109 protein-coding genes and 1 pseudogene (2 of these 110 cut by a window edge) are annotated in these 115,343 nt (G+C 57.1%); 50 read left to right on the top strand and 60 right to left on the bottom strand.

The genetic code is table 11. The features are described 5' to 3' along the window. From ABIE64_RS01105 to ABIE64_RS01085, 5 genes are all read right to left on the bottom strand, one after another. On the bottom strand, nucleotides 1–618 hold the 5' portion of the coding sequence (locus ABIE64_RS01105) for a class I SAM-dependent methyltransferase (protein ID WP_354376406.1). The gene continues 18 nt to the left of window position 1, outside the view; 618 of the gene's 636 nt are visible here — the first part of the coding sequence; the start codon lies at nucleotides 616–618; its stop codon lies off the left edge, out of view. Nucleotides 619–768: 150 nt separating this feature from the next. Continuing rightward, entirely contained in the window at nucleotides 769–1,656 is an 888-nt protein-coding gene (yghX, locus tag ABIE64_RS01100) for a YghX family hydrolase (RefSeq protein ID WP_354376405.1), read from the bottom strand. A 224-nt stretch (nucleotides 1,657–1,880) separates the two neighbouring features. After that, nucleotides 1,881–4,310, bottom strand: a complete 2,430-nt coding sequence (locus ABIE64_RS01095) for a TonB-dependent siderophore receptor (RefSeq protein ID WP_354376404.1) — start codon at nucleotides 4,308–4,310, stop codon at nucleotides 1,881–1,883. Nucleotides 4,311–4,470: 160 nt separating this feature from the next. Beyond that, nucleotides 4,471–5,514: a FecR family protein gene (locus ABIE64_RS01090; RefSeq protein WP_354376403.1), complete on the bottom strand. Its 1,044-nt coding sequence runs from the start codon at nucleotides 5,512–5,514 to the stop codon at nucleotides 4,471–4,473. 135 nt (nucleotides 5,515–5,649) lie between these two features. Beyond that, nucleotides 5,650–6,162: a sigma-70 family RNA polymerase sigma factor gene (locus ABIE64_RS01085; protein WP_082822542.1), complete on the bottom strand. Its 513-nt coding sequence runs from the start codon at nucleotides 6,160–6,162 to the stop codon at nucleotides 5,650–5,652. A gap of 175 nt (nucleotides 6,163–6,337) precedes the next feature. Between ABIE64_RS01085 and ABIE64_RS01080 the strand changes: the two genes are divergently transcribed. The 10 genes from ABIE64_RS01080 to ABIE64_RS01035 all read left to right on the top strand — a co-directional run bounded on the left by ABIE64_RS01080 (nucleotide 6,338) and on the right by ABIE64_RS01035 (nucleotide 19,356). Next, nucleotides 6,338–6,736: a c-type cytochrome gene (locus ABIE64_RS01080; RefSeq protein ID WP_354376402.1), complete on the top strand. Its 399-nt coding sequence runs from the start codon at nucleotides 6,338–6,340 to the stop codon at nucleotides 6,734–6,736. A 192-nt stretch (nucleotides 6,737–6,928) separates the two neighbouring features. After that, the gene (locus tag ABIE64_RS01075; RefSeq protein WP_354376401.1) at nucleotides 6,929–10,594 is read left to right on the top strand and encodes an autotransporter outer membrane beta-barrel domain-containing protein; all 3,666 of its coding nucleotides are present in this window, start codon (nucleotides 6,929–6,931) and stop codon (nucleotides 10,592–10,594) included. A gap of 336 nt (nucleotides 10,595–10,930) precedes the next feature. Next, entirely contained in the window at nucleotides 10,931–11,749 is an 819-nt protein-coding gene (locus tag ABIE64_RS01070) for an alpha/beta fold hydrolase (RefSeq protein WP_354376400.1), read from the top strand. 447 nt (nucleotides 11,750–12,196) lie between these two features. Then, a complete protein-coding gene (locus tag ABIE64_RS01065; RefSeq protein WP_354376399.1) occupies nucleotides 12,197–12,916 on the top strand; it encodes a FadR/GntR family transcriptional regulator in 720 nt (239 codons plus the stop codon). After that, a complete protein-coding gene (locus tag ABIE64_RS01060; RefSeq protein ID WP_354376398.1) occupies nucleotides 12,903–14,102 on the top strand; it encodes a PLP-dependent transferase in 1,200 nt (399 codons plus the stop codon). Before ABIE64_RS01065 ends, ABIE64_RS01060 begins: the two co-directional genes overlap by 14 nt. Nucleotides 14,103–14,132: 30 nt before the next feature. Beyond that, nucleotides 14,133–15,401, top strand: coding sequence for an ABC transporter substrate-binding protein (locus tag ABIE64_RS01055; protein WP_354376397.1), 1,269 nt, complete (start codon nucleotides 14,133–14,135; stop codon nucleotides 15,399–15,401). After that, on the top strand, nucleotides 15,398–16,339 hold the full coding sequence (locus ABIE64_RS01050; RefSeq protein WP_354376396.1) for a carbohydrate ABC transporter permease: 942 nt from the start codon (nucleotides 15,398–15,400) through the stop codon (nucleotides 16,337–16,339). Before ABIE64_RS01055 ends, ABIE64_RS01050 begins: the two co-directional genes overlap by 4 nt. An 18-nt stretch (nucleotides 16,340–16,357) precedes the next feature. Then, complete coding sequence (locus ABIE64_RS01045) at nucleotides 16,358–17,209, top strand: carbohydrate ABC transporter permease (protein WP_062960875.1); 852 nt, start codon at nucleotides 16,358–16,360, stop codon at nucleotides 17,207–17,209. Nucleotides 17,210–17,219: 10 nt separating this feature from the next. Beyond that, nucleotides 17,220–18,341: an ABC transporter ATP-binding protein gene (locus ABIE64_RS01040; RefSeq protein ID WP_354376395.1), complete on the top strand. Its 1,122-nt coding sequence runs from the start codon at nucleotides 17,220–17,222 to the stop codon at nucleotides 18,339–18,341. A gap of 211 nt (nucleotides 18,342–18,552) precedes the next feature. Beyond that, nucleotides 18,553–19,356 carry a substrate-binding periplasmic protein gene (locus tag ABIE64_RS01035; RefSeq protein WP_354376394.1) on the top strand — a complete coding sequence of 268 codons (804 nt, stop codon included), beginning with the start codon at nucleotides 18,553–18,555 and terminating at the stop codon, nucleotides 19,354–19,356. Between the two features lie 62 nt (nucleotides 19,357–19,418). Here ABIE64_RS01035 and ABIE64_RS01030 read toward each other — a convergent pair whose 3' ends face one another. Next, entirely contained in the window at nucleotides 19,419–20,360 is a 942-nt protein-coding gene (locus ABIE64_RS01030; RefSeq protein WP_354376393.1) for an arylamine N-acetyltransferase family protein, read from the bottom strand. A 360-nt stretch (nucleotides 20,361–20,720) separates the two neighbouring features. Here ABIE64_RS01030 and ABIE64_RS01025 point away from each other — a divergent pair, with 360 nt between their 5' ends. Next, the gene (locus ABIE64_RS01025; protein WP_354376392.1) at nucleotides 20,721–21,575 is read left to right on the top strand and encodes a D-amino-acid transaminase; all 855 of its coding nucleotides are present in this window, start codon (nucleotides 20,721–20,723) and stop codon (nucleotides 21,573–21,575) included. 115 nt (nucleotides 21,576–21,690) lie between these two features. Here the strand turns inward: ABIE64_RS01025 and ABIE64_RS01020 are convergent, their stop codons facing one another. From ABIE64_RS01020 to ABIE64_RS01005, 4 genes are read right to left on the bottom strand one after another with little or no spacing between them, the layout of a single operon-like run. Beyond that, nucleotides 21,691–23,142: an ABC transporter ATP-binding protein gene (locus ABIE64_RS01020; protein WP_354376391.1), complete on the bottom strand. Its 1,452-nt coding sequence runs from the start codon at nucleotides 23,140–23,142 to the stop codon at nucleotides 21,691–21,693. Continuing rightward, complete coding sequence (locus tag ABIE64_RS01015; protein WP_082832831.1) at nucleotides 23,142–23,987, bottom strand: ABC transporter permease; 846 nt, start codon at nucleotides 23,985–23,987, stop codon at nucleotides 23,142–23,144. Before ABIE64_RS01015 ends, ABIE64_RS01020 begins: the two co-directional genes overlap by 1 nt. Then, on the bottom strand, nucleotides 23,984–24,922 hold the full coding sequence (locus ABIE64_RS01010) for an ABC transporter permease (protein WP_354376390.1): 939 nt from the start codon (nucleotides 24,920–24,922) through the stop codon (nucleotides 23,984–23,986). The genes ABIE64_RS01015 and ABIE64_RS01010 overlap by 4 nt, the downstream gene beginning before the upstream one ends. After that, the gene (locus tag ABIE64_RS01005) at nucleotides 24,919–26,481 is read right to left on the bottom strand and encodes an ABC transporter substrate-binding protein (protein WP_354376389.1); all 1,563 of its coding nucleotides are present in this window, start codon (nucleotides 26,479–26,481) and stop codon (nucleotides 24,919–24,921) included. Before ABIE64_RS01005 ends, ABIE64_RS01010 begins: the two co-directional genes overlap by 4 nt. 226 nt (nucleotides 26,482–26,707) lie before the next feature. Here ABIE64_RS01005 and ABIE64_RS01000 point away from each other — a divergent pair, with 226 nt between their 5' ends. Further along, a complete protein-coding gene (locus ABIE64_RS01000) occupies nucleotides 26,708–27,580 on the top strand; it encodes a DMT family transporter (protein WP_037991910.1) in 873 nt (290 codons plus the stop codon). A gap of 43 nt (nucleotides 27,581–27,623) precedes the next feature. Here ABIE64_RS01000 and ABIE64_RS00995 read toward each other — a convergent pair whose 3' ends face one another. The 7 genes from ABIE64_RS00995 to ABIE64_RS00965 form a co-directional block, all read right to left on the bottom strand. Next, nucleotides 27,624–28,151 carry a pyridoxamine 5'-phosphate oxidase family protein gene (locus ABIE64_RS00995; protein WP_354376388.1) on the bottom strand — a complete coding sequence of 176 codons (528 nt, stop codon included), beginning with the start codon at nucleotides 28,149–28,151 and terminating at the stop codon, nucleotides 27,624–27,626. Between the two features lie 114 nt (nucleotides 28,152–28,265). Continuing rightward, on the bottom strand, nucleotides 28,266–28,460 hold the full coding sequence (locus ABIE64_RS00990) for a hypothetical protein (RefSeq protein WP_063093553.1): 195 nt from the start codon (nucleotides 28,458–28,460) through the stop codon (nucleotides 28,266–28,268). A gap of 336 nt (nucleotides 28,461–28,796) precedes the next feature. Continuing rightward, nucleotides 28,797–29,681 (bottom strand): TIGR01459 family HAD-type hydrolase, encoded by an 885-nt coding sequence (locus ABIE64_RS00985; RefSeq protein WP_354376387.1) that lies wholly within the window; start codon nucleotides 29,679–29,681, stop codon nucleotides 28,797–28,799. A 149-nt stretch (nucleotides 29,682–29,830) separates the two neighbouring features. Continuing rightward, the gene (locus tag ABIE64_RS00980; protein WP_354376386.1) at nucleotides 29,831–31,081 is read right to left on the bottom strand and encodes a quinone-dependent dihydroorotate dehydrogenase; all 1,251 of its coding nucleotides are present in this window, start codon (nucleotides 31,079–31,081) and stop codon (nucleotides 29,831–29,833) included. Between the two features lie 287 nt (nucleotides 31,082–31,368). Continuing rightward, on the bottom strand, nucleotides 31,369–31,770 hold the full coding sequence (locus tag ABIE64_RS00975) for a helix-turn-helix domain-containing protein (protein WP_167332781.1): 402 nt from the start codon (nucleotides 31,768–31,770) through the stop codon (nucleotides 31,369–31,371). 35 nt (nucleotides 31,771–31,805) lie between these two features. Beyond that, nucleotides 31,806–32,060 carry a type II toxin-antitoxin system RelE family toxin gene (locus ABIE64_RS00970; RefSeq protein ID WP_354376385.1) on the bottom strand — a complete coding sequence of 85 codons (255 nt, stop codon included), beginning with the start codon at nucleotides 32,058–32,060 and terminating at the stop codon, nucleotides 31,806–31,808. 72 nt (nucleotides 32,061–32,132) lie between these two features. After that, entirely contained in the window at nucleotides 32,133–32,516 is a 384-nt protein-coding gene (locus ABIE64_RS00965; protein ID WP_071239810.1) for a winged helix-turn-helix transcriptional regulator, read from the bottom strand. A 134-nt stretch (nucleotides 32,517–32,650) separates the two neighbouring features. Here ABIE64_RS00965 and ABIE64_RS00960 point away from each other — a divergent pair, with 134 nt between their 5' ends. Both ABIE64_RS00960 and ABIE64_RS00955 read left to right on the top strand, forming a co-directional pair. Then, entirely contained in the window at nucleotides 32,651–33,766 is a 1,116-nt protein-coding gene (locus tag ABIE64_RS00960) for an NADH:flavin oxidoreductase (RefSeq protein WP_354376384.1), read from the top strand. A gap of 110 nt (nucleotides 33,767–33,876) precedes the next feature. Next, the gene (locus ABIE64_RS00955; RefSeq protein WP_354376383.1) at nucleotides 33,877–34,113 is read left to right on the top strand and encodes a DUF1413 domain-containing protein; all 237 of its coding nucleotides are present in this window, start codon (nucleotides 33,877–33,879) and stop codon (nucleotides 34,111–34,113) included. Here the strand turns inward: ABIE64_RS00955 and ABIE64_RS00950 are convergent, their stop codons facing one another. Then, complete coding sequence (locus tag ABIE64_RS00950) at nucleotides 34,114–34,473, bottom strand: DUF952 domain-containing protein (RefSeq protein WP_083379323.1); 360 nt, start codon at nucleotides 34,471–34,473, stop codon at nucleotides 34,114–34,116. Nucleotides 34,474–34,711: 238 nt separating this feature from the next. On the opposite strand from ABIE64_RS00950, the gene ABIE64_RS00945 reads away from it, so the two are divergent. Then, on the top strand, nucleotides 34,712–35,026 hold the full coding sequence (locus ABIE64_RS00945; RefSeq protein WP_354376382.1) for a hypothetical protein: 315 nt from the start codon (nucleotides 34,712–34,714) through the stop codon (nucleotides 35,024–35,026). Nucleotides 35,027–35,040: 14 nt separating this feature from the next. Here the strand turns inward: ABIE64_RS00945 and ABIE64_RS00940 are convergent, their stop codons facing one another. Next, the gene (locus tag ABIE64_RS00940) at nucleotides 35,041–35,637 is read right to left on the bottom strand and encodes an exopolysaccharide biosynthesis protein (RefSeq protein ID WP_354376381.1); all 597 of its coding nucleotides are present in this window, start codon (nucleotides 35,635–35,637) and stop codon (nucleotides 35,041–35,043) included. 264 nt (nucleotides 35,638–35,901) lie between these two features. Here ABIE64_RS00940 and ABIE64_RS00935 point away from each other — a divergent pair, with 264 nt between their 5' ends. Further along, nucleotides 35,902–36,675 carry a DUF5131 family protein gene (locus ABIE64_RS00935; RefSeq protein ID WP_037991895.1) on the top strand — a complete coding sequence of 258 codons (774 nt, stop codon included), beginning with the start codon at nucleotides 35,902–35,904 and terminating at the stop codon, nucleotides 36,673–36,675. Here the strand turns inward: ABIE64_RS00935 and ABIE64_RS00930 are convergent. From ABIE64_RS00930 to ABIE64_RS00920, 3 genes are all read right to left on the bottom strand, one after another. Then, nucleotides 36,668–37,552, bottom strand: coding sequence for a three-Cys-motif partner protein TcmP (locus tag ABIE64_RS00930; RefSeq protein WP_037991894.1), 885 nt, complete (start codon nucleotides 37,550–37,552; stop codon nucleotides 36,668–36,670). The two genes, ABIE64_RS00935 and ABIE64_RS00930, sit on opposite strands and share 8 nt — an antisense overlap. Nucleotides 37,553–37,677: 125 nt before the next feature. Next, entirely contained in the window at nucleotides 37,678–38,139 is a 462-nt protein-coding gene (locus ABIE64_RS00925) for an NUDIX hydrolase (RefSeq protein WP_354376380.1), read from the bottom strand. Nucleotides 38,140–38,270: 131 nt separating this feature from the next. After that, nucleotides 38,271–38,771 carry a 3TM-type holin gene (locus ABIE64_RS00920; RefSeq protein ID WP_354376379.1) on the bottom strand — a complete coding sequence of 167 codons (501 nt, stop codon included), beginning with the start codon at nucleotides 38,769–38,771 and terminating at the stop codon, nucleotides 38,271–38,273. A 170-nt stretch (nucleotides 38,772–38,941) separates the two neighbouring features. On the opposite strand from ABIE64_RS00920, the gene ABIE64_RS00915 reads away from it, so the two are divergent. Continuing rightward, nucleotides 38,942–39,538, top strand: coding sequence for a papain-like cysteine protease family protein (locus tag ABIE64_RS00915; protein ID WP_354376378.1), 597 nt, complete (start codon nucleotides 38,942–38,944; stop codon nucleotides 39,536–39,538). A gap of 15 nt (nucleotides 39,539–39,553) precedes the next feature. Here ABIE64_RS00915 and ABIE64_RS00910 read toward each other — a convergent pair whose 3' ends face one another. Beyond that, complete coding sequence (locus ABIE64_RS00910) at nucleotides 39,554–40,009, bottom strand: cell wall hydrolase (protein ID WP_354376377.1); 456 nt, start codon at nucleotides 40,007–40,009, stop codon at nucleotides 39,554–39,556. A gap of 33 nt (nucleotides 40,010–40,042) precedes the next feature. Next, entirely contained in the window at nucleotides 40,043–40,336 is a 294-nt protein-coding gene (locus ABIE64_RS00905; protein ID WP_354376376.1) for a hypothetical protein, read from the bottom strand. A 280-nt stretch (nucleotides 40,337–40,616) separates the two neighbouring features. On the opposite strand from ABIE64_RS00905, the gene cml reads away from it, so the two are divergent. Continuing rightward, on the top strand, nucleotides 40,617–41,807 hold the full coding sequence (cml, locus tag ABIE64_RS00900) for a CmlA/FloR family chloramphenicol efflux MFS transporter (protein ID WP_354376375.1): 1,191 nt from the start codon (nucleotides 40,617–40,619) through the stop codon (nucleotides 41,805–41,807). A gap of 250 nt (nucleotides 41,808–42,057) precedes the next feature. Here cml and ABIE64_RS00895 read toward each other — a convergent pair whose 3' ends face one another. Next, complete coding sequence (locus tag ABIE64_RS00895; protein ID WP_071239850.1) at nucleotides 42,058–42,369, bottom strand: hypothetical protein; 312 nt, start codon at nucleotides 42,367–42,369, stop codon at nucleotides 42,058–42,060. Between the two features lie 276 nt (nucleotides 42,370–42,645). Continuing rightward, on the bottom strand, nucleotides 42,646–44,217 hold the full coding sequence (terL, locus tag ABIE64_RS00890; protein WP_354376374.1) for a phage terminase large subunit: 1,572 nt from the start codon (nucleotides 44,215–44,217) through the stop codon (nucleotides 42,646–42,648). Nucleotides 44,218–44,411: 194 nt separating this feature from the next. Between terL and ABIE64_RS00885 the strand changes: the two genes are divergently transcribed. Then, on the top strand, nucleotides 44,412–44,849 hold the full coding sequence (locus ABIE64_RS00885; protein WP_354376373.1) for a GIY-YIG nuclease family protein: 438 nt from the start codon (nucleotides 44,412–44,414) through the stop codon (nucleotides 44,847–44,849). Between the two features lie 296 nt (nucleotides 44,850–45,145). On the opposite strand, the gene ABIE64_RS00880 is transcribed toward ABIE64_RS00885, so the two are convergent. Beyond that, nucleotides 45,146–45,766, bottom strand: coding sequence for a TetR/AcrR family transcriptional regulator (locus ABIE64_RS00880; RefSeq protein WP_354376372.1), 621 nt, complete (start codon nucleotides 45,764–45,766; stop codon nucleotides 45,146–45,148). A 185-nt stretch (nucleotides 45,767–45,951) separates the two neighbouring features. On the opposite strand from ABIE64_RS00880, the gene ABIE64_RS00875 reads away from it, so the two are divergent. Then, nucleotides 45,952–46,932 carry an alpha/beta hydrolase family protein gene (locus tag ABIE64_RS00875; RefSeq protein WP_354376371.1) on the top strand — a complete coding sequence of 327 codons (981 nt, stop codon included), beginning with the start codon at nucleotides 45,952–45,954 and terminating at the stop codon, nucleotides 46,930–46,932. A 184-nt stretch (nucleotides 46,933–47,116) separates the two neighbouring features. Here ABIE64_RS00875 and ABIE64_RS00870 read toward each other — a convergent pair whose 3' ends face one another. From ABIE64_RS00870 to ABIE64_RS00830, 9 genes are all read right to left on the bottom strand, one after another. Beyond that, nucleotides 47,117–47,803, bottom strand: a complete 687-nt coding sequence (locus ABIE64_RS00870; RefSeq protein ID WP_354376370.1) for an RES family NAD+ phosphorylase — start codon at nucleotides 47,801–47,803, stop codon at nucleotides 47,117–47,119. Then, nucleotides 47,800–48,213, bottom strand: coding sequence for an antitoxin Xre/MbcA/ParS toxin-binding domain-containing protein (locus ABIE64_RS00865; RefSeq protein WP_354376369.1), 414 nt, complete (start codon nucleotides 48,211–48,213; stop codon nucleotides 47,800–47,802). Before ABIE64_RS00865 ends, ABIE64_RS00870 begins: the two co-directional genes overlap by 4 nt. A 337-nt stretch (nucleotides 48,214–48,550) precedes the next feature. Beyond that, nucleotides 48,551–49,534, bottom strand: a complete 984-nt coding sequence (locus ABIE64_RS00860) for a hypothetical protein (RefSeq protein WP_354376368.1) — start codon at nucleotides 49,532–49,534, stop codon at nucleotides 48,551–48,553. An 83-nt stretch (nucleotides 49,535–49,617) separates the two neighbouring features. Further along, a complete protein-coding gene (locus ABIE64_RS00855) occupies nucleotides 49,618–49,926 on the bottom strand; it encodes a hypothetical protein (protein ID WP_354376367.1) in 309 nt (102 codons plus the stop codon). A gap of 45 nt (nucleotides 49,927–49,971) precedes the next feature. After that, a complete protein-coding gene (locus tag ABIE64_RS00850) occupies nucleotides 49,972–51,084 on the bottom strand; it encodes a phage head spike fiber domain-containing protein (RefSeq protein ID WP_354376366.1) in 1,113 nt (370 codons plus the stop codon). Between the two features lie 418 nt (nucleotides 51,085–51,502). Further along, nucleotides 51,503–52,906, bottom strand: coding sequence for a hypothetical protein (locus tag ABIE64_RS00845; RefSeq protein WP_354376365.1), 1,404 nt, complete (start codon nucleotides 52,904–52,906; stop codon nucleotides 51,503–51,505). 299 nt (nucleotides 52,907–53,205) lie between these two features. Then, on the bottom strand, nucleotides 53,206–53,649 hold the full coding sequence (locus ABIE64_RS00840; protein WP_354376364.1) for a hypothetical protein: 444 nt from the start codon (nucleotides 53,647–53,649) through the stop codon (nucleotides 53,206–53,208). Beyond that, nucleotides 53,649–55,580: a phage tail protein gene (locus ABIE64_RS00835; RefSeq protein ID WP_354376363.1), complete on the bottom strand. Its 1,932-nt coding sequence runs from the start codon at nucleotides 55,578–55,580 to the stop codon at nucleotides 53,649–53,651. Before ABIE64_RS00835 ends, ABIE64_RS00840 begins: the two co-directional genes overlap by 1 nt. A gap of 30 nt (nucleotides 55,581–55,610) precedes the next feature. Next, the gene (locus tag ABIE64_RS00830; protein ID WP_354376362.1) at nucleotides 55,611–56,180 is read right to left on the bottom strand and encodes a phage connector family protein; all 570 of its coding nucleotides are present in this window, start codon (nucleotides 56,178–56,180) and stop codon (nucleotides 55,611–55,613) included. 128 nt (nucleotides 56,181–56,308) lie between these two features. Here ABIE64_RS00830 and ABIE64_RS00825 point away from each other — a divergent pair, with 128 nt between their 5' ends. Then, nucleotides 56,309–57,832 (top strand): tetratricopeptide repeat protein, encoded by a 1,524-nt coding sequence (locus ABIE64_RS00825; protein WP_354376361.1) that lies wholly within the window; start codon nucleotides 56,309–56,311, stop codon nucleotides 57,830–57,832. A 191-nt stretch (nucleotides 57,833–58,023) separates the two neighbouring features. On the opposite strand, the gene ABIE64_RS00820 is transcribed toward ABIE64_RS00825, so the two are convergent. The 4 genes from ABIE64_RS00820 to ABIE64_RS00805 form a co-directional block, all read right to left on the bottom strand. Beyond that, the gene (locus ABIE64_RS00820; protein ID WP_354376360.1) at nucleotides 58,024–58,665 is read right to left on the bottom strand and encodes a phage tail protein; all 642 of its coding nucleotides are present in this window, start codon (nucleotides 58,663–58,665) and stop codon (nucleotides 58,024–58,026) included. 71 nt (nucleotides 58,666–58,736) lie between these two features. Beyond that, on the bottom strand, nucleotides 58,737–59,333 hold the full coding sequence (locus tag ABIE64_RS00815) for a phage tail protein (RefSeq protein WP_354376359.1): 597 nt from the start codon (nucleotides 59,331–59,333) through the stop codon (nucleotides 58,737–58,739). Between the two features lie 114 nt (nucleotides 59,334–59,447). After that, complete coding sequence (locus ABIE64_RS00810) at nucleotides 59,448–59,723, bottom strand: hypothetical protein (protein ID WP_354376358.1); 276 nt, start codon at nucleotides 59,721–59,723, stop codon at nucleotides 59,448–59,450. A 54-nt stretch (nucleotides 59,724–59,777) separates the two neighbouring features. Continuing rightward, nucleotides 59,778–60,593 carry a phage capsid protein gene (locus tag ABIE64_RS00805; RefSeq protein WP_037991857.1) on the bottom strand — a complete coding sequence of 272 codons (816 nt, stop codon included), beginning with the start codon at nucleotides 60,591–60,593 and terminating at the stop codon, nucleotides 59,778–59,780. 230 nt (nucleotides 60,594–60,823) lie between these two features. Between ABIE64_RS00805 and ABIE64_RS00800 the strand changes: the two genes are divergently transcribed. Continuing rightward, nucleotides 60,824–61,624, top strand: coding sequence for a hypothetical protein (locus tag ABIE64_RS00800; protein ID WP_354376357.1), 801 nt, complete (start codon nucleotides 60,824–60,826; stop codon nucleotides 61,622–61,624). Here the strand turns inward: ABIE64_RS00800 and ABIE64_RS00795 are convergent. The 6 genes from ABIE64_RS00795 to ABIE64_RS00770 form a co-directional block, all read right to left on the bottom strand. Then, nucleotides 61,621–62,331 (bottom strand): capsid assembly protein, encoded by a 711-nt coding sequence (locus ABIE64_RS00795; RefSeq protein ID WP_354376356.1) that lies wholly within the window; start codon nucleotides 62,329–62,331, stop codon nucleotides 61,621–61,623. The genes ABIE64_RS00800 and ABIE64_RS00795 overlap by 4 nt on opposite strands. A 336-nt stretch (nucleotides 62,332–62,667) precedes the next feature. Further along, nucleotides 62,668–62,931, bottom strand: a complete 264-nt coding sequence (locus ABIE64_RS00790; protein WP_354376355.1) for a Bbp19 family protein — start codon at nucleotides 62,929–62,931, stop codon at nucleotides 62,668–62,670. Continuing rightward, on the bottom strand, nucleotides 62,928–64,763 hold the full coding sequence (locus tag ABIE64_RS00785; RefSeq protein ID WP_354376354.1) for a portal protein: 1,836 nt from the start codon (nucleotides 64,761–64,763) through the stop codon (nucleotides 62,928–62,930). Before ABIE64_RS00785 ends, ABIE64_RS00790 begins: the two co-directional genes overlap by 4 nt. 3 nt (nucleotides 64,764–64,766) lie before the next feature. Continuing rightward, entirely contained in the window at nucleotides 64,767–65,009 is a 243-nt protein-coding gene (locus ABIE64_RS00780) for a hypothetical protein (protein WP_354376353.1), read from the bottom strand. 185 nt (nucleotides 65,010–65,194) lie between these two features. Continuing rightward, entirely contained in the window at nucleotides 65,195–65,710 is a 516-nt protein-coding gene (locus ABIE64_RS00775; RefSeq protein WP_354376352.1) for a hypothetical protein, read from the bottom strand. Next, nucleotides 65,698–66,138, bottom strand: coding sequence for a hypothetical protein (locus ABIE64_RS00770; RefSeq protein WP_354376351.1), 441 nt, complete (start codon nucleotides 66,136–66,138; stop codon nucleotides 65,698–65,700). Before ABIE64_RS00770 ends, ABIE64_RS00775 begins: the two co-directional genes overlap by 13 nt. A gap of 349 nt (nucleotides 66,139–66,487) precedes the next feature. Between ABIE64_RS00770 and ABIE64_RS00765 the strand changes: the two genes are divergently transcribed. From ABIE64_RS00765 to ABIE64_RS00750, 4 genes are all read left to right on the top strand, one after another. Next, nucleotides 66,488–66,775, top strand: coding sequence for a hypothetical protein (locus ABIE64_RS00765; RefSeq protein ID WP_354376350.1), 288 nt, complete (start codon nucleotides 66,488–66,490; stop codon nucleotides 66,773–66,775). 131 nt (nucleotides 66,776–66,906) lie between these two features. Beyond that, nucleotides 66,907–67,101, top strand: coding sequence for a YegP family protein (locus tag ABIE64_RS00760; protein ID WP_354376349.1), 195 nt, complete (start codon nucleotides 66,907–66,909; stop codon nucleotides 67,099–67,101). Between the two features lie 168 nt (nucleotides 67,102–67,269). Further along, nucleotides 67,270–67,890, top strand: a complete 621-nt coding sequence (locus ABIE64_RS00755) for a LexA family transcriptional regulator (protein WP_007090434.1) — start codon at nucleotides 67,270–67,272, stop codon at nucleotides 67,888–67,890. Nucleotides 67,891–68,043: 153 nt separating this feature from the next. Further along, nucleotides 68,044–71,256 carry an ATP-binding protein gene (locus ABIE64_RS00750; RefSeq protein WP_354376348.1) on the top strand — a complete coding sequence of 1,071 codons (3,213 nt, stop codon included), beginning with the start codon at nucleotides 68,044–68,046 and terminating at the stop codon, nucleotides 71,254–71,256. Nucleotides 71,257–71,303: 47 nt separating this feature from the next. Here the strand turns inward: ABIE64_RS00750 and ABIE64_RS00745 are convergent, their stop codons facing one another. From ABIE64_RS00745 to ABIE64_RS00725, 5 genes are all read right to left on the bottom strand, one after another. Next, complete coding sequence (locus ABIE64_RS00745; protein WP_007090436.1) at nucleotides 71,304–72,122, bottom strand: inositol monophosphatase family protein; 819 nt, start codon at nucleotides 72,120–72,122, stop codon at nucleotides 71,304–71,306. A 36-nt stretch (nucleotides 72,123–72,158) separates the two neighbouring features. Next, complete coding sequence (locus tag ABIE64_RS00740) at nucleotides 72,159–73,259, bottom strand: ABC transporter ATP-binding protein (RefSeq protein WP_354376347.1); 1,101 nt, start codon at nucleotides 73,257–73,259, stop codon at nucleotides 72,159–72,161. After that, nucleotides 73,256–75,472, bottom strand: a complete 2,217-nt coding sequence (locus tag ABIE64_RS00735) for an ABC transporter permease (protein WP_354376642.1) — start codon at nucleotides 75,470–75,472, stop codon at nucleotides 73,256–73,258. The genes ABIE64_RS00740 and ABIE64_RS00735 overlap by 4 nt, the downstream gene beginning before the upstream one ends. 98 nt (nucleotides 75,473–75,570) lie before the next feature. Further along, nucleotides 75,571–76,608 (bottom strand): ABC transporter substrate-binding protein, encoded by a 1,038-nt coding sequence (locus tag ABIE64_RS00730; protein WP_114094576.1) that lies wholly within the window; start codon nucleotides 76,606–76,608, stop codon nucleotides 75,571–75,573. Nucleotides 76,609–76,950: 342 nt separating this feature from the next. After that, nucleotides 76,951–78,015, bottom strand: coding sequence for a LacI family DNA-binding transcriptional regulator (locus ABIE64_RS00725; protein ID WP_354376346.1), 1,065 nt, complete (start codon nucleotides 78,013–78,015; stop codon nucleotides 76,951–76,953). Nucleotides 78,016–78,300: 285 nt separating this feature from the next. On the opposite strand from ABIE64_RS00725, the gene ABIE64_RS00720 reads away from it, so the two are divergent. Next, on the top strand, nucleotides 78,301–79,176 hold the full coding sequence (locus ABIE64_RS00720; protein ID WP_354376345.1) for a branched-chain amino acid aminotransferase: 876 nt from the start codon (nucleotides 78,301–78,303) through the stop codon (nucleotides 79,174–79,176). A 79-nt stretch (nucleotides 79,177–79,255) separates the two neighbouring features. Here the strand turns inward: ABIE64_RS00720 and ABIE64_RS00715 are convergent, their stop codons facing one another. The 3 genes from ABIE64_RS00715 to ABIE64_RS00705 all read right to left on the bottom strand — a co-directional run bounded on the left by ABIE64_RS00715 (nucleotide 79,256) and on the right by ABIE64_RS00705 (nucleotide 82,704). Beyond that, nucleotides 79,256–79,843 (bottom strand): DUF4136 domain-containing protein, encoded by a 588-nt coding sequence (locus ABIE64_RS00715; RefSeq protein ID WP_007090442.1) that lies wholly within the window; start codon nucleotides 79,841–79,843, stop codon nucleotides 79,256–79,258. A 151-nt stretch (nucleotides 79,844–79,994) separates the two neighbouring features. Further along, nucleotides 79,995–80,960: a proline dehydrogenase family protein gene (locus tag ABIE64_RS00710; protein ID WP_354376344.1), complete on the bottom strand. Its 966-nt coding sequence runs from the start codon at nucleotides 80,958–80,960 to the stop codon at nucleotides 79,995–79,997. Nucleotides 80,961–81,111: 151 nt separating this feature from the next. Further along, on the bottom strand, nucleotides 81,112–82,704 hold the full coding sequence (locus ABIE64_RS00705; RefSeq protein ID WP_037991990.1) for a lysine--tRNA ligase: 1,593 nt from the start codon (nucleotides 82,702–82,704) through the stop codon (nucleotides 81,112–81,114). A 442-nt stretch (nucleotides 82,705–83,146) separates the two neighbouring features. Between ABIE64_RS00705 and ABIE64_RS00700 the strand changes: the two genes are divergently transcribed. The 6 genes from ABIE64_RS00700 (at nucleotide 83,147) to ABIE64_RS00675 (ending at nucleotide 92,232) form a co-directional block, all read left to right on the top strand. After that, the gene (locus ABIE64_RS00700; protein ID WP_223305016.1) at nucleotides 83,147–84,238 is read left to right on the top strand and encodes a sensor histidine kinase; all 1,092 of its coding nucleotides are present in this window, start codon (nucleotides 83,147–83,149) and stop codon (nucleotides 84,236–84,238) included. Between the two features lie 8 nt (nucleotides 84,239–84,246). After that, a complete protein-coding gene (locus ABIE64_RS00695) occupies nucleotides 84,247–86,691 on the top strand; it encodes a two-component system response regulator (RefSeq protein ID WP_354376343.1) in 2,445 nt (814 codons plus the stop codon). Between the two features lie 170 nt (nucleotides 86,692–86,861). After that, nucleotides 86,862–88,937 (top strand): methyl-accepting chemotaxis protein, encoded by a 2,076-nt coding sequence (locus tag ABIE64_RS00690; protein ID WP_063092835.1) that lies wholly within the window; start codon nucleotides 86,862–86,864, stop codon nucleotides 88,935–88,937. A 191-nt stretch (nucleotides 88,938–89,128) separates the two neighbouring features. Continuing rightward, complete coding sequence (locus tag ABIE64_RS00685; RefSeq protein WP_354376342.1) at nucleotides 89,129–90,943, top strand: methyl-accepting chemotaxis protein; 1,815 nt, start codon at nucleotides 89,129–89,131, stop codon at nucleotides 90,941–90,943. Between the two features lie 129 nt (nucleotides 90,944–91,072). Next, complete coding sequence (locus ABIE64_RS00680) at nucleotides 91,073–91,456, top strand: MAPEG family protein (RefSeq protein ID WP_037991837.1); 384 nt, start codon at nucleotides 91,073–91,075, stop codon at nucleotides 91,454–91,456. Between the two features lie 308 nt (nucleotides 91,457–91,764). Beyond that, nucleotides 91,765–92,232: a DUF1801 domain-containing protein gene (locus ABIE64_RS00675; RefSeq protein ID WP_354376341.1), complete on the top strand. Its 468-nt coding sequence runs from the start codon at nucleotides 91,765–91,767 to the stop codon at nucleotides 92,230–92,232. Between the two features lie 27 nt (nucleotides 92,233–92,259). On the opposite strand, the gene ABIE64_RS00670 is transcribed toward ABIE64_RS00675, so the two are convergent. Next, the gene (locus ABIE64_RS00670) at nucleotides 92,260–92,715 is read right to left on the bottom strand and encodes a MarR family winged helix-turn-helix transcriptional regulator (RefSeq protein WP_071240960.1); all 456 of its coding nucleotides are present in this window, start codon (nucleotides 92,713–92,715) and stop codon (nucleotides 92,260–92,262) included. A gap of 258 nt (nucleotides 92,716–92,973) precedes the next feature. On the opposite strand from ABIE64_RS00670, the gene ABIE64_RS00665 reads away from it, so the two are divergent. From ABIE64_RS00665 to ABIE64_RS00640, 6 genes are all read left to right on the top strand, one after another. Beyond that, complete coding sequence (locus ABIE64_RS00665; RefSeq protein WP_071240961.1) at nucleotides 92,974–94,005, top strand: alpha/beta hydrolase; 1,032 nt, start codon at nucleotides 92,974–92,976, stop codon at nucleotides 94,003–94,005. Nucleotides 94,006–94,154: 149 nt separating this feature from the next. Continuing rightward, the gene (locus tag ABIE64_RS00660) at nucleotides 94,155–94,580 is read left to right on the top strand and encodes an organic hydroperoxide resistance protein (RefSeq protein WP_071240962.1); all 426 of its coding nucleotides are present in this window, start codon (nucleotides 94,155–94,157) and stop codon (nucleotides 94,578–94,580) included. 181 nt (nucleotides 94,581–94,761) lie between these two features. Continuing rightward, nucleotides 94,762–95,058, top strand: coding sequence for a putative quinol monooxygenase (locus ABIE64_RS00655; RefSeq protein WP_071241119.1), 297 nt, complete (start codon nucleotides 94,762–94,764; stop codon nucleotides 95,056–95,058). A gap of 64 nt (nucleotides 95,059–95,122) precedes the next feature. Further along, a complete protein-coding gene (locus ABIE64_RS00650) occupies nucleotides 95,123–95,563 on the top strand; it encodes a YqaA family protein (RefSeq protein WP_083379440.1) in 441 nt (146 codons plus the stop codon). Nucleotides 95,564–95,742: 179 nt separating this feature from the next. Next, entirely contained in the window at nucleotides 95,743–96,111 is a 369-nt protein-coding gene (locus ABIE64_RS00645) for a hypothetical protein (RefSeq protein WP_083379441.1), read from the top strand. Between the two features lie 173 nt (nucleotides 96,112–96,284). Continuing rightward, complete coding sequence (locus ABIE64_RS00640) at nucleotides 96,285–96,887, top strand: LysE family translocator (protein WP_083379442.1); 603 nt, start codon at nucleotides 96,285–96,287, stop codon at nucleotides 96,885–96,887. Between the two features lie 5 nt (nucleotides 96,888–96,892). Here ABIE64_RS00640 and ABIE64_RS00635 read toward each other — a convergent pair whose 3' ends face one another. After that, nucleotides 96,893–97,738 carry an AraC family transcriptional regulator gene (locus ABIE64_RS00635; RefSeq protein WP_354376340.1) on the bottom strand — a complete coding sequence of 282 codons (846 nt, stop codon included), beginning with the start codon at nucleotides 97,736–97,738 and terminating at the stop codon, nucleotides 96,893–96,895. A gap of 101 nt (nucleotides 97,739–97,839) precedes the next feature. Here ABIE64_RS00635 and ABIE64_RS00630 point away from each other — a divergent pair, with 101 nt between their 5' ends. After that, nucleotides 97,840–100,626 (top strand): ATP-dependent DNA helicase, encoded by a 2,787-nt coding sequence (locus ABIE64_RS00630; protein ID WP_354376339.1) that lies wholly within the window; start codon nucleotides 97,840–97,842, stop codon nucleotides 100,624–100,626. Between the two features lie 79 nt (nucleotides 100,627–100,705). Next, complete coding sequence (locus tag ABIE64_RS00625; protein WP_354376338.1) at nucleotides 100,706–101,989, top strand: glycosyltransferase; 1,284 nt, start codon at nucleotides 100,706–100,708, stop codon at nucleotides 101,987–101,989. Here ABIE64_RS00625 and ABIE64_RS00620 read toward each other — a convergent pair. Together ABIE64_RS00620 and ABIE64_RS00615 are read right to left on the bottom strand one after the other, a co-directional pair. Further along, the gene (locus tag ABIE64_RS00620; RefSeq protein ID WP_354376337.1) at nucleotides 101,986–102,555 is read right to left on the bottom strand and encodes an HdeD family acid-resistance protein; all 570 of its coding nucleotides are present in this window, start codon (nucleotides 102,553–102,555) and stop codon (nucleotides 101,986–101,988) included. The genes ABIE64_RS00625 and ABIE64_RS00620 overlap by 4 nt on opposite strands. 98 nt (nucleotides 102,556–102,653) lie before the next feature. Beyond that, the gene (locus ABIE64_RS00615; protein WP_354376336.1) at nucleotides 102,654–104,582 is read right to left on the bottom strand and encodes a heavy metal translocating P-type ATPase; all 1,929 of its coding nucleotides are present in this window, start codon (nucleotides 104,580–104,582) and stop codon (nucleotides 102,654–102,656) included. A gap of 331 nt (nucleotides 104,583–104,913) precedes the next feature. Between ABIE64_RS00615 and ABIE64_RS00610 the strand changes: the two genes are divergently transcribed. From ABIE64_RS00610 to ABIE64_RS00600, 3 genes are all read left to right on the top strand, one after another. Continuing rightward, the gene (locus ABIE64_RS00610; RefSeq protein WP_139192148.1) at nucleotides 104,914–105,360 is read left to right on the top strand and encodes a DUF2946 family protein; all 447 of its coding nucleotides are present in this window, start codon (nucleotides 104,914–104,916) and stop codon (nucleotides 105,358–105,360) included. Between the two features lie 153 nt (nucleotides 105,361–105,513). Continuing rightward, entirely contained in the window at nucleotides 105,514–106,899 is a 1,386-nt protein-coding gene (locus ABIE64_RS00605; RefSeq protein ID WP_354376335.1) for a PepSY-associated TM helix domain-containing protein, read from the top strand. Nucleotides 106,900–107,006: 107 nt separating this feature from the next. After that, nucleotides 107,007–107,651, top strand: coding sequence for a Crp/Fnr family transcriptional regulator (locus ABIE64_RS00600; protein ID WP_354376334.1), 645 nt, complete (start codon nucleotides 107,007–107,009; stop codon nucleotides 107,649–107,651). Between the two features lie 47 nt (nucleotides 107,652–107,698). Here the strand turns inward: ABIE64_RS00600 and ABIE64_RS00595 are convergent, their stop codons facing one another. Beyond that, entirely contained in the window at nucleotides 107,699–110,836 is a 3,138-nt protein-coding gene (locus tag ABIE64_RS00595) for a sensor domain-containing protein (RefSeq protein ID WP_354376333.1), read from the bottom strand. Between the two features lie 367 nt (nucleotides 110,837–111,203). On the opposite strand from ABIE64_RS00595, the gene ABIE64_RS00590 reads away from it, so the two are divergent. The 3 genes and pseudogenes from ABIE64_RS00590 to ABIE64_RS00580 all read left to right on the top strand — a co-directional run bounded on the left by ABIE64_RS00590 (nucleotide 111,204) and on the right by ABIE64_RS00580 (nucleotide 112,775). Next, nucleotides 111,204–111,617 (top strand): tellurite resistance TerB family protein, encoded by a 414-nt coding sequence (locus ABIE64_RS00590; RefSeq protein WP_007090469.1) that lies wholly within the window; start codon nucleotides 111,204–111,206, stop codon nucleotides 111,615–111,617. A gap of 252 nt (nucleotides 111,618–111,869) precedes the next feature. Next, nucleotides 111,870–112,379 (top strand): annotated as a pseudogene (locus ABIE64_RS00585) (NAD(P)-dependent oxidoreductase); the annotation flags it as partial. Beyond that, nucleotides 112,362–112,775, top strand: a complete 414-nt coding sequence (locus ABIE64_RS00580; protein ID WP_255356857.1) for an NAD(P)-dependent oxidoreductase — start codon at nucleotides 112,362–112,364, stop codon at nucleotides 112,773–112,775. The pseudogene ABIE64_RS00585 and the gene ABIE64_RS00580, both read left to right, overlap by 18 nt. Before the next feature lie 57 nt (nucleotides 112,776–112,832). On the opposite strand, the gene ABIE64_RS00575 is transcribed toward ABIE64_RS00580, so the two are convergent. Then, nucleotides 112,833–113,369, bottom strand: a complete 537-nt coding sequence (locus tag ABIE64_RS00575; protein WP_007090471.1) for an SAM-dependent methyltransferase — start codon at nucleotides 113,367–113,369, stop codon at nucleotides 112,833–112,835. 110 nt (nucleotides 113,370–113,479) lie between these two features. On the opposite strand from ABIE64_RS00575, the gene ABIE64_RS00570 reads away from it, so the two are divergent. From ABIE64_RS00570 to ABIE64_RS00560, 3 genes are all read left to right on the top strand, one after another. Further along, on the top strand, nucleotides 113,480–113,695 hold the full coding sequence (locus ABIE64_RS00570; RefSeq protein ID WP_007090472.1) for a SlyX family protein: 216 nt from the start codon (nucleotides 113,480–113,482) through the stop codon (nucleotides 113,693–113,695). Nucleotides 113,696–113,728: 33 nt separating this feature from the next. Next, the gene (locus ABIE64_RS00565) at nucleotides 113,729–114,916 is read left to right on the top strand and encodes a DUF3095 domain-containing protein (RefSeq protein WP_354376332.1); all 1,188 of its coding nucleotides are present in this window, start codon (nucleotides 113,729–113,731) and stop codon (nucleotides 114,914–114,916) included. Nucleotides 114,917–114,993: 77 nt separating this feature from the next. Next, nucleotides 114,994–115,343, top strand: the beginning of a protein-coding gene (locus ABIE64_RS00560) for a LysR family transcriptional regulator (protein ID WP_071240974.1). 604 nt of this gene lie beyond the right edge of the window; 350 of the gene's 954 nt are visible here — the first part of the coding sequence; its start codon is at nucleotides 114,994–114,996; its stop codon lies off the right edge, out of view.

Raw genomic sequence — 115,343 nt, 5'->3', positions numbered from 1 at the left:
CAGCACGATATCCTTCACTTCCGCTTTCTCCCCCTCCGGCCCGGTAACGTTGCGCGTCGCGTACCCGGCCTTGTGCAAAATCCATTCCCCGGCACGAAGATCAAGCCCGTCGAGCTCTTCCTGAAGGGTCGGGAACTGATGTTCGCCATTGCCCTTGCGCCAAGGCGGGGCCGATGCATGCGCGATACACAGGAAATATCCGCCCGGCACCAGCTTTGCCATTGCACGCCGAAGAATATCGGCCCGCGCAAGCGCGACCGGTGACTGAAAATAGGATGCGGTGACAAGGTCATATTCCCCGTCCGGTATTTCGCGTTCCAGATCGCAGGCAACAAACAGAACCCGGCCAGAAAAATCACTCCCCACCAGACGCTTCTGCGCCCGCTCTATCGCGGTTTGCGAAATATCCGCCCCCGTCACATCCCAACCCCGCCCGGCCAGCCAAAGCGCATCATCCCCATGCGAACAGCCGATATCCAATGCCCGCCCCGGCGTCAGATCGGCGACATACCGCACCAGCAACTCCCCCGGATTACCCGAATAATCGGTCTTTCTCGTCCGGTAATGATCTTCCCAGAATTCAACCGGGTTTTCCGCCCTTTCGGTCGCGTTCTGCATCGGAAATGCTCCTTCATCACAAACCACATCGAATCACGTAACTTATGATGTATCGTAAAAGCAGTCCCCGTCAAGCACACATCGAAAACAAAACAGCCCGGCGGAATATTGGCCGCCGGGCTGCTGCGAATGTGCGGGCTGCACCGCAGCCTAGCTCAGATGTTTATTAAACCACGCAATCGTGCGATCCCATGCAAGCTTCGCCTGTTCCTCGTCATAGCGAGGCGTTGAATCATTGTGGAACCCGTGATTGGCGCCGGGATAGATATAGGCCTCATAAACCTTGTTATGTTCCTTCAATGCCGCCTCATAAGCAGGCCAGCCTTCATTGATCCGCTCGTCAAGCTCGCCATAATGCAACAGCAACGGCGCCTGAATGCGCGGCACATCGGCCACGTCCGCCTGACGGCCATAAAACGGCACGGCGGCACCAAGTTCGGGATAGGCCACCGCCGCCGCATTCGAAACACCCCCGCCATAACAAAAACCGGTAATACCGATCTTGCCGGTGGTCGCCTCATGCGCGGTCAGGAATTCGATGGCGGCAAAGAAATCATTCATCAATTTGGTCGGGTCGACCTGTCGCTGCAATTCCCGGCCCTTGTCATCATTGCCGGGATATCCGCCAACCGATGTCAGCCCATCCGGGGCAAGGGCAATAAAACCGGCCTTGGCCACCCTTCGCGCAACGTCTTCGATATAGGGGTTAAGCCCGCGATTTTCGTGCACCACCACCACGCCGGGCACCTTGCCGGTCACGTTCGCCGGTTTGACGAAATAGCCGCGCACCTCGCCATGACCGTTGGGCGACGGATACATGATATATTCGGCGGCAATATCGGGATCGGTAAACTCGACCTGTGTCGCAAGTGCATAATCCGGGCTAAGCGACGCCAGAACCGACATCGCGGTGACCCCGCCGACGGTATATTTCGCGGCCCGGTCAAGGAATTCGCGCCGCGAAATGATCCCGTGCGCATAAAAATCATAAAGCTCAAGCAATTGCGGCGAGAAATCTTTGGCCGTCAAACGGTTCATCACAGGCTCCCTTCGGTATTAACCGGGGCGGAAATCATGAATGCGGTGGCAGGAATGCGAAAAGTTTTCTGCATTCCCCGCCATCACACAAATCACAAATCCGCTATCGGTGAACCAGTTCACTTCCTCTCCCATTCCGGCGCGAAAATTCGCAAACCAAAAACGGCCGCCCCGATGGGACGACCGTCTTTTGCAAACCGGTGGATGCTTCAAAGCACCTTGGCTTACCAGCTATATTTCAGCGTCGCCAGAACCGTGCGGCCCTCGCCATAGAAACGGCTGCCAAACGTGTTGGACGCGACATATTCCCGGTCAAACAGGTTGGTCGCATTGACCGCAAGGCTGACATTGTCCGTCACCATATAATTCACCATGGCATCCACCACCGTATGCGATCCCAGCAGATCGGCATTGGCATCATTGTTATAGCGTGACCCGACAAATCGCAGGCCCCCACCAATCGTTAGATCACCAAACACCCCATGTTCGGGAATGGTATAATCAAGCCACGCCGAGGCGGTATGTTCAGGAACATTTGACGGACGGTTACCGACATTGGCCGTCACCACATCGTCTTTGATTTCGGCATCAAGATAGGTATAGGCCAGCGTCAGGTTGGTCCGCGCGTCAAGCGACATCTTGCCTTCAAGCTCAAGCCCGCGTGAATTGATCTCGCCAATCTGCTGATAGGTCGACGTCGTGGAATTCCACTGCGAAACGTTTTCCTGCGTCAGATCAAACAGGGCGGCGGTAAACATCGCATCAATCGCCGTCGGCTGATATTTGACACCAACCTCATATTGCGTGCCTTCCTGCGGCGCGGTTCCATCCGGGCGGGATGCCGCACTGCCATAAACCGGCTGGAAGGATTCCGAATAGTTCCCGTAAACCGAAACCTCGTCCGTCGCCTTATAGGTCAGGCCGACGCGCGAGGTGAATTTATGGTCATCACGTTCGTCAAGCGTGCCACTGCTGATCGTGTCCGTATCGCTTTGGACATAATCGAAACGCCCACCCACGGTCGCGATCCAGTCATCGGCAATCGTAAGCTGTTCCTGTGCATAAAGCCCATAGGCCGACTGCGTGATTTCCGTGTCCGAACTGCTGGTAAAGTTGATGCATGAAAGCCCGCAATAAGCCGGGTTATAGGGATCAATCGGCGATGCCGTCCCGTCAAAACGTTTTTCCCGGTTCTGATCCCGGTTGAAGTCAAAACCCACCAGCGTCTTGCTATCGAACGTTTCATTCAGTGCGGTATCGTATTGCACCTGGTTGTCGACGGCGAAACGGTCAAGCTCGCCGTAAATCGCAAAAGCCCAACGATTGCCAAGCGGCGTGGTGTCGTTCAGATAAACCGTCTCGTAATCCAGATCGACATGGGTATATCGCGCATTCTGGCGGAATTGCAGTTTGTCGGTAATCTGGTGTGAAAACTCGTAACCGATATTGGTTTCTTCGGTATCGAAAGTGTTGAAATCCGGTTCACCGAAAAACGCATTGCGGCTGGTTTCGATCCCGGTCGGGAAACCATAACCCAGATTGCTTTCGCGGTTGCTGTAACTGGTCAGGATCGTCAATTCCGTACCTGCCTTCGGCTTATAGGTAAAGGCAGGCGCCACATAAATGCGGTCATCCTGCGAATAATCCTGTTCGCGTTCCGCATCCTGCCAAAGCCCGGTCAGGCGATAGGTCCAGTTGCTGCCTTCCGCAACCGGCCCGGTCACATCGCCGCCGCCACGCACATGATCTTCGCCAAAGGTCGTGAAAACCTCTCCCCCCGCTTCATCCTGCGGGCGCTTGGTAATCAAATTCACCAGGCCCCCCGGCCCGTTCATGCCAAACAGGCTCGATGTCGATCCTTTCAGGACATCAACCTGCTGAAGGCCATAGGGTTCCTGGCGGGCGGTTGTGAAGTTATAGTTCCGCGACGACAATCCATCGCGATAGGTCGAAAGCGACGAATAAAAACCGCGGATACGGATATAGTCATACCGCACATCCGATCCGTATTCACCCGCCTGCACGCCTGCACTATAGGCAACCGCCTGCTGCACGTCCTGCACATTCCGCGTTTCCAGTTCCTTCTGCGTCACCACGGATACGGCGGCGGAATCATCAAGGATCGGCGTGTCGGTTTTCGATGCCGTGCGCGACCGGCTGGCAACAACGCTATCGCGTGTCGGGCCCATCGGGCCATAGACCCCCTCCGCATTGCCCTCAACCCGGATCGGATCAAGAACCTCGCCTTCTGCCGCCGCCGCACCGGTTGCGATCTGCTCGACCACCACGGTGCCGTCATCGGAAATGTTATAGGTCAGGCCACTTCCGGCAAACAGCCGATCCAGCGCCTGCTGCGATGTCATGCTGCCGCTGACCGCTGGCGCATCAACCCCGCGCACAAGTGCGCCATCAACCGTGATCTGAAGACCGGACTGCTGCCCGAACAGGGCCAGCGCACTGGTCATGGATTGCGCCGGAATCTCAAATGCATGTGACGCGGCAAGGACCCCCGCCCCGCTTTGCGCCACCTGTGCCTGCGCCATAACCGGTGCCGCGATCAATACCGGCACCAATGCGCTTGTCACCAAAAGCGCGCTTGCAAAAACCGTCTGTCTGCTGCGGCTCCGCATGCCCGCCTTACCCCCTGTGGTCATTCCATGGATCTCCGTTCTGCGTCATATACATGATCACAAATGAGAATAACAACGCTTCTCATTTGCGCTTAAAACACAAAACGTGCCTCGGGGATTTTTTTTCAAAAAAACTTCGGAAAATTTTTCAGATTTTTGTCAAACGGCCTGCGTCAGGCCGTTCTCAGGATGCCGACACCAGCAAAACCCACGGCGTCACCTGCCGCACCACCGCATTTTGCGCCCGCGCAATCCCGCGAAGGGCCGCCAGCGGATCGGCAAGGTTATAAACCCCCGTCACCGTCCGGGTCGCCAGCGTATCATCGGTAATAATGATCCGGCCCGGATAATAACGCCGCAACCCGTCAATCACGGCGCCCAACGGCTGATCCTGCGCAATCAGCTGGTTCTGACGCCAGCTCGCGATCTGCCCGGCCGGAAGGCTGCCGCGTGCCACCGCCCCCTGCCATGTCACATTGGCACTTTGTCCGGCTTCAAGCATTTCATGAACCGGCGGGTTAATCGCATCAAATCCGACCCGCACCAATCCATGTTCGACCGCAACCAGCGTACCGGCATCATTGCGCCGCACGTCAAACCGGGTGCCCAGCACCGTGACATCGACATCCTCCGACGATACCCGGAATGGCCGTTTTGAATCGGGCGTCACGTCAAAAAACGCTTCACCGCCCAAAAGCGCGATATGGCGCTCCCCCGCCTCAAACCGCACCCGGATCGCACTTTCCGGTGCCATCGTCACCGTGCTGGCATCGGCAAGGGTGATGGTGCGCATCTCGGCGGTGTCGGTCACATAATCGGCCTGCCAGCCGGTCACGGCACGGCTAACGATCCCCGGCCCGACCACGGCGGCAAAAAGCGATGCGGCAATTGCAAGCCCGCCACCAAGCCACATCTTTCGCCGCCCGAAAGCCGGGCGCACGACATTGTCTTTGCGCGATGATGATGAAACCGGCGATCCGTCACCGCCCGCCCGCATCTCCTGCACAAACGGCTGCCATCGGTTGGCATGTTCAGGCACACCTGCCGCCATCACATCGGCTGCCAGGCGGGTTGCATTCCATGCCTGCATATGGGCCGGGTCGGCATCGCACCATGCCGCGAATGCGCGCAGAATATCCTGATCGTCCGGCTCTTCCTGCAACAGGATCAGCCAGTCGGTCGCCTCCCGTGAGGCCTGCGGCGGGATCGCATCTGTGTTCGCTGCCATTCTCGTCTCTATCCCCGGTCGGTCTCGCAAATTGCGGGTGCGGACCGGCCTGCCCCGAAAAAAACCAAAGCCAAAATCCCTGCAACTACTAAACGCATTTGCGGAACTTTTTTCTATAAATATTGTGAACCCGGCTCATGCCTGATCCAGCCGCTGCTTGCAATGCTCGATCCCGTCCGCCACCAGCTTGTGTGCAAGCGGCACGGATATGCCAAGGAAGGCGGCAATTTCCTTAAGCTTTGCGCCACCAAACCGATGCATTTCGCATGCAATGCGGGTGCGTTCGGGCAATTCATCCATCGCCGCCATCACGATCGCATATTCATCCTTGTAAAGGGCGACGGTTTCCGGGTCCGGGGTGGCATCGGGCGATGTCCGGGCGGCTTCGTCATAATCCCCCGCCGATGTCAGGCGGCTTTCACGCACCAGCCTGCGTTTGCTATCGAGCGCCAGGTTGCGCACGATCCGGTAAAGATACCCCGTCGCATCCTCGATCAGCCGCCCGTCCGATGCCGCGTCAAACCGCAACCACGCTTCCTGCACCAGATCCTCGGCCTGCACGCGATTGCCCGTGATGCTGCTGGCATAATTTACCAGCGCCGGACGATGCGACATGAACAGGACAAGGGCATTGGGGTTCGCGGACAAAGCCGTATCTTCCTTCTGGACCGGCACAAACAATGGCGTATCGGAAACCGGAAACGTCACTAGCAGATATTAAGACTGATTATCAATATCTTTCGCAATATTCCCCACCACATTCGAAAACGTTCCTTTACCAAATGGCGCTATACTCCGCGCAAAGAAGAAAGGGGAAACCGCCATGAAAACCAGAATCCGCAAAAGCAGCCTCGTCATCCTGATCACCGGGGCCGCCGCCGCCACCTTCCTGATCGTCAGCAACCAGCTGGCCCATCGCGGCGAGGAACAGGGCGATATCGCGCGCGGCAAATCGATTGCCGAACAGACCTGCCTGCGCTGCCATATGGAATTTGCCGGTGATCCCTATCCCGACCCCGAAATCACCACCGCCCCGCCGCTCGCAAGCTTCGGCCAGCGCTGGCCGATTGAAAACCTCGAAGAAGCCCTCGCCGAAGGCATCACCGTGTCGCACGATCAACTGACCATGCCGGAATTCACCTTCACCCCTGAAACCATCGCCGATCTTCTGGCCTATCTTGATGATCTCTCCCAACGGGCCGATGCCAGACCGGCGAACTGATCCCGAATGATCCGGCCCGGCGGATGGTCTTTTCATCTTGTAAAAACCTGCCAAATATCCACTTTGCGCAACCCCTTATCCAGATTGCGCAGAATAAAGCCTAAGGCCCCAGATAGCGGGTTGTCCCCTTGGCAAAAGTCGCCCAAAGGATTGGGAAATCATCATTTCTCATGACCGAAGGCGTGCTGTCATATGGATCCGCATCAACCATCCCGGCGGGCACGTCAATTCTCCTGCTGGCGTGGTATCTTTGCGCACACCCGATACGGTCTTGTCCCCCTGATCCTGTCATGCACCGCACCAATCGGATCGGCACAGGCCGCAACGTTCAACGTGACCAACACCGCCGATAGCGGTGCCGGTTCCCTCCGTCAGGCGATTTTTGATGCCAACGCTGCGGGTGGTAGCAACACCATCGATGTCCAAAATGGCCTTGGCACCATCACGCTGACCAGCGGCGATCTGAACGCGTTAAACAGCAACATCACGCTGAACGGGAATGGCAATACGCTGAGTGGCAATAACGCGTTTCGCGGCCTGTTCGTTTATTCCGGCACCGTGGCAATCAACGACCTGACCATTGAAAACGCCGTTGCGGCCGGCGGCGACGCAGGTCAGGCCGCCGGCGGCGGGGCCGGGTTTGGCGGGGCCCTGTTCGTCAAGGATGGCGCCAACGTCACCATCAGCAACCTTGTCGCGCAAAACAACGCCGCAACCGGCGGTGATGGCGGTGCACAAACCGCAAGTGGGGTCACCGGCGGGGGCGGCGGCATGGGGGGCGATGGCGGCACGGTTGTCAGTGGCACTAACGGCGGCGGCGGCGGCCTTGGCAGCGGGGCAACCGGTGGATCAAATGGTGGCAATGGCGGTGACGGGATCGCCCAGGGCGAAGGTGCCGGTGGGGATGGCGCCGATCTCGGCGGCGGGGGTGGTACGGGTGGCAGTAATGGCGGCGGCGGCGGTTCCGGCGACCAATCGGTCGGCGGCGGCGGTGTCAACGGCATTGATGGCACGTTCACCGACGACCCCGATGGCGGCTTTGGCGGCGGCGGCGGCAAAGCCGGTAATGGCGGTTTTGGCGGCGGGGGTGGCGCATTCCGGGGCGATGGCGGTTTTGGCGGCGGCGGCGGTGGTGGCGGCCTTGGCAGCGTCGCCAATGTCGGTCAGGGCGGATTTGGCGCGGGCAACGGTGTCTCAAGCGGTACCATCTCTCAGGCGGCCGGGGGTGGTGGCCTTGGTGCCGGGGGTGCCATCTTTGTGATGGATGGCGCAACCCTGACCATCGCCGGAACCCTGACCGTCAATAACAACACTGTCACCGGCGGAAACGGCGGAACCGGTGCGGCGGGCACGGCCGGGGACGGCTCTGCCTTTGGCGATGGTGTTTTCCTGCAAGGCAGCGGCACCCTGACCTTCAATCCTGATACCGGCAACACGCAAACCCTTGCCAATACCATCACCGATCAGGCCGGATCGGGCGGAACGGGCAGTTGGGCACTGACCAAAAACGGCGCAGGCACCCTGACACTCAGTGCCGCCAACAGCTATTCCGGCGCAACAAACCTTTCGGCGGGCACGTTATCCCTGTCAGGATCGGGAACACTCGGAAATGCCGCAGGCGTGCTTAACCTGACCGGCGGAACGCTTGATCTCGGCACGACGACACAGACCCGGACCGGCACCATCACACTCAATGGTGCGACCGTGTCAAACGGCACATTGTCATCATCGGGCACCTTCGATACCCAATCAGGCACCATCAGTGCCGTTCTGGCCGGGACCGGGGCGCTTGCCAAAACCGGCACCGGCACCGTAACACTGAGTGCTGCCAACACCTATACAGGCGCGACAACTCTTTCGGCGGGCACATTATCCCTATCAGGATCGGGAACACTCGGGGATGCCGCAGGCGCACTTAACCTGACCGGTGGAACGCTTGATCTCGGCACGACGACACAGACCCGCACCGGCACCATCACACTCAATGGCGCAACCGTGTCAAACGGCACATTGTCATCATCGGGCACTTTCGCGACCCAGTCGGGCACCATCAGCGCCGTTCTGGCCGGGACCGGGGCGCTGGCCAAAACCGGAACCGGCACCGTAACACTCAGCGGGGCCAACACCTATTCCGGGGCCACAACTGTCTCGGGTGGCACATTGTCGGTTAACGGCTCTGCCACTTCTTCGGCCTTCACGGTCCAGAACGGCGGTACCCTTGGCGGCACGGGAACCGTCGGGGCAACCACCATTTCATCAGGCGGCATTCACGCGCCGGGCAATTCCATCGGCACACAAACCGTCAATGGCGCCTATGTTCTCAATGCCGGTTCGATCCTTGAGATTGAGGTGGATAGTGCTGGCAATTCCGACAAGGTCATCGTGACTGGCACGGTCGATATCACCGGCTCGACGCTGCGGGTCAAAGGCGTATCGGGGAACAGTTTCTCCGGTCAAACGACCTATAATTATGTGATCATCGAAAATGATGGCGTTGATGCAATTACCGGCGATTTCGCAACGATTGACAATCAACTTGCCTTTTATGACGCCGCCCGTTCAACCGTCGGCGGCACCGGCAATGATGTCTCCCTGACACTGACCCGCAACGCCAGCGGCTTTACCGACATTGCCACAACCCCCAATCAAAAAGCCGTCGCAGGCCAGGTCGGCAACCTTTCGGGCACGGACGGCACCACCATCAGCAACGCCATTCTCGGCCTGACGAATGCCGGGGCACAGCACGCCTTTCAACAGCTCTCAGGCGATATCTTTGCCGCGGGCCCCACCATGAATGCCCGCATCACCCATCAGGCCACCGGCCAGATCGGGGCGCGCCTTGCCGATCTGAATCGCAGCCGCAACATTGCCCAAACCATCAGCGGGTCCCTTGTCGCCGCCAGCACCCTGTCCCCCGCCGAACTTACCGGCTTTGACCGTTCCGGCCCGATGGCAAGTGACAGCGAAATATATGCCAGTGATGCAAACATGCTCTCGCTGGGGGCTGAAAATGCACCACAGGCCGCATCCGCCATCTGGCTTCAGGCCATCGGCGCAACCGGCCGGATCAATGGTGATGGCAATGCCGACACCACCGATTACCAATGGACCGGCATGGTTGGCGGCTTTGACACACAGCTTTCCGATACCACCATTCTGGGGGTCTATTTCGGTTATGCCGACGCCACGAACCGTCAGGCTGGCCGGGATGCCACCCTCGATAGCCGTAATTTCATGGCCGGGCTTTATGGCACGCGTGACCTTGGCGATGATTTGCGGCTTTCCGGGCAGGCCGGCTGGACCCGAACGGCAAATGACAGCCGCCGTAATCTTGTTTTTGGCGGTATTGATCGTACCGCCACGGCGGATTACACCGACAATGCGCTCAATGCCAATCTTGAACTGGCAAGGGGATTTGACGTTGCCCATAACTGGCGGGTTGTGCCCTATGGCGCGCTGGGCGTGCTCTGGAACGATCATGACGCCTTTACCGAAACCGGGGCCGGCTCGGCCAATCTGTCACGCGCATCTGACAGCACCCTGACCGGAACCGCAAGCCTTGGCCTGCGGATTACGAGCCTGTATGAAACCGGCAATGGCCAGACCCTGATCCCGCAATTCCGCCTTGGCTGGGACCATCACCTTGGCCCGACAGCCCACAGCACCACACTGGCCTTTACCGGCACATCCTCCTTCACGGTCGCAGGCAGCGAAACCGACCGCGATACACTCGTCGGCAATCTCGGCTTTGCCCTTGCCGATGACGACGGCTGGAGCTTCTATGCCGATTACCAGCCCTCGATCTCCAAAAGCCGCCGCGAACATGCCCTCGGTGCCGGATTCAGAATGAAGTTCTGAGCCCCACCGCACCACGAACGCCCATGCCCTCCCCGTCATTCCCGCGCAGGCGGGAATCCAGTCCTCCGTGCCACCCCCTCTAAACCAACCGTCAAGCCCGCTGCACCATGGACTCCCGCTTTCGCGGGAGTGACGGCGGGTGTGTGCTCTCTCCCTTAAAACCCGTTACCAAACCCACCCCGCCCGCTCACGGGCCATAACACCGGCCTCACGCTTATGTGATTTTACGTGATTAAATCGCACACGATTTAATATTGCGCGATCATAAATTCACGGCTACAAGCATTTCATCGAAACAACGTTTGGCCGGTCATCGGCGAAACCGGGAAAAGGAAGATGAAAATGCTGAATGTGAAAAACCTGCTCAAGGCGACCGCTTTTGCTTTTGGCCTGATGGCCGCTCAATCTCCGGCCTTTGCCGCTGACACTGCGGCCGCGAATGCCGCCAACACCAAACCAACCATCCTTCTGGTCCATGGTGCCTTTGCCGCCTCTGACAGCTGGGACGGTGTCGCGCCGATCCTGCAGGACGAAGGATATCGCGTGATCAGCGTTGCCAACCCGCTGCGCAGTGTTTCGGGCGATGCCGCCTATACCCGCTCGCTTATCGACAGCATTCCGGGTGACGTGGTTCTGGTCGGTCATTCCTATGGTGGGCCGGTCATCAGCAACGCCGCAACCGGTGCAGCCAATGTGAAATCGCTGGTTTATGTCGCCTCTTTCGCCCCGGAAAAGGGTGAAACCATTGCCGAACTGGCCGGAAAATTCCCCGGCGGCACCCTGGGCGAGGCCCTGGCGGCCCCGGTCCCACTCGGTAACGGTGTGAATGACCTTTATATCGATCCGGCGAAATTCCACGCGCAATTTGCCGCCGACGTTCCGGCTGAAAAGGCCCGCCTGATGGCGATTGCCCAACGCCCGGTCACCGACTTTGCATTGAACGAGCCGTCTGGCGATACCGCATGGAAGGATGTGCCGTCCTACCACATCTATGGCACGGCCGATAAAAACATCCCGCCGGCGGCAATGGAATTCATGGCGAAACGCGCCAATTCGCAGGAAACCGTCGTGATTGATGGCGCCTCCCACGTCGTCATGGTTTCCCACCCCAAAGCCGTTGCCGACCTGATCCTCAAGGCCGTCAACGCCAACTGATCCTTAACGCCTGCCTCCCTCAACATCTGCCCGACTTCACGCGCCGCATCCCCCATGCGGCGCGTTTTTTTATGCCACGCTGCTCGTTACTCTTCAGTCCACCTACCCGCTTCTCCATCGGCACCGTCGGTACCATCGCTCCGATCCTCACCGCCCGATCTCACGACCCTTTGCACCGACTCCCCGCCGCGCACACGCCGTTTAACGGAATTTTCCGGTCAACCGCCCCCGGATCGACCAAATTCGCAACGCACCCACCGCACCATCCCGATCCCCGCCAAAGGCCCGAAAACCGGCACCTTTCCGACATTCGCGATTGCAAAACATCGCCCCCCTTTTCATTTCCGCTTGACTTGAACCGATTCAATTCCAAAATTGGTCTGACGTCTGATGGCTGACCACATAACCGGTCGCCGGGGCGATGTGAAAATCAGATAAAGGTGTGAAGTGTCGCAATCGGCAGGTGCCACTATCCGACCCATACAGACATCGGGGCGTCGCGATGCGATCCTTGAATCCTTAACACAATTCATCGTGCAGTCGGATTTGAAACCCGGCGATCAATTGCCGCCCGAACGCGAACTGATGGCGGGCCTTCAGGTCGGCCGATCCAGCATCCGCGAGGCAATCGGCCATATGCAGGCCCTTGGCATCGTCGAAATCAAACGCGGATCAGGCACCTATCTTAAACGCCCGGTCAGTGAACAGACCCTGTTCATGCCGCTTTCCATCGCCACCCAGCGCGACGGGTTGCTGCAAACCCTTGAAGTCCGCCGCGGCCTTGAAGTCGAAGCCAGCATGCTGGCCGCCAAACGCGCAAACGATGCGGATATCGAAGCAATGCGGGCCGCCCTTGATGCGATGGAAGCCGAACATCTGGAATTTGGCACCGCCGGCCAGGCCGACCTTGTCTATCACCTCTCGATCTACAAGGCGTCGGGCAATCCCCTGTTTGAACAGTTGCTCGGCCAGATGCGCGAAGCATTCGAAAGCTTCTTTGCCCAGCCGTTCAACCGCCCGGACTTCGCCAAGGAATCCTTTGAATTTCACCGCATGCTGTTTGACGCGATTGTCGCGCGCGATCCCGAAGCCGCCCGTCAGCACACGCTTGCCATCCTTGAAATCGTCGAAAACGACATCGTGAGAATGTCCAATGAACAACAATAATTCCGATAAACCGGCAAACAGCAGATCACAGGACGACGCCCTGTCCCCCGCAACCCGGCTGGCCTATGACGAAACCCATTTCGCTAATGCGGTCGTACCGCCGATTTTCCAGAACTCGCTTTTCGTGTTCGAAAACTTCGCCGAAATGGTCGAAACCTATGCCGGGCGCAAAACCCGCCCGGTCTATTCACGCGGGCTCAACCCGACCGTCCGCGCGTTCGAGGAAAAAATCGCCGCCCTTGAAAAAACCGAAGACGCATTGGGCACCGCCAGCGGCATGGCCGCAATCTCGTCCGCCGTCCTGTCGGTGATCCGCCCCGGGGACCGGATTGTTGCGGTCGAACATCTTTATCCCGATGCCTTCCGGTTTTTCGAGATGTTCCTGCGCGATATGAATGTCACGGTCGATTATGTCGATGGCCGCAATATCGATGCGGTGCGCGCCGCCATTCCCGGTGCCAAAATCCTCTATCTCGAAAGCCCGACAAGCTGGACCTTCCACACCCACGATATCAAAACCCTTTGCGATATCGCCCGCACCGCCGGGGCGGTATCGGTCATTGATAATAGCTGGGCATCGCCGATCTTTTGCCAGCCCGCGACCCTTGGCTGCGATGTGGTGATCCATTCCGCATCAAAATATCTTGGCGGGCATAGCGACGTCGTCGCAGGCGTGATTGCCGGATCAGCCGAATTCATCGACAATGTCCGCACCACCATCCTGCCCTATCTCGGGGCCAAGCTTTCGGCATTTGACGGCTGGCTTTTGCTGCGCGGGCTTCGCACCTTGTCCGCCCGCATGCATGAACATGAAAGATCGGGGCTGGACATTGCCTGCTTCCTTGCCGACCACCCCGAAGTCATCGCGGTTCACCATCCGCGTCTGGGCGGGCAAACGCCCCCCGGCCTGACCGGATCATCCGGTCTGTTCTCGTTCGAGTTCTCCCCGAATGTCGATATCCCGAAATTTGTCGATGCGCTGCGCATCTTCAAGATCGGCGTGTCATGGGGCGGGCACGAAAGCCTGATTGTGCCTGCGCTGGTGACGCGCGCACAAGTCGGCGGACCCAATTCCGCACTGCGCTTTGGCGTGCCGGAAAATCTGGTCCGCCTGCATATCGGCCTCGAAAGCACGGAAGACCTCCGGGCCGACCTGACACAGGCAATCGGGGCAAGCCTGAAGTAAGAATACTCTTTAAAAACAGGGAACTTCACAATGAACTGGAAAACAACATTACTGGCAGGTGTGACCTCTCTCGTTCTGACAAGTCAGGCCCATGCCGATACCACGCTGAAACTTGTCGAAGTCATCACAAGCCCGGAACGCACCGAAACGCTCAAAAGCCTGGTCGCGGAATACGAGGCGGCCAATCCCGGTGTGACCGTCGAAATCACATCCCTTCCATGGGGGCAGGCGTTTGAAAAATTCGCCACCATGGTATCGGCGGGCCAAACCCCCGACATCGTTGAAATGCCCGATACGTGGCTGACCCTCTATGCCAATAACGGCGCGCTTGAAAGTCTCGAACCCTACATCAAGGATTGGGACGGCGGCAAAACGCTTAATGACCGCGCGCTTGAATTCGCCCGTTCGGCCAACAACACCGCCTATATGCTGCCTTATGGCTTCTATCCGCGCGCGATGTTCTATAACAAAAAACTGTTCGAAGAAGCCGGTGTGACCGATGTGCCGGTAACGCTCGATGACTTCCGCGCAGCCGCTGAAAAGGTATCCGCCCTTCCCGGCAAATATGGCTACTGCATGCGCGGCGGGCCCGGCGGGCTGAATGGCTGGGTGATGTTTGGCGCGACCGCCGCCGGATCGAACGAATTTTTCACCGAAGACGGCCAAAGCACCTTTGCCTCTGAAGGCTGGACCGACGGTCTTGAATATCTGATCGATATCTACAAGGACGGACTGGCGCCCAAAGACAGCCTGAACTGGGGCTTTAACGAAATCGTCGCCGGGTTCTATTCCGGCACCTGTGCGATGCTCGATCAGGACCCCGACGCCCTGATCGCGATTTCAAGCCGCATGAACGAAGAGGATTTCGGCGTCACCACCATGCCAAAGGGCCCGTCGGGCAAGGCCTTCCCGACCATCGGCTATGCCGGCTGGTCAATGTTTGCCAATAGCGAGCATAAGGACGAGGCATGGAACCTCATCGCCCATCTTGAATCCAAGGACAGCAACCTTGCCTGGAACAAGCGCATCGGGGCATTGCCTATCCATAACGGTGCCGAAAGCGATCCGTTCTTTGCCAGCCCGCAATTCGAAGGCTGGTTTAACGAACTGTCCGATCCCGACGTGCATCCGACCGTCATGCCAACCCATCTTGAAGAATTCGCCTTCTTCAAGGACAGCCTCGTGATCCGCACCAGTCAGGAAGCCCTGCTTGGCCGGATCACGCCCGAAGAACTGGCAGAACAATGGGCCGAATACCTGACCCCGGCACAGAAAAAATGGATGGCGGCAAATCAGTGACCACTGCAATGCAGGCCGGAAAACTCCCCGTCGAAAGACGGGGGGTGATCTCCAGAAGACTGTCCGGCATTCTTGAACCCTATCTTTATGTTTCCCCCGCCCTGATCCTGATCATCGCGGTGATGCTGATGCCCCTCGTTCTGGGGCTAAGCTATGCCTTTCGCGATATCCGTATCCTCAATCCGTTTAGCGGCGGCTTTGTCGGCACGGCCCATTTCCAGACCCTGATCACCGACGATGCGTTCCTTGGCGCCTTGGTCAATACCGCGTGGTGGACTTTCGGCTCCCTGTTATTCCAGTTCACGCTTGGCCTGATCCTTGCCCTGTTGCTTAACCGGGATTTCCTTGGACGTCGGCTGGTTCAGGCACTGGTATTCCTCCCGTGGGCTGTGCCGACCTTTTTGTCGGGTCTGAACTGGGCATGGATGTTCAATCCCGTCGTCGGACCGCTGCCGCACTGGTTTACCACCCTTGGCCTGATGGAAACCCCGTTTAACATCCTGTCCGACCCGGATCTTGCGATGTGGGGGCCGATTGTGGCCAATATCTGGTTTGGCATTCCGTTCTTTGCCATCACCCTGCTGGCCGCCCTGCAATCCATCCCCAAGGAACTTTACGAAGCCGCCGCCATCGATGGCGCGACCACCCGTCAGCAATTCATCAGCATCACCCTGCCGTTTCTGGCACCCACCATTGCGATCACCCTGATGCTGCGCACCATCTGGATTGCCAACTTCGCCGATCTGATCGTCGTCATGACCAATGGCGGCCCGGCGGACTCAACCCAGATCGTCGCATCCTACATCTTCACCCAGGCCTTCCGCCGCCTTGATTTCGGCTATGCCTCGGCGATTGCAGCCGTCCTTCTGGTTCTGCTGCTGGCCTATGCGCTGGGTGTGATTGCACTGCGCCGCGCCATGACGCATGCCGACAGCTAGGGCAAGGGATCAAAGAACATGAACGTTTCCGGAAATTCACCCGCCCGCAAACTGGTCTATTGGGGCAGCCATTATCTGATGATCGGGGCCTTTGTCGTCTTTGCCCTGTTCCCGCTTTACTGGCTGCTCAAGGTATCGGTCACGCCCAACGACATCCTTTATACCGAAGGGGTGCGGATGTGGCCGTCACGCACGACGTGGGAAAACTATTTCTTCGTCCTGACCCAAAGCAACTTCCCGCATTATTTCCTGAATTCCGTGATCGTTGCGGGCACCACCGCGATTGTGACCACCATGGTCGCCGCCGTGACCGGCTATTCCTTCTCGCGCTTTGCCTTTCGCGGCAAGGTGATCATCGTCGCCCTGATGCTGATCACCCAGATGTTCCCGCTGGTCATGCTGATTGCGCCGATCTTTAAAATTCTGGCCCCGCTTGGCCTGACCGACAGCCTGACGGGGCTTATCATCGTCTATACCGCGTTCAATGTGCCGTTCGCGACCTTCCTGATGCAGTCCTTCTTTGACGGCATTCCCAAGGATCTCGAAGAAGCCGCGATGATTGATGGCAATACCCGCTTTCAGGCGTTTCGCCGCATCATTCTGCCGCTTACCCTGCCCGGTGTGGCAGCAACACTCGGCTTTGTTTTCACCGCCGCCTGGAGCGAGCTTTTATTCGCCCTGATGCTGGTCAGCAGCGAAAGTGCCTCGACCTTCCCGGTCGGATTGCTGTCATTCGTTTCAAAATTCAGTGTCGATTTCGGTCAGATGATGGCCGCCGGCGTGCTGGCCCTGATCCCGGCCTGCGCGTTCTTCCTGCTGATCCAGCGTTATCTGGTGCAGGGATTAACCGCTGGCGCTGTGAAAGGATAAGAGGACCCAAATGGCTTCCATTGAAATTTCAAATGCCGTCAAAAGCTATGGCGCGGTCGATGTCCTGCACGGGATCGACCTTGATATCCAGGATGGCGAATTCATCGTTCTGGTCGGCCCGTCGGGCTGTGGCAAATCGACCCTGCTTCGCATGATTGCCGGGCTGGAGGACATCACATCGGGCGCGATTTCCATCGGCGGCACGGTGGTCAATGAATTGCAGCCCAAGGACCGCGACATCGCCATGGTGTTTCAATCCTATGCGCTGTATCCGCACATGTCGGTCGCCGAAAATATGAGCTACGCGCTCACACTGCGCAAAACCGCCAAGGAAAAAATCACCGATGCGATCACCAATGTCGCCGAAATCCTTGGCCTGACCGCCCTTCTCGAACGGCGGCCAAAGGCCCTTTCGGGCGGGCAGCGCCAACGTGTCGCCATGGGCCGCGCCATTGTCCGCCAGCCACAGGCCTTCCTGTTTGACGAACCGCTATCCAACCTTGATGCCCGGCTTCGTGAACAGATGCGCACCGAAATCCGCAAACTGCACCGCCGCCTTGGCGCAACCTCGGTCTATGTCACCCATGACCAGATCGAAGCCATGACAATGGCCGACCGGATCGTTGCCATGCATGACGGCATCATCCAGCAGGTCGGAAGCCCGGTCGAAATCTATGACCGCCCCGCCAACATCTTTGTCGCAAGCTTCATCGGATCACCGGCGATGAACTTCCTCAAAGGGGCCTATGAAATCTCGCCAAACGGCAATGCCGGTATCCGGCTGACCGATGGGTCACTGGTCCCCGTCCTGCCCGCCCGCGGGGCAACGGTCAATCAGACCGTGACCCTTGGCGCACGCCCCGAACATATCACCATTCTTGCCGATGAAACTGGTGACAATCCCGGCATTCCCGCCCGGGTCGAACTGATCGAACCGATGGGGCTTTCAACCCTTGTCCATGTGTCACTCGCGGGCAATCCGGTCAAAATCTTTACCCTCGATCGCCCGGATTTTGCCGTCGACAGCTTCATCCATATCGCGTTCGACATGGAAAAAGTCCACGTCTTTGACACCGAAACCGAATTGCGCCTGCCCCCGGAAAACGAGCCCCACACGGCCCAATCGGCCTAGGCGTTCGCACCGTCGTCTCCCGCGCCGATTGCACCTTCAATCCCGGCGCATCTGCTCGAAGGCCGCAGCTCTCCCTCTGCGGCCTTTGTCTTTTGCATTTGCCCCTGCAAAGTTCTTCTGCCCTACCCATATACAATGAAACACACGGTTGAATTGCGACCACCACAGAACACCGCAACCAATCGCCCCGGGGCATCGGGAAAGGACGCGGATGACATTTTTTCGCAAAATCGGGCTCGCAGCCGCCCTTTTGCTGCTCGTCCAGACAAACGTTCAGACGCACGCCAACGCGCATGAACTGCCATCGGCACACGCAACCGAAACGCTGGTCATCGTCACCAACGATTACCCGCCCTATGCGCACGCCGACGCGGATGGAAGCTTCCTGCCTGATCTGTTTGATGCCATCGGCCATGAAATGAATGTCACGTTTGAATTTCATTTCAAACCGTGGAAGCGCGGCGAACAGGATGTTGAAAATCTCGAAGCATGGGGCACGCTGCCCTATCGCCGCACCGAAGAACGCGCGCGAAAATTCAATTTCTCTGATGCACTCTATATCGAAGATTCCCCGTTTTTCGCCTATAACGCAAAGGGTCGCAAACCGGCCATTCACTATGAAGAACTCTCTGATCTCAAACCCTACCGCCTTGGCGGGATACAGGGATATTATTATCAGCCATGGTTTGAGGAAGCCGGGCTTTCCGTCGAATATGCCCTGACCGAAGAACAGAATTTCAAAATGCTTCACATCGGCCGGATTGACCTGTTCTCCACCGCGCGCTCCGTCGGCTGGTACACCATCCGAAACCTTTTCCCGCAAAAAGAAGTCGAAAAATTCTATACGATTGAAAAACCGCTGCTTGAAGGATCGGGGCTTTTCCTGATGACCTCAAAGGATTACCCGAACGGCGATGAACTGCTCGAACGCTTCAACACAGCCCTCGCCAAGGTCAAGCAGAACGGCACGTTTGAAAGCCTGATGAACCGGCATGAATTGACGGTCAATTACTGACCCCGCATGCAAAAAGGCCGCAGCACTTTGCCACGGCCCTTTATTATCTGAATTTCGCGGCCTTACCCCTGCCTGCGCACGGCCTCGGCACTGGCGATGACATCTTCAAGGTAAGTCCGCCACGCCGGATCAACCGTAATCCCGAAAATATCGCTCAATGTCTGCTCGACATCGCCGACCGACAGGTGATGCACCTCTTCCTCGCCTGTGCGCAGCCGGATGGTCAGGCGGTTGTTCAGCAACGTGAACCTTGCATGCGGCGCACTGCGCGCCACCATCAGAACCTTGGCAAAGCCGCTTTCGGGATGGGTGCTGGCATAAAAGTTCATCACCTCGTAATCGATATCCTCGACCGGGACGATATCGACCTCATGCACCGGCTTCCACACCCCGTCGCGTTCAAGCTCCGTCAGGTAACGGCCATTGCGCTCCCGCACGCGGAAGGTATCATGCGGGGTCACCTGCGGCACCGAAACGCCCAGCAAAAGCGGCGCGGTCGGCACACATCCACCCAGCCCGACATCAACCAGCCACGCCTCGCCATCCAGCGTGACGCGCATCGCCATATGGCAGCGCGGCCGCGGGCCGTCACTCTCGGAATAGCCCCACAATACCCGCCCGGCAAGGTTTTCGACCTCGAAACCAAGGCTTCGCAACACACGCCGGAACAGGCCGTTCTGCTCAAAGCAATATCCACCACGCCCGTCAAAAATGATCTTGCGGTCCACATCATCGGGGTTAAGGCTTACCCCCTTGCGGCACAGCACATTGATCGCCTCGAACGGGATATGCGCGGGATGGAGCGCATGCAGATCGCGCAAAACCTCAAGGCTCGCCTCGCGCGGGCCGTCATAGCCGATCCGCGCGAAATAGGCATCCAGATCGACCTGCGGTTCCGGCAGGTTAAAGGGCTTCGCCCAGCTTGCGTCAATCGCGTTCTGCACGCTGGAATGGATCGTGGCATCATCGAATTTGGCGGCATTCGTCGGCAGATGCGTATTCATCGGGGGGGCTCCGTGTCTTGTCCGTTTGGGGCGTGATGTAATCAGGACTTCCGTTTCTGGAGCAGGACCATAGAACCTCAAGCTAAGTTCAGGTCAATAGACTATTTCAACATTTTTTCATCGAATGTTCTGCGGTTCTGCGCGCCAATGAACGCATATATATGCGACATTACGGCATTCGAAAGGCCGCAAAGGCAATTTTCCACCTTTTATACGCAACAACCAAAGCGTCGCGCGACAAACCCGCCCGCTCTGTGCTATCGAAATGGGTATATGGTTTAACATGCGCGATCGGCCATCCCCGGAAACCGGATTTCCGGCATCGCCTTTCGACGGTTCCCGAACAGACAGGAAGATGACATGCGTACTGTTTATGTGAACGGCGACTATCTGCCGGAAAATGAAGCCAAGGTTTCGATCTTTGACCGTTCCTTCCTGTTTGCCGACGGCGTGTATGAAGTCACCTCGGTACTTGATGGCAAGCTGATTGATTTCAACGGCCACATGACCCGTCTGGCGCGTTCGCTCTCGGAACTCGGCTTTACATACAAGGCCGATATCGACGAACTGCTTGAAATCCACCGCGAACTGGTCAAACGCAACGACATCACCGAAGGCCTGGTTTACCTGCAAATCTCGCGCGGGTCGGCCGGTGACCGTGATTTCGCGATCAAGGATGATACCCCGGCCACGGTTGTTCTGTTCACGCAGTCCAAATCCCTGATCAAATCGCCGCTGGCCGAACGCGGCCAGAAAATCCTGACTTACCCGGATGTCCGCTGGCGCCGGTCCGACATCAAAACCGTGCAGCTTCTTTATGCATCCCTTCTCAAAACCGAAGCCGCCGCCAAGGGGGCTGATGATGCGTGGATGGTGCTCGATGGCTATGTCACCGAAGGCTCGTCAAACAACGCCTATATCGTGACGCAGGATAACGTCATCGTCACCCGCCAGCTTTCCAACGATATCCTGCATGGCATCACGCGTAAGGCCGTCCTGAAATGTGCCGAAGAATTGCAGCTCAAGGTCGAAGAACGCCTGTTCACGGTCGATGAAGTCTATGCCGCCAAGGAAGCCTTCTCAACCTCGGCCTCGGCCTTCGTCTGCCCGGTCGCCGAAGTCGATGGCAAAAAAATCGGCGACGGCACGCCGGGCCCGATCGCCAAGCGGCTGCGCGAAATCTATATCGAAGCCAACCGCGCCACCGCGCTCTGACCAATCCGCATCTCGCGTCCCAAACGCAAAACGCCGCCTTCACCGGGCGGCGTTTTTTTGTCTGAAATAATCGGGGCCTCGCGACCGGACCAGCGGTCACAAGCCAAAGAAGCGGTTACGCCGCTTTGGCCTGTGTGGTCGCGGTCCGCGCATTGTCAATTCGGATGATCCGGTCGGCAATGCGTTCGGCCAAGACTTCGTCATGCGTTACCAGCAGCAACGCAAGATCGCGTTCGCGAACCTGTGCCACCAGAAGGTCGATCACCCGTTTCTGACTGACCGGGTCAAGCCGCGAAGTCGCCTCGTCGGCAAACAGCATCACAGGATCCAGAAGAAGCGACCGCGCAATCGCAAAACGTTGCAATTCCCCACCCGAAATGGCCGAGGGCGGCCTTGCCAGAAGCCCGCGATCAAGGCCAAGGCTTTCCATCATCGCTGTCTGGCGTGCCATGTCGATCCCGTGTAACCGCCGAAGGTCGTCAAATCCCTGACCAAGCGTCTGATGGGCTATAAAGGCCGATGGCGGATCCTGATAGATTTTCTGGTATCGCATCGCCGGAAGATTTCCCGGTCGCGCCACCGCCCCCTCCTGAAACGGCATCAATCCCAGCAAAATATTGCCAAGCGTGCTTTTGCCGCTGCCGCTTGGCCCCAGCACGACGGTGATCTCGCCCCGGCTAAGGGTGATATCAAGCCCGGAAAAAAGCTGCCGTTCGCCAAATGACTTGCCGATACCGCGCCCGGTGACGACCACTTTATCACCCGATGACGTCGCATCGTTACGGGGATGTGGATGGTCGCGCACTGGCCAGTTGCGTGGCAAGCTCGCCACCAGGTCCCGGGTATAGGGATCGGACGGCGCAGACAAAATATCCGCCGCCGCCCCGACCTCAAGCAACCGGCCACGCCGCATCACGCCGACCGTCCCGCCAACCTGTTCGGCCAGTTCAAGATCATGGGTGATCACCATCATCGCCCGGCCAAGTGCAACCTCGAAGCACAGCAATTCGCCCACCACCTTGCACAATGCCCGGTCAAGTCCCTTGGTCGGCTCGTCAGCCAGCATCACCGGGCTGCCGCCCGCATGGGCCATGGCAATCGAAACGCGCTGCGCCATGCCGCCCGACAATTCAAACGGATAGGCATTTCCCGCATGGGCAAGTCCCACCGCCGAAAGTTCACCATCCGCCTTCTGCCCGGCTTCCCGCGACGGAACACCATGCAGGGCGGTGTAAACTTCCGCCACCTGCCCCTGCACCCGCATGGTAGGGTCAAGCGCAAGCCACGGCTCTTGTGGCAAAAGGGCAATCTTGCGCCCCCATAAGGCACGTCTGGCATCGGCTGTCTGTGTCAGAAGATCCACCCCGTCAAACAGGATTTTCCCCTCGCACACCAGACTGTCAGGCAGGCTGCCCATCACCGCATGCATGATCAGGCTTTTGCCCGATCCGGTTTCCCCGATCAGGCAAACCGGCCTGTTCGGCCCAAATGCCAGCGACACATCATCAACCAGAACCGTGCCACCCTGTGTGCGCACCGTCAGATTTTCAATACGGATATCATGCATCAGCTTTTCCTTCCGGCCAGAAGCTGCAACGCCAGAACCAGCAGGAAAATCGCTGCTGCCGGCATCATGATCTGCAACGGGGCCTCGCTGTAATAGGGCATCAGTTCAACAATCATCGCGCCAAGCTCGGGTGTTGGCGGGCGCAGGCCGACATGGATCGCACTTAGCGTACTGACCGCAATGATCGCCGATCCGGTGGCAAAGGCAAAAAGCGTGATCATCGGCCCGGCCAGCGCCGGGAAAATGATCCGTGTCACGATGTAAAACCGCCCGAACCCCAAAAGCCGTGTGGCTTCAACACTGGGCGATGTCATGACACGCGCCGTTTCAATGCGCGCCACCCGGAAAAACTCGACCCACAAATAAAGTGCCAGGCCAAGATAAAGCGGCCCGAACTGCCCCGGCGCAAACGCCAGCAACAGCAGAACCAGCAACAATCCCGGCAGGGCCAGAACAATATCCGAAAGCGCGACAAGCCCGCGTTCGATTAACCCGCCGCGTGCCGCCGCCAGAATGCCCAGCAAAATCCCCGGCACCGCCGCCGTCAATGCCGTCACAAAGGCCATGACAAACGAAAGCTGCGCACCGAATGCAAGACGTGCCAGCATCGAACGACCGAAATGATCGGTCCCCAATATATGCGCCGCATCGCCCGGCGAAATCAGAACCGCATCGTAATCCTGTGCCAGCGGATCAGTATCAATCAGCATCGGCCCGATAAACGCAAACGCCAGAAGCGGCACAATGATCGCCACCCCCGCCATGCGTGCGGTTGTCCAGAATCCGCCAGCCTGCTGTTCGGCCAGACCAGCCGGAAGATGAGCAAGTGAACCGGTTTTCATCATGCTGCCCTCCGCAAACGCGGATCAAGCCGCAGACACATAAGATCGACCACACTGTTCAGCAGCACGAACAATCCCCCCATGGCAAGGGCCGTGCCCTGCACCATCGGCACATCGCGCGCGATGATCGCATGGACAAGCGCATGACCGATCCCCGGAAAGGCAAATATCGATTCAACCACGACCACCCCTTCGACCAGATACACCATCTGCAAACCCAGATAGGTGACAACCGGCAGGGACGCATTGCGGACCCCGTGGCGCATCACCACCGCCCGGTCAGACAATCCCTTGTACCGGGCATGGATGAAATAGGGCGTGGATGCCACCCCCATCATGGCATCGCGCATCACACGTGACGACATCGCCGCAAGACCAAGTGCGAGGGTGAACGACGGCAGAACAAGGTTCTCCCAGCCACCAAACCCTGCGGTTGGCAGCCAGCGCAACGTCACCCCGAACACCATCATGAACAGGATCGCCAGAACAAAGGGCGGCACGGCACGCAAACCAACCGCGACAAGCAGCATCACCCGGTCATAGACCGATCCGGGAAACAGCCCCGCAATCGCCCCGGCCACCGGCCCGATGACAAGCGACAGCACAAAGGCCGTCACCGCCAGCCAAAGGGTATAGCCAAGCTGCAAACCGATCTCGTGGATCACCGGCGCCCCAGTCACCAGCGAATGGCCCAGATCAAACCGGACCAGATCGCCCATCCATGACAGGAACCGGACAAGGATCGGCTGATCCAGGCCAAGTTCGGCCCGGACCATATCCGAAATCGCATTATCCATCATGTCCGGGCCATACCGGCCTGCGGCAATCCTTAATGCCGGATCACCCGGCAGGAAATACATCAACGCAAAACTCAGCGTGCCGACGATCAGAATAACCGCCACAAGCTGCATCAGGCGGGTCGCAATCAATCCCTTCATTGCGCCCACCGCAGATCGGCAAGGTAATAATTCTGCTCATACGGATCGATGCGGACATTTTCCAACCGCGCACTCGATGCCATGGCAAGCTCGCTCCAGACCAGCGGAATGGTCGGCAATTCGGCTTGCAGGATATCGGCAAGCTTCTTTTGCATCTGCGCGCGCGCATCCCCGTCCGTCGTCTTGCGCAAATCGGCAATCAGGTCTTCGGCCTCGGCATTGTGCCAGTTCATCGCCCCCCAATCAGCCCCGCCGGGACCATAATCTTCCATCACCGTCGCCAGCGGATCGGGCACCATCGAAAAACTGCGTGTCACAAGGGCTGCCTCAAGCGTGCCATCGGCATGACCGGCCGGAATTTCGGTATAGCTGCCCACCGAAATCTCAAGCCCGATACCGACATCGCGCAACTGCGACTGCAATGCCGTGGCAATCAGCGGCAAATCCGGCCAGCTTGCATAGGTCCGCACGGTCACATCAAACCGTTTGCCATCCTTTTCAAGGATGCCGTCCGAACCGGCGACCCAGCCCGCATCCGCCAGCAATTCGCGCGCCTTTTGCGGATCGAAATCAAGGATCGGCATATTCGCATCATACCAGTCGCGAATTTCGGGCGGGAACATCTGGCTTGCCGCCAGATCGGTGTTGCGCATCACAACCCCGGCAATCGCCTTTCGATTGATCGCAAGGCTCAGCGCCTGCCGCTCCACCGTTTCGTCAAAGAACGGCTGCGCCAGATTGAGTTTCAAAAGCCGGGTCCGCGGGACGGTTGCCACCGTCACATTAACGTCCGGATTGCCCTTAAGTTGTGTGACCGCAACCGGCAACAGCGACAGAACCAGATCGGCATCACCACTTTGCGCCATCATCGCGCGTGTTTCACCGCGGCTGACCGCAAGATAGCTGACCTTCTCGATCTGGGCGCGGCCATTCCACCATTTGTCAAACGCCGAAAGCTCGATCCGAAGCGGCGGCACAACCGCATCAACCCGGTATGCGCCGGTGCCGATAATCGTCTGGACTTCCCCGGCATCGTCAAACGATCCCGGTGCAAGGATGATGGTGCTGTAATGCGCCAGAAACGCTGGCAACATCGCAAACGGCTCGGACAGCGTGATCACGATGTCATTGCCCGATGCGGAAATGCCGGTAATCGGTGCCTGGCGCAGCACACCGGGGCGCTCGAACGCGCGGTTAAGATCGGCGGCCACAATTTCGGCCGTCATCGGCGTGCCATCATGGAATGTCACATCATCGCGCAGGCTGATTTCCCACCGCAACCCGTCGTCGCTTGCCCGGCTGTCCTTGGCCAGCATCGGCACGATCTGGCTTTCGCGATTGACCGTAAACAGCGTTTCGGCGGCCTGCATGCGACTGAAAAGATAGCCCGACTTGGCCGGATCAAGCCCGGAAATCTCAAGCGGACTTGCAATATCAAGCACATCGTCATTCGCCCCGGCCATCGCCACACCGGCAATCCCTCCGGTGGTTTCAACCGCCCCGGCAACCGCCAGAATACCGGCAAGGGTATAAAAACGGGCAAGCAGTGCTCGCGTCATCATCTTCTCCATGGAACAAATTTGTTATGATATAACATAACACTTAAAATCTGTTCCAAAGTAGAAAGTCAACCGTTTTTGCGAATGTCTCGCAAAATTCATCCCCCTTCCCGAAACCCAACCGGGCGTTTTCTTTGCTGGCCTCAATCGGTACTTTGCCCTAAAGCTCGGAAAACAGATGGTGATTGCGATAACCCACCATCACACAGGGAAAGCGCCACGAACCATGAATGCACAACAGCCCCAGCACAACCTGACCGGCATCATTCTGATGTGTGCCGGTGTCGCCCTGCTGTGTGTCAATGATGCCCTGGCCAAGGGATTGATGGATCATTATTCGCCGATCCAGATCATCTTTCTGCGCAATTCGATTGCCCTGCCCTTTGCCGCCCTGCTGGCAATAAAAATGGTCGGGCTTGGCGGCCTGCGGTCCAATCGGATCGGCGTGCATTTCATGCGCACCGTCATCTGGATCGCCGCGACCATCATGTTCTTTACCAGTATCCATCTGATGGGACTGGCGGAGGCCACCGCCCTTGCCTTTGTCGCCCCGCTTTTCATCACCGCGATTTCATCGGTGCTGATTGCGCGGGTTGGATGGCGGCGCTGGGTGGCCGTGATGGTCGGTTTTCTCGGTGTTCTGGTGATCGTGCGCCCCGGTGCGGCAACCTTTGAGCCCGTCTCGCTCTTGCCAGTGGCGACCGCCTTTACCTATGCGCTTCTGATGCTAAGCGCGCGCCTGCTCGATCCCCGCGAAAGCATGTGGACGCTTCTGTTTTACCTCAGCTTCACCAGCACCCTGCTCAGCGCCTGTGCCGTCTGGTATTTCTGGACCCCGATCCGGGCAGAAGATATCGGGCTTTTCATCGCCATCGCTTTTGTCGGCACCAGCGGCATGACCCTGATCACCCAGGCCTTCCGGGTTGCCGACGCCCCAACCGTCGCCCCGTTTGATTACACCGCCCTTGTCTGGGCCACCGGACTTGGCTGGTTTTTCTGGGGCGAAACACCCGATCTTCTGACCTTTGTCGGTGCGGCCATCATCACCGGAAGCGGCATCTTCATCATCTTCCGCGAAAAGCGCGTCGCCGAAAGCTGATAACGGACAGGGGCGACTGAAAAATGTCGCCTCACTCTCCCCGTCATTCCCGCGACCGCGGGAATCCAGTCCTTCGCGCCACATCCTCAAACGCCAAAGGACAAAGGGCATAATCCACCGGCCTCACCCCATAACTCGCCATCGCCCCGGCCCGCATGTCGGCCTCGTTAACATCGGCCTTGAACCGATAGCTCGGCGCAATAATCTCGCGCGCCTGATCAACTGCCACATCAATAACCATGCCGACCTTAAACGCATCGCCTGCCATACCCTGCAGGATCATCTGCCGCTCGGCAAAGCCGTCATCACCGTTTTTCAGAAGTATCGCCCGCCCATAAAGCTGCCAGCCCTTCTGCGAAAACACATCAACGAAACTGACGCAGACACGCGGATCATGGCGGATATTCTTGACCGATTGCGGTGATGCGATATTGGCGATGATAATGCGATCCTCGCCATAACAGGCAAAGATTTCCTTCGGGCTGACCGACGGCCCGTCTTCGGACACGCTCGCCAGCCAGCACAAAACCGACCGATTGGCATAGTCGCGAATGTCATCTGTCAGAAGCATGGTTTTTCCGGTTTGTTGGCACCGCAATCACTCTGCCACTGCAAACCCGAAACCACAAAAACAAAACCCGCCTTCCAACGGGAAAGGCGGGTGCAAAACGACGGTTACAACCGATCAGTAATTGGCTTTAAAAGGCGGCTCTCGCCCGTCCCTTGCAGCAAGCTCGGCAATATTGCGCAACAGATTACGCTTGCTTTGAGTGCGCCGACGACCGGAATTTGGTTGCACGTCACCCTTGCCAGACAGGCCCAATTCGGCCCGTTTCTGGCTGATGCGTGCTGCCAATTCTTCAATCGTGATTTCGCGCATTTTTGCTCTCGAAAGTTATCGGGTGTGGCAATCGTTGCAACAGTAATAGCAACCGTCAACATTGATATAACCACGCGCTCTTGCAGCAGCCACCGCCTCCCGACAATTACTATAGAACCCCAAATGGTCCTGATTCTGATAGTCGGGTAAATGACCACATGTAGAAGTATGCACTTCGTGCTCGCCTGTTGGCTGAGCGTTTCTATTAACTAGGTAGTTAGGCATTTGTTCCTCCCGAGTTAACCTCGCAAGGAACATTAGGACATACTTCTATACAAACCCAGGGTTATATCAACACCCCACCCTCAATAGGTAAACCTAAAGTACAGGCTGCCGCTACCAACAAAAATCCCCAACCGCATAGGTAATGCTGCGCCCGGTCGCGTTCAGCAGCGCGTCAAGCCTGCCCTTTTCCGGCAATGTCCCGCGCGGCGCACCAAGTTCCTCGGCATGGATGCCACCCGTCACCAGCGCCACATCAAGCCCGGCATTGTTCGATCCGGCAACGTCGGTCGAAAGGCTGTCGCCCACCACCAGAAGCTTCGCATCCGGCCCCTTGTCAAACAGTTGCAGGCAGAAATCATAGGCACTCGCCAGCGGCTTGCCTTCCCAGCGGACATTACCGCCAAGCACTTCGTAACGTGCGGCAATCGCACCGGCACAGATGATGCGATCCCCGCCGCGGATCACTTCGCGGTCCGGGTTCGGGCACAGCATCGGAAGGTCGCGCGCCTTGGCGGCATGCAGCAGATCCTCATAAACCGAAACCGCGTCATAATCGTCATTCGGCCCCGTCACCAGAAGCCAGTCGGCATCCGCGACATCCTTGACGATCTCGATATCCTGCCCTTCAAACATCGACATGTCGCGCACCGGGCCGACACTCATCACGCGGCGCCCCAGCTTGGCGTACCAAGGATCGGTCCGTGCGAGAAGCTGGCTATAGGCGATCTCGCCCGATGCGACCGCCGGGCCATAAAGGTCGCGCGCGATACCCATATCTTCCATCCGTGCGACCACAACACTTGACCGGCGCGGCGCGTTCGACAGAAGGGCGACCGGCACACCGGCCTTTTTAAGCGCCTCCATCGCCGGGATGGAGCTTGGATACGGTGTGACCCCGTCATGCACCACGCCCCAAAGATCAAGGATCACCGCATCGTACTGTTCGATCACTTCCGACAGGCCGTTGATCATCTGATAGCTGGTGCCAACCGTCATTCACCCATTCCACTTCATGTTAAAATCGTCGTCATCGCACATGCGGCAAGATGGATTCCCGTGCTTGCGGGAATGACGGGGAGCGGAAAACGAACGCTCAACCCCAAAACCGTCACTCCCGCGAACGCGGGAGTCCATGGTGCCACAAATCAATCTGTCGCCGAACCGCCCTTCGGCGCAGCCTTACTTTTCGCCGTCGGTTTCTTGGTAGCTGGCTTCTTGGCGGTCGCCTTCGCCGCGGTCGCCGGTTTGGCCTCATCTGCCTTGGCCGTTTCCGCCTTCGCCGTCACCGCCGCCTTGGCCGCGCGCGCCTCATCGACCGGAGCCTTCCGCCCGGAAATTTCCGGGAACGCCGCCCCAACCGCGTCGGCAACATTGGCAAAGCCATCCTTGCGCAGGCGTCTGGCCAAATCTTCCTTGATATCGGTCACAAGCTCCAGCCCGTGATAGACAAGGGCGGAATAAAGCTGCACCAGCGACGCCCCATTGAGGATCTTCTCATAGGCATCCTTGCCCGATGCAATCCCGCCGACCCCGATCAACGGAATTTTGCCTTCGGTCAGGCGGTAAAAATCGGCCAGAACCTTTGTCGAGGGCTCCATCAGCGGCGGACCGGAAAGACCGCCCTTTTCATCCTGATCATAGGAATTAAGCCCGACCGGCCGATCAATCGTCGTGTTTGAAACAATCATGCCATCAAGCCGGAGCTTCAATACCACGGCGGCAATATCGGCCTTGTCTTCCTCCGTCAGGTCCGGTGCCACCTTAAGCAGCACCGGCACACCCTTGGCATGGCCATCACGCGCCTTCAAAACCGACGTCAGAAGCGTCTCAAGCGGCCCGCGCCCCTGAAGTGCGCGCAAACCGGGCGTATTGGGCGAGGATACATTAACCACCAGATAATCGGCATAGGGACCAAGGGCTGCAACCCCCTTCACATAATCGGCCGCCGCATCTTCGGAATATTTGTTTTTGCCAAGGTTGGCACCCAGAATGCCCTTGCGCGCACGCTTGCGCAGGCGTTCGGCAACCACCGCAGCACCCTCATTGTTAAAGCCCATGCGGTTGATCACCGCCCGGTCCGAATAAAGCCGGAAAAGCCGGGGCTTGGGGTTGCCCGGTTGCGGTTCGGGCGTCACCGATCCGATTTCAACAAAGCCGAACCCTTGGCGAAGCATCTGATTGGGCACCTCGGCATTTTTGTCAAACCCTGCGGCAAGCCCGATCGGATTGGCAAATTTGCGCCCGAAAACCTCGGTCTCAAGGATCGGCGTGGCATCCAGCGCATCATCATCGCGCGGCACCAGATTGTTTTTCAATGCGCAAATCGCAAGACCATGCGCGGTCTCCGCATCGATCCAGCGCACAACCGGCAAAACCAGTGACTTGTACCACCCCACGCGACCTGCTCCGTGCTTGTAAATACCTGCCCTGTTCTTACGCTGTGTAAGGGGACGGGGCAAGGATCAATGCCCTGAAGGCCCGCGCGACAGACACCCCGTCATGATCCGCACCCAATGTCAGATGTAAGATATATCTGACATTTATGGGGGGAAATGCCAAAGTCGGCGGTTTTGTCAGTTATTTCTGACATTTGCGGTTTTCCTGTCAGGCAAGAAAACCCGACATACGTTCGCTGCACTAGGCAACAGCCAGAGCATCGGCTGCCGAATGCTGAGATGCGGAGTTATTCGCCTTCAAAGGCAGGGCCCGCCTCAAGCATGTCGTAGTCCACATCAAGCACCCTGGCCAGGGCATGCTGCAACTTGCGCGACGGCAGGTTTTTCCCCCGCTCGATCATGCTGATATAGTTCCCGGCAACGCCGACTTTTTCCGCAAGCTCGGTTTGGGTCATATCGCGCCATTCGCGATAAACTTTAAGCGGATGCTCCCCATCGATGATCCGGCTTGCCAGCTCAAACGGATAACGGCTGCCGTCATCCTCACCGATGGCCAGCTCCGCCAGTTCCTCGTCACTCAGAAAGCTCTCGGCCATTTCCGGTGCAATGTCGCGAAACGTCTGAAAAGACATCGTCACCGCAACCGGCTTGTTTGAAAGCTCGTCGCGCAAAAGATTGATTTTGCTCATCTCATCCATTCCCTTTCCCGGAAAGCCGAAAAAGCTCAGGCCTTGTAAACATCGCCGCGCACACCAACCCGGATCACATCAAGAATGTGACCATCCTCGCTATAGATCACCCGATACTGGCCGACACGCACGCGATACGCATCCATATTGACCATCATTTTGATATCAAGATCATCCCGTGCCGGATTTTCCGCGATGAGTTTGATGACATCACGAATGCGCCGCGCCTGCTTTGGCTGCATCTTCTGCAAAACCTTCAGCGCCTGCTTCGATATCGTGATTTTCAGCATGCCCTGCCCTTAATCAACACTCGAAATAACTATAAATATTATTTCGATTTAAGGCAAGACAATAAAGGCCAACTAAACCCGCTCCTCCATCCGCGCATCAAATTCTGCCCGCGCCTTTTCGACTGCGTCGTAGTTATCGCGCGTCCACAGATAAAGCGCCTTGAACGGCCCGACCAGCGACCGGCCAAGATCGGTAATTTCATATTCCACCGCGACCGGCGATGTCGCGATCACGTGGCGCGCGACAATGCCGTTGCGTTCAAGCTTGCGCAGCGTCTGCGTCAATGCCTTTTGCGTAATGCCCTCAAGCCCGCGCCTGATCGCGTTAAATCGCAATGGCCCTTCCGCCAGAACCGCCAGGATCATCATCGACCATTTATCGGCAATCTGGTCCAGAAGCTCCCGGCTCGGGCAGTTCGAGCGGAACATCAGGGCAGAACATTCCTTAATTTCCATGTCATTTCCTCCGGCGCACTGTCATGCAGGTTTCCTCAAGTATACCTGGTAACCTCAAGGTGCCTGATTGACAGTAGGTATACAACGTATATCTAGTAGCCACCATACACCCATTTCCAAACGGAGGATATCCGATGTCAAATACCGACATTCTGTTTCAGCCCTTCAAGCTGAAAACCCTTGAGCTTCCCAACCGTATCGTCATGGCCCCGATGACCCGTTCCAGCGCCCCGAACGGCATTCCGGGTGCCGCCAATGCGCAATATTACCGCAAACGCGCCGAAGGCGGCGTTGGCCTGATCCTTTCGGAGGGCACGGTGATCAACCGCCCGGCATCGCGCAATGAACCGGGCATTCCGCTTTTCCACGGGGCCGATGCCCTTGCCGGCTGGAAGGCCGTCGTTGATGCCGTTCATGAAGCCGGCGGCAAAATGGGCCCGCAGCTTTGGCATACCGGATCGGTCAAAAGCGCCCAGACCGAATGGGTGCCAGATGCTCCGGTCGAAAGCCCGTCCGGCCTTATCGCGCCCAATGAACCGCACGGCAACACCATGTCGGATGCCGACATTGCCGACACCATCGCCGCCTACGCCCAGGCCGCCCTTGATGCCAAAAATGCCGGTTTCGATACCTTTGAAATTCACGGCGCGCACGGCTACCTGATCGATCAGTTCTTCTGGTCGGGCACCAATCTGCGCACCGATCGCTTTGGCGGCAAAACCATCGCCGAAAGATCAACCTTCGCGGTCGAAGTCGTGCGTGCCGTGCGCGCCGCCGTCGGCCCGGATTTCCCGATCATCATGCGCGTCAGCCAATGGAAACAGCAGGACCTGACCGTCCGTCTTGCCCCCACTCCCGATGAAATGACCGCATGGCTCGGCCCGCTGGTCGATGCCGGGGTTGATATCCTCCATTGCTCGCAACGCCGTTTCTGGGAACCGGAATTCCCCGAACTGGACGGCGAAAAGGGCCTGAACTGTGCCGGGTGGGCCAAAAAACTGACCGGGGCAGCCACCATCAGTGTTGGCTCCGTCGGGCTTTCAGGCGACATCCTGACCGCTTTCGCGGGCGAAGGCTCCAAGACCACCAGCCTCGATGCCCTGATCGAACGCATGGAACGCAACGAATTCGATCTGATCGCGGTCGGCCGTGCGCTGATCACCGATCCGGCATGGACCACCAAGGTCCGCGACAATCAAACCGATGCCCTGCTCGGTTTTGATCCGGCAACGCTGGGCGAACTCGTCTGATCCTGCCGATCTCGAAGGCAAAAGGGCGGTGCCATCCCGGCATCGCCCTTTCTTTATGCCCACCTGAAAACTACCTGAAGGAAAGCCGCCCGCAAAAAAAGGAGGCCATCATGGCTCCCCTCATGGATGCCAACGAAATCACCCGCCTGCAAAGCCGCATCGCCGCCCGCGACCCCGGCGAATTTCACTTTCCGGAAATCTACGGGGCGGGATGGGATACGCTTTATATCGGCGACAAGGTCAGGATCGGGCGGGAATTTCTCAATGCCGTTCGGGCCGGGCACTTCCCCACGGTCGAGGATACCGGCCAGAAGCACGGCGGCGGGCGCGTCTATCGCCGGGTATGATTACCCTCTGCGCATATAGTCGGGGCGCAGATCCTCTGGCAGGATGTGAACCTCGTTATCATCAAGCTTAAGGTCATCAACGCGTGCGACATGCTCGACCGAAAGCTGGTCATAAAGATGCGGAAACAGCGTGCCACCGCGCGCCGGCTCCCATTTCAGCCTGTCATCGACCGCCGCGACCGGCACATGCAAAAGCCGCAATCCCCCGCGTTTCGGGTAATGCAGCGCAAGGGTTTCTGCCAGCGTATCAATCGTCGAAAAATGGATAAAACCGTCCGCAATATCATGCGGCGCACCGGCATAATGCCCGGTCGCAAGCGCTTCCGCCCACTCGTCCGAGCCCAATACACGGTAAATCATGGTATGTGATGAATTTGTCATCCGGGGAAAATAAGGTCGCCCGGCCCGTTCGGCAAGCAGGCGAAATGCCAAAGCACAAAAAAACCGGTTCTGTGCTTTTTCTCTCTTGCCTCTCGCGCGAAAAACCTATACCGATGAGGAAATATAAGATACTTATGTATAGTTAAATTATACCAACTAAAATCATCCGGCAAAATCAGAAGACCAGACCACCAAACCGGACACGAGCACGCAGAACATGACGACCAGACAGGCCCGACGCGCCCCTGTAGACCTTCCCGACACCACCCGCCAATGGGTTTCAAATGATCAGGCCCCGAAACCGGCCGCCTTCCGTCGCGGCTCGCCGGGCCACGTTACACAGAACCAGCGCCGCCCGGCGACAGAGATCATCGACATTCACAAGGATTTCAGCGCTTTCAGCGGTCCGAATGTGCCCAACATCTGGCCCAATGCTCACCTGCCCCGGCTTGTCGCCCGCCTGATTGCGGCCATCGGCACCGCCTGCGTCCTGTTTTATCTTTATAGCGAACTGGCCCGGATCGCATCCTGATCCGCCTCATCACCTCACACCGCCGCCAGCAGCACCCACACCAGTCCCGCCATTGATGTCAGCGAAATCAATATCGCGGCCAGCATCAGCGCCCCGTCGCGCACAAGGATCGCAAGCCCGAAGGCGGCAATCGCACTCATCGGCGCCATCCCGGCAAACGGCACCATTTCAAAAAACGGCACCAATGCCGCCAGCAGCACACAGACAAGGGCCGCCACCCGCACCCCATGCCGCCCGGTCAATCCCGGCAACCGCCCGTAAAACCAGCGATCAAGCTTCTCGGCGACCGGTTCGATCCGCGCCATCGCATCGGCGACCTTCGCCCCGTCAAACGACCGGCGACCCAGAATATCGGGCAACCATAAATGCGACCGCCCCAGAACGATCTGAATGGCAAAGACGGCCACAATCACCGCAAGGATCGCGGGCACCATCGGAATCCCCGATAGGGGTGTGACCCCGATCAGGCCGGGCACGAACAAAAACGGCCCGTAACTCCGCCGCCCCAGCACGGCCACCATATCCTCGACCGAAACCGCCTGTTCCCCCGCCGCCCGATCCCGGATCCGCGCCACAATCCCGCCTACCGAAACCGGCTCTGCGTCCGTCATGCCAAATCCTCGCTGCCTGTTTGCAAAATCACGTTGTCCCTGCAACGCAAACAAGGGTGGCTTTGTTTCAGGGGATGACGACAAACAGATACAACAACAAACACGATCTCTAACGTAAGATGGCAATGTAGAGAATTATTTTAGGCTGCACGAACACGCCGATCTTAATAAAGAGGAAAAAGTTCTGAACTAAAATCCCGGCAACAAATGAAATTGACTACTCATTTCCAAGCTGAACCAGAGTAGTTGCGCAGGAGTTTGGACATGGCTGAAACTGAAATTGAATGGACTGATGCAACTTGGAATCCCGTTGCAGGCTGCTCAATCCATTCGGCAGGATGCAAAAACTGCTACGCAATGAGAATGGCAAAGCGCCTCGAAGCTATGGGCGTCGAGAAGTACCAAGGGTTGACTAAAACAGTTAATGGTAAAGCGGTTTGGACAGGAGCGATCCGAGAAGATCATGCTTCACTCAGCGCCCCGCTTAATTGGAAAAAGCCGAAAAAAATCTTCGTCAACTCCATGAGCGATCTTTTCCATGCAGACGTAAACGAGAGCTTTATAGCGGAAGTTTGGGAAGTGATGCGCAAAACTCCGCATCACAACTACCAAATTCTGACTAAACGACCGGACAGAATGCTGGAGATTCTTACTCAGAATAATCACGAGGTTTTGCCAAACGTCTGGCTCGGCACAAGTGTCGAAAATAACGACGTTATTTCACGTATTGATTACCTACGGAATGTCCCTGCGGCGATAAGGTTTATTTCTTTTGAACCATTGATTGGCGCAGTTGGCCCCGTGAACCTAGAAGGAATAGACTGGGCAATTGTTGGCGGTGAAAGCGGCCCCAATGCGCGTCCAATCAAAGAAGACTGGATCGATGAAATCCACGATCAATGTGCAATTCACGATACGGCATTCTTCTTCAAACAATGGGGAACATGGGGTTCGGACAACAAAAAACGCTCGAAAAAAGCGAACGGTCGCATCTATCGCGGCAAAACTTGGGACGAAATGCCCGCATATGCTATTTGATACCTTTCCGAAGGTGCTCAACAATTTTTCTCGCAATACCCTTCGCTGCATTTCTGGGATTGGAAATAGCAAAGAATAGGGAATAAAGTTGGGCACCTCGAGAGCTGATCAAGGGAATTGGATCAGAAACCCACGAACTAAAAACGGTTTCCAACCGCTCCTTCACGTAACTTTCTAGCGCGCGAACATCTTGTTTTCGCTCTAATTCTGGCTCGCTAAAAAGCCCCAACTGAAGATCAGGTGTATAAAGTTTTTCACGCCATTCTTCTGTTCCTAGACACCGAGTAATAGCATTGATTTTACTGTCATCAAGGCTACTCCATCTCCGGGCTGCCTGCCGAACCAATCCAGACATTGGAAACAAAAACCACAAATCTATCGTTTGTGTCGCGGCAATCGCCTTTAAAGTTTTCCACTCAACCTCCATGCCATATGGGTCAAGAAATAAAACAGCCCTCGTACCCCAATGAACCCCGTTTCCTTTCCAATCCGTTTCATTGCAAAATTTCGTCACAAGTTCGTTTGCATCCCCTTGAAAGCATTCTACTGATTTGTTCGGAAAATTTACGGTAAGCGCTTGAAGCGCAGCAACATGCTTTGGATTTTTATCAATGAAAATGTGATGATCGAACCCTTTCTCCATCTGGAGAACTAGGCTCGCTGAACCGGGCGCGACCAAAGTGCTGTTATTGTTAACGTCGAGCAAAGGAATACCATTTTGGGAGACAGTTCGGCTCCCTGTTCCGGCAAATGCATCAATGTAAATATTTCTGAAGTTTTGCTTACTCATTACCAAGAGATAGGCTTCGATATATCGCCTAACAATTTCAAGCTTAATATCGGTATGCTTTCCCCCGAACTTATGTTCAACGTCCATCAGCCACCTCACTGGAACAATCGCAATATCGAGTGTTCACGATAATTATTTCCAGTAAGTAAACAAAAACAATTACACAACCTATGCGCAAGAGTAGCCAGAGTCGGGTTCAGGGTACAGCTAAATCAAGAATCCCCCTTCGCCAGAACATCCGCCGCCTTCCGCGCCACCCATGCCACATCCGCACTCAGCTCAACGCCGCTTTCCTCAAGCCCGGCAACCGGGAACCAGCGCGCATCCAGCGCATCATCCCCCGCAACCGGCTCCCCACCATTCCAGCGGCACAGCATCGCAATCAGGATGAAATGGCGTTTAACCTGCCCGTCCGCATCGCGATCAAAGGCATCAAGGGCTGTCAAAACACCAACGGCTTCCGCCGAAATGCCGGTTTCCTCGTGAAGTTCGCGTAATGCGGCCTGTGCAAGGGTTTCGCCCGCCTCGATCTTGCCGCCGGGATATCCCCACATGCCCTGATCGGGCGGATTGGCGCGGCGCACCAGCAAAACCTGCTGATCGCGCACGACAACCGCAATTGTCGCCGCAATCGGCCGTGATGGTAAATGCAATGACGACGTTTGATCAGACATGGCGGCCTCGTCTGCGGCGGCCAGCAGAATCTCAAGCCCCCTGTTAGCCCCCCTGGGTGGTGTTTTCGATCATATCAGCCACACCACCCGAGACAACCCGCAATCACCGCCGCAAACAGGCCACCACCCCGTCACGCGCCACCCTCCCCGATCTTCTTATCCGCACTCCGCTTCACCACACTGACCCCCAAAACGCCCAGCGCAATGCCCCAGATCGGGCTGGTATTGACCAATGCCGCGATAATCGCCGGGGCCTGAAGCGGCGTTAAGATGATGGCGGCCGCAATTGATCCCATGGTCATGATCCAGGTCAGTGCCACCGCATAGCCAAAGCTCGGTCGCCAGCGGCGCACAAACGCATCCTCGCTTTGCACCTCGGCCCGGATGGTGCGGTTGACGGTCGCCAGTATCTGGCTATCGCGCGAAAGCTCGATTTCCGCCATGCGTTCGGAATGGCGGTTGGCCTCGATGATCTGGGCGGGCGTGACATCGCCCTTTGTCACCGCATCCCCCACCTGTTTAAGCCCCTCGGCCGCGGTTTTCGCGACCGGATGATCAATGGTTTCAAGCCCCGCCCCGACCGCCTTCATCAAAAGCGGCAGGCCGATCTGTGCCAGTAATGCTGGTATCATGTAATACCTCCTTCCTTGAAAAAAATGCCTGTTTTGCCAACCGATTTCCCCGGGTTTCCTCCCCCATGCAACACAACCCTGAATAAATTGACGCGCGGATAAAAAACCAATAGATTTATTTTTCAAATCTAATGTTCGCGTTTTAATGCAGGGGATATCAGGGGGCCGCCATGAAAAGACTTCTTGCCGCAGTGCTACTGTTTCTGGGGATGGATCAGGCCAATGCGCAGCAGCTCCCGCCGCCGATTGACCTTGGCATTGTCAATATCCCGCAACAGACACAGGTCTGGTGCTGGGTCGCCGTGGTCGAACAGATCGCCCATTGGAAAAGCCAGACCTCCCCCAATTCATCGCCGCATCAATGTGAACTTGTCTCCGCCGCAAACGGCATGCCGCAGCCGTTTTGCTGCGATGCTGCAATGGTAAATGCCAATCCGATGCTGGCACAGCAATGCGTACGCACCGGGCAGGACCCCGAAATCATGCAATTGCTAAGCCTGGTCAGCAACAATGCCGCAGGTTACGGCATGCCCGCCCATCCGATGGTGCTTTACAACACCCTGGCATCGGGTCGCGCCATCATCCTCAAACTGCAAAACACCCCCTATTCCGGGCATGTTGTGGTTCTGCGCGGCATGGCATGGGTGCAAACCCCGATGGGGCCGACAGCGGTACTTTATATCAATGATCCGCTGTCCTATTTCACCCAGCCCGTCCCGTTCCAGAACATCGCCCATATGTGGTCCGGGGCCTTTATCGCCAATTGAGATGGGGCTTTACGTTCACCCTATGTTTTTGAAAAACAGATGCCCGCCAATCTCGGCCACCGGCACCTGTCCGCGCGCCCAATAGGGATCAACCGCATGGGTGTGATAATGCGTCGCCCCCTGGGTCATGTCGGCAATCTCCCCGGCCAATGCCCGTGTCGCCACCCGTTTGCACAGCCGGTATGCCGGGTCGCGCGCACTGAGCTTAAGCAACTTCACCCGGTTCGGATCGCCCGCGTTCCAGCATGAAAACTGCCCCGGTTTGAGGCATACCTGCGCCACCGTACTGCCCCACCAATAGCGCCCGCGCGCTTTGGCAAATGCCACCCGGTTCAGGATCACGCAGGCCACCGCCTCGATCCCCGGCAAACCCTCGCCCCGCGCCTCACCATAAAGCGTCCTTGCCAGCACCTCGGCGACCGGCAATTCCTGCGGGTCGGCAACGGCTTCCACCATCAGAACATCATTCATCTCTGTTTCCTTTCTTGGGGTTCAAAACCGGCCTCACGCTGCCGGTACATTGTGATCAAGCTTCGCCTCGATCCGCAGCAGATGCGCGGTCAGGCGTTTTTCAATATCCTTGAGGTACGGGATCGAAACGTAGTTTCGCGCCACATCAAGCTTGAAGTCCGCCAAGCCATCGCGAAGCGCGATCATCTCCGCGTCATGACCCTCGCGCTGGCTTTCCAGCCGCGCCGAAAGCTCGCTCCGCATCCGCCAGCTCAGCCAGAAAAGCCCCGCCACCGCCGGAATTTCCACCGCCGTAATCCACCAGATCAGATCAACCGGTCCACTCATCACATCCTCCTGCCCCTTTGCATAAATCGCCCATGAAAAAGGCCTGCCGCGCTGTCACAAAGGTGACGAACACATGGCAAGGCCAAATTCAAAACCCACTTCCCTCAATTCAAGCCACCCTTTATGCTGCCGTCAGACAGGAGACACCCGCCATGAGCACCAGCAAAAAAGCCGACAGATAAGCCGCAGCAACCCCTTTGGTTTTTGTTGTTGCGGCGTTCTTTCAGAACCAGTTGGCTCTGGGAGCGCTGCCTGATCCCTTTTTCAAGGAAACGGCTTGATGCGCTCTGATATCTTGTCTTGGCGGTATTCGCTTACCGCCACTGTTCTTCTGTTATCTCCGTTCGATCTTCTGGCATCGCTTGGCATGGATATGTATCTGCCTGTGGTGCCACGCATGGCGGGCATTCTTGGCACCAGCCCGCTTCTGATCCAGCTGACCCTGACTTTCTATCTGGTCCTGATCGGTGCCGGGCAGCTTGTCTTTGGCCCCTTGTCGGACCGTTTTGGCCGTCGCCCGGTATTGCTGGGTGGCGCGATGGCCTATATCGCGGCATCGGTTGGCCTTGCCCTTGCCACACGCGGCGAGGTGTTTCTGGCCTTGCGTCTTGTGCAGGCGGCCGGGGCTTCGGCCTGTCTGGTCGCGACCTTTGCCACCGTGCGCGATATCTATGCCGGACGCGATGAAAGCAACGTCATCTATGGCCTGCTGGGATCCATGCTCGCCATGGTTCCGGCCATCGGGCCGTTACTCGGCGCGCTTGTCGAAATATGGTTGGGCTGGCGGGCGATATTCGCGCTCCTCGGCCTTGCCATGGCGTTTGCGGTCATTGCCGCCTTTTTCCTATGGCCCGAAACCCGGCAACGAACCGAAACCGGCCTTCGCTGGCGTAATCTTCTTGCCCCGCTTGGTCGGCTTAACTTCTGGCAATATACCCTGTCCTACGGGGCCGGAATGGGCAGTTTCTTTGTCTATTTCTCGGTCGCACCATGGCTTTTGATGGGGCGGCATGGCCTGTCACAAACCCTGTTCAGCCTCCTCTTTGCCTCGGTCGCAATTGCCATGATGGCAACCGCCCGTCTGGTCGGGCCGCTGGTGCCGCGTTTTGGCATCGCGCGGATCATGACGACCGGCATGTTCTGTCTGATGGCCGGGGCCGGGATGCTTGCCCTGACCGAAAGCCTCATACCCCGATCGATCATGGGCTTCATCGCGCCGATGTGGCTGATCGGGGTCGGTATTTCGATGGCGGTATCCGTCGCCCCCAATGGCGCGCTTCGCGGTTTCGATCACATCGCAGGCACGGTCACGGCGGTTTATTTCTGTCTTGGCGGTCTGTTGCTTGGCGGGTTCGGCACCCTTGCCGTCACCCTGCTACCCCGCCAAAGTGCATGGCCGATTGTTGCCTTTTGCGGGTTTGTTCCGATCATCGTTCTGATGATCAGGCACTTTAACCGCGATCGATCCTGATCGCCCCGGCACAAAAAAGACCCGCAAACCGAAAGGCTTGCGGGTCAGTCAAGGAGGTCACTCATCAAAACCAGATAAGATCAGCCGTCGTCTCAATGGTCACCGGCATGGTCCGCACAACATCCCCGGACGGGAGGATCGGGGCATTCATGCGGGGCCGGTGTCTCGTCAAAGGGCGTCGCCATATGTCTCCAACGATGTCTTCACATCATGCGCGAACAGCAGGATCATGCCTGCGCGCGCCGGAAACTCAGGCGTGCGGCCCGTTCAATTTCACTTCCAGCTCCTGCCAGGCCTCACCCGATGCCACAAGGCAGCTTGCCCCGTTGGGCGAGGTAAACAGGATGGTCCATGTCTTGCCATCGGGTGCTTTAAGCACCTCGATCACGCCGCCATTGGCGGTCACGCCAACCGCAACCGGTTCTTCGGAATATTTCGCGCTCAGGCTGTTGATCACCTTGGTGCGGTCGCCGCAAACTGGCGATACGGTCTGTGCTTCGACCGGACTGGCAAGGGTGATGCCACCGGCCATTACGGCAATCAGGCTTACAGTTTTCCACATGGTCAGGCCCTCCTTTAAGGGACAGGCAGTGCGGTGCGCCCGGGATGAACGGCAGGGGCGTCTTGTGTTCCGGCACTGCTAAATTGACCAACGCCGCGCCTTGCGGCAACAAACCCGTATCGGCTCAAAGGATGCAAATTATTCCTTTGTATAGTTAATTTTCGCAATTACTATTCAACCATATAGTTAAGGTAATCACGAATATTGAATTTTCCATGAATTTCTCGATTTTGTGATCGACGGATTGCATAAGCATTTGTGAATTCACGGAACTTTTTAGGGCTGAAACCCGTTTCGCGCCGAAAAAGCCGCCCCGGCAGGCCGCCAGTCGCCCCCGGACAGGGCTTTTTCCACCCGCGGCAGGCGCACCGGCTCGTGGATCAGGCACCCCGCCACCGCATCAAGCCCGTCATCATGCTGGCCTGCTTTGCCCTTCCCGCGCCCCCGTCCCTCGCCGGGTCGCCATTCGCGCATTTCACGGATGAACGGCGTTTGCCAGATACGCGCATGCGCATGCAGCAACCCCGCACTCAACACCGCGCCAAATGCATCCTCGATCCGTGCGTCCTTGTTTTTCGCCTCGTGATGCTCCACCACACTTGCCGCCCAGTCGGCCTGCTTCAAGGCGCGGCGCAGGATATTGGGCAAAAACCGCCCGACGCCATTGGTCTCGACCCGCACCGACGGCAAATGGTTCTGCCGGATGAATGCTGCGGCCTTGGCGCAAATCTGGCTGGCTTCATCGGCCTCATGCAGGCGCGTGGCATCAAATGTCAGCCACGCCATATCATGCAGCCAGTATTCCCCGCGCTCGCAGACATAAACGCACGCAATCACCGCGCCATCGCCCCCCTTTGCGCTCCCATATGCGCCACCAGGTACGCCCCCGCTGGCCCCAAAGCTCGGATCAAAATGGCATGCGCCCGCCACCATCCGCCGCCCCGCAATCGACAGCCGAAGCACCCCGTTGGCCTGCTCGATCACCGCATCATCGCCATAACGGTGCAACCGCGCCGGGTCGAGGATGCCGTCACTGGGGGCCAGCATCTTCAGCATCATCTGGCTGGCAAATTTCCGCTCCCCGGTATGGGTGCGGATTTCCTCGATCTTGAGGATCGGAAACCGTTCCGGCCAGTTCGATTGCCCCTGTTCATCCAGGATCGGCAGGCAGAACCGCTCAAAACCCACCAGAAACGGTGCAGCCTCCCCGGTTTCGGCCCGGATTTCATCGGCATAGATCGAATAATAGCTATGTGGGGTTCCGACATAAATCTGCGTACCATCGGGCGACAGGACATAGGCAATCTCGCCCAGCTTCTCGCGCAGTTCGGCGCGTTTATGGGCGCTATCGCTGTTTTTGGGCACCTCGACATCATCGCAAATCACCACATCGGCCCGCGATCCGGTGATATTGCCGCCAATACCGGCCGCCTGCATCGACGGATCACGCAATACACCCGGTCGCTCAACCGTAAAACGCTGCGTGCCCCAATCGACCCGCTTTTCGGGCAGAAGCCCAACCAGCAACGGATGGCGTTCGATCACGCGTTTGACATTGCGCACCATCTTTTTCGCCAGTCCCAGATCGGCCGCCAGCACCAGAATGCGCAAATCCGCATCGCGATACAGCAACCACGCGCAAAACAGCCCGACCAGTGTTGACTTGCCCGAATTGCGAAACGCCATCAGCAAAAGCTGCCCCTTCCCCGCCTGCCAGCATTCCTCAAGCCACGCCGCCATATCGCGATGATGCCCCGGCAACCCCAGCCCCATCATCGCATTCCAGATCCAGACAAACTCGCCAAACCCGGCACATCTCGCCCGCCCCCGATCAATCACCTGCGCCATGCCCGATCCCCTCACCATCCAACCCGCTGCACCCTGGACTCCCGCTTTCGCGGGAGTGACGAATGTGTCGAAAGCCCATCCCCAAAGCCGTCATTCCCGCGCACGCGGGAATCCAGACCTTGCGGGCCACGTCCTCTACCCCAACCACCGAACCCTCCGCACCATGGACTCCCGCTTTCGCGGGAGTGACGAATGTGCAGAAAGCCCATCCCCAAAGCCGTCATTCCCGCGAACGCGGGAATCCAGTCTTTCGTGCCGCATCCTCAAACCCGGCAACCAGAACCACCCATCGGCATCACCAAAAACTCCGCCATCCGGCCAAATCCTGCTATCCTTCCACGATGAAACAGCCCTGCGTCTATATCCTTGCCAGCAACCGCAACGGCACGCTTTACATCGGCGTCACCGCCGATCTGCGTGCCCGCATCTGGCAACATCGCACTGGCACGGATAAGGGCTTCACCCAACGTTACAATGTCGGGCAACTCGTGTATTTTGAACTGTATGACAGCATGGAAAACGCCATTTTGCGCGAAAAGCGCCTTAAAAAATGGCGCCGCGCCTGGAAGCTCGACCTGATCGAAAAACACAATCCCGACTGGAACGACCTGTTCGACAGCCTGAACGCGTAAGCGTCGATAAACTCTCTTCCGTCATTACCGCGGAAGCGGGAATCCAGTCCTTCGCGCCGCAGCCTCAAAACCATCCACCGAACCCGCAAGCACCATGGACTCCCGCTTCCGCGGGAGTGACAAACGGGTGGAAACCTTATCCCAATAAACCGTCATTCCCTCGAACGCGGCAATCCAGCCCTTCGTGCCACAGCCTCAAAACCTTCCACCGAACCCGCAAGCCCGATGGACTCCCGCCTGCGCGGGAGTGACGACAGAGTGGAAAAAACCTTCACGCAAAACCGAAGGCCTCCGCCCTACCGCCCCGCCTTCACCGCGCCAAACCGCAACCCGTCGACCAGAAGCTCCACCATGCTGCGCGTATGCGCGGCCCCCGCTTCGTCGCCAACGCCCGCCACCGAAAGGTTGCCGATCGCGCGCAAAAGGTCATAGGCAGCAATATCGCGCCGCACCTCGCCCGCTGCCGCCGCGGCTTCCAGAAGCGACATCAGAACCGGCTCGAACTTCGCGCGAAAATAATCGGGCAGCGCATCAAACGCCGGATCGCCGGAATGCAGTGCCGCCGCCAGCCCCTTTTTGGTCGCGATAAAATCGGTATAGCGATTAAGCCAGCGCACCAGCGCCTCGCCCGGCGGATAGTCCGCCGCAAGTGTTTCTGCGGTCGCCGCACAGGCATCAACCTCGCGCCTGAAAACCGCCGCCACAAGGTCCGACCGGGTCGGAAAACGCCGATACAGCGTCCCCACACCAACCCCGGCCTTCGTGGCAATTTCGCGCACCGGCGCATCCACGCCCGCGGTCGCAAAAACCGCCTTGGCCGCCTCAAGCACCGCATCCTCGTTACGCTGGGCATCGGCGCGCACCCGCCGTTTCGGTGCCTTGCCTTCAAGGTCATGTTTTGTCGGGTCGTCTGTCACTCAAACCTTCCCTGCTGCCGCCGGTCCAAAGACCCCGCACGCAATCACCCTTGATATACGGAACAACGTTCCGTATATACAATTCATCAAGTGGAACAAAGTTCCGTTTAATATCGGATCAACGTTCCGTTTTTCTATATAGGCGAAGCCCCCGACCTTCGCCAAGCAAAACAAGGCACCAAGTCATGAACAATCTGCTTACCGATGCCCGCCATATCCCGACTGGTCCGTCCTTTCCGACCCTGTGCATCAATCCGGTCACCCTTCCGGCCCCGGATCGCGGGTTGCCGCTTGACCTGCGCATCACCGCGCCGCTCACCCCGCCCTCGAATGATCGGGACCTTCCGATCCTTCTGCTGTCGCACGGGCATGGTCCGTCGCTTTATATCCCGTCCAAGGATGGTTACGCGCCGCTTGCGAATTTCTATGCCGCGCACGGTTTTGTCGTGATCCAGCCGACCCATGGCAATTCCAAGGTCGCGGGCCTTCCGGCCGATGCACCGGGGGCACCGTTTTTCTGGCGCTCGCGCGTGCTGGATATGAAGCTCATCCTTGATCAGCTTGCCGTGATAGAGGACCAGTTTCCCGCCATCGCCGGGCGGCTGGATCGCAACAAAATTGCCGCCATCGGCCATTCGCTGGGCGGGCAGACCGTCGGCATGTTGCTTGGCGCCCGTCTGACCGATACCAACGACCCGGACGCACAGAATGTCGATCTGATCGAACCGCGCATCAAGGCCGGTGTGCTGCTGGCCGCCCCCGGCAAGGGCGGGGACAGCCTCAGCGACTTTGCCCGCGCAAACTACACATCACTCAACCCCGATTTCAGCCACCTGACGACAAAAACTCTGGTCGTTGCCGGCGATGCCGATGACAACCCGCACCTGACGACCCGCGGCCCCGCCTGGCACACCGACCCGTTCCACCACAGTCCCGGTGCCGATGCCCTGCTGACCCTGATTGGCGGCAAACACGGCCTTGGCGGCATTGCCGGATATGATGCAAAGGAAACCGACGACGAAGACCCCGACCGCCTTGCCATCACCCAACGCATGACGCTGGCCTACCTCAAATCCGCGCTTGATCCCGCTGATACGTCATGGGCGGACGCCGCCAAAGCCCTTGCCGATCACGCCCCGTCACATGCCCATGTCACGCTCAAATAACGCCTGAAACCGGCTGGCTGCACCACGAAACGGTGCAGCCACCGCGCCAACCGCCCCATGGACTCCCGCCTGCGCGGGAGTGACGATGTTGTAGCACTCTGCCTCCTCCGTCATTCCCGCGCACGCGGGAATCCAGTCCTCCGCGCCGCAACCTCACAACCACCCGGCTTTACAAAACCCGCGCCTAAAAAACCCGCCAAGTCTCCCCACTGGCAAGATTGCGAACATAATCAACCGCCTCCCCGTTCCAGTGATAGGAAAAATGATCGCCCTGCACGGGGATCGGCACCACATCGGGCCAGAACGCCGCGATGCAATACCCACCGTCAAACCGCACACTCGGCCAGTAAATCCCGTCCGATCCCGCCGCCCGCCGTTCCGCGCCAAATTTCTGCGATGCGCTATAATCATCGGGGTCCAGCAAATCCGCCCGTTCGCTCACGTCATCAAACACATGATCGATCCGCCCGACCAGCTCGCGAAACTGCGATGTCCAGCCCGGTTCCTCGTCGGTCGCCCGCATCATGCGTGCATGGTGATGCACGGTTTCGGCAATCGCCACAGACCGGCGATCCCCCGCGTAATAAAGCCCGTATGTGCCATCGGAAAACCGGCCGGGGCGATAGGGCGAACAGTGGACAAACGGCGCCATCACGTAACTCGCCCCCGGCCCCGATACCCGGCGTTCGACCGGCACCTTCGCCAGATTGCCGATGCTGTCACGAATGCGCGGGTTCATCTTGACTTCCGCCGATGCCAGAGCCTCCCAATCGGCGGGATCGGCGATGTCTTCAAACAGGTCAATCGGCGGATAGATCGACCGGATGATCCGCACACACTGCGGCCACGCAACATGCCTGCTCCTGCTCACCAGCCACCACGCTCCGCATCAAGGTAACTTCGGATATCGGCAATATCCATGATCTCGCCGCGCAACATGACCTCAAGCGCACTTTGCCCGCCAAACGCCGCATTGGGCTTGCGGATCCACGCATAACCCCGTGCCGGTTCGCGAAACAGATATCGTAATCCCTTGTGAATCCCGATCAGCATCGCCATGCGCGTGCGCAAATCACGATCAATCCGCCCGATATCCTTCTTCTTCCACCGCGCCCATGTGCGCGCGGGCATATCGCCCAGCAAAACCCGCGCTTCCTGATCGCTCAGATCCCAGACACCAAACAGATTAACCGTGGCGCGCGCCAGCGCCGCCGCCTCATCCTCGGTAATCACCGCCCGATCCGGCCGCGCCCCGGTCGGCTCCACAATCGCGAATTCCATCGCATACCTCCATTTGGCATCAATATAGCATTTTTATGCCAAATGGCAAATGACGGAATAGCAAAACCACCCACCACGCCCGCCGCCCCATGGACTCCCGCCTGCGCGGGAGTGACGAACGGATGGAAAGACCTTACTCCCCAAAAAAACCGTCATTCCCGCGAACGCGGGAATCCAGTCAACCGTGCAGCACACGCCGCACGACACGTCATGTCGATAAAACCGTAAAATTTCGACACGTTCTTGGGATATGTCGATGAAAACGACACGAGAGAAAAAATCCCCCAGCATATCGTTCCCCGCCCTCGCCCAAAATCCACTCTCTCGAACAGAAGGGCTAAAGCGGGACCTTCCCGAGAGCCAAGAGAATATCTCGGGACTTAGGAGTTACACCAAACCGTCCGTCAAGATTTATATGGAATCTAGGGCGTTCCGTGGGATGAATATACGCGCCAAGAGCTAAAAGTTTGGTTGCAAGTCCTTCGCGGCTCTCGAACCACTGGATGTAGAAATTCAATGTGAGCCACCAAATCTCATCGACAGCGATATTGGAGCTAAGAGGAATCCCAGCTCCAAGCATTGCCTCGGAACTGACATATATTTTTCCATCCACCTCAATCGGCACGATTATCCCGCGATTTCGAAAATCAATATGCCGTCTGGCTGCACTAAGATCGTCACTTACCCCTTCTGGATTTTCAGGCTTTACCGCAAGTTCGCCGAATAGATTTTCTTTCGACCAATTCTCAACGACAATGCGAAATAAAGCTCTATCGGCCCACACCCCCGGCTTATCATGCGGAAAAATATCAATCAGATAAGCATCCGTTTCCTTGAAAATACAGAAAAGAAGATGATCTGAACCAAACCCGTTTTCTTTCGGATTTTCTTTCTTCTCAAGATGCAGATGATGTATTCCCCAATCACTAAGCAATAAGTCTAGGTGCCTCTGCTCTTTCAAGGCTCTATGACGATAATAGCCATGTGCTACTCCATTACTAAGGTATGGCTGCAGCGAAACACCACGCTCAATTGCATCCCTAAGCTTAGGGAAGGCCTTCTTGTACTCTAAAAATAATGGATTAAGCAGAATCTGAGACGACAAATGAACTCGCCTTGGCTGAGGTGGCACTATCCGTTTTAGCCAATATAAATAATAACTAAGCAGTTCCTTAGCCGTCATTGCTTCCAGCTTTGCGCCAGTAGCTATTTTATTCCGGTCATGTGGAAGATTTTCCAAAACAAACGACCTGACATCCGCCTCCAAAGCAGCTTGCGCTTGCTGGTTCTTCAGTTCTGTTTCTGCGCTTACCTCTCTCATTCTACTCATTCCGAACACGCTCTATGTCTTACCTACGGTTTTCATTGTTATAGAATGGATCGAATCTTCTTCTGGCAACAGACTTATTTCCCCGCCAACGCCCCCCGCGCTTCCGCAATCAGCTTCCTGATCTCCGCCTCTTCCATCGCAGGCGATTTCGCCTTTTCATTCTCCGCCGCCCCGTCCGGGCCGGACGCCCAGCGAAGTATTTTGATCAGCCCTTCAAGATGCGAAAGCCCCGCCTTGCAAGCCGTTTGATGGGCGGCGAAGCTTTTAGCGTCCATCTTGAGTGCCGCTGCCTGCGCCATCCGGCGATAGGCATTGCGCGCGCGGCTGATATCACCGGGCAGGCTTTGCAAAAGCTCCGCCCGAACCGTATCAAGTTCCTCCATCCTGTCCTCCATCTCCTCTGTTTCGTTTTGGGGGCTTCCATGGGGTTAATTTTCGGAATTTGCCGAAAGGGCGATCAAGCGATCATCCGCCAACCGTTCCGGCCAATAGGAAACCCCGCGCAAATGGCCGTTTAACGCCCCGCTTTGCCCAGCATAACTCCCCAACTGGATCGTGTTGAAAGTGCGCGGCATGGCAAAGCCGCCGGGTGATTTCAAAATCGCGCCCGCTTTCGCCACCGCAACCCCGTCATCCGCCCACGCCAGCACGATCCGCGTGCGCGTTTCCGGCACAAGCCCGCCATAAAGCGACTGCGTGATGATCGGCACGCCCCCCTTGCGCAATGAAATCCGCAACTGATCCGCCGCACTGTCATAGCCAAGATCAAGATGATCATCGTTCAAATTCCCGGAATGCATCTGCACGATCCGCCAGATACCATCCCAGGCCGCTGGCAATTCCAGATCAAAAACAAACATGCCCCGCCCGGTTGCGCCCCGGAACCAGTCCCCCGGATCAAGCGTCACATCATCCAAGGCGCGCGCCGCCGGGATGCCATTGCTGATCATATCGCTGGTCAAAACCGGCCCGGCCTCAAGCTGCGCATTCCAGATCAGGATCGATGCCGGATTGCCCGAAAGGTTTGTTCCGATTTTCGGATAGCGGCTGGTGCCCGATGCAACCTCCGCAAATCCCATCCGTTGCCAGCTTTCATCAAGGCTCACCGCATGGTTTGACGCCCCATCCACCCCGCCCAGCGTAATTTCGGCCACGCCCGATACCGCCCGCGCCCAGATACCAAAGCTGTATATCGCCCCCACGGTCAGATCATCTACCCGCTGATAAAGCCCCGCCGTGCCGCCCGGAAGGTCAAGCTGTGTGGCACTCATACTGCCATCCGGGGCCGCAACCCCGGACGTCGCCACACTCACCCCCGCATCCTTCTCCCAAAGCGGATTGGAAAACGCGGCGGAATAGCGCAGCAGATTAACCGCCGCCCCCTCAATCAAAAGCCCCCGCGCCCGGCCCAGCGCATCATGATCATGGCCCGGCATATCCACGCCAATCTCGGCCAAAACCCCGTTATCCCCGCGCACGATTTTGGGGCTGGCGCGCCCCACGCGCAGACAGCTTTCCAATGGCGCATATCGCATGCCCATTTTGCATTCTCCGTCTTCAAATGATGAAATGTCGTCAGGATCAACGAGCCTGTCGCCAGATGGAAAGGCCCAGCCCCCACCCGTCATTCCCGCGCAGGCGGAAATCCAGTCAACAGTGCCGTATCCTCAAAGCCGACGACCGAGCCCGCAGCCCCATGGACTCCCGCTTTCGCCCGAGTGACGATGTAGAGGTGCCTTAACTTCCTTTCGTCATTCCCGCACACGGGGGAATCCAGTCAGCCGTGCCGCATACTCAAAACCGGCCACGGCACCCGCCGCCCGATGGACTCCCGCCTGCGCGGGAGTGACGAACAGGCGGAAAAGCCTGATCCCCATAAGCCGTCATTCCCGCGAACGCGGGAATCCAGTCCTTGGTGCAGCAGCCTCACACCCCGCCAGCGATGCTACCCCCTCCAACCTACCCGCCAACCCGGCACAGATGAAACCAGCTCATCACCGCCCCCGCCGCGATCTGGCGCGTCACACTGTCGGAATGGCGCACCCGCAGCCGAAGCGCATTATCCGTCGCAATCCCGATCCGGGCGATGCCACTCACCCGGACACTCTGCGTCGCATTGCTCCCCGACCCGACAATATCGGACGCCTGCAAATGCGTGCTCCATCCCGCCGTCCCCTGTCGCTCGACATAGGCACTGACCGCCACCGCCGTATCGCCGATGGCGAAATTCACCCCGGCATCAACATGGTAAAAACCGGGCGGAAGGTTCCCGACCCCATGCAGGGCGGCGTCATAAAGCCCGTGGCTGTCCTCCGCCACCTGATCCCATTCGACGATGAAATAACCACCCGCCGGAATGTCCTGCGCATTGGTCCGCAAAAGCTTCACCACCGGCCCGGTTTGCCGGATCGGTGCCGCAAACCACCGCGTCCCATCACAGATCAGATCAACACAATCCCCCCGCAACGGCAGGGCATAAACACTGCGCACCACCGCCCCGTCCAACGGCACAATCTGATCCCCGCTGGCCGCACTGATATCGACCATCGTGCCATCGCCATTGACCACCCGGTATCGCCCCCCATTGCGCGCAGCACTCACCCCCGGAAGGCTCAACCGCCCGCCACTCGATAACCGCACCAGCGCCCCCGTCTCGCGGATATCCATGATCCGGTCACCCGGCGCATCCACCACCGGCATGCGGCGTTCATCCTGCCAAAGCGTGACGTTTTGGGCCCGCAGATCAAGGTCAAACGCCGCCCCCGCCATCTGCTTCTGAAATCCCGCAAGCGCGGTTTCGGCTCGCGTTCCGGCGGCCTCGGCCCGGTTCGCCGCATCCTGCGCCATCGCGCCATGCTGCCCGGCGCTCGCAATCTCGCCCGCATCCGGCCCGTTCGCCAGCCCGTCGCCCTGATCGTTCCACACCAGGGCCCGACCGGGCGAAATCCGGGGTAATGCCAGATCACCCTTGCCCTGATCGGCGGGATCAAGCCGCAAACTGCCCACCATCGCCCGGTCAATATCGCCAAGGGCGGCGGTCAGATAATCCAGATCCCGATCCACCGCATCACCACGCGGCGATGCCGAACTGCCATAGGCACTGAGCCGTCGTAACCGCAAATACCGCCGGATCGAAATCGCGGCCCCAACCTTTGGCGCGACCTCAAAAATCACCTCCCCACCGGGTGCTTCTTCGGCGTCATTTAACGCCACATGAAACCCGGTCGTGACCGGCTTTCCATCAACGCGCACCGCCACATCATCACTGCCAAAAACCACAAACTGAAACGGAAAAACCCTGCGCTCCCCGTCGCTAACAAACCCGACACCCGCCCCGCCAGCAGCCTTAAATACCGCGCCCATCTCATCCCCCTAAAAACCCGAAACCGAACCCGCCGCCCTGGACTCCCGCCTGCGCGGGAGTGACGAACGGGTGGAAAGGCCTTACCCCAAAACCTCGTCATTCCCGCGCACGCGGGAATCCAGTCAGCGGTGCCACAGCCTCAAACCCAACCACCGAGCTCGCAGCCCCATGGACTCCCGCTTTCGCGGGAGTGACGAACAGGTGGAAAGGCCCTACCCCAACCCCGTCATTCCCGCGAAGGTGGGAATCCAGTAAACAGTGCCGCACACTCAATACCCCCCACAACCCCCTTAAGCCCTCACCACCCGTCCCGACGGGCAAACCACGCATTCAGCCGGGCGACCGTGTCATCCTGTGACGACCGCAAAAGCGATGTTTCACGCCAACTTGCCTGCCGGTTGACCTCGGCGCGTCTGCGCGCCGCCGCGTCCGTCTCGGCCTGCGTTTCTGACAATGCCTGTTTTTCAAGTCCGGCCAGAACCGCACTGGCCGATCCGGTGCCCCCGCTTTGCAACCCCGCCGCCCCCTGCCGGGCACGTAACCGCGCCTGACGAATGCGCAATTCCTCGGCACGCTCGCGTGCGCGTTCCATCTCGCTGGCATTGATTTGCGCAATATCGGCCTGCCGGTTGGCCTCCGTCTCTGCCGCACGGCTTTTCTGCGCCGCCCGGTTTGATGAAATCTGCTGCCCGGTTTGCAGGGCAGAAAGTGCCATTGGTGCATAGGATGCAAACGCGCCCATCAGTCATTCACCCCCAATTCGCTGGCGACCCCCAGCAATAAAAAAGGCCGGGGAAAATCCCCGGCGATCCGCCATAATCCATCATTGTCCCGTCCGGCACTGCCCCGCCGCCAGCCAAGGGCCCGCAAGCTCACATCACCGCTATAGGCCGCATCTTCGCTCCGTCCTCTACCCAGCGTCACATCGCGAAATCCCCGCCCGGTATCAACACGTAATTGCGCGGTCTGCTGCACCCGGAATGTCACCGACACAAGCCGCAACGCATTGCCCCCATGTGCGCGTGTGCCATCCGATCCGGCGGGTGGCAGGGCGGCAATTTCATGGGTAAACGGCAATCCGGCCACGACCGTTGAAACCGCCTCGGGCAGGCTGATCGTGCCGCCCGAAACCGTGATATCGCGGTAAAGCACACCATCGGCCCAGACGGCCAGAGTGACATTTTCCAGATCATCCAGCCCGCCCCAATGGCGGCGCGGGCTTTCGCCCTCTGTCAATTCTGCGGTGATCGAAAGATCAAGCCCGCAACCCTCATCAAACCGGCCAAGGTAAAATTTCCCGTTCCGCTCAAGGCAAAGGTAAACCTGCCCGCCCGCCACCGCGACGGCCCGAAACGCCGCACCCTCAACACTTTGCGCTGACCAGGCGGTAATCGCCTCGCTGCGATAAAGGGTCAATGTGCCAAGGCTGCCATCGCCCATCACCACATGCAAAAGCCTGCGATCCGCATCAAACGCCTGATCAACCGGGTTTTGCACCAGATGGCGCGATAAAAGCGCCAAATCCGCCGCCCCATAAGCCTGCTCGACATCGGTAAACAGAAATTCGCGCAATTCCCGGCCGCTGCGCGCGGCAAAGATCGTTGCGCCATCCACATTGACCAACGGCACCGTGCGATCCGCCCGGCTGCCAATCCGGGTCTGGCGCGTGACCTGGATATTGGCTGGCGTCAACGGGTCCCCCGTCACCATCCATTCCGATCCGCTGGTGAAAACCTGCAAATGGCGGCCTGCGAAAATGCCGGTAATCGCATTGACCTGATCGGCCAGCAGGGCAAATTCAATCGCCTCGTCATCCAGTCCCTCGCCCAGATCGAAATTGAACAGGTCCCCCGATTTCGACATCCACAACCGGTTAGGCAAATCCCGCGATCCGCCAATCACCATCCGGTCCTGATGAAATGTCACGCTGCGCGGCCAGCCACGAACGGCTGAAAAAACCTGTTCCTCGAAATCCTGTGTCGTGCTGGCATCGGGCAGCGCCTCTTTCAAGGCAATCGTTGCCACAGTCGCACTCGAAACCGCCGCAATCTCCCCCTCAATCCCCTGTATCCGCCAGCGCGTCCCGACATGCCCGGCCTCAAAAAGCGCCGAACTGGCAGTGATGCTGACCGTGCCACCAGCGCCACCTGTGCCCGATGGTGTGATCGAAACCGCCGGATCACCGAATTTATAGTATGGCTGAAACCGCTTCACCGCCGTTTCCCGCCACGCCCAGTTGGTCATCTCCCACGTCCCCGCCCCGTCGTCTGCTCCCTTCCGCGTCAATCGCATCGGTTCGACCTCCGGATGGGTGACAAGCAGCGTATCGGCACTTTGCGTCCAGTTCAGAAGCGCATGGTGGATAATTCCAAACGGTGTCTCAAACCCGACAATCGCCACCCCATCGCGATACACCGTGCCCTGATAATCCCCAAACACCAGCAGATAGGTCTGCTCGGTATTGAACTCGAACGCGATCAACCGCACCGGGCCGGACACCGCATCAATCAACGCAATACCGGGCCGCCTGCGCACCCCGCCGCTCGGTTCAATAAACACATTGCGCAACCGTGCCGCCCCATTGCCATAGGCATTCAAATCCGACCGCCCCCACAATTCCGGGGCCAGTTCACCGGTCGAAAATGTCGTCTTTTCCAGAACCCTGCGCGCCATAACCCGTCCCCTTCACCACACCCAAAATCCCTATCCCCGCACCCCGATCAGGGTGAAATCCCCAATCGCCCGCGGGGTCGATTGCTGCGCATCGGCCAGCCGCGCGCTGCGAAACTGGTCCTCGGCGCGTTTAAACAGATATTCCGCCCGCGACGTACTTTCGGTCAGCGGCACACAAAATTCCGCCGCAAGGCGTGTGATCAGCGCCAGATCGAAAAACGCCGGAAACGCCCCCTCCGCCATCCGCCCGACATAGTGTAAGTACGCCCGATCCGCCCCACACCTCACCGCCCCCTGCACCAGCTCAAACTCCGGCACCGCACCCCCGTCACTTTCAAGCGACAGCAACCGGATAAAATCCCCGGGCAGGACAAACATGCCCTCGCCAGCGCCCAAAACTTCCTCACTCTCCCTCCGCGCCAGCCACGCCCCACGCGCGGCAAACCGCCACGGATAAGCCGCCAGCATCCCGTCCCGGATAGCCGGATAAAGCATTCCCGCTACCTCCGCCTCGGCGGTGTCATCCTCAAACGAAACAATCGGTGCCGCCCCGATCATCACCAATGCACGCGCACAAAGTGCGATGTCGCCAAGTGCCATATCGCGTTCCCTTCAATTCCCGGTTGCCGATATCGTTGAAATATTGTCAAAATCCGTTTCAACCGGTCGGAACAGACCGGGTAGTCAGTGGCCGCCCGAACCAACCGGCCCGCAGGAATGGAGCATCAATGTCGCGGTCCCAGCTTTTCGCATCGCTTTTCCTGATCGGAATCATCGGCACATCTGCCGTCACATCCGCCCAAAGTATCGATGACGACATCCTGATCGATGATTACTGGCGCAAGTCCTACGCAGGCAATGCCGAGGCCCAGCGCCTGCTGGCGATCTTGCTGTCCTACGAGTATGCCGAGGACGGCGACATTGACGATGATGAACATTTCACCATCACCCGCCTGCTTGAATGCGCCGCCCTGCAGGGTGACCAGCCCGCCATTGATCAACTGCAAAACATCAACGCCAATTTCGACATCAGCGAAACCGGCGAATGCTATTACACCGGGGCCGGTTACACCGCCGACCAGAAGCAAAACGCACCAGACATTTCCGACACCGCAAACAGCTACGATGGCGATGAAGACGCCCTGCGCGCCCGCGCCATGAATGGCGATCCCGCCGCACAGTTCGCTCTGGCCGAATATCTCGAAGGACAATTCCTTTTCTTTGATGCCTTCGAAGAAGCCGAAGGCTGGTACAATTGCGCCGCCAAACAGGGTTACGCCCCGGCCATCGCGGTTCTGGCCGACGGCGATGCCATTACGACCTACCCGGCATCAGAACCCTGCCCCTTCACCAACCGGACCATGGATGCCAACGGCAAGATAACCGAACGCTTTACATCCTTCCGGCTCGTCGAGATCGAACCAGCTCCCGCACCCGAACCGGTACCCAAACCCGCCCCCGAACCGACGGCGACCGCCCCGGCAACCGATACCGAACAGCTCTTTGCCGATGCGCTGGCCGCCTATTATGGCGATGGCATGCCGCAGGATTTCCCCCGCGCGATGGAACTGGCCCGCAAGGCGGCGGATCATAACCATGCCGGGGCGATTAACCTGATCGGTGTCATGTATCTCAACGGGTCAGGCGTCGCACCCGACGCCACCGAAGCCGCCTATCACTATCGGCGCGCCGCCGATCTGGGCGATGTGTCTGCCATGGTCAATCTGGCCGATTGCTATCTGCACGGCATCGGGGTCGATGTCAGCCTTCCCCGCGCACGCGAATGGTATGAAAAAGCCGCCGCCGACGGCGACGCCTACGCCCAATACAACCTTTCCGCCATCTACCAGTCCGGTGCCGAGGGCATCGAACCCGATCCGGTGCTGGCCCGGAAGTGGATGAAGCTCGCCGCTGAAAACGGTGATCCCGATGCCCCTTACTATTACGGCCATTTCCTCGAATACGGCATCGGCGGCCCCGCAGACCCGGCAGGCGCAATTGTCTGGTATCAGCAGGCTGTCGAACTTGACGATACCAACGGTTTTGCCGCCATGGGCCGGATGCATTATTACGGCGAATACACCACCGAAGACCTCGAACTTGCCTGGTATTATCTGTCCATCGCCGCCGCGCGCGATCATGTCGAAGCCAAAACCTGGATCGAAGTCGCCGCCCCCTCCGTCACCTACGAACAACGCGCCCGAGCATCCGCTCAGGTCACCAAATATCTGGCGGAAAAAGGGGCGCAGTAAAACCATCGGACTGCAGGCTCATGGCCGGTTTTAAGGATGCGGCACGATGGACTCCCGCTTTCGCGGGAGTGACGGTGAAAGGAGCTTTTCCCTGCCGTCATTCCCGCGCAGGCGGGAATCCAGTCCTTCGTGCCGCAGGTAAAAGCGGGGCCCGGAAACCCGGACCCCGCCCATCATTCATCCGTCAGATATCAGGCCGAAGCCGCCACCGGATAAAACGCCTTGATCGCATAGGTCATGGCGATGTTACGCGGACGGGTTTCGGCACCAATGCGCGGCGTTCCGTTCGTACCATCCGATGCAGGTCCACCTGTTGGGACGTCTCCAGCTCGAATACTGGCGCGACTATAACCCTCAAACGCCACATTGTAGGCAGACCCGTTGTTTGTTCCGGCGTTTTCGATGTGGACGTGCCCCTGCATCTGATCAAGCTGACCCGACGCAAATTCACGCCCATCATCAACACCGCGACCGGCATCAAAACCGCGAATGAACTCACCGCGAAGGTCCGGCAGGTTAAAGGTGGCAATCTGGTCACCATCCCCCCAAACCGTGCCAATCGCGGCATAAAGATCGGCATAGTCGGTCCGCGAAACCGCCGAACCATCACAAACCAGCCAGCCTTCCGGCGGGGTCGGCATGGCAAAGGCGGTGACCGAACCGATTTCGGCACCGAAACCGCCGCCATTACCACCATTACCACCCGAACCACCATTGGCAATCAGGGCATTGATCGCCTGCAAAAGCTGGGTGTCATCCTGCCGATCCGGCGCGATATTGGCCGCCAGAACAACGTTCAGAACTTCACTGGCAACCGGTGTATTACACTGCATGGATATTCTCCGTTTTGGATAAAAGAAAACCCGGCAGCGGGATGCTGCCGGGTCGAGGGAACTCGGTAAAATCAGACCTTGATGATGTAGTTCAGCACCACGAAAGGCTGCATGTTATTGTGCGGCTGATCGCCGCCGGCGGAATCCATCTGCTTGAAATGCCCGCTGTTGTGATATCTTGGATCATTTACCATCCCGGCAAGCGCCGTAGTCTGGCCGACCAAAGCGTTGTTATGATTATGACTCGGCATCTCATCAACAGTAAGCTGATGGGTTTCTGCCCCAGCCATCGCCCCCAGCACCCGATCACTCAGATCAACACCCTGACCGGCACCAATCGCGGTACGCCCCCGCAAGTCCGGTAGCTTGAAGCTGCCCGGTGCTTCGCCTTCACCATAAACCGTACCAATCACAGCAAACAGATCGGCATGGTCGCTTGCGATAAGTTCGGTGCCATCGCACAGCATGAAGCCCTCCGGCGCCGTCGCACCGGCATATGACAGCACCGTGCCAAGCGGTGTCGCACCACCGCCACCACCATTGCCGCCACCCGAAATCAGCGTATTGATCGCCTGCAAAAGCTGCGTCTTGTCATCGCAGTCTGGCCAGATACCTGCGGCCTGAATAACGTTAAGCACTTCGCATTCGACCGGTTTGGAACCCTGCATGGGCATTCTCCTTTGTTGGACATAAAAAAACCGCTCCTGCCGGGGCAGAAACGGGTCGAGGCAAAAACGCAAAAACCTGTTGGTAAAACCGCCAAAGCCGGGCGGCGAGCCGGATCAATCCGTATTCGAACTGCCAATCGCCGTCATATCGCGGACATCAACGCCCAAAGCCCCCGAACTCGCCACGACGAACAGCCCGCCTGACATCGTGGCATCGCGGTTGGTATTGGCGATGATGATGTCACCAATCCGCAGCATGTCGCGGGCATCGGCAAAATAGCCCGCCGTATCAACATCGGCGGCGAAATCCGGGGTGATGTAATGCCAAAGCGTAAAGCCGTTGGCATAGGCCAGAACACTGAGGTTTCTGGCTTTAAAACCTTCTGCCATTTTGGTCTCCGTTATCTGTATGAAAAATCTTCAAAAGCCACGCTCTGTCGCGGCTTATTCCTTGGCCCGGATGCAGCTCACCCCGGCATCATCAACAAGCACCGCACCCTGGCTCATGGAATTGTTGACGAAATGCGCCGCATGATCGCCGTGCCAGGTAATGTCGGACTGCACATCGGCCCCGATCGCATGGCCAATCGCCGTTCTGTGATACCAGAAGCACGACCGGATGCCGTCCGCCACCGGAAGCCCCGAATGCGGCATCCACAGCGTGCCAAGCCACCGTTTGGCCTGCGTGCCCTTCCACGGAAGGTCATCATCGCCGACATAATCGGCATTGGAAAATTCGTTGATCTGCAAAAGCTGCGACCATTGTTTCCAGCCGACAATCGCATAACGCTGCCCGTCATCGGGCACGTCGCGGTTGCCCATGCCCTCAAACGCTGCCATCACCTTGCCAAGGGTCAAGCCCGTATCATTGTGATCAATAAGCTCCTCGCCACTTGCCAGCGCATTGATGATCAGCTCATCGGTCTTGCGACCCAGCGCATAGGCCCCGGCATTGGCCAGAACCATCTTTTCATCGTGATTGGTCTTGAGCTCATCAAGCGCATCGACCCAGTCACCGGCATAATAATCGCGAAGGTCACAGCGCACTGCCTCATGTTCGGCATTCATCACCGGCACCTTGCCGTGGCGTGCCTTGGTGGTCGCCGTGCCCTTGCCGACTTTCTGAAAAACCGTGCTGGCCCCCTTCACGCTGTTTTTGACCCGCACCGTATTACGAAGCTTTGATCCCATCCGCTGATAGGCCTGATGCACATCGGCCTGGAAATGATCCACAAAGCTTTTATCAATCGTGACACTCATCGGTTTATATCCTTCTGCCCATAAACAATTTTAAGACCGCAACGCGCGATGCAGCATCCCGAAGCGGCAGCAAATCAGGCAATTCCGCCTTATTTGCACCCCGAACCGGTCATCTTGCGGTCATGGTTGAGTGGTCTTGTGTTTCGGCTCGAACCCCCATCGCCACGGGGGATCGAACATCTGTCCGGTTTGGCCGGACCTGTTGCAAAATTGATGATCTGGAGTTTGCGTTGCGCGCAAAACTGTTTGCCACCATCGCCCTGATCGGGATTGGGGCAGCGGGTTATACCCTGCTGCCCTATACCCCCGTTCCCGGCTATTTCAACGATTTCACCAGCCGGGTTTCGTCCCTTGCCGGGTTTGGCGCGGAAAATATCCGCGACCGGGTTCTGCCCGATCTCGAAGCCGAACTGTCCAACGCCGATCTTGCGATTGGCGCACCGGTTTTCGTGCGCGTCTTCAATGCGGATCGCGATGTCGAAATCTGGCTCAAGGCAAACAACCGTTACCGCATGTTTACCCGCTATAATTTCTGCGACGCCGATGCCATCACGCGCGCCAGCGACGCGAACAGCAGCACAACCGATGCCGCTACCGCCACCGTCGGCAATGCCGCCGAACTTGGCGTTTACCATGTCACGCGCGACGACCTTTCCCCCAACAGCCCCCATCACCTCGAAATCGCTCTGACCCCGCTCACATCAGGCAGCCCCGAAGAAATGGCAGAACAGGCCCAAACCGCCCGCCCCGCCCTTCGCGGCAACTGCGAGGGCACGGGCGGTATTGCCCTTGAAAACAGCGATATCGAACCGGTCTATATGCTGATCGATACGGCCCTTCGCGCCGGGCAGGCACAGGTGCCCGTCCACGTCTTTGAAAAACGCCAGAACATGGATGATGCCGTAACCCTTACCGAAGACGCCTTCGCCAGCGTCCCGGCACCGGGGCTTTATGACGTTTATGCCGCGTTCGAGCGCACCCGCATCCCCCCCGAAGTCCACAAAACCGATGGCCGCTATCAGGTGAACTAGGAAATGCCATGCAGGCGGTCAAAACCTGCCTGCACCTCGGCGACAATCCCCGGATCACGGTCGCGCCAGTATCGCGGATCATTCATTTTCGCCCGGATATCAGCACGTAAATCACCTGTCGCATCACTTGGCAAACCGGTACTCAATCCCGGCTCCGCCCCGCCACTCATCAACCGATGAATGCTGCGCACCCCATCAGCCGTTTGGCACAGAACCTCAAACGCAGCCTCGGGCAGGTTCTCGCGCCCCCATTTTTCAATCCGCGGCGCCAGTCGCTTCCAGTTTTCCGCCCCGCCAAATTCCGCCGCCAATGCCGCGCGATCCGTGGCACGTTTGCCTGCGCCCTCAACCTCGCCGATTAACGGCCCGATCACCTCGGCCGCCAGATCATAAACAAGCTGCGCCTGTGCGCCGGTAAATCCCGCTTCATGCAAGCGCGCATTTACCGCCGGATCAACCGCGCCCAGCACGTCATCAACCGCAATCTCGTATCCGTCCGGCGTTTCGGGAATGCTCGCCGGATCAAGGGCCGCGCTGGCTTCACCGGCGTCAAATTCACCTTCCGGCAAGACGCCAGCATCGGAAACCACATCCGCCTCGACGCCTAACGCCTCAGTCACGCCGCCCGCCACGTCGGCCTGGCGCAACAGATTATCCTCCACCCTCTCCCCGGCTTCTGGCCGCGTCAGGTTCTGATCAATGGTCATGCTGCACTCTCCCATGTCCAGACAGCCTCTCTGCTGCCCGGTTCCTGTTCATAAAATTGCGTTTTTCCTGATTAACTCTGCGCGGGGCAGCAAGGTCTGGACCATCAGGCAAATAGCGCCGTCACTCCCTCGCGCCGCACACTCCCCATCGTCGATGCGGCACCAAGTCTGGATGCCCGCCTACGCGGGCATGACGGTTGAAGGCAAATCTCACTCCACCCTCTCCGTCACTCCCGCGCAGGCGGGAGTCCATCGTGCCGCATGCACCAAACTTGCATCAAGCGCCCCACCTTCTCCGGCACAGCCGCCGCCGAGCCACCAACAGAAAGGGCAACCTCACCCTTTATCCGCCGCGCCCCGCTCTACGCTGCCCCTTGCAAGCCGCGCCATCTGCAAAACAAGCGCCCGCTGCCCTTCCCGCATCCAGATCGCCCGATCCGGGCTGTGCGGGCCAAGTGCGGTTTTGATGATGCTACGTTCAAGCTCCGCCAGAACCTTCTGCCCCGCGTGCGTGCCAAAGCATTGCTGCCAATGCACCCGATCTGCTTCATCCGTTTCGTCGGCGGCTGCCACCCCCTCAAACCAGTCCCAGCCACTCATACCGCATCCTCCAAAACGTCCGCCTCAAGTGATGCGTCAACCGGCAAAACCGGCCTGAGCAAATGGTCCGGCACGCCAAACTGATCGGCAAGCCAGCGGACCATGTGCGGCATATCGACCTCGCCCAGCGCCTCCGGCCCCAGCGTCGCAATCCGTGACAGCCAATCCATCGCCTGCCCGGCCTGTACGCGTTTGGGCAACTGGGCCAATGGCGCGCTATGGCGCAACTGCACGACATCGCCATCAAGCGGCATATCGGGCAGCTCCCCACGCCGCACCAGAATATGGACCGCCCGGCGAATAAGCGGATAAAGCAGTTCCGCCTGCAACCGCCCATAGGTCGCCCCCAGCAACCGGGCATTTTCCGATGCCCGTTCCAGAACCTCGGTCGCGGTCATGCCCGGCTGGTCACTTTGCCCCAGCCGGTCGGCCAACAGGCACCGCCGGATGCGATCACGCAGATCGGACAGCACCAGATCAGAAACATCAAACCGCCCCGGCGCATCAAGCGGCGTCAAACCCGCCGACCCGACCGCCTTCGGGATGATACTTCCGGGCACCAGCCGGATCGCCGCCGGGTTCAAAACCCCGTCATCATCGGCCTGCCAGATGCCGGTCACCGCGATGGATGCGTTTTTAAGCACCAGCTCGACCACCTTGTTCGCCGTCTTGATATCGGGCAGCGCCTTCATCACCGGCGACCTGCCATAAACCTCGCCCGGTGCCTTCATCCACCGAAACGCGATATAGGGCGACACCTCAAACCGGTCCCGATGGATCACCCCATCTTCGCCGGCCAGACCACCAGAAACCTGCCCGCCATCCTCAAAAAACACGCAAAGCTGATAACCGCCAAACGCCCCCGGATCGGGCAGAACCGCCTCGACCACCGCGTATCGTTTCGGGCTCTGCCCCTCATCCCGATCCCTATCGGGCAACCGCGCCTCTGGCCATTGCCTTGCAATCTCGTCCCGGCTCAACGACAGCTTGCGAAACACCGCATCCATTCTGCCGTCACTGCGTTCCTCGAACGCCAGTTCACGCAGCGGCACCGCGCCAAACCGGAACGCCGACGGGCTTAAAAAATCATCCGCTTCAAGCCGAAGGCACGCCGTCCCCGCCGTCACCAGATCGAGAAACGCCTGATGCATCTCGACTGCGAAATTGGACCGGTCAAAATGCCCCTGCAAAATGCTCGCAGCCCGTGCCAGCCGCGCGGTCAGAATGTCCCGATCCGCATCCGCCACATTGCCGCCCGGCTCAAACGCGAACCAGCCACCACTCGGCGGGGTGATTTCCGCCATCAGGCTTGCCGCAAGCTGCTCGACCGCATCGGGGGCCGTGGCATCAAACACCCGATCAAATTTCTTTTCCCCGCCAGATACCCCGCCGGATGCTCCCGGTTGCTCGCTTGCCCCATTGCGCTGCGGCAGGGCAAATTCGTAACATTCCTGCCAATGCCGGACCCAGCCCTGCTTCTGCCCGACCGCCGCCCGGAACCGGGCCCGCAAATCGGCAATCGCAATCCCGCCGGCTTTGGCCCCGGTCCCGGCATTGCTGCCTGTCCCCGCACCAGCACCTGCTCCAAGACGGCCGACCGGCTCCTTCGCCATCCGGCCAAATCTCGCCGCCTTCTGGTCTGCTCCCGACGGCCTGGCATCCCCCGGATTGGCATCACCCGGCCTGGTCTCACCCGGCCCGGTCGCATTCCGACCGGCAGCACGCTGCGCTCCATCGGGGAGCCCCCGATCAGACGTCGCACGCTTCGCCGCCGTCCCCACCTTCCGCGCCGGACGGACCGGGCGCGCTTTGCGGTTCTGCCGTTCTGTCATCGCCTAATCCCCCAAAAGATTTTTGCCACCTGCCGCACGGTCGATCCGGTCTGACAACAGACCACGAAACCCCGTGCCAATCAGACCGGCCCGGCCATAGCGTCGCCGCTCCAGCGCCTCGGACCGCGCCCGTCGTGCCGCCTCTGCCGCACTTTCCCCGTCATCGACGGACGCCGAGTTTGCGGACGGACTGGTGGCAATTGGTGGTGGCGCTGCTGGTTTTGGTGTCGAAAACAGACTGCCCATAATGCCCCTTTGCCTCCTTCTGTGCCCGCCCCGAACGGGGCAAAACAAAACACCCCGAAACGGGGCTTAAAAAAAACAAACGCCCTTAAACGGGCTTGGAAACAAAAACGCCCGCAACGCGATAAAGCGATGCGGGCGCAATTGTGGTGTTGACTTCTCCCTTATGGCACAAGAAAAAGAACAAATCAAGAACATTTTTCAGAAAAAAACACTCTCCCACGATAACCCGTTGTTTCTGCGTGTTTAATCGCGCAAAAAAGTTGATGCGGCGTCACGATCCAGAACCCGGAAATGCCCAGCAACCGTTTGACGAACTCGACACAGGTAAACGCGCCCAACCGCACCCGCCTTGGCACTTCCGCCGGATAGCTGACCCAGATGCAGTCAAATCCGCGCGCCCGGTAATGGGCTTCGGGATCGAACAGAACCGAATATTGCCAGACATCGCACGCCACCCGGTGGCTTTGCGGATCAAGGCAGATCCACTCCCCGGCACGTCCGCCCGACATCAGCACGAAACAATGCCGGAAACCGGGTTTCAGACATCGCAAAAGCCGCTTTTCGGGTGCATCGGCAAACACGACAAGCACATCGCGCATCACCGGTTCAGTTGGCGAATTTACCGGCTGTTTCGGCACAGAATCCGCCTGAGCACCCGCTTGGATATCGGGCCGGATCGCCTCGCGAATCAAAGTCTGCATGGCGGCAATTCCCCCGTCATTTTAATCATCCTTTCGGGATGGTGAAAGGCATCCTCGGCCCCCGGCAGGACGATACCGCGCGCAATCAACGCATCCTGCAAGGCCGCCATCGCATCACACCAAAGATCATATTTCGGCTTTTCACGGCCATCACGCGGATCGGGCGTGCGTTCCACCAGCCCGTAATATTCGATCACCTGCAAATGCCGGTCACCCAGCACATTTTCACGCCGTAACCGCATGACCGCGTTATAGATATCATCCGGGTCGCACGGGCGCACAACGTCGCTGGCATCCGCCACCACACGTGCCCCTTCGATCCGTGACGCTTGGCATCGCACAAACCAGAACCACGCCTGCATGGCGCTGGAAAACGGGGTCGCCACGCGGTCCGCGATCGGCTTGGGAAAAAGTCTCTGTTCACTCATTTCGCCCTCCTGCTGAACTGCCTGTCTTGCATCAACACCCCCGAAAACGCGTGCAAATCTCCACTTTTGCGCATCATCGACTGCGCAAAACCGCCAATTGCCGGATATGTAAAGATGGCCAACGTGATACGTGCAAAACCCGGCTTACATGCCGTTTTCCGCCATTCTGACCGCATCAAAGCTATTTCCGGATGCACTTCCGGTGTTGATCCACAAGCTATAATCCCTTTTTGTTCTCATTGTAAAGGATTAATTTCCTATTATTCAAACAGCCGCAAAAATCCTCGACTTGCGGGCCAGCGGATGAATAATGGCCTGTGAAATATCCGCAACCAGACGAGAGACTCCCATGAGCTGGGCCAGCATCAAAATGACGCAACAGGAAGCAATGGGAATATCGACCGATTTTGTCGATGCGTTTGAAAAGCTGTTCATTGCCGCCAAGGCCCCCAAGGACGCTGCCCTTTTCTGTTCCCGCGAACTGGGGCCCGATGATGCGTTTTTCCTATCCCCCGGCGCGCAGAAAATTGCGGCCTCCCTTCTGGCACTGCGCCCGGCCACGAAATGCAATGCCCCATCGAAAAAGGATGTGATCCTGCTGGCCGGGCACGGTGACTCGATTGCGCTTCTGCGCTAATCACACCCCCGGCCCGGTTTCGTCACAAAACCGCTTCTGAACTGTCTTCATGGACGCCCCATCGGGCAATTTTCCATAACCGGTCGATGCAATCCATTGCATGCCGATCCACTGACAGTCAGGAGTCTCCCATGGCAAATGCACCCGCCCCGCGTTACGAGCTTTACAAGGACAAAAAAGGCGAATGGCGCTGGACCTATATCGCGCGCAACGGCCTTAAAATCGCCATGAGCAGCGAGGGCTACAAAGCCAAACCCGACTGCCTTCACAGCATCGATCTGCTGAAATCTTCCAAGGATGTCCCCGTCCACGAAGCCAGTGCATGAAGACGGTGCATGAAAACGGCGCATGACGCCACCGCCTGCCCCCAAAACCCCGGCATGCATTGCCGGGGTTGATAACCTTTTCAATCATATGGCGATATCGGTTCAACTTTCGGATATGCAAGGAATTTGTTCCTTTTCCGCCGCCCCGTCATCCTGCTAGGATAACGCATGATCCGGCAAGAACAGATATGGGGCGCGCTTGACAAGATCGCCGAAGATAACGGGCTGACCCCCTCCGGGCTGGCCCGCCTGGCGCAGCTTGACCCCACCACATTCAACCGGTCCAAACGCACGACAAATCAGGGCAAACCCCGCTGGCCCTCGACCGAAAGCATTTCAAAGGTGCTCTCGGTGGCCAATGTCACCTTTCAGGAATTCGCCCAGCTTGTCGATGGCAACGGGGCCGGACGCGTGCCGGTCATCGGCTTTGCCCAGGCCGGGAATCGCGGTTTTTTTGATGATGCCGGTTATCCGGTCGGCGGTGCGTGGGAAGACATCACCTTTCCCGCCCTGCATGATCCGACCGCCTACGGGCTTCGGATTTCGGGGGATTCCATGGCCCCGGTCTTTCGCGATGGTGATCTGATCGTCGTCTCCCCGGCATCAAACATCCGCCCGCAGGACCGCGTGGTTGTCAAAACCACATCGGGCGAGGTCATGGCCAAGGAACTGGTGCGCCGCGGGGCGATGGGGGTGGAACTGAAATCGCTGAACCCGGCCTATGAGGACCGCTATGTCGAAGCCCGCGACATTGACTGGATCGCGCGCGTCCTTTGGGTCAGCCAATAGAACAACCATCGCCTTTTTGCATTCTCCTCAAATGGGGATAGTGCGTTAAGAATTTTGCGTGATAATCGACCCGAAACATTGGGATCGGGGTCTTCATTTTTGCGCCCGGCTTCCCATCTGATCAGAAGCGCCCAACCCCGGGAAGGAACGAATTTGCGTTTGGCCCCTGTGCATATCATCCGCTTTGTGGCGATTGCGCTAACCTATTTCGTTTTTGGCTATGCCGGATTGCAATTCCCCTTCTATGGCAGCAGCGTCACCCTGATCTGGGCGCCTTCCGGGATTGCCTTGGGGTCTTTGATTGCATGGGGATGGCGTTATTTTCCCGCCGTGTTTGCGGGTGCGCTTCTGGTGAACCTGACGACGGCGGCACCGGTAGAAACCGCCATTCTGATTGCAATCGGCAACACCCTGGCCGCGACGCTTTCCGCGATACTGATCGCCCGGATATCTGGCCGCTCCCCGCTTTTGACCGCGCGCGGGATTTTCAGCCTGATCATGATCGGCGGGCTTGGCGGCCCGGCACTTGCCGCACTTTGCGGTACGACAAGCCTCAGCCTGACGGCAATTGGCAATTTTGACCAGTTCGCCACCATCTGGCGGGGCTGGTGGCTTGGCGATCTGGTCGGTGTAATGGTGATCGGGCCGCTGGTTTTGCGCCTGATCCATCAGAAATGGCGATCACACGGCTTTGCATATTATGGCGAACTGGCCTTTGTCTGTGTCGCCACCACCATCGTTTCCTCGGCCGTCCAGACAACCCCGCTGATTGCCAAACCGGAATATCTGTTCATCTTTGTCTCCCTGCCCTTTGTTCTGTGGGGGGCGGTGCGGTTCGGGTTGCTGGGCGCGGCATTGGTCAATGCCTTTATCGTCGTTGATATCGTTGTTTTTGCCGCCTTGGGCGAAAGCACCTTTATCCACACCTCAAACATGAATATCGGCCTTGAAAATCTTTACAGCTATGTGATTGCGGTTTCGGTCGGGACATTGTTGCTCGGTGCGGGCATCGAAAAAATCAATGTCATCACCATGCGCACCCGCGATGGCCGGATTTCAAGCGATATCCACCGTCTGCGTCGCAACCTGGCCCTGATTGTCGGCCTGACCGGTTTTTCGATATCGGGGCTGGCGGCATGGTACACATTCGGTCAGATTGATCACGCCGTTGACGTCCAGACGGAACAGTACCGCCGCGCCTTCGAAGCATCCCTTCGCGAAGAACTGGGCCGCGCCACCGACAGCCTGATTGCCGTGCGCACCCTGTTTGATGTCCATGGCGATGTGTCGTTTCATACCTTCAACGCCATGATCGGCCCGTGGGTTGAACGCAGACCGGGTGTCGCAGCACTGGAATGGGTCCCCTATATCGAACGCCGCGCGCGCGGTCTGATCGAGGAAAATGCCTCCCTCCGGGGTGTTGAAAATTTTGAAATTCGCAATCTGGTCGATGGCGACATGCGACGCTCCCCGGAACGCGATGAATATTTCCCGGTTTTTTACGTTTTTCCGCAGTCCGGCAATGAAAATGTCGTCGGGTTCGATCTGGCAAGCGATGAAATCCGCAACCAGGCCCTGCAAACCGCCATCCGTACCGGAAACATTACCCTGACCGAACCGATCCGGATGCGGCAGTCCGCCACCGCCGAAATCACGGCACTGGCCTTTTTAAATGTCCCGAACCGGCGCAATCCCGGCAATGCACCGCTTGGCCTTGCGGTTGGCGTGCTGCGTCTGACCAATATGATCACGCGTGCCGCCCGCATTGCCCGCCTGCCATCGGATTTTGAAATCCATCTGGCGGATATGGATGCCCCCGAAGGCCATCAACTGATCTATTCCAATCGACGCCCGGAATATGCGATCACGCATATCGTCAAGGAAATCACCTCCGGCTATAACCCCAAGGTCTCGACCTTTACCTTTGGCTTCCGCGACTGGACGATTGTCCTGCACGGGCCCGAAGCCCGCCTGAACGGGCTTTTATACTGGCAGCCATGGGCGATCTTTGTATTTGGTGCCACCATCAGCATCCTTCTGATGGTCTATCTGCGGTCCCTGACCCGCACCGAAAAACGGATTGTCGATCTGGTCTATCAACGCACCAGCGAACTTGATAACGCCCGTCAGGAAGCCGAAAACGCCATGAATCAGGCGCAACAGGCCGACCGCGCAAAATCCGAATTCATCGCCCATATGAGCCACGAATTCAGGTCCCCAATGACCTCGATCCTCGGCTACGCCCAGTTGGCACGCGATGCCATTGACAAAAACGAACCGTCCGAAACCATCCGAAGCTATCTTTCGACCATCAATGGGGCCGGGCGTCATGTCTTATCCCTGATCGGCGATGTTCTTGATCTCTCAAAGATCGAGGCCGGCAAACTGGTCCTTGAAGAAGTGCCAACCGACATCCACGCGATTTGCGAAGAAGTCGTTTCCATGATGATGGTCCCGGCACGCAATCAGGATAACCGCCTGCATCTTGATATCCCGGCCGACATGCCGCGCTGGGTGATCGGCGATCCGGTCCGCATCAAGCAGGTCCTGACCAATTTGGTTTCCAACGCAATCAAATTCACCAGATCCGGCAGTATCCATGTTGTCGTAACCCGGCAGGAAACCACCAACGGTCGCATGGCGTTCCGCATCTCTGTCCGTGACGAGGGGATCGGCATCCCGGTCAATAAGGTCCGCTCGATCTTCGAAGCCTTCACACAGGTCGATACATCAACAACCCGCCGTTTTGGCGGAACCGGCCTTGGCCTTGCGATCTGTCAGAAAATGATCCTGGCGATGGGCGGCACGATTGATGTCGAAAGCATCGAGGGCAAGGGCAGCACCTTCTGGTTTGACCTCGACCTGCCGCTGACAGACGCGCCAAAACGTGGCAGCGAAGCCGAAGACGACCGTCAGCTCGGCCTTGCCGATCCGGACAAACCGCGCGTCATGGGACGGAAGCTTCTTCTGGTCGAGGATATCCAGATCAACCGTATTCTCGCCCAGAAACTGCTTGAACAGCAGGGCCATGAAATCGTCACCGCCGCCAACGGGCAGGAAGCCCTTGACCAGCTGCTTGAACATGATTTTGACGCGGTCTTGATGGATGTGCATATGCCCGTCATGGACGGGATCGAAGCAACCCGCCAAATCCGCGAATTTGCCGACCCGATCAAGGCAACCATCCCGGTTCTGGCCCTGACCGCAGATACATCAAGCGACAATCTGGCAGAATTTCGCGCGGCCGGCATGGACGCGCACTGTACCAAGCCGCTCGATATCAAGGCCATCAATCACGAACTTTCCCGCCTTGATTACCGCATGCTCACAGAACGCAAACAGCAACTGACCGGCACCGGGGACTAAACCCGGCACCGGTCAGCATGCATTCAATATTGCGCCATCAGGTGTGATCAGCCCCGATACGAAAGCCCGATCATATCCGCCAGATGTTTGGCGACATTGGGCCCCGCGGCCAATATCGGCCCACCATCTTCAAGCACGTTGGGCAGATCAAGAAAATCATTGCACCAGCCCCCCGCTTCACGCATCAGCACAATCCCCGCCATGCAATCCCACGGATTGATATGCGGCTCGTAATAGCCGATCAAACGCCCGGCACTGGCATAGGCCATCATCAACGCACACGACCCGTTGCGGATGAACATGCCTTCCTCGTCAAGCAACTGGCCGATCACCGGCACGATCGAACTGCTTGGCAGACGATGCGACATGCCGATCCCCATGACACCATCACTGACAAGTTTGGCATCGCTGGCCTTGACCGGCTCGCCATTCACGCGTGCGCCATCCCCGATCACCGCGCTGAAAAGCTCGCCATTGCAGGGATGGTAAATCAGGCCGATGACCGCTTCCTTGCCGATCATAAGGGCAACCGAAATGCACCAGGTCGGCATCTGATTGACAAAACAGGCCGTGCCATCAATCGGATCAATCACCCAAAGGCAGTCATTATCGCCCTTCTCGATGCCCATTTCTTCGCCCAGGAACCCGTCCTCGGGAAAGGCATCGCCGATCCGGTCGCGAATGATCGCCTCGACGTTTTTGTCCGCAATGCTGACCATATCAAGCGCGTTGGTTTTGGTTTCAATCGCAAGGTCGGCGGCGTCGCCTTCGTAATATTCCATGGCGCGTTTGCCCGCTTCGCGGATCACGTCGCGCGCATGTTCAAACCGTGCTTCGATATCAATTCCCGAAAATGTCTTTTCCACTTTGTCCCTGCCTGAAACAGTTTTGCGATTGATCCGTTATTGCCCCGATACCACGGCCATGCCGCGTTCGGAAAAGCCGATGGCAACCTGTTCACCCGCGATGATCGGTGTATCGATCCGATGATCGATCACAAACAGCTCGCCAATCGGGGTTGCCACAGAATACTGCATCTGACTACCAAGATAGGCTGCATGCGTAATGTGACCTTTTAGCGACGTTTCAATGACATGTGCATCGCCCGCAATCGCCGCCAATCCGGTCAGTTGCACCGCATCGGGTCGCACCGCCACCCGGACCGGTCCCTTTGCCTGCCCGCGATGACGCAGATTGCATTGCGCGCCACCGATATCGACGCGCGCGTGATTGCCATCGATACTGATGATTTCCCCGTCAACCAGATTGGCATCACCGATAAAGTCGGCGATAAATTCCGATTGCGGCTGTTCATATAATTCGCGTGGCGTGCCCTGCTGCGCGATCACCGCCCGGTTCATCACGATGATCCGGTCCGACACGGCCAATGCTTCTTCCTGATCATGGGTCACATAAACCGCGGTCAGGCCAAGTTTTTGCTGCAAATCGCGGATTTCGGTCCGCACATGACGGCGAAGCTTGGCATCAAGGTTCGATAACGGCTCGTCCAGCAACAGAACTTCGGGTTCCAGCACCAGCGCACGCGCCACCGCCACCCTTTGCTGCTGCCCGCCCGAAAGCTCGGACGGCAGGCGTCCGCCATATCCGCCCAAGCCCACAAGGTTAAGGCCTTCCTCGGCCTTTTCCCTGGCCTCGGCCTTGGCAACACCGGTGACACTCAGCCCATAGGCAACGTTTTCGGCCACCGTCATATGCGGAAACAGCGCATAGGATTGAAACACCATGCTGACATCGCGATCCGTCGCCGGAAGCTGTGTGACATCCTTGCCCCCGATCAGGATCTTGCCCGTTGTCGCATGTTCCAGCCCGGCAATCATGCGCAATGTCGTGGTTTTGCCACAGCCGCTTGGCCCCAGAAGGGTGACAAGCTCGCCCGGATGGATGGTGAAAGATACATTGTCGATCGCGGTAACTGCCCCGTGACCATAAGTCTTGGTGACATTGTCGAATACGACCGAACCCGCACGCGTTTTCAGTTTCATGAATGCTTCTCTCTCAGATTTCCTGTCGATGTCTTGTCCGGTGTTGCCTCAACCCGGTCCTCGCGGCGCAGACGCCGCTGCCCGATCAGGCCGTTCACAACAAGGATCGCAGTCAGCATGACAAGGATCAGAACACTGCAATAGGCAATCGCAACGCCGTATCGCCCGTTTTCCACAAGCCCGATAATATAGGATGTCGCCATATTGTGATCCGCACTGACCAGAAAGATCACCGCACTGACCGAGGTAATGGCACGCACAAAGCTGTAAACCAGTGCGGCAACAATCGCCGGGCGCAGAAGCGGCAGGATCACACGCCGGAACGTGGTAAAGCTGTTGGCACCAAGGGTCAGGGATGCTTCATCAAGGCTTTTATCAAGCTGGCTCATGGCGGCAATCCCGCCGCGAACCCCCACCGGCATATTGCGGAAGATAAAGCAGATCACAAGGATCACACCCGTCCCGGTCAATTCGAACGGCGGCACGTTAAACGCCAGAATATAACTGACACCGATCACCGTACCGGGAATGGCAAAGCTTAACATCGTGCCAAATTCAAAGGCACTTTTGCCCCGGAAGTTTTGCCGCACCAGCAGATAGGCCGTCGTCAGGCCAACCGCTGCGGTCAGGGGTGCGGCAATCGCCGAGATGTTCAACGTGGTCCAGAAACTGTCCCATGCCGCCCCGGCCCAGACGATGCCATGCTCGCTCCAGCCAATGCCAAACGCATCGCTGTAATTATCCAGCGTCAGGCTGTTATCAAAGCCCCAGCGTTTGACAAAGCTGCCATAGAAAATCATGCCATACAGCACGACCGTAAAGATCGCCCACGGAATGGCGGTGAAGTAACACGCCAATCGCATCCCGGGATTAAGCCCGACATGGGCACCGTTATCGGCCTTGCCCGATACCGTGGCATAGGATTTTTTGCCCAGCCAGAACCGCTGTGCGGCAAAGGCCGAAAGTGTGAAGAACAGCAATATCATCGCCAGAACGGCAGCACGTCCGGCATCGTTTTGCGCGCCGACAATGGCAAAGAATATCTCGGTCGACAGCACTTCGTAATTGCCACCCAGAACCATCGGGTTACCGAAATCGGCCATGCTTTCGATAAAGGCCAGCAGAAAGGCATTGGCCAAACCGGGGCGCATCAAGGGCAGCGACACATTGACAAACGTTTTCCAACGTCCGGCCCGCAAGGTTTGCGATGCTTCTTCCATCGACGGGCTGACACCCTCGACCACCCCGATCAGCACCAGAAAAGAAATCGGGGTGAAGGACAGGGTCTGTGCCAGCCAGATTCCAGGGAGGCCATAAAGCCAGCGCCCTGCCTCCACCCCGAGCAGATCAGCAAAGAACTGCGTTACAGCCCCCGATCTGCCAAAAAGAAGGATCAATGCCAAACCGATCACGAAAGGCGGGGTAATGATCGGCAACACCGTCAAAACCCGCAGCGGCTTTTTGAACCGGAACCCGGTCCGCGTCACCACAAGCGCAAATGAAAGCCCAAGCAGCGTGGTCGAAACAGCGGTCAGAACCGCCAGAAACGCCGTATTCCACGCAACCCCGCAAACACCCCCGGCAAGGCAGCCCAGCCCCCAGATGCTGTCATCAAGGAAATTGCGGATAAAGGCCACGCCCGAAAGGTTGCCATCAATATCGACAAACGATCCGATGAAAATGCGCGCCACCGGAAAGAAGACAAACAACCCGACAAGCGCAATAACCGTCCCGATGGCGGAAGTAACAAACACATCGCCCCGCATCGCCCCCGCTGCGGCAAGACCGGTGCAAAGCATCACAAGCAGGCTGGCCGCAACAAACATCGCGCCATAGCCAAGCCCGTATTGCCGGACGTCAAGCGGACCAAACATCGCCTCAAGCCAGCCAAATCCCCAGCCGGAAATGCCGACAAAAAAGCCCTGCCCCACCAGATAGATCAAACCGCCAAGCCCGCATGAAATCAGGATACGGGCATAATGCGGATGATCACGCCCGGTCCGCACCAGCGCCAATGGCACCAGCAGAAACGCCGCAATCGGCAGCAGCCAGAATTTTTGATGAAGGGTCGTTTGCAGGATTGCAGGCGAATAATCGCCATACATCGGATAGCCGTCATACAGCCATTCCAGGGTCCAGAACCCGTATTCCTGCTGATACCAGGGTAAAATTGCAAAACCGATCCAGCCGATCACCAGCCAGAACCAAAGCATCCGGTTCACGAAACTCTCCTGCACGCCGAATTGGGAAGTCTGGTTCTGCCCGTCCGATGATCACACCGGACGGACAGAACCGTTAAGGCAGATCGCGCTTATTGCGGCGCGGTTTTGACTTCGTCATCCCAACGCGACAGAAGATGACGGCGGGTTTCCGCATCCCCGTATTTCGCGAAGTCATAATCGATCAGTTTCAATTCGCTCAGACGCGGTGCGCCATCGGGAATTTTTGACTCTTTGTTGGACGGCACCTGATAGCTGTGTGCGTCTTCGGCAATCGACTGAGTGCGCGGGTTCAGGGCAAATTCATACCAGATTTTCGCATTTTCAAGGTTACGCGCACCTTTGATAATGCTCATGGAACCCACTTCGTAACCGGTCCCCTCGCACGGCGACACCACGGTCAGGTTCGCCCCCTGTTTGATCTGGGCCACCATGTCATGCATGAAGGTAATGCCGATTGTAGTTTCACCAACGGCTGCGGCCTTGATCGGGGCGGAACCCGATTTGGTGTACTGGTTGACGTTCTTGTGCATTTCTTTAAGCAGATCGAAGGCTTTTTCTTCGCCAAAAATCTGCACAAGAGTCGCAAGTGCGGTATAGGACGTGCCCGATGAATTCGGGTTCGCCATCTGGATTTCACCCTTATAAGCCGGGTCTTTCAGATCTTCCCAGCATTTCGGGGCCGGAAGGCCCTTTTTCGCCAGAAGATCATTGTTGTAACCAATGCCGAGTGCACCGGCATAAACCCCGACCGTCCGATTGCCGGAATTTTTCGCCTGCCGCACGGCCCAGTCATTCAGGTTGCCAAGTTGCGGGGATTGATATTCTTCCGTCAGGCCTTCGGCGGCGGCCTGAAGATGGGGGTCGCCAGTCCCGGCCCACCATACATCCAGTTTCGGATTGGCAGCTTCGGCGCGAACCTGCGCATAAGCCTCGCCCGAACTTTTGCGAACCATCGATACATCGATGTCATGTTCCAGCTCGAACGCGGTTTCCATCATCTCGCACCACTCATTATCGGCCGAGCAGATGACATTAAGCCGACCGGCCGCATGGGCCGAACCGGCGGTCGCAACAGCCAAAAGGCCTGAAATCGCGACAGTCGCAAAAAGAGAATTTCTGATCGTCATTTGGGTTTCCTCCCGGTTTGCATTTCGTTGAATGCACACGTGTGCATTACCATTGCGCAAATCACGTGCTGGAATGATTTAATCATAAATTCCATCAAATGACAGAAAAATTCTATTTAAGGCAAAAAAACTCTCGCCATCCACGGATAACTATCTGTTTTTAAATGTAAAAATTACATACCCACAAATCGCCACCGCAAAACCATACGCTGCCCTCTGCAAGGCATCCGCCTTAAAACTTAACGCACACGTGTGCGCACAACCCGCAGAAACATCGCGAGTCAGCTGTCTTGCATCAGAAATCGAAGAAAAATCGGCCTGAAATCCGTGAAAAAGACCGTCTCAGGCCGTCCGGCGACGCGTCATTTCCACCGGCAGGATCAGCCGCTGATCCGTCAGGTCATCGCCCCGGATGCGCTGGCGCAGCCGATCCACCGTCATTTCGGCCAGCTTCGTCGCACTTTGGCAAACAGTGGTCAATTGATACGCCCCCTGCCGGGCGGCGGCAATATCGTCAAACCCGACCACGGCAATATCTTCGGGGATGCGCAGGCCCAGTTCAAAACGGGCCGCGTCCAGAAGACCCAACGCAATATGGTCCTTGGCACAGAAAATCGCGTTTGGCGCGGTTTCCGGCGTTGCCAGAAATTTAAGCGCGGCATTAAAGCCACCGTCATAATCGGCACTGTCGCAGACCAGCGGGGTAAAACTGATATCCCCGCTCGCAAGGCGCGGTGCAAGGCGCGAAACGAATGTTTCGCCCCGCACATTGCCGCTGAATGTACCACCCTTGACATTGAGGAACCCGAACCGGGTTTTACCGGTTTCAAGCAACAGGTCGGCGGCCATTTCACCGCCGCGCACATTATCGCAATTGATAACATCCGCGCCCTCAAGCCGCCCGGCGCGATTGACCAGAACGACCGGCACATTGCGTTTCAGGAAATGTACACCCACCTCGGGCGGCGGGCTTCCCGATGTCACGACCACCCCGGCCACCTGATATTGCAACAGATGCATCATCGATGTGCCCATCTGGGCGGGATCGGATACATCAATCACCAACGGACGATAACCGGACTGCTGAATGGCAAGGATCAGTTTATCAAGGAATTCAACGCGGAACGGATCGGAAAGCCCCGATGTCACCAATCCGATCAGATCGCTTTTGCGCGTATTCATCGACCGGGCGATTTTATTGACGTGATAACCAAGCCGGTTGGCGGTTTCCTGTACCCGCAGGCGGGTCGCATCCGATATCCGCCGGTCGCCTGATAAACAGCGCGAAACGGTGGAACGCGAAACACCGGCTTCGCGCGCAACATCGGCCGAGGTCACGATATGCTGCAAATCGCGGCCTGGTTCGGCCCCGTCACCATTTGCAGGCGTGTGTTTACCCTCGGTCATGCTCGCAATTTCCCTCTTTACGCCGTCTGGCCATGCCTGTTTTCAGTCTTGCAGCTCGGTCACACACATATCACAGGCCTTCCGGCCCGCCAACGCACACGTGTGCATGATGCGGGATATTTCACAGAACCGCCATTTATCGCAACTTCCTTAAAAACGGCACCGAACCGGCATTTCCTCTGTCAGTTTTCTTTGACCATGATCACGCAAAGACCCTATTCTGGATGCCTTGCATCGCCCCGCGACATGCAAATACCATCCGAAATTCGATCAGGAGCAAGAAGAATGGGTCACGCCACCACCGCAGACACCAAAGCCGTCACGACATGGACCTGGTACAAAGGCGAATGGCACGCAGGCAATCCGATGATTATCGGTCCGCAGACCCACGGCATGTGGATGGCTTCCACGGTCTTTGATGGCGCGCGCCGCATCAATGGCAAAATGCCCGATCTTGTTCCCCATTGCGCCCGTGTGCTGCGTTCAGCCGAACTGATGGGTCTTGCCCCGCAGATCACCACCGATGAAATCGTCGCCCTCGTCCGCGAAGGCGTTCAGAAATTCGATCCGGCGCTGGCACTTTATATCAAACCAATTGTCTATGGCGGCGAAGGCTTCCTTGCCCCGACACCAGAAAGCGCGCAATTCGTGCTGTGCATTTCGGTATCCGACCTGCCGGACGCGATCAAAACCGGCTTTACCGCCCGGAAATCAAGCTTCCGCCGCCCCTCGCCCGAAAGTGCCCCGACCGAGGCCAAGGCATCCTGCCTGTATCCCAATGTCGGCCGCGCCGTGGCAGAGGCCACCAAAGACGGTTTTGATACCGGCGTAATGCTCGATCCGCTCGGCAATGTCGCGGAATTTTCCTATGCCAACCTGTTCTATGCCAAGGATGGCAAGGTGTTTACGCCCGTGATCAACGGCACGTTCTTAAACGGCCTGACCCGGCAGCGCGTGATCAAACTGCTCCGCGAAGGCGGCATAGACGTCACCGAAAAAACCGTGACCTACAGCGAACTTGAAAATGCCGACGAAATCTTTGGCACCGGCAATTATTACAAGGTCGCACCTTGCGTCAAACTCGACGACCGCAACCTGCAACCCGGCCCGATAACCAAACGCGCACAGGAACTTTACTGGGCGTTTGCCGAGCAGAGCTAAAGCCTCGCGAACAGCCGAAAACAGAACGGGCCGGCATCCCCCCCGGCCCGTTCCGCTTACCAAATCCACCAAACCCGCCCTACTGCGTCGCAGGCACCACCGGAACACTGCTTCCCGCGACATAGGGATATTTGCCAAATATCGCGCCAACCGCTTTGCGCACCCCCTGATCGGGATTGTTGCGAAACTCGCTGTCGATACGGCCAACCGCCGTGCCTTCCCAGATCATCTGATCGGTGCGGCGGTCTACCATATCGACCGAAATCGTGCCTTCGGTATAATTGTCAACATATCCCGGCTCGACATACCCGGGCCAACCGACATACATCCCGCTGCGATAACCGTAATACCCGCCGTAATAGACCGGCGGTGATGTCCGGGTCTTTTCCTCGGTCTTGAGGTGATAGTTGATCAGGATATCAGGGGTGTTGATGTCAACGCGATAACCGCGCGCTTCAAGGGCGGCACTGACCGCATCCTCGATCCGCTGACCGTGCAGGGTGGCGTATTTTTCATCCGACTTTCCCGCGGACTCATAAAAGGCAAAGGTCCGATAACGCGAAAAATCGGCTGCCGGATCAGCATCGGTATAGACACGCGGCCCGGTCGAACAGGCCGCCAGCAGCACCGCCATTGCGCCCGCCATCATGATCTTGACCATCTTCATCCGGCCTTCCTTTCGGTGCTCGCCGTTTAAATGATCATTTCCGATGCATGGCCCTAACCAAAACACCGGAAATGACTGATTTTGTTTTACGTTACATCTTATCATTTGGGCAGATGCATGGCAGAACGCAACGAACACAACCCGCTCGCATTTACAGGCCCGTAGCATTCAGCCGCGAACGCAGCAAAAGACCAAGATTGCGGGGGTTTTCACCAACACGACGCCACGCATAAGCCCACCAATCCGCCCCAAACGGCGCATAAAGCCGAAGCCGATAACCGAGCGACACAAGATCCCGCTGAAGTGGCTGATTGACGCCATAAAGCATTTCAAACTCGAACGCCTCACGCTCCCATCCACGTTCGTCTGCGACCTTTGCAATATATTCAACCAACTCACGATGATGCGATCCGAAAACCGGCATAAATCCGGTAAGGCGCGCCTCGTCGGACAACATCATTGACGCCAGTTTCAGATAATTTTCGTCGATGTCGCGACGCCGGGTAAAGGCAACATGATCAGGCGGGGCCATCGACCCTTTAACCAGACGTATCATGGCCCCCTGTGCGATCTTGCGCGCCATGTCGGCTTCGGTTCGCAATAATCGCGCCTGCAATGTCTGGGCTACCGGATACCCTGCCTCAAGCAGCCGATCATGAAGGGCCAGCGTATCATCGACCATGTCGAAATCTTCCATGTCGATCATCATCCGGCAGCAGCGCCGACCTGCTTTCTCGCCACCGACGTCGCGGATCAAACCGGCAATTTTGTGGGCATTGTCATCCAACATCGCCGGATCCTGCATATAGCCAAGCTGCGATGGATCAATGGAAACATGAACATCCAAACCAACACGATCAAGCTTGGGGATCACGGCTGTAATTGCATCAACCGTTTCCGCCACCTGTGCCGGATCGGTCACATATTCGCCCAGATAAAAGCTCGAAACCCGAATACCCTGCTTTGCCAATTCCTGCGTGCGTTTCACGTGCCCGGCGCCATCCGTGCCGCTAACGAACTGTGCAGCCAGCCCGGTTTTCCGCCCGACCGCCTCGCCCGCGCGGCGCAATGGTTTGCTGCACGCCACTGCGATCATTGCCTTTTGCCAGAAACCCATCATCAACTCCGTTTTGGTCAAACGCAAAAGAGCAACCATCGGCGATAAGGTGGTAAACTTATTGAAGGAAATGACACCCGATCAAACAAAAAGCGACCCGCCGGACGACGGGTCGCTTGATATTTCACAGCAGCCTGAAAAAAGCGACTGCTTACGCGCCGAGTTCTTCACCGGCAATCGCACGGTCAATCAGCTGGATGCTTTCATCAATACCGTAAAGCGCAATGAACGATCCCATACGCGGGCCCTGTTCCTGTCCCAGCAGGATTTCATAAAGTGCCTTGAACCAGTCGCGCAGGTTTTCGTAATTATGGTTTTTGCCCACTTCGAAAACCTGGGTCTGGATATCGCCACCATCGGTGCCGGCATCAAGGGTTTTGAGCATATCGCGCAGTTCGGTCAGGGCTGCTTTTTCCGCATCCGTCGCGGCACGGTATTTTTTCGTCGGTTTGACAAAGTCGTTGTAATAGTTGATCGCATAGCCGACCAGTTTGTCGAGATAAGGCTGATTTTCCGGCGTTGCGCCCTTGGCATAGCGCGAAATGAACGCCCAAAGCAGTTCCGGGTCGCTGGTATTGCAGACCGAAACAAGATTCAGCAAGATACCGAACGACAACGGAATATCGCGTTCCGGTGCCTTGCCTTCATGGATGTGCCATGCCGGGTTCTGCAAAAGCTTTTCCGGGTCGGTTTCGGTTTTCAGCTTGTCGGCAAAGGTCAGATATTCATCAACCGTTTTCGGGATGACATCGAAATACAGGCGCTTTGCGGTTTTCGGCTTCTGGAACATGAACAGCGAAAGACTATCTTCCGGCGCATATTTCAGCCAGTCTTCCATCGAAATGCCGTTGCCCTTGGATTTCGAGATTTTCTGTGCGTTCTCGTCCAAAAATAGCTCGTAATTGAAGCCTTCCGGCGGGGTGCCGCCAAGCGCCTTGACGATCTTGTTGCCAAGTTCGACCGACGGAATAAGGTCCTTGCCCGCCATCTCATAATCAACGCCCAGCGCAAACCAACGCATCGCCCAGTCCGGCTTCCACTGCAATTTGCAACGGCCACCCGTGACCGGGGTTTCAACCAGCTTGCCGGTTTCGGGATGTTCATAAACGATGGTCCCGGCTTCAACGTTAAGCTCGGTCACCTTGGCCATCAGGACCTTGTTGGTACCTTCTTCGACCGGCATGAACGGGCTGTATGTCGCTCGACGTTCTTCACCAAGGGTCGGCAGCATGATCTTCTGGATCGCATCATACCGTTCAAGAAGACGCAGAAGCGCTGCATCAAACATGCCCGAACGATAGCATTCGGTCGAAGATTTGAATTCGTAATCAAAGCCGAAACTGTCGAGGAAATCGCAGAGCCGCGCATTGTTGTGATGCGCAAAGCTTTCATGGGTGCCAAACGGGTCCGGCACGCTGGTCAATGCCTTGCCAAGATGCTGCGCGACCATATCCTTGTTCGGGATATTGTCGGGTACCTTGCGAAGACCGTCCATGTCATCCGAGAAGCAGAAAAGTTTGGTCGGAATATCGGACATCTGTTCGAACGCGCGGCGGACATAGGTCGTGCGCGCAACTTCGCCAAACGTCCCAATATGGGGCAGGCCCGACGGGCCATAACCGGTTTCAAACAGCACATAACCCTTTTCAGGCTTCTTCTGTTTGTACCGCTCAACCAGCTTGCGGGCTTCCTGGAAGGCCCAGACGTTGCTGTTAAAGGCGGCATCACGAAGATCGGCTGTCATTTTTGAAACCTTGTTTGTCAGTTGTATCGTTGAATTATCTGGAAATCCGGCCACACGTGAAATCACCCGGATTCCGTGCGTGCGCGAAGCTATCCCCGCCAGCCTGCAAGATCAAGTCCGGATCGGGTATGACCGGGCTGCAACGCGCAATTTAACCGGCGCACCCCGTCACTTCTCCCACCCTGACAGAGAGGGCGGGCATAGTAACACGCAAAATTCGCGCGTCGGATCAGCAGGATACAGCAAATATAAGAAAAAAACCAAACCTACACCGACGGGTGGTTGAAACCAGCTTGCCGAGCGCTGATATGTCGTAACTGTTACTTGTCCGTGCAGTCAGGAACAAAAAAAGCCGCCGGGAGTGGGCGAAGAAAACTGGCGACGATCAAGGGTTCCCTGTCCTTCTTGAGGCGGGAGACCGCCTTGCACGGGAGAGAAATGATTGAACGAAACGTCAGACATGAAAGACTTGTCGGCGTCGCACACCGATGGATCGGGCAGTACGATGACCGCACCGCATGTCGCATTCGAGGAAGATCATCGATTCCGGCGCGTTGTTGAATATGCGCCGAACGCGATGATTCTTGTCGATGCCAAGGGTCTTATTGAAATGGTCAATGCCGAAACCGAAAAGGTGTTCGGTTATACCCGTGATGAATTACTCGGCCAGCCGGTCGATGTGCTGGTACCAGATCGGTTTCGCCATCATCATGCGGGCCTTCGCAACAGTTTCATCGCCGCACCCGGACCACGGCCCATGGGACCGGGACGGGATCTTTATGCCCTGCGCAAGGATGGCAGCGAGTTTCCGGTGGAAATCGGTCTGAACCCGATTGCCGAAGGCGACCGTGTACAGGTCCTGGCCGCCATTGTCGATATTTCAGACCGCAAAAGCCGTCAGGAAAGTCTGGAAAAATCCTTGCAGGAAAAGGAAATCCTGCTGTCGGAAGTCCATCACCGGGTCAAAAACAATCTGCAAATCGTTCACAGTCTGCTTGATATGCAAACCGCCAATGTGAAGGACGATCTGGCGCGTGAAATCCTCCGCGACAGTTGCAACCGCGTCCGGTCCATGGCGCAAATCCACCAGACCCTTTATCAAAACGAAGATGTTTCGCGCGTCGATTTCAACTATTTCTGTGATGCGCTGATCAATTCGCTGCTGGTGACCTTTAACACCAACCCCGACCTCATCAGGTTTGAACGCGATCTGGGTTCGGTGTCGCTTCCGATCGGAACGGCCGTGCCGTGCGGCCTGATTACCAACGAACTGATCACCAATGCGCTCAAACACGCATTTCCCGGTAACAGACAGGGCACAATAAGCCTTTCCGCCACCGAAATCGCCCCGAACCAGATCGAACTCAGCCTGACCGATGACGGGGTCGGATTCCCGGAAAGTTTCTATATCGACAGCAGCAGCGGGCTTGGCCTGCAACTGGTTGAATTGCTGACCGATCAGCTTGGCGGGACCCTTGATATGCACACCCGCAACCCAACCCGCATCACTATTCGCTTCACGATAAAGGATTGATGATCGCCATGCGCAAGCCGATCCATGTGATGATTGTCGAAGATGAACGGATCGTCGCACTGCATTTGCGTCAACAGCTTGCCCGGCTCGGCTATGACCGGACATCGGTCCATAGTGCCGGTATCAATGCCTTGAAAGCGATTGAAACCGATGCGCCTGACATCATTCTGATGGATATCCGCATCGACGGCGATATTGACGGCATTGAAACCGCGGCGGGCATCCCCGAACATCTGATGATCCCGATCATCTATCTGTCGGCTTATTCCGAGGATACAACCCTTGAACGGGCGCGCCAAACCCGGCCCTATGGCTTTTTGTTAAAACCGTTTTCAGAACGTGAACTGCACGCGACAATCCAGATGGCACTGGAACGCCGCGAGGTAGAACTCGCCCTTCGTGAAAGTCAGGAACGGTTGTCGCTTGCCATGCATGCTGCCCGCATGAGCTGCTGGGAGGTGGATGTCAGTACCCGCAAAATGCACAGCACCGGTCTGGCGCAGTTTTTACCCGACGAAAATCAAAGTGCAGAAACAATCACCGAAAGCTGGGAAGATTTTCTGCATCGTGTTGCATCCGATGATCGCGACATGGTCCGCAAGGCATTCGAATATGCCGTTCTGCATGGCGAATTCTATGACGTCGTTTTCCGCGGCCAGCAAAGCGAAGGCACCCAAAGCTGGTTCCGCGCACGCGGCAAGTCCTATATCAATGACCGCAAGGGCACCCAGCGCATCATAGGCGTGATGCAGGACATTACCGATCAACGTCTGACCAATGACAAGCTCCGTCAGGCGATGACAGTTTTTGAAACCACCCAGGATGGCATTCTGATACTGGACCCGGACCTGAACATCACCAGCGCCAACCGCGCCTATTGCCAGATCACAGGCGCAGACCCGATGAACGTTGTCGGCAGCCCGCCCTATATGATCGTGCCAGAGGCCTTCCCGCCCGCCTTTTATCAGGAACTGTTCCATACGCTGCGCACACGCCGCCACTGGCACCGCGAAATCGAAACCCGCGACATGTCGGGCAATCCGATTTCCATCATGATGCAGATCATCGCGGTCGAGGACGACGATGGTGTCCTGACCCATTTCGTTGCGATGATTTCGGATCGCACCGCCATCCGACAGGCCGAACAGGAACTGCATTATCTGGCCCAGTATGACGGCCTCACGGGCCTGCCCAACCGGCTTCTGGCTACCGACCGGCTGAACCGTGCGATTGAACGCTGCGAACGTACCGGATCGGTGGTCGCCTGCCTGTTCCTTGATCTTGATGACTTCAAGAATATTAACGATACACTTGGCCATGCCGCCGGTGATCAGGTTTTGCTGATTGTTGCGACCCGTATCAAGGCACTGACCGATCGAACCGATACCATCGCGCGCCTTGGCGGGGACGAATTCCTGATTATCCGCGAAAACATGCATAGCGAGGCCGCCGCAGGCAACCTTGCCAGCCACATCATTCATGAACTGCAAAAGCCGTTCTATATTGTCGGCCATGAACTGACATTATCGGCCAGCATCGGCATTGCCCTTTATCCCGAAAACGCCCATTCACCGCAGGATCTGATCCGGCTGGCCGACACGGCAATGTATGCCGCCAAGGATCAGGGGCGGCGCACCTATGCGTTTTATAAATCGGAAATGACCGAAAGTGCCACGCACTATATGACGCGCAGCCTGGAATTGCGTCGCGGTCTGGAAAAGGGTGAGCTGACCCTTTATTATCAGCCGCAAGTCGATGCAAAAACCGGTGAAATGACCGGGACCGAAACCCTGATTCGGTGGAACCATCCCCAAAATGGCATTCTTGGTCCGGCGGAAATCATCCCGATTGCGGAACAAAGCGGGTTGATTGTCGAAATCGGCCAATGGGTTCTTGAAGAATCCTGCGCACAGGCGCGCCGCTGGCAAGATGAAGGCTTTGATCCGATACGCATCGCGGTCAATGTTTCGGTCCGCCAGATGCGCACACCGGGCTTTGCCAAAACGGTGCAAACTGTTCTGGCCAATACCGGACTTGATCCGAAATGGTTGGAGATTGAAGTCACCGAAAGCATGATCCAGGACGAAGATATCATGATCGATACCCTGCATGAATTGCGCGCGGTTGGCGTATCGGTCGCGATTGATGATTTCGGCACGGGTTATTCGTGTTTGCGGTCCATCAAAAGCCTGCCGATTGAACGCATCAAAATTGATCGCGCCTTTATCAAAGGCATTCCGCAAAATACCGATGATGCCGCCCTTGCCGAAGCCATGATTGCCATGGCACGGACCCTTGGCCTCAAAGTCACTGCCGAAGGGGTCGAAACAACCGCCCAACGTGATTTCCTGCATAGGCAGGGCTGTAACGAATTGCAGGGTTTCCTGTTCAGTAAACCGGTCCCCGCCGAACAACTTTTCAAGTCCAGCCACTCAAGCACGAAAATTTCATAAAACAATCCCACCTTTTATTGCCACCTGAACAGATAATTCCCACTTATCTAAAGTATAGGCTACGTGGTAGTGTTTCCCGATCAAAGTCGCCAAACCCTTGAATAAGGCGGCACAGGGAAGGACCGTCAGACTTACTTCAGAGGTATAAGCTTATCTGAGGGGGACCTTTAATGCGATTTTCCAATATGTCTCTTGGTGCCAAGCTGACCTGCGTCAGTGCACTCGCAATTGCCTTCTGCCTGATCGTCGGCATCTTCCTTCAAACTGTCCAGACCGGCAAAACAACCGAAGAGCTGACCGTGGGCGAAGCTCGTGCCGTTGGCCAGTTCCATGCCGAACAGGCCAGCCGGGTGCTGAATGGCGGGATGCTGGTTGCCAAAAACCTTGCAGGTGCCTTTCGCGCACTTCGTGAACAGGGCGGAGCAGACCGCAAGGCCTATAACGAAATCCTCAATCGCACCCTGATGGACAACCCGTCCCTTGCCGGGGCGTGGTCCGGATTTGAAACCAACGCCCTTGACGGCAAGGATGCCGATTACAAGGGCGAAGGCGAACCATTCGGCGACGGCAGCGGAAAATATGTCACCTATTATTATAACTTCGGTGGCGGCATTACCCCCTATCACCTGACCGGGCTCGATAACCCGGAGGTCAATGAATATTACACCGAACCGAAACGCACCAATAAGCCCTACCTGACCGATGCGATTACCTATGACATTCAGGGCCGCGATGTGGTTCTGACATCGTTTGTCTATCCGGTGCAGGACAGTGGCGGAAAGTTTCTTGGTGTTATGGGTGTCGATCTTGAACTGAATGCGCTGTCGGAACGGTTTGCCGAACTGGCCCCGTTTGGCACCGGCACCGTCAATCTTGTTTCCGCACAGGGCACATGGGTTGCCCATGAAAACCCCGATATCCGCGGCACCAAACTTGATGTCGCCAATCCAACCGACGCGGCCATTCTTGAAGCGATGAAGTCGGGCCAGTCCGGTCAGATTGACGATGGCGAAGTCATGCACCTGATCGTTCCGGTCGCCATTGAAGGTTATGCCAACCAGTGGGGCGTAGTCGTCAACGTGCCGCTTGCCACCGTTTATGCCCCAGCCGATGACCTGCGCAATGCAACCCTGATCGGTGGTGTGGTACTTTTGATCGTTGTGATCGCGGTGATCCTGCTGTCGACCAACGCCATGGTCGCCCGCCCGATGACCCGTGTTGCCGGGGTGATTGCCGACCTGGAAAAGGGCAATTTCAACGTCACCGTCCCCTATCATGACCGGTCCGACGAAATTGGTGCGATTGCCAAGGCGCTCGAAGCCTTCAAAGAAGCATCCGCGGGTATGCAGCAGGCCGAGCGCGACAAACGCGAAGCCGAACATCGCGCCAGCGAAGAACGCAACCGCACCCGCCTGCAGATGGCCGACGAATTTGAAAAGTCGGTCGGCTCCATCGTTGTTCATGTCACTGACAGTGCTGGCGATATGGAAAAAGTATCGCGCCAGATGCGCCGTGCCGCGAACGAAAGCTCGGAACAGGCAACCGTGGTTGCTGCGGCTGCCGACGAGGCCAGTGCAAATGTCCAGACCGTCGCTTCGGCGAGCGAGGAACTTTCTGCCTCCATTCAGGAAATCAGTTCCCAAGTCGCACGTTCTTCTGAAATCGCCAACAATGCGGTCGACGAAGCATCACGCGCCAACGCCATGGTCACCGGCCTTGCCGAAGCCGCTGACCGCATCGGTCAGGTTGTCAGCCTGATCAATGATATCGCGTCCCAGACCAACCTTCTGGCCCTGAACGCCACCATCGAGGCCGCCCGCGCGGGTGAAGCGGGTAAAGGCTTTGCGGTCGTCGCAAGCGAGGTCAAAAACCTTGCCAATCAGACCGCCAAGGCGACAGAGGAAATCGCCCAGCAGATCGGATCGATCCAGTCCGAAACCCACAATACCGTCGGCGCGATTGAAAAGATCACTGAAACAATTTCCAACATCAATGAAATCACCGGTGCAATTGCCGCCGCGGTAGAACAACAGGGCGCTGCCACGGCCGAAATTTCGGGCAATGTCCAGCAGGCCGCAGCAGGCACCAACGAAGTATCCTCCTCAATCGGGATCGTACGCAATACGTCCCAGCAAACCGGCGACGCCGCTTCCAACGTGCAGGCCGGGGCAACCGAACTGGCCGAACAGGCCCGCAACCTTGATACACAGGTCAAAAACTTCCTTGAGCGGTTGCGTAACATCTAATCATTCTCGGCACGAAAACCAACAAGGACGACATTTTCGGATGTCGTCCTTTTTCATGGGCTAACCCGCTAGATTCCAATAGCTCCCTCCCCAAATGGGGATATCGAAACACCACCCTTTTGAATAGCTTGAACAGCAATAGATTGATCCCAAGTGGAATCGTCGTATGCATTTTGTCGCGAGGGAAGAAAATGCTTGGATGGGTGTGGAAGTCAAATATTTCACAGCGCCTGTACAGTCTGGCTGGCTGGTTGCTGCTTACTGCGGGTTTGCTTGGCGGCATTGCCATATACAAAATGACCGTGATCGGCAACGAACTGGAACAGGTTACCGCGCGCGACCTGCCTCTGACACTGATGCTTGAAAAAATCACGCAGCATCAGCTTGAACAAGCCATCCTGATGGAAAAATCGCTGCGTTATCGCAACGTTAACGCCCATAGCGAAAGCGAGACCAGCGTCAGCGATCATTTCGAAGAACTCGCCAAACAGTCCGATGCGGAACTTGCTGAAGCAAGGCGCATGGTCAAATCATATCTTGAACAGATTACAAACGATTCGGATCGTGCGGAATTTGCCGCAGTAGAAGCAGCCCTTGCCCGTATCGAGGCAGATCATCACAAATATGAAGCAAGTGTCACAGACATTTTCAGGGCTCTTGATAACGGCGCCAATCCAGCGGAAGTCAAAGACGCGGTCATCGCAACCGAGAAATTGCAGAATGACTTGGATACTGCCATTGAAGCCCTCCTTTCCGAAGTCGCTAACTACACCCAGCTGTCAATGAACAAGGCGTTGGAAGACGAACGCATGGGCAAAACTCTGATCACCGCTTTATCAGGCTTTGCGCTCGTATCAGGCATACTTTTGGCGTGGCTTTTGGGACGGTCGATTACCCGTCCGTTGCATCGCCTGACAGAAGCTCTGGGCGATCTGGCAAAAGGTAAACTTGATACACCGGTGCCGGTTTCCGCCTTCCGCGATGAAGTCGGCGAGATGGCCGATGCGATGCGGGTATTCCAAGCCGATATGGTCAAGGCCCGCGAACTTGAAGCAAGACAGGAACAGCTGCGCGCACTTGATGCAACGCGCCGGGCTGAAACAGACCGACTGGTCAGGGAATTCTGCGAAACCCTTGTTGAAACCTTCGCTGATATCGTCAAAAGCGCGAACGATGTTCTGGCGCGCGCCCAAAACATGCAAACCCAAAGCTCACAGGCCGGAATGCTTGCCGGGGCCGTTGCAACCGAAGCCGAGGAATCTTCGGCAAGTGCGCAGTCGTTAAGTGCCGCGACCGAGGAAATGGTTGCCGCCATTGACGAAATATCATCCCGAATCACACAATTTTCCGGCATCGCACGCAATGCGGTCGATCACTCCAATACCTCGCAGACCGAAATGCGCAACTTGCAGGAAGTTGCCAATGAAGTCGGGCAAGTCGTGCAACTGATTACCCAGATTGCCGATCAGACCAACCTTCTTGCGCTTAACGCCACGATCGAAGCCGCACGTGCCGGTGACGCGGGCAAAGGATTTGCGGTCGTCGCGGGCGAGGTCAAAAGCCTTGCCAATCAGACGGCAAAGGCCACCGATGAAATCACCCGCAAGATCGAGCGCATTCAAAGCGTGTCGCGCAATTCAACCGATGCCATCACCAATATCGGCACCGTGATCAACAGCATTGATGATTATGTCACAGCCATTGTCGGCGCCGTCGAAGAACAGAACGCCACAACACGCGAAATTGCCCGCAATGTTGATTTCGTCTCTGAAAGTGCCAAACGGGTTTCGGAAAATGTCACCACGATTCAATCCAGTGTTACCGATGTCGGCAACAGCGCGATCACGGTGCACGAAAATGCCGATCATACCGCCCATCAGGCCGGTTTCCTGAACAGCAAGATCAGCGACTTCATCACCGCGATGAAGCGCGTGCAGGGCGATAGCCCGGAAGCCACAAGCAAATCGGGGCAATATCAGACCACCATGCTTCGCGCCGCCGAATAACACCGCAGAGTCAGACAAACCGATCCAAGCACAGGCCGGATATTTCCGGCCTGTTTGCATGCAGCCTCTTGCATCGCCCCGCCAATCAGGCAAAGCTGTTTCATCCCAACGCGTAAAAGGACCATGCACATGCTGCCGATCACCGTTACCGTCTGCCTGACTGGCATTTTTGCCCTAATGCTGATCGCTCTTAGTCTGAATGTTTCCTTGCGGCGCCGCGACCTTAAACTGGCCCGTGGCGATGGTGGTGACGAAGCCCTGCAACGCCGGATACGCGCGCATGGCAATTTCATCGAAAATGCGCCTTTCTGTATTCTTGTCGTGCTCGCACTCGAGGCTGTTCTGGCAACGTCTGACATCATCTGGCTGGTTGCCGCGGCCTTCATTGTCGCACGGATTCTTCACGCCTGGGGCACCCTGACCGCATCAATTGCCTTGGTCGCCCCCTCCATGCTGATACAGCATGCCGTCATGTTCTGCGCTGCCATCTGGCTTCTGATCCAAAGCATCTAGATAAAAACCGGCCCCGCTCTGGGACCAGTCCCCTACAAGGCTGCAAGTTCCGGCTTGCAGCCTTTTCCATGCCCGGATCGCATCCCGCCATCTTCGACGAAATACGCGATATGCTTTTAACCTCCTCATATGGGGATATGCCGGTGGCTGCATTCCGTGGTTTCCTGTTCTCGCAGACAATCTGAACCTTGATGTATGCCTCCCTGCTGTCCCTGACAGCAAACTTGGCGCGATTTCCACCAGGACATCGCGCCCTTTCTTTTTCTGCGCTATGATGTCTGGCTGATGCATCGGATGCCAGGCGGAATATGAACCAGACGCAATCCTTCGGAATAAGCCGCTCTGACCCCGGCACGATTCCCAAACTGGCCGCTGACCTTTCGACCAAATTCGCATGCTATCCCGACGATGCCCGCTCGGCGTTAATGACAATTCGCGGGTGGATTTTCGAACTGGCGGCAAATATCCCTATTGGGATGATTACGGAAACCCTGAAATGGGGGGAACCGGCATGGGTAACGCCCTCCGGGTCGGGGACGACCATCCGGGCCGACTGGAAACCAAAGTCACCTGACCGGATCGCCATTTACGTCAACTGCCAGACCGACCTGATTGATCGGGCCCGTAGCCATTTTGACGGGGTTCTGGAATGCCAAGGAAATCGGGCGATCCTGCTTGCGCTGGATCGCCCGTTTCCCGAAGAAGCAATTAAAACCGTGCTTGGCTGGGCGCTGACTTATCATCAGGACCGGCGCAAACCGACACCCAAACGCTAGTCGCCGCTTGCTTGAACGTTTTCATCGCTATTTCCGCGATGCATTTGCCTCAAGATTGTCACGCAACTGGCCCAGATCATCGATCAGGCGTTTGATTGTCGAAAGATCAAGTTCCGCCACCTCGCCAACACAACGCGGTACATCAAGTGCCTTTTGCCGCAATTCCCTGCCCTCTGCTGTCAGGGTAATACGTACGGAACGTTCATCCTTTGGATCACGGGTACGTTTAACCAGTCCCGCCGCCTCAAGCCGTTTAAGCAAAGGCGTCAAGGTGCTGGATTCCAGAAACAGCTTTTCACCAATGCTGCGAACCGGCTGATCATCCTCCTCCCACAGGGTCACCATCACCAGATATTGCGGATAGGTGAGCTCAAGCGCGTCAAGAAGCGGTTTATAGATACGGTTAAACGCATGACTGGCCGCATAGACAGAAAAGCACAGGAAGTTTTCAAGCCTGAGCGGATTGTTATCATGATTGTCCATAGTGGCGTTCTCCTTTGTCCTATCGGGCCGGGCCGACTGGCAGTCACTGGGAGCTGCTTCTGTGGCTCGTAACACGGCTGATTTCAAATCAAACCCACATTAATATATCGCGCACGATTTAATTACAAGCGATTTAATTGCATAGCTCATGTTCTCAAATTTATATCGTACACGATTAAATCGTATGCTATCTCATAATCATCGAAACGGAAAACGCCGCACAGCGGCACCATCCAGACAGCCAAAAGGAACAAGATCATGAATACATTCAAAACGACTGTTGCCTCCGCTGCATTTGCTCTGGCAGCAACCTTGGCCACCACGACCGCACTGGCAAATCCGGTTCTCGAAAATAACACCCAGAACTTCATCAATGCTCTGACCGCTTCGGGCGGTGCGCCGATCTACACGCTCAGCCCGGCTGATGCCCGCAATGTTCTGGCCGGTGCGCAGGCAGGCCCGATTGCAAAACGCGCCGCCGATGTTACCGATACCGTCTTCCCTGTCGGTCCGACCGGCGAAACCCGGGTCCGGATCGTCCGCCCCGAAGGCAACACCGACCGCCTGCCGGTTGTCGTCTACTTCCACGGTGGCGGCTGGGTTCTGGGGGATAAGGAAACCCACGACCGTCTGATCCGCGAAATCGCCGTACAGGCAAATGCAGTTGTCGTCTTCGTTGATTATGAACGTTCACCCGAAGCCAAATACCCGATCGCGATTGAACAGGATTATGCAGTGACCAAATATGTCGCCGAACACAGTGAACAGCTTAACGTTGATCCGACCCGACTGGCGATTGCCGGGGACAGTGTCGGTGGCAACATGACCGCGGTTGTTTCCTTGTTGGCCGAGCAGCGCAAAGGCCCTGAAATCATCGCCCAGGTCCTGTTCTATCCGGTGACCGATGCGAATTTTGAAAATGGCTCTTATACCGAGTTTGCCAATGGCCCGTGGTTGACCAAGGCGGCAATGGAATGGTTCTGGAACCAGTACCTGCCCGAAGGTACGGACCGCACCGATCCGAAAGTAACGCCGATCCACGCCCCGCAGGAATTGCTGGCCGGACAGGCACCTGCCCTGATCATCACCGATGAAAACGACGTGCTGCGTGACGAGGGCGAAGCTTATGCCCGCAAACTCAGCCAGGCCGGGGTGGATGTCACCACGGTTCGCTACAACGGCACGATCCATGATTTCGTCATGCTCAATGCCATCGCCGACACCCCGGCTGCCAAGGCCGCAACCGCCCAGGCCAGCCAGTTTTTGAAGAACGCCTTCTACGGCGAATAACCTGAACTTTCTGCAACTTCTTTCGGGGGCGCGGTTGCGCCCCCACCCACCCGGCGACATATCATCTGGGGCACTAACCGAACCAACGCCCTGATCAGCCGGGTTATCGAAACCTTAGAACCATCACGTTCAAACAAAGGAAGAAAACCATGTCTGTAGATGTCAAATACCGCGCAACAGCAAGTGCAACCGGTGGCCGTGACGGCCGTGCGAAAACCGAAGACGGCAGCCTCGATGTCAAACTGACCACGCCGAAAGAACTCGGCGGTGCAGGTGGCGAAGGCAACAACCCCGAACAGCTTTTCGCAATGGGTTACTCGGCTTGTTTCATCGGCGCGATGAAATTCGTCTCCTCCCAGGGCGGCCCGAAAGTTCCGTCTGATGTTTCGGTCAAGGCTGTTGTCGGCATCGGCCCGCGTGCGGCTGGCGGTTTCGGCCTTGCGGTTGACCTGCATATCTCGCTGCCGGGCCTTGATAAGGCCGATGCTGAAAAGCTGGTCGAAGAAGCCCACAAAATCTGCCCGTATTCCAACTCGGTCCGCGGCAATGTCGATGTAACCTCGCACATCGCCTGATCGAAAAACGGCCCTTCTTCGGCACGGAACCTCCCCTGATCCGTATATGCCGAAGCCAAGCCCGGTGCATCTCCCCTGCACCGGGCTTTTATTTGTCGGCATTTAACAGTTGCCCGATGCGGCCTCTGCCCTGATGATCCGTGGCAGCAAAAATACCGCAAAAATTTCATGGGAAACATTGATGACCACCAAGCTTACCGTTCTTGCCATCGCACGCGCCAAACCGGGCAAGGAAGCCGAACTTGGCAAACAGCTTCTGGCACTTGTCGAACCGTCGCGCGCCGAAGAAGGTTGCATCAGTTACGATATTCATCAATCCAACGAAGACCCGGCGATCTGGATGGCTTATGAAAACTGGCGCTCTGACGAAGACCTCGCCCTTCATTTTGAAACACCATACCTGCGCGCCTTTGGCGCCCTTGGCGATGAATTACTGGCAGAACCTATCAGCCTTCAGAAATTCACCGTTAAATCCTGAAGCCTGAACTTAATTCCTGCCTTCGCCTGATCTAGCCCATTTGACCAGAACGGGACCTTTATCCGTGCTTTTCGCCTTGTTTCTGTCGGCATTGACATCCGCCACCATACTGCCTGGCACGTCCGAGGTGGCCTTGGCAGCCCTTGTCGCATCGGGTGATCATGCGGCGTGGTGGCTGGTTGTCGTCGCGACGGCGGGGAATGTTCTGGGCTCGTGCGTCAACTGGGGGCTTGGACTGTATATCGATCATTTCAAGGATCGGCGATGGTTCCCGGTATCGCCAGATGCCCTTGATCGTGCCTCACACTGGTTTGGCAAATACGGGCTTTGGTCGCTTTTGCTGGCGTGGCTGCCGATAATCGGGGATCCGCTAACACTCTTTGCCGGTGTCATGCGGGTGCGCTTTTTGCCCTTTATCGTGCTGGTGACGATTGGCAAGGCGGCACGATATGCAATGATTGCCGGTGGCGCGGGCTGGATCGCCAACCTACTTGGATATTCATAATATTCATCAAAACAAAATACACAATAAAATCGAAACGCGCAAATTGTCGAAAACACAATAGCCACATCAATTATATAAAAATATAGTTAATTTGCTAAAATGGTGCCCCCATGATTTCATTGAGTGAAATAAAAACGAGCAATTATTTATAAATTTCACAAAATGAATGGGAGTATATTATGAATATGGAAATTCCAGTCTGGGTAAAACCCGCAATCTGGGGCGGTGTTATCGGTGCCGTTGCCATCACGATCATCGGCTTTAGCGCAAGCTGGGTCGTTTCGGGCAGCACCGCAACCGAAATGGCCAACACGCAAAGCAAGGATGCGGTCATTACCGCCCTCGCCCCGATTTGTGTTGCGCAGTTCAAAACCCAGACCCCCACCAATCAGACCATGCAGCTTGCAGCCCTTAAAGAGGAAAGCTCCTACAAGCGTGATGATTTCGTCGCAGCTCAAGGCTGGGCCACCATGCCTGGCAATGATGCCCCGACCACGGAAATCGCCGACGCCTGTGCAAGTCAGTTGATGAAACTGACAGAAAACTAAGCGGATCTCCTCCCCCGAGGTAATTGATCCGTCCAAGACGGCATCCGGGCCAACTCCCGGATGCCGTTTTTTTTATGGGCGATCACAACCGGCAGGGCAATATCGTTCAATAAACCCCAAGACCTGCGGCGCATTGTTGCATCCAGCAAAGCCACTAAAAGGATCGCCAACCCATGCTTGCCGCCGCCCCAAGCCTTTATCTGTCGATGGCTGCCTTCGCGCTTGCCGCCTCGATCACGCCCGGCCCGGTCAATATCCTGATCCTCAGCTCCGGGGTCCATTACGGCTTTCGACCCAGCCTGCGACTTGTGTTCGGCGCGACCAGCGGCTTTTGCCTGTTATTGCTTCTGATCGGGTTGGGCCTGCATGAATTGCTGGTGATTTTTCCCAACCTGACGACAGTCATTCAATGGGCCGGGGTGGCGTTTTTGCTGTTCATGGCCTTCAAGCTTGCCACCACATCGGGCGAATTGGGCAAAACGCGCGCGGACAAGGGACCATCGATGATCACCGGCGCATTGCTGCAATGGGTTAACCCCAAGGCTTGGCTTGCCGCGGTTGCAGGCATGGGGGCCTATGCCGCCAATGGTGCGCCGGCACTGGTCTGGGAATTCACAGTCCTTTATTTCGCGGTCTGTTTTGCCTCGGTCGCCTGCTGGGCCTATGCCGGGGCGTTTCTCGGCCGATTTTTAAACGATGCCGCCCATATCCGGCTGTTTAACCGGATCATGGCATTGCTACTGGTCGCAAGTGCGGCCTATCTGATCGTCACCTGATTGGCTCAGGCGACATGCGCCATCGCATAATGGCGCGGCGTGGTCGCCATCAGGCGTTTGAAAACCCGTTGAAAATGCGCCTGATCGGCAAAGCCGCAATCAAGGGCAACGTCAACAATCCGCTCCCCACGCTTTAGGGCATGGCGCGCCTTCTGCACCCGGCAATTGATCAGAAAGGCATAGGGCGTCATGCCATGTGCCTTTTTGAACGCGCGCACCAGATAGGATCGCGAAACCCCGATCACCCCGGCAAGGTCATCCAGATTGACGTCTTCGGCGTAATAGGCCCGGATATAATCTGCAACCCGGCCCATTTTGTTTTTATCCGTCGCACCGCCACCCCCACGCAAGATACCGCGCCGATCAAGCGCCACATGCAGATCAGCAAAGAACGATACCATCGTGCTTTCCTTGGCCAGCCGGTCACAATCAGGGTCGATCAATGTATCGGCAAGGCTTTGCAGGCCGGAATACAGCATTGGACTATGGCTGATGGTGTCGGAAAACATCGCAAACCGCCCGGCGGCATCGGCATCGATTTCCACCTGCAGATCCAGAAGCCACGCCGGATCGACAAACAGCATGTCATAACACCATCCCCCACCCGGCACCGGGTTGCAGCCATGCACATCCTCAGGGTTCAGTACCACAACCGATCCCTTGCCGGTTTCATGGACCTTGCCCCGATTCCAATAGGTACTGCGCCCGCCCTTGACGATGCCGATTGAAAACGTGTCGTGGCTGTGGCGTTCATAGCAAACACCCCGCCCGTCATTGACGCGGCGCAATTCGACAAACGGCAAACCGGCATCGCGCCAGAAACACTGCTTATCTGATTTTGCCTTGCCCATTGAAACGCCCGCACCATCTTTGGGAATGAAAACGCGAAAATCCGAAGATAGGATAATTTCACCGGTGGCACCAGTGGCCCGACCTGATTATAGTCCCCCAAATGTTCGATGATCGTTCTGATCCCACGCCGAAATTCATGCCACCCGACGCACCCGTCATGGTCGTCGGATTGCGTCATGCTGTTTTCCTCTCGCCCGACGGGGAAATAGAAGAATTGCCGCATGGGGCGGCGGCCAAACGGGCACGATCCCAACGCCCGATATTGGTTCATACCCCGGCATCGGCAAGGCGGATGAAATCCGATCCGTTTCCGGCCCATGACCTTTTGGAACTGTTTGCCTTTGTCCGCCCGGCGCAGTTTTGCGTCCCTACCCCACGCGGGCTTGCCATGGCGACCGGGCAGCGGGCGTCTGATGATCTGATCGGACAGGCCGAAGCGTTGGCCGAGGCGATGAAACGATTGTTGCAGGAACTTGCCACCCTGCCGCGTGAAAAGCGCGCACGTGCACTTTCCATTGCATGGCCGATGGCACGCGGGCATTGGATGTGGGGCGTGCCGGTTCTGGCGGCCCTTGGTGCCGATGGCAACGGCCCGCATAAATTTGCCGTCTATGAAGGTCTTAAGGTCTGGAAGAAAATGGGCGAATGGGCCGAACATGCCCCGCCACCGCCACCCGGCAACAACCCGGTCGATCCCAAGGATGCCCGCGAACGGCTGAAAAAGCTTCTGGGCGAAGGGGCGGAAGAACGCCCGCAACAGGCCGATTATGCATCCGCCGTCTGTTCGGCCTTCGCGCCCCGCACCGCCGAAGGCACGCCCAATATCGTCCTGGCCGAGGCAGGGACCGGGACGGGCAAGACGCTGGGTTATGTCGCCCCGGCCTCGATCTGGGCACAAAAGAATGACGGGGCGGTTTGGATTTCAACCTATACCCGCAACCTGCAACGTCAGATCGATCAGGAACTGAACCGTCTTTATGATGATCCCAAGGACAAACGCCTGAAGGCGGTCGTGCGCAAGGGCCGCGAAAATTACCTGTGCCTTCTGAATTTCGAAGAAGCCCAAAGACCGCTGGCGCAACAGCCCCATCAGGCGATCCCGCTGGGGCTTATGGCGCGCTGGGCATCGCAAACGCGCGATGGCGATATGGTCGGCGGTGATTTCCCGGCATGGCTGACCGAACTGATCGGCAATCGTTTTACCGGTGCATTGGCCGATCAGCGCGGCGAATGCATTTATGCCGCCTGCCCGCATTATTCGCGCTGTTTTGTTGAAAAAACCGTCCGGCGCGCAAGGTCGGCCGAGATCGTGGTCGCCAATCATGCGCTGGTGATGGTGCAGGCCGCCCTTGGCGGGCTTGACGATGCATCAATGCCGACCCGTTATGTCTTTGACGAGGGGCATCATCTTTTTGATGCCGCCGACAAAGCCTTTTCCGCCCATCTGACCGGGCAGGAAGGGGCAGAATTACGCCGCTGGTTGCTGGGTGCGGAAAACAAGGGCCAGTCGCGCGCGCGTGGGCTTAAACAACGGCTTGAAACCCTGATCATGGATCGGGACGAACTTCGTGATGCGGTCAATGCCGTGATTGTCGCCGCCCAATGCCTGCCCGAACAGGGCTGGCTGATGCGCATTCATGACGGGGCCGAAAATGCCAAGGGCCCGGCGGAATTGTTCCTTGCCCATGTCCGGGCACAGGTGATGGCGCGTGCGGCCGAAGGCGACCGGGGTTATTCGATTGAAACCGACTGCAAACCGGCCATTGACCCGGTTCTGGCCAGTGCCGCCGATCTTGACCGTGCTTTGGCGGCCCTTGAAAAACCGGCCAAGGCCCTGATCAAAATCATAGCCCATATGCTAGATGAAAAGGCAGACGAGCTTGAAAGTGATGAACGGCAGCGCCTTGATGCCGCAATCCGGTCGCTTGAAAGGCGTGCGATCATGCAGGTCGCCGCATGGCGCGGGATGCTTGAAAGCCTTGTCGATGCCACCCCGCCGGAATTTGTCGACTGGTTTGCCATCGAACGGCAGTTTGGTCGCGATTTCGATGTCGGCATGCACCGCCATCATATCGACCCCACATTGCCCCTGACCGCGGCCTTGGCACCCTCCGCCCATGGGTTGGTGATCACGTCGGCCACGCTCCGCGACGGCACGGGCGATGAAATGTTTGACTGGGGTGTTGCCGAAGACCGCACCGGCGCATCTCATATGCCGATGCCTGCGATCCGGGCGGCGATGAAAAGCCCCTATGACTATGCCAAACAGACCAAGGTTTTCATCATCAATGACCTTGGCCGTGATAACCCCGATCATGTGGCGGCGGCCTATCGCGAACTGTTTCTGGCGTCCGGCGGCGGCGCGCTTGGCCTGTTTACCGCGATCAACCGTTTGCGCGCGGTTTATGACCGCCTGACCGGGCCGCTTGACGACGCCGGGTTGCAGCTTCTGGCACAGCATATTGACGGTATGGATGTGTCGACCCTGATCGATATTTTCCGGGTGGAACGCGATGCCTGTCTGCTTGGAACAGATGCGGTGCGCGACGGGGTCGATGTGCCCGGTGACAGCCTTCGCCTGATCGTGTTTGATCGCGTGCCATGGCCCCGCCCCGATATACTGCACCGGGCACGCAAGGCCGCATTTCATGGTGCGCGCTATGACGACATGCTGACCCGTCTGCGGATGAAGCAGGCCTTTGGTCGCCTTGTTCGCCGCGCGGAAGACCGTGGGGTATTTGTGCTGCTTGATAACCGGATGCCGTCACGCTTGCTGGGTGCGTTCCCCGACGATGTCAATGTCCAACGGGTCGGCATGCGCGAAGCGATTGAACAGACACGGGCATTTTTAAGGCCAAACGCCGACAATGGAAATCTGCTAAAGTAATCTGTGCGGGTCAACTTCACCTGACATCTGACAACAAATCGATTTTGCAATACGCCCATTTTCCGCCGAAGGACGCGATATGCATATCTTGTTGATGACCTATGGCACACGCGGCGACATCCAGCCCTTCATTGCTTTGGCGTACGGGTTACAACAAACCGGCCATATGGTTACACTTGCCGCCCCCGGGCGCTTCCAATCGTTAGTGCAACAACACGGCCTCGCATTTGCGCCCTTAACAGATGCGTTAATAAATCTGACCAGCAAACCACAATTTGCGAATGCGTCAAATCCGGGCACCGGATTCCTAAAGAAAATAAGCAGCATCTTAAAATTGCGTGCGCAAGGAAGAGACCTTCAAGGTGCGCTTCTTGATGATATTTTTGAAACCATTAATAGGCTCAGGCCAGACAAAATAGTATTTCATCCAAAAGCCTTTGGCGCCTTGGCAATTGCTGATCATTTTGCAATCCCAGCCATTCTGGCCCAGTTGATCCCAGCACTTATTCCAACTCGTGCCTATCCGCATATCGGCTTTCCCAATATGTCGGATTGCCAGAAATATAACCTTCTGACAGGGAAGCTTGTGAAGGGGTTGGTTAATCTGTCGTTGCGCAACAGCCTCCGCGATTGGGCATCAAAACGGCATAAAGCCATCCCGTATCAGAAATTTGATATCCTAAAATCACAAAAGTTCGGAGCCATCACGATTCTAAACGCCTATAGCAACGCCATCATAGCGCGCCCAAATGACTGGCCGAAAAAAGCTGCTGTCACGGGCTATTGGTTTGTAAATGATGCTTTGTACGAGCCAAGCACCGAAATGACGAGCTTTATCAAAAACAGTCAAAAACTGATCTATATCGGGTTTGGCTCCATGCCCGCCGCCAATCCGCAAAAGACCGCCCAAATGTTGATTGATGCGGTCAAACAGGCAAATGCCCAGGCAATCATTGCAACCGGTTGGGGCGGTATTGCTTCCGATGTTGATTGGCCATCCAACATTTATGCCGTTCGGGAAGTACCACACGAATGGATGTTCAAACATGTAAAGACCGCCATACATCATGGGGGGGCCGGAACGTGTGCAGCAGCATTACGGGCGGGATGCCCATCCATTATTGTACCGTTCTTTGGCGATCAACCATTCTGGGCCAAACGGCTTTACACGATCGGCGTTGCCCACCAGTTGATCCCCTCATCGAAGCTTGATGCAAAATGTCTTGCCAGCGCCATAAGCGACATTCTGGCAACACCACAGGTTCACGAAACAGCAAAACGAATTGCCAAACAAATTTCGCATGAAAACGGTGTTGCTACGGCGGTTGATCTGATCCTGAACGGCACAGAAATCGCAGCTTAGCTCTTGGTAACCGTTCGCATTGCAATTGACACCATCAGATAGCTCAAACCTGACGAAATCAGATTAATCCCAAGCAACAATCCAATCGCCCAAGTGGCAGCACTTGGCAATTCCACGAATATTAAAACACCGGCAAGCACTGCGATACCGCCGGAAAACAGCAGCCATTTCCAGCCGGGAAACTGGCTGAGCCGGAACGCCATGGCAAGTTCAAGCAATCCTTGCAGGATAAAGGCAATTGCCAGCAACACGGTCAGGGTCACAATCCCGGTCAGCGGGAAAAACGCCAGCCACCCACCAACAAGCGCAAACAGAACACCTTGCACCACATCGATCCAGCGGCGCGTTGGTGTATCGGCATTCCACGCGCCGTAAAAATGCCCGACAGCCCCGATGATAAACAACCAGCCGATCACGGTTTTAAACGCAATCGTCGTGGCAAACGGGAAGGCGACGGCAAGAATACCCAGCAAAAGCAGAACGATCCCGACAGTCCGAAGCCGTTTGCGTCCCTTTTCCAGAAGTGCGCGCATTTCCGGCGTGCCGTCATTTACAACGAGTGTCATGGATCTGTCCCTTTGGTTTCATTTACCGATTTCTTTAAATGTGATCCGTCGTTTGTATAAACGCCGCCATCAAAGCTTGGTTCCGGTCGATGATATGTTCAGGATACCTGCTTTTCATCCCCAACAAGATCGGCGCGGATATTGCCCGCCAGGGCAAGGCGCAAGGCATTGACGATCGCAATGACATCAATCCCCTCCTGCAGCACGGCACCAGCAACCGGACTGATGTAGCCAAAGGCGGCAAAGCCCATGGCAAAGATCGATAACACCATGCCACCGATCACACTTTGCAGCAGAATGCGCCGCATGGTCATGCTGATGTGAAACAGTTCGTCAACCGCCTGAAGCGAACTTTCGGGGATCACGGCACCGGCGGCCTCGGCCGTTACAGAACTGTGTTTACCAAAGGCGATACCAACGGTTGCCACCGCCAGCGCGGGCGCATCATTAATGCCATCCCCCATGAAAAGCGTGGGCGCAAGCGCCGTTTCGCGCCGCACGATTTCAACCTTTTGCTCCGGACTTTGTGAGGCAAGACTCTCATCAATGCCAAGCAGCTTTGAAAGATGACTGACCTCGCTTGCGCGATCCCCCGACAGCAGCATGACCTTGTTGAAATTATGAACCGGCCCGAGATGCCCGACGAAATTCCTGCCATCGGCACGCGGGCTATCGTGGAAACGCAATGTCGCACCATAGGCACCATCAATCATGATCACGCATTCAAGTCCGCTGACATCTGGCGGCAGGATTTCGGCCATGGCCGGGTCACTTGCGATCAGCTTTTTGCGGTGGGTCACCGCAATCTCCTGACCATCCACCGCCCCGACCAGCCCCTGCCCGGGCTTTTCTGATACTCGAGCCACATCGCCAAGCGCCAGTTTGCGGGTTTCTGCCGCTGCCAGCACCGCGGTTGCCAGCGGATGTTTTGAATACCGTTCAAGACTGGCGGCCAGGCGCAAAACCTCGTTCGCGCCATGACCGCTGGCGGGCAGAACTTCGACCAGTTCAGGTCGGCCATATGTCAGTGTTCCGGTTTTATCAAAAATTGCCGTTTTACATGTCGGTAACCGTTCCAGAACCGTCGGATCGCTGATCACGATGCCCCGTCTGGCGGCCATGGAAATCGCGCTCATAATCGTGATCGGAATGGCAATCAAAAGCGGACAAGGCGTTGCCACGACCAGGACTGCCAGAAACCGCACGGAATCACCGCTCAGATACCAAGCGATAAAAGCAACCAACAAAGCAAACGGGGCGAACCACGCCCCGATCTGATCCCCGATCCGGCGAATTTTCGGGCGTTTCTGTTCGGCTTCCTGCATGACCTGCATGATTTGGGCATAGCGTGACTCACTTGAAAGCCTTTCCGCCCGAATGACCAGAACCGCATCTCCGTTGATCGCACCTGAAAGCACCGATGCCCCTGGTGCCTTGGCCACAACAAACGGCTCCCCGGTCAGGTAACTTTCATCCATGGCGCCATGACCATCGACGACCACCCCATCGACCGGGGCAGTATCATGCGGGAAAATCGCAATCAGATCACCGACCACGATGTCATCAAGGCTGATGTCGGTAATGTTTTCGCCGTCTTTGCGATGCGCCACACGCGGCATCCGATCGGCAAGCGCATTTAACGCCGAAGATGCCTTGCGCATGGCAAATGCTTCAAGAACCTGCCCACCGCTCAGCATCAGGATAATCAGCGCCGCCGCCAGATATTCGCCCAACACCACACCGGTGACAAAGGCAATCACCGCCAGAAAATCCGCACCGAAATCCCGGGCAAGCGCCTTTTGCACGATTTCAAAAATCAGAACCCCGCCGCCCAGTGCAATCACTGCAAAAAGCGGCCAATCCATCGCGGCATGCCCGAAAACCGGTACAGAGATCGAAACCGGTATCAAGGCAAAATGGGTGACAATGCCGACAACGGTCAAAATCAGAACCGCCCGGTTAAGACGAACCGCAGACCATATGGGCGTTTTCTGTTCTGGCACACCACCGTGCTGATAGGCATGCATAGGGGGGTTCTCCGCAAATGACCAAAGCAGGTAATGAAGCCTAGCCCCAAACAGGAGTTTTACCGAAAACTATTTGCAAACCGCATGCTGGAAGCTTTGACAGCCTTCGTCACAACCGGCGTTTCGAAATCTGAGACAAAATTTTTTGGCTTTCTGAATGCCAAAACACTGTTGGTGCAATTCGTCGCAACCAAGTCAAATCAGCGAATTTCAATTGTTATAGGAACGATTATAAAAAATTGCTGATAAGTGGTTCACACCAAGAGGTTTTGACACCCTGCCTTCAAGGGATTATTGAAGGCAGGTATCTTTCCGGAATGGATTGAAAGCCGTGATCAGAACCCGCCAGATATATTCGGCACTCAGACGCAGCCTGTCGGTTGCTGTCGCGTGCTTTTTGCTGGCAAACGCCCTGATGTTCGGCTTTATGCATGCGCCGGTCGCGCTTGCCAATACCCCGGCCGCTGTCGGTGGCAACGCCGATCAGAACTTTATCCCGCTTATCATCTGTACCGCCAATGGCATCAAGACGATATCTGTCCCGGCTGGTGCAACAGAAGAAGGCGGTTCTTCCCCTCATTCCAGTGCCTATGAAGGATTCCAATGCGCGATTTGCGGCCTTGGCAATCATGCGGTCGGCCTGCCCGTCGAACCGGAATTGCCATTGATCCATCGCGTGCGAATGTCCAATGCGGTCACCGCCCTTCATATCACGGCACGCCTGCATGATTTCTGTCCGATTGCGGCATCGCCCCGCGCCCCGCCCTTTCCCGTCTGAGTGTCTCCCGGCCTGATGGATGATGTCCGTTGCCCTTACTGGCCCCGGACCACCCAGCATGGTCAACTTCAGATTGTTTGAGTTCCGGGTAGGGATCATCGGGCCAATGCGCCCGTATCCCGACAGACCCGCGACCGAATTGGGGATATCGTGATGCCAAACGCATCGGCTCATGCCAAAAATGCGCCAAAAGGGACAAGCAGCCTCTATCGCGCTGTCTGGCGCTGGCATTTCTATGCCGGACTTTTTGTTCTGCCTTTTATGATTCTTCTGGCCGTCACTGGTGCAGCCTATCTTTTCCGTGACGAAATCGATGACTGGGTCTATTCCGACCTGAAATTCGTCAATGTTCTGGATGTACCGCCACTTCCGATCAGCACACAGGTTGATGCCGTGCGCTATTTCGTCGGGGACAAACCGGTCAAAATCATCACGCCGACCTCGCCGGACCGTAGCACCGAAATCGTCATTGCCACATCGGCTGGTGATCGCCGGTCGGTTTATGTCGATCCCTATACCGGGCTGGTGCTGGGATCGATGCCAGATCGCGGCACGATCATGTGGCTGATCCGCCGCATTCACAGTCTGGCCGAATTTGGTACCGTTACCAATTACCTGATCGAAATCGCCGCGGGATGGAGCATCCTTCTGGTCGTGACAGGCACCTATCTTTGGTGGCCGCGTGACAATCAAAGCGGCGGCGTTCTAACCGTGCGCGATACCCCGGCGCGTCGGCGCTGGTGGCGCGATGCCCATGCGGTTACCGGCATTTTCGTTGGCTTCTTTATCGTGTTTCTGGCCGCGACCGGCATGTTCTGGTCTGTATTCTGGGGTAAATATGCCAACGAATTCGCCAATGGTACGCCGAGCGGCTATCCATCGGGTGTTCGCGTCGATGTGCCCCTTTCGACCGTCCCGATGATCAAGGCTTTTGGTGAAACCGGCTGGACCACCGAAAACGCCCCAATCCCGTTATCGGTTGATGGCACGTCAACTGCCAATGGTGGCACACCAACTCCGTTTGGCATCGATGCCGCCGTGGCAAAGTTCGCGGAACTTGGCATTGCGCCCGGCTATGCGATTTCATTGCCAAGCAGTGAAACCGGTGTTTACAGCGCATCAATCTATCCCGATGACCTGTCCCAGCAGCGCGTCATTCATCTGGACCAATATTCAGGTCGGCCTTTGATTGATATGGGATATCAGGATTACGGCATCTTTGGCCGGATCATGGAATGGGCGATCAATGTTCATATGGGTCAGGAATACGGGGTGATCAACCAGATTGTCCTGATGATTGTCTGTGCCGCGATTGTCTTTATGGCTGTTTCGGGCGGGGTGATGTGGTGGAAACGCCGCCCGGCCGGATCGCTTGGCATACCGCCCTTGCCGCGCCGGACAAAAAGCCTGGTCGGGGTGACGGCGATCCTTGGGATTGGCGGAATCATTTACCCGGTCGTCGGTGTATCCATGCTGGTGATCTGGTTCCTGGACTGGCTGTTTGTGGCCCGCCCCGCCCGTGCATTGCGCGTGGCCTGAAGGTTCGACAATGCAAACCAGCCGTCCGGCTGGACAAAATATCTGGTGTCGATACGCGGCACCCCGCAAAGTGCCGCGTATCTCCCTTGTGCCATCGGGAGTTCCCCATGAACAACGAAGACGCCTTGAAACATCTTGAGAAACTTGCTGAAACCCCGGCCCTTGATATGGGGGCCAATGCCGCCATCGGGCACCACGAAGAGGAAGGCGAATATATCTTTCGCATCCTGTCGGGCCTTGTGATGCAATGTCATTATGCCGAAGATGGCGAACGTCAGGTCTGCCGCGTGTTCCGCCCCGGTGATCTGATCGGGCTTGAAACGGTTGTCGAACCGGGTCTTTCACTGATCAGCGAAACCTTGACGCCGACGGTCCTGATGCGCATTCCGGTTGCGCGCATCCGAATGGCACAGGCGACCAATCCCGAACTGCAACAGGCGATCCTGCGGCTGCTCGCACGCGAGGTTGTCGATGGCTATAACTGGAAGGTCAATCTGGGGACCGGATCGGCGATGCGCCGGATTTGCCGTTTCCTGCTCTGGAGTGCCAAGGATGATCACTGCCCGCTGCCGACACGCGACAAGCTGGGCAGCATCATTGCCACAACCACCGAAACCGCAAGCCGCATGATTGCCGATCTTCGCCGTCAGGGTGTTTTGCGCAAAAGCCGGTCACGCCCGTCAACGGTCGTGATCGACCGGGATCGCGTGCGCCAGAAGGCCGGTGATTTCTGGGACCACCGCGCCGCGTGATAACGGACGAAACCTGTTGAAAACCGGGAATGCGGTCGCCTGCATGATCAGTGCGGCCGCGCGTTCCCGCCAAAGGACACATCGAACGGCATGGTCACATTCGATTTCAACAGCATTTCAAAATCGCTGGCAGGGATCGGCTTGCTGAAATAGAAGCCCTGTACCTCATCAACGCCTTCAGAGACGATGCGTTCCAGTTGCATTTCGGTTTCGATCCCTTCGACATTGACCGCCATGCCAAACGACCGCGCCAGGAACACCACCGCGCGCACAATCGCGGCATTGCCATCGCGGCTGTCGAGGTCGATGATAAACGACCGGTCTATCTTGATCTTGTCGACCGGGAATCGTTTCAGATAGGCCAGCGATGAATAACCTGTGCCGAAATCATCAATTGCAATCCGGATGCCCTGATTTCGCAAAATGCCAAGCGTGATCGCCGCTTCGCGCGGGTTATCCATCACCGCACTTTCAGTGACTTCAAACTGCAGCTGGGTCGGGTTCAAACGCGACCGTTCCAGAACATCGCCGACACTTTCAATCAGGTCTTCGTGCCGGGCAAGCTCCAGAGGCGACAGATTGACCGAAATCGTCAGTTCACCATATCCGGCATCGACCCATTGCCGGGTCTGTTTGCAAGCCTGATTAAGCACCCAATGGCCAACATCGGCAATGATGCCCATGCGTTCGGCCACAGGAATGAAATCGACCGGGCTGACCTGCCCGCGGGACGGATGGAACCAGCGCACCAGCGCCTCCATTCCGATGATCTTGTGGTTCGCGATATCAATAATCGGCTGATAGAACAGCTCCAGCTCGTCATTTTCAATCGCGTGACTAAGGTCGCGTTCAAGCGCCTTGCGTTCCTGCACTTCGACCTGCAAACGCGGTTCGAAGAAATGATACCGGTTACGTCCTTCGGCCTTGGAACAGTAAAGCGCCAGATCGACATTGCGGAACAGGTCCTTTTCATCGCGCCCGTCCTGCGGGAACATGCAGATACCGACCGATGTCGATGCCTGCACCTCGTTCCCGTCCAGCATGAAGCGTTCCGAAACCCTTTCAATCAGGCGCTGTGCAACAAGGGTCACTTCCTCGACCGTACCCGGATCATGGATCAGGACGGCAAACTCATCCCCGCCAAGGCGTGCGACAACATCCTCGTTGCGCAGACAAACCCGCATGCGTTCCCCAACCCCCTGTAAGAGCAGGTCGCCGATGGGATGCCCAAGCGTATCATTGATGTCTTTGAAGTTATCCAGATCAAACAGCATCAGCACGAAACTGCGCTTTTCATGCTTGCCACGCTTGACCGCGGCTGCAAGGCGTTCCTGAAACAGGGTGCGGTTCGGAAGTCCGGTCAATCCGTCATGATGGGCCAGAAACTGGATACGTGCTTCGCTGCGTTTGCGGTCGGTGATGTCGGTGATCGATCCTTCGATCAGAACCGGAACACCTTTGTCATCGCGTACCAGTCGTGCATTTTCTTCGACCCAGATGATCTTGCCGTCGCGTCGGCGCATCTCGGCCTCAAACCCCTGAACCACGCCATCGCGCATAAGCTTGCCCGTCAGGCGCAGACGATTGGTCGGGTTCAGGTAACATTGCGAAAACCCGGCTTGGGACACCAGCAATTCATCGGCACTGTCATAACCAAGGATCGATACGAAGGCCGGATTGGCAGACAGGATATCGCCAAGCGGGCGGCTCTGATAAAGACCTTCGGCGGAATTTTCGAAAATGCCGCGATATTTTTCTTCGGCCCGGCGAAGGGCACGTTCGACCGACAGCTTTTCGGTCACATCCTGCCCGATGCAGATCACGCCCGATACGTCGCCATCCTCGCCGAAATGCGCACGCGCATTCCATTGCAACAGGCGAACCTCGCCATCGCGGCGCCGGAATGAAATGACTTCGTCCTTGATGATCTCGCCGGAAATCAGGCGTTTGATGCCCTGACGCACCAGATCGCGTTCACCGTCAAGCAACAGGAAATCAAAGAAATTCTGCCCGGCGGCTTCCATCCAGGAAAAGCCGAATGTCCATTCGCATTCACGGTTATATTCCAGAATGCGACCTTCGCTATCAAGGAACAGGATCACGCTGCCTGCGGTCTGGACCAGCGCGCGATAACGTTCCTGACGGCGGCGCAGATCATATTCCGCCTGACGGCTTTTGGTGATGTCGGTAACCGTGACGCTATAACCCAGAAGCGATCCACCTTCGCCACGAATTTCGGTGGCATTGATCCGCACCCAAAGCTGGCTGCCATCCTGACGGCGCATTTCGATATCGCGCGCCTGAATACCTGCCCCCGATACGAGGTCACGACGCAAATCCCGCAAATCCTCGGCCCGGGCATAAAACTTTTCGCTATTGGCAATATAGGCCTGTCGCAATTCGCGGGCATTGTCATAGCCAAACAATGTCGCGGCTTCTTCGTTCACACTGGTCAATGTGCCATCGGCGGCCAGATCGATAATACCGTGCACAGCATGTTCAAGGGCACGGCGATAGCTTTCCTCGCGGGTGCGTTCCTGCCCGAAAAGTGCAATCGCATCCTGTGTCGGCAACGGCATGCGTTGCCACTGATAAATCCGCTGCCCGTAATGCACGGTTCGGATGTCATCCCAGTCGGCAATGTTTTCGCCGTCTTCGATCAGAGCACGCTGGCCAGATGGTTTAGTCAGCGACAATGCTCCAGGCAGCCCCATTTCAAGGGCGGCCTGCTCGGCTGCCTTGTTGGAGAATCGCAAACCGCCGTCACGCTCCACCACCAGAACAGGCTGCGGCGAAATCAGAACCCCGGTACCAGTCGTCGCATCTGCGTCCTGAAGGGCGATGATCCGGATGAAAACCTGTCCGGAGAGTGAAAGCTGCCAGGCAAAGAATTGGACATCGCGGCCATCAATTTTATCGACACGCGAAAAATATCCGACGGCATTTAGGGCCTCGGCACTGATTTCACGGATATTTTGGGCGATTTGGGGATGGGTATCAATCTTGTGCCAGGTATCATCGGCAAGGTCGGGTGAAATCGTCTGCGCCCTTGGCGCATTGACAAGAAGGCTCTCGCCGATGGGATCATAAACCCCCGACGGGACACGAAGATGCCCAATCAACGCCGCAAGAGTCCCCGCAGCATTGCTTGAAATGATAACTCCCATACCCAGCTTATTCGTCATTTTTGTTATCGCTGCGAGACCATAACTTTTACCCCATGCGCTGCAAAGGCCTATTTTATTCCCAAGAGAGAATGCGATGCGTTCTTGACGCTAACATGTTGTAATTTTTTAAGCATCCCCTTCGGTTCACAGCCCCTGCACATGCACGCGCAGCAAGCCCCCCTGTGTTCCGACGCCCAAAGGATGCGCCACATTTCACTACGCAATCATTAAAATCGTGAATATTTAACCGGTTAACTGTTGCCGGGGATCAAATACCGTCTTAGGTTCTATGTCCATCGGAGTTGTCACACGCCATCAACCGGTGCGTCGACGTTTCGCGGGAATACCCGTTAACGGTCAGTCACCCGGAAAAGGAGTAATCATCGTGATCTCACATCAGGACGCCTTGATTTACACAATGGTTATGGTTTCGGCCTCGGATAACGACATCACCGATGCGGAACTGTCCGCAATGGGGCGTCGGGTTCGCTATCTTCCGATTTTTGCCGGCTTTGACAATGACGGTGTCACCGCGGTTGCGCGCGATTGCGCCAAACTGCTTGCCGAAGAAGACGGCCTGGACAGCACGCTGGACATGATCCGCGAAGCCCTGCCGCGCAAATTACGCGAAACCGCTTATGTCTTTGCCTGCGAAATTGTCCTGTCTGACAGCGAAATCAGTCAGGAAGAACTTCGTATTCTCGAACTGATACGTCATCGGCTCGATATTGACCGCCTTGTGAGTGCCGCGATTGAACGCGCCATGGCCGCGCGATATGTCCGCCCCGGCGAGTTTTAGTCAATCGCGCAAAGACGGCACAGAACGACCACATAATTTCCATTCCGACGACATAGCGTCGGCCGATAACGACGGAAACCGAACGAAACGCGCATAAAACCGGGCAACGCCCTGAATTGCTGCTTTCTTTGTCAGACCGCCATGTTATGGCCGCACTTGCGATTTGACTGCCGCCCACCCGGTTCAACCAGCCGGGATGATTTTGATCGTCTGATCGCTTTTTGATCGTCACATCGAAGGCCCACGCGTTGGCCAAAACGAAGGAACACCGTTATGACCGCACTTGCCGGGGAAAACATCGCATTCATCGGTTTGGGACTGATGGGCCGTCCTATGGCCCTCAATCTCGAAAAAGCAGGGGCGATCCTGACCGTCAATACGCGCAATCCCGAAACGCTCAATGCCTTTGACGATCTGGGCGTTGCCACCGCGCCCACCCCGGCCGATGCGGCGGCGAATGCAGATATCGTCATCATCTGTGTCGCCAATACCGAAGCCCTTGAAAACGTGCTGCTTGGCGAGGATGGCGTGATTGACGGCATGGAAGAAGGCACCATCGTTGTCGACATGGGCACGACCGCCATCGACGCCACCCGGCGCTTTGCCGATGCCGTCGAAGAAGCCGGCGGTCACTGGATCGATGCCCCGGTATCAGGCGGAACACACGGGGCTGAAAACGGTACGCTCACCATCATGGTCGGTGCCGAAGAAGAAGATTTTCAACGTGTCCAGCGAGTCTTTGGCGTGCTTGGATCACGCGTCACCCATGTCGGTGAAATCGGATCCGGCCAGATCGCCAAGGCCGCCAACCAGATGATCGTTGGCATCACTATCGGTGCGATTGCCGAAGCCTTTTCCATGGCCGACGAAGCCGGGGTCGATCTTGGCAAATTGCGCTCCGCACTGACCGGCGGATTTGCGGATTCCGCGATCCTGCAAAAGCACGGCGAACGCATGATCGAACGCAATTTCGAACCAGGTGGCAAGGTCGTGACCCAGCGCAAGGACCTGTATCAGGCGCTTGAATTTTCAGAAGGCGAACTGGGCCTTGAACTGCCCTTCTCGCGGCTCGCCCTTGAACTTTACGAAGAACTGATCGAAATGGGCGGCGGCGATCTTGACCATTCCGCCCTGATCAAGATTTACGAAGAAGAATGACACGCAAAAAGCAGGGTGTCCTTGGGCGACCCTGCTTTTTGCAAACCAGACAGCGCCTCATCCTGGCAGATGCGATCCCATTCGGTACAGGTAAAGCATATCCGATCCCGACTGCATCGGGACTTCGCCAAAGGCCTGCCAGCCTGGAATGGCAAAAGCGCGTGAAATCACAATCCCGCCCGGTGCCATGCGCTGGTTTAACACATCGCCGACATCGGCCATCACCCGCGGGTCAAGAAAGCACACCACAACATCCCCCGGATTCTGATCGTGCTTTCTGAAGTCCGCGCGCACCAGCGACAGGTTTTCAAGCTGTGCCAGCCGCGCGCGAATGCGGCTGACCGCATAGGGTAGCGGCGATAACTCAATCCCGGTCACCGTTATATCGGGTCGGGCACGCGCGATATTGATCGCCAGATCGCCCCATCCCGATCCGAAATCCGTCACCCGGCAGGGTTCCTTGGGAAGATAGGATATGATTTCGTTGCGTGCCTTGCGACCACTTGGCATCGGCACCGCACGCAACCGGATGGCATAGACCACGATCAGTGCTGTAACGACGCCAAGAATGACGAGGATGGATAATTCGCTCATGGGCCTGCTAACCAATCTTTCTGATCTGTGCTAGGTTGGTGTCTTACTCCTGCCACAGGGCATTGTCCCCGGCAAGTTTTCACCCATCCAAGCGGGACAACCATCGCGCCATGAGCCAAGACGCAAGCAACCGTATCGACGAACTCGAAATCCACATCGCCCATCTCGAAAGCTCGATACATGACATGTCCGACATGATCAAATCACAGTGGGACCGGATCGACCTGCTGGAACGGCGCAACAAATTAATGGCCGAAGATATAAAACGGCTTGTCGATTTTCTGCGTACATCACCAGAAGATGATGCACCTCCGCCTCATTATTAATGGTGCCATGAACTGGCCCCGCCAACCCCAGAGATGCCCTTGATCAATCCCTATCTCGACATCCCGGTGTTCGACGATTTCGCCAAGGTTCTTGACCCGTCAATTTATCGCGAACTGCCCGATGACTGGTGGGTTGGCACATCCGATATCGTCGGATCGACCAAGGCGGTCGAAGCAGGCCGTTACAAGGAAGTCAATATGGTCGGCGCGTCGGTCATTGCCGCAGCCACCAATGCCATCGGACATTCGGATTTTCCATTCATCTTTAGCGGGGACGGTGCAGCGATTGCCTGCCCACCCGACAAGGTTCCCGCCGTCCGCGATGCCCTTGCCGCGACCGCCATCTGGGCAAGCGAAGAACTGCGTTTTGATTTGCGGGTTGCCTTGGTCCGCATCGACGAAATCCGAAAAAGTGGTCACAGTGTCCGGGTTGCCCGTTTTCTCGCATCAAAAAAGCTGGCCTATGCGGTATTTTCCGGGCGCGGCATTTCCTGGGCCGAAGAACAGATGAAACAGGGCCATAACCTGATTACCCCGGCACCGTCTGGCACGCAGCCCGATCTGACCGGACTTTCGTGCCGATGGTCGCCGATCCGGGCCGAGGATGGATGTAACATCCTGTCACTAATCATGCTGCCCCGCGATGATCGTGCCCGTTTTGACCGTTGCGCAACCGCCCTGTTTGGCATCCTTGAACAGGACCGTCGCGACAGCAATCCGGTCCCGGAATCCGGTCCCGATTTCCGGATTGGCTGGCAAAGCCTGCGCCTCGAAGCACTGGCAACACAGGGAACCGAAGGATCAAAACTGCGCGCATGGTGCAAGGCGCTTTTCGTCTCCTGCGTTGCCCTGTTTCTGTTTAAAACTGGCCGGAATCTTGGCGATTTCGATCCGGTGCATTATCGCGAACAAACCAAACTCAATACTGATTTCCGACGCTTTGGCGATGGTATCTGGCTGACTGTCAATTGCACCGCACCACAAACAGAACAAATCGAAACGTTGCTGTCGGATGCCGAAAACAATGGTGATATCTGGTTTGGGATAAAACAGCAGGACGAAGCACTGATGACCTGCATCGTTCCCGATATTGCAAAGGACTCCCACCTGCATTTCCTAGATGGAGCCGATGGCGGTTACACCGCGGCGGCCAGCATCTGCAAAGCAAAGATGAAAAAGCTCCCGACACAACCAGATCATGCAGAACTCGCATCAACTTAACGACACTGATGCTTTTCTTGCATCAGTAACCGGTTTGCGCGATCCTGAACCATCTTTTGTGACAACAGGTGACCGTCATGGATACCCGCGAACTTCAGGCATTGATCGCCGTTGCCGATGAAAAATCCTTTCATGGGGCCGCCGCCCGCCTTGGCCTTACGCAACCTGCCATCACGCGCCGTATCCAGCGCCTTGAAGAGCGCATTGGCGCACAGCTTTTTGACCGGTCGTTAAAGCCGTTACAACCCACCCCCGCCGGGCACCGGGCATTGGCCGAAGCCCGAGACCTTTTACGCCGCCTTGATAGTTTCACCGAAAGCATCACCGGCAACAATGCCGTGACCGGTCCGTTCCGACTTGGTGTCAGTCATGGGGCGGCACCGCTTCTGGCGGCACACGAACTGCGTGATCTGCACGCACGTTTTCC

The organism is Thalassospira sp. MBR-102 (assembly GCF_040549275.1).
GTDB classification, from domain to species: domain Bacteria; phylum Pseudomonadota; class Alphaproteobacteria; order Rhodospirillales; family Thalassospiraceae; genus Thalassospira; species Thalassospira xiamenensis.
Note: the sequence above shows the minus strand (reverse complement) of the source record. Positions and strands in the feature narration are given on the sequence as shown.

Bases quoted from the DNA above. Each gene is read 5' to 3' on its own strand.
- ABIE64_RS00925 (WP_354376380.1), bottom strand. From the start codon at position 38,139: ATGTCTGATCAAACGTCGTCATTGCATTTACCATCACGGCCGATTGCG.
- ABIE64_RS00990 (WP_063093553.1), bottom strand. From the start codon at position 28,460: ATGCGCGAAATCACGATTGAAGAATTGGCAGCACGCATCAGCCAGAAA.
- ABIE64_RS01020 (WP_354376391.1), bottom strand. From the start codon at position 23,142: ATGCATGATATCCGTATTGAAAATCTGACGGTGCGCACACAGGGTGGC.
- ABIE64_RS00705 (WP_037991990.1), bottom strand. From the start codon at position 82,704: ATGACAGCCGATCTTCGTGATGCCGCCTTTAACAGCAACGTCTGGGCC.
- ABIE64_RS00940 (WP_354376381.1), bottom strand. From the start codon at position 35,637: ATGACGGACGCAGAGCCGGTTTCGGTAGGCGGGATTGTGGCGCGGATC.
- ABIE64_RS00930 (WP_037991894.1), bottom strand. From the start codon at position 37,552: ATGGACGTTGAACATAAGTTCGGGGGAAAGCATACCGATATTAAGCTT.
- ABIE64_RS00690 (WP_063092835.1), top strand. From the start codon at position 86,862: ATGCGATTTTCCAATATGTCTCTTGGTGCCAAGCTGACCTGCGTCAGT.
- ABIE64_RS00805 (WP_037991857.1), bottom strand. From the start codon at position 60,593: ATGAGTGTCACGATTGATAAAAGCTTTGTGGATCATTTCCAGGCCGAT.
- ABIE64_RS01095 (WP_354376404.1), bottom strand. From the start codon at position 4,310: ATGACCACAGGGGGTAAGGCGGGCATGCGGAGCCGCAGCAGACAGACG.
- ABIE64_RS00905 (WP_354376376.1), bottom strand. From the start codon at position 40,336: ATGAGTGGACCGGTTGATCTGATCTGGTGGATTACGGCGGTGGAAATT.
- ABIE64_RS00625 (WP_354376338.1), top strand. From the start codon at position 100,706: ATGCATATCTTGTTGATGACCTATGGCACACGCGGCGACATCCAGCCC.
- ABIE64_RS00640 (WP_083379442.1), top strand. From the start codon at position 96,285: ATGCTTGCCGCCGCCCCAAGCCTTTATCTGTCGATGGCTGCCTTCGCG.
- ABIE64_RS00675 (WP_354376341.1), top strand. From the start codon at position 91,765: ATGAACCAGACGCAATCCTTCGGAATAAGCCGCTCTGACCCCGGCACG.
- ABIE64_RS00950 (WP_083379323.1), bottom strand. From the start codon at position 34,473: ATGATTTACCGTGTATTGGGCTCGGACGAGTGGGCGGAAGCGCTTGCG.
- ABIE64_RS01035 (WP_354376394.1), top strand. From the start codon at position 18,553: ATGACATTTTTTCGCAAAATCGGGCTCGCAGCCGCCCTTTTGCTGCTC.
- ABIE64_RS00840 (WP_354376364.1), bottom strand. From the start codon at position 53,649: ATGGGCGCGTTTGCATCCTATGCACCAATGGCACTTTCTGCCCTGCAA.
- ABIE64_RS00795 (WP_354376356.1), bottom strand. From the start codon at position 62,331: ATGACCATTGATCAGAACCTGACGCGGCCAGAAGCCGGGGAGAGGGTG.
- ABIE64_RS00790 (WP_354376355.1), bottom strand. From the start codon at position 62,931: ATGAGTGGCTGGGACTGGTTTGAGGGGGTGGCAGCCGCCGACGAAACG.
- ABIE64_RS00685 (WP_354376342.1), top strand. From the start codon at position 89,129: ATGCTTGGATGGGTGTGGAAGTCAAATATTTCACAGCGCCTGTACAGT.
- ABIE64_RS00670 (WP_071240960.1), bottom strand. From the start codon at position 92,715: ATGGACAATCATGATAACAATCCGCTCAGGCTTGAAAACTTCCTGTGC.
- ABIE64_RS01040 (WP_354376395.1), top strand. From the start codon at position 17,220: ATGGCTTCCATTGAAATTTCAAATGCCGTCAAAAGCTATGGCGCGGTC.
- ABIE64_RS00985 (WP_354376387.1), bottom strand. From the start codon at position 29,681: ATGACGGTTGGCACCAGCTATCAGATGATCAACGGCCTGTCGGAAGTG.
- ABIE64_RS01010 (WP_354376390.1), bottom strand. From the start codon at position 24,922: ATGAAGGGATTGATTGCGACCCGCCTGATGCAGCTTGTGGCGGTTATT.
- ABIE64_RS00740 (WP_354376347.1), bottom strand. From the start codon at position 73,259: ATGAAACTGAAAACGCGTGCGGGTTCGGTCGTATTCGACAATGTCACC.
- ABIE64_RS00955 (WP_354376383.1), top strand. From the start codon at position 33,877: ATGGCTCCCCTCATGGATGCCAACGAAATCACCCGCCTGCAAAGCCGC.
- ABIE64_RS00965 (WP_071239810.1), bottom strand. From the start codon at position 32,516: ATGGAAATTAAGGAATGTTCTGCCCTGATGTTCCGCTCGAACTGCCCG.
- ABIE64_RS01005 (WP_354376389.1), bottom strand. From the start codon at position 26,481: ATGACGCGAGCACTGCTTGCCCGTTTTTATACCCTTGCCGGTATTCTG.
- ABIE64_RS00910 (WP_354376377.1), bottom strand. From the start codon at position 40,009: ATGAATGATGTTCTGATGGTGGAAGCCGTTGCCGACCCGCAGGAATTG.
- ABIE64_RS00785 (WP_354376354.1), bottom strand. From the start codon at position 64,763: ATGACAGAACGGCAGAACCGCAAAGCGCGCCCGGTCCGTCCGGCGCGG.
- ABIE64_RS00630 (WP_354376339.1), top strand. From the start codon at position 97,840: ATGTTCGATGATCGTTCTGATCCCACGCCGAAATTCATGCCACCCGAC.
- ABIE64_RS00600 (WP_354376334.1), top strand. From the start codon at position 107,007: ATGAACAACGAAGACGCCTTGAAACATCTTGAGAAACTTGCTGAAACC.
- ABIE64_RS00735 (WP_354376642.1), bottom strand. From the start codon at position 75,472: ATGCTTTGGTTCTGGCTGGTGATCGGCTGGATCGGTTTTGCAATTTTA.
- ABIE64_RS00975 (WP_167332781.1), bottom strand. From the start codon at position 31,770: ATGAGCAAAATCAATCTTTTGCGCGACGAGCTTTCAAACAAGCCGGTT.
- ABIE64_RS00815 (WP_354376359.1), bottom strand. From the start codon at position 59,333: ATGCAGGGTTCCAAACCGGTCGAATGCGAAGTGCTTAACGTTATTCAG.
- terL (WP_354376374.1), bottom strand. From the start codon at position 44,217: ATGGCGCAGGTGATTGATCGGGGGCGGGCGAGATGTGCCGGGTTTGGC.
- ABIE64_RS00935 (WP_037991895.1), top strand. From the start codon at position 35,902: ATGGCTGAAACTGAAATTGAATGGACTGATGCAACTTGGAATCCCGTT.
- ABIE64_RS00680 (WP_037991837.1), top strand. From the start codon at position 91,073: ATGCTGCCGATCACCGTTACCGTCTGCCTGACTGGCATTTTTGCCCTA.
- ABIE64_RS00760 (WP_354376349.1), top strand. From the start codon at position 66,907: ATGGCAAATGCACCCGCCCCGCGTTACGAGCTTTACAAGGACAAAAAA.
- ABIE64_RS00595 (WP_354376333.1), bottom strand. From the start codon at position 110,836: ATGACGAATAAGCTGGGTATGGGAGTTATCATTTCAAGCAATGCTGCG.
- ABIE64_RS00660 (WP_071240962.1), top strand. From the start codon at position 94,155: ATGTCTGTAGATGTCAAATACCGCGCAACAGCAAGTGCAACCGGTGGC.
- ABIE64_RS00820 (WP_354376360.1), bottom strand. From the start codon at position 58,665: ATGCAGTGTAATACACCGGTTGCCAGTGAAGTTCTGAACGTTGTTCTG.
- ABIE64_RS01075 (WP_354376401.1), top strand. From the start codon at position 6,929: ATGGATCCGCATCAACCATCCCGGCGGGCACGTCAATTCTCCTGCTGG.
- ABIE64_RS00695 (WP_354376343.1), top strand. From the start codon at position 84,247: ATGCGCAAGCCGATCCATGTGATGATTGTCGAAGATGAACGGATCGTC.
- ABIE64_RS00780 (WP_354376353.1), bottom strand. From the start codon at position 65,009: ATGGGCAGTCTGTTTTCGACACCAAAACCAGCAGCGCCACCACCAATT.
- ABIE64_RS01055 (WP_354376397.1), top strand. From the start codon at position 14,133: ATGAACTGGAAAACAACATTACTGGCAGGTGTGACCTCTCTCGTTCTG.
- ABIE64_RS00770 (WP_354376351.1), bottom strand. From the start codon at position 66,138: ATGAGTGAACAGAGACTTTTTCCCAAGCCGATCGCGGACCGCGTGGCG.
- ABIE64_RS00920 (WP_354376379.1), bottom strand. From the start codon at position 38,771: ATGATACCAGCATTACTGGCACAGATCGGCCTGCCGCTTTTGATGAAG.
- ABIE64_RS01070 (WP_354376400.1), top strand. From the start codon at position 10,931: ATGAAAATGCTGAATGTGAAAAACCTGCTCAAGGCGACCGCTTTTGCT.
- ABIE64_RS00645 (WP_083379441.1), top strand. From the start codon at position 95,743: ATGAATATGGAAATTCCAGTCTGGGTAAAACCCGCAATCTGGGGCGGT.
- ABIE64_RS01030 (WP_354376393.1), bottom strand. From the start codon at position 20,360: ATGAATACGCATCTGCCGACGAATGCCGCCAAATTCGATGATGCCACG.
- ABIE64_RS00810 (WP_354376358.1), bottom strand. From the start codon at position 59,723: ATGGCAGAAGGTTTTAAAGCCAGAAACCTCAGTGTTCTGGCCTATGCC.
- ABIE64_RS01015 (WP_082832831.1), bottom strand. From the start codon at position 23,987: ATGATGAAAACCGGTTCACTTGCTCATCTTCCGGCTGGTCTGGCCGAA.
- ABIE64_RS00655 (WP_071241119.1), top strand. From the start codon at position 94,762: ATGACCACCAAGCTTACCGTTCTTGCCATCGCACGCGCCAAACCGGGC.
- ABIE64_RS00620 (WP_354376337.1), bottom strand. From the start codon at position 102,555: ATGACACTCGTTGTAAATGACGGCACGCCGGAAATGCGCGCACTTCTG.
- ABIE64_RS01090 (WP_354376403.1), bottom strand. From the start codon at position 5,514: ATGGCAGCGAACACAGATGCGATCCCGCCGCAGGCCTCACGGGAGGCG.
- ABIE64_RS00755 (WP_007090434.1), top strand. From the start codon at position 67,270: ATGATCCGGCAAGAACAGATATGGGGCGCGCTTGACAAGATCGCCGAA.
- ABIE64_RS00830 (WP_354376362.1), bottom strand. From the start codon at position 56,180: ATGGCACTTGGCGACATCGCACTTTGTGCGCGTGCATTGGTGATGATC.
- ABIE64_RS01060 (WP_354376398.1), top strand. From the start codon at position 12,903: ATGAACAACAATAATTCCGATAAACCGGCAAACAGCAGATCACAGGAC.
- ABIE64_RS00895 (WP_071239850.1), bottom strand. From the start codon at position 42,369: ATGTGGAAAACTGTAAGCCTGATTGCCGTAATGGCCGGTGGCATCACC.
- ABIE64_RS00765 (WP_354376350.1), top strand. From the start codon at position 66,488: ATGAGCTGGGCCAGCATCAAAATGACGCAACAGGAAGCAATGGGAATA.
- yghX (WP_354376405.1), bottom strand. From the start codon at position 1,656: ATGAACCGTTTGACGGCCAAAGATTTCTCGCCGCAATTGCTTGAGCTT.
- ABIE64_RS00570 (WP_007090472.1), top strand. From the start codon at position 113,480: ATGAGCCAAGACGCAAGCAACCGTATCGACGAACTCGAAATCCACATC.
- ABIE64_RS00825 (WP_354376361.1), top strand. From the start codon at position 56,309: ATGTCGCGGTCCCAGCTTTTCGCATCGCTTTTCCTGATCGGAATCATC.
- ABIE64_RS01000 (WP_037991910.1), top strand. From the start codon at position 26,708: ATGAATGCACAACAGCCCCAGCACAACCTGACCGGCATCATTCTGATG.
- ABIE64_RS01080 (WP_354376402.1), top strand. From the start codon at position 6,338: ATGAAAACCAGAATCCGCAAAAGCAGCCTCGTCATCCTGATCACCGGG.
- ABIE64_RS00565 (WP_354376332.1), top strand. From the start codon at position 113,729: ATGCCCTTGATCAATCCCTATCTCGACATCCCGGTGTTCGACGATTTC.
- ABIE64_RS00865 (WP_354376369.1), bottom strand. From the start codon at position 48,213: ATGGAATTCGCGATTGTGGAGCCGACCGGGGCGCGGCCGGATCGGGCG.
- ABIE64_RS00665 (WP_071240961.1), top strand. From the start codon at position 92,974: ATGAATACATTCAAAACGACTGTTGCCTCCGCTGCATTTGCTCTGGCA.
- ABIE64_RS00715 (WP_007090442.1), bottom strand. From the start codon at position 79,843: ATGAAGATGGTCAAGATCATGATGGCGGGCGCAATGGCGGTGCTGCTG.
- ABIE64_RS00775 (WP_354376352.1), bottom strand. From the start codon at position 65,710: ATGCAGACTTTGATTCGCGAGGCGATCCGGCCCGATATCCAAGCGGGT.
- ABIE64_RS01025 (WP_354376392.1), top strand. From the start codon at position 20,721: ATGCGTACTGTTTATGTGAACGGCGACTATCTGCCGGAAAATGAAGCC.
- ABIE64_RS00915 (WP_354376378.1), top strand. From the start codon at position 38,942: ATGAAAAGACTTCTTGCCGCAGTGCTACTGTTTCTGGGGATGGATCAG.
- ABIE64_RS00970 (WP_354376385.1), bottom strand. From the start codon at position 32,060: ATGCTGAAAATCACGATATCGAAGCAGGCGCTGAAGGTTTTGCAGAAG.
- ABIE64_RS00720 (WP_354376345.1), top strand. From the start codon at position 78,301: ATGGGTCACGCCACCACCGCAGACACCAAAGCCGTCACGACATGGACC.
- cml (WP_354376375.1), top strand. From the start codon at position 40,617: ATGCGCTCTGATATCTTGTCTTGGCGGTATTCGCTTACCGCCACTGTT.
- ABIE64_RS00855 (WP_354376367.1), bottom strand. From the start codon at position 49,926: ATGGAGGAACTTGATACGGTTCGGGCGGAGCTTTTGCAAAGCCTGCCC.
- ABIE64_RS00615 (WP_354376336.1), bottom strand. From the start codon at position 104,582: ATGCATGCCTATCAGCACGGTGGTGTGCCAGAACAGAAAACGCCCATA.
- ABIE64_RS01045 (WP_062960875.1), top strand. From the start codon at position 16,358: ATGAACGTTTCCGGAAATTCACCCGCCCGCAAACTGGTCTATTGGGGC.
- ABIE64_RS00725 (WP_354376346.1), bottom strand. From the start codon at position 78,015: ATGACCGAGGGTAAACACACGCCTGCAAATGGTGACGGGGCCGAACCA.
- ABIE64_RS00995 (WP_354376388.1), bottom strand. From the start codon at position 28,151: ATGCTTCTGACAGATGACATTCGCGACTATGCCAATCGGTCGGTTTTG.
- ABIE64_RS00960 (WP_354376384.1), top strand. From the start codon at position 32,651: ATGTCAAATACCGACATTCTGTTTCAGCCCTTCAAGCTGAAAACCCTT.
- ABIE64_RS00605 (WP_354376335.1), top strand. From the start codon at position 105,514: ATGCCAAACGCATCGGCTCATGCCAAAAATGCGCCAAAAGGGACAAGC.
- ABIE64_RS00845 (WP_354376365.1), bottom strand. From the start codon at position 52,906: ATGGGCGCGGTATTTAAGGCTGCTGGCGGGGCGGGTGTCGGGTTTGTT.
- ABIE64_RS00875 (WP_354376371.1), top strand. From the start codon at position 45,952: ATGAACAATCTGCTTACCGATGCCCGCCATATCCCGACTGGTCCGTCC.
- ABIE64_RS00710 (WP_354376344.1), bottom strand. From the start codon at position 80,960: ATGGGTTTCTGGCAAAAGGCAATGATCGCAGTGGCGTGCAGCAAACCA.
- ABIE64_RS00730 (WP_114094576.1), bottom strand. From the start codon at position 76,608: ATGACGATCAGAAATTCTCTTTTTGCGACTGTCGCGATTTCAGGCCTT.
- ABIE64_RS00575 (WP_007090471.1), bottom strand. From the start codon at position 113,369: ATGAGCGAATTATCCATCCTCGTCATTCTTGGCGTCGTTACAGCACTG.
- ABIE64_RS00860 (WP_354376368.1), bottom strand. From the start codon at position 49,534: ATGAGAGAGGTAAGCGCAGAAACAGAACTGAAGAACCAGCAAGCGCAA.
- ABIE64_RS00635 (WP_354376340.1), bottom strand. From the start codon at position 97,738: ATGGGCAAGGCAAAATCAGATAAGCAGTGTTTCTGGCGCGATGCCGGT.
- ABIE64_RS00850 (WP_354376366.1), bottom strand. From the start codon at position 51,084: ATGGGCATGCGATATGCGCCATTGGAAAGCTGTCTGCGCGTGGGGCGC.
- ABIE64_RS00945 (WP_354376382.1), top strand. From the start codon at position 34,712: ATGACGACCAGACAGGCCCGACGCGCCCCTGTAGACCTTCCCGACACC.
- ABIE64_RS00835 (WP_354376363.1), bottom strand. From the start codon at position 55,580: ATGGCGCGCAGGGTTCTGGAAAAGACGACATTTTCGACCGGTGAACTG.